Origin of the sequence: Streptomyces viridiviolaceus (assembly GCF_014650995.1) — a bacterium.
Lineage (GTDB): Bacteria > Actinomycetota > Actinomycetes > Streptomycetales > Streptomycetaceae > Streptomyces > Streptomyces viridiviolaceus.
The window spans coordinates 173,015-286,612 of sequence record NZ_BMWA01000008.1 but is presented as its reverse complement, the minus strand read 5'-3'; the positions used below and the strand labels follow the sequence as shown (position 1 = coordinate 286,612).

Genomic DNA, 113,598 nt, shown 5'->3' with positions numbered 1-113,598 from the left:
CGGGTGGCGCAGACCCTGATGCGGGCCTTCCGTGCACTGCAGCGCGAACCGCGGCTGGCCGAGGCGATGGCACGCGCCCTGACCTTCGCCGACCGCAGCGTCTCACCGGAGGTCGACCAGGTCTCCCGCCAGACCACGGCGATCATCCTGGACGCGATGGGCGGCCTGGAGAACCCCACGCCCGAGCAGCTCTCCGCGGTCCGCGTCATCGAGCACACCTGGCACTCGACCCTGATCACGTGGCTGGCGGGCCGCGCGTCCATCGCCCAGGTGCAGGTCGACATCGAGACGGTGTGCCGGCTGATCGAGCTGACGTCGACCGACGACTGACAGCCCCGGGCCCACGCCCCGCCGACCACGGCCGCGTCGGAGCAGCCGGGGCGACCCCGGAGTGAGGGACCTGCGCCTCTGCGCGGGCGGCGTCCGCGGCCGGGGAGCCGGCCCGTGCGACGCGGCGCGAGTCATCGCCTCCCGGCGCCGACGGCCGCCCCGTGGGCCGCTTCCTACCTCCGGGTAAAGTGGCCGCGTCGTCATCACACCCGATCGGGGGGAAGCCGGTGCAATTCCGGCGCTGACCCGCAACCGTGAGCCGCCCGTCGAGGACTTCCGCGGACGGTGAGCCGGATCGCCCCGGTCGGGACCGTGACCGGCTCACGTGCCCGGCGCCCGCCGGTGCACGGCACCGTCGAGGTATACGGAGCCGAGCCGCCCGGGGGTGCCCGGTGCCGCCCGCCTCCTCGCAGCGAAAGGCACCCGCCGATCATGAACGTCCGCCGCCGCAGTGCCGCGGCCCTGGCCGCCATAGCCGTGATCGGCGCCGCCGCCGCGCCCGCGGTCGCCGCCGACCCGTCACCCTCCGCGCCCACACCCGCCGGGCTGTACGGCACCTCCGACCCCCAGTACGACGGCGTCTGGCGCCAGTCCCTCGCCCTGCTCGCGCAGCACACGGTGGGCGTGATCCCGTCGCCGAAGGCCGTGGACTGGCTCACCGGGCAGCAGTGCGACAACGGCGCCTTCGCGCCCTTCCGCGCCGACCCGTCCAAGGACTGCGACGCCAAGGTCATGGTCGACACCAACAACACGGCCGCCGCGATCCAGGCCCTGGCCGCCCTCGGCGGGCGCGGCGACGTCGTGGAGGACGCCCTCACCTGGCTGAAGTCCGTGCAGAACAAGGACGGCGGCTGGGGCTACGCCCCCGGCGGCCCCAGCGACGCCAACTCCACCTCCGTCGTCATCGGCGCGCTGACCGCCACCGGCACCGACCCCGAGAAGGTCGTCAAGGGCGGCAAGTCGCCGTACGACGCCCTGCTGACCTTCGCCCTGCCCTGCGGCGGGGGCGACGGCGCGGGCGCGTTCGCGTTCCAGCCGGACAAGGACGGCAAGCTCGCCGCCAACGCGGACGCGACGGCCGCGGGCGTCCTCGGCGCGCTCGGCAAGGGCCTGGTCACCGAGCCCGGCAAGGCGGCGGACGCCACCTGCGCCGGCGGGGAGGACCCCACTCCCGCGCAGGCCGCCGGGAACGGTGCCGCGTACCTCGCGAAGGCCGTCGCCGAGGACGGTCACCTGACGTCCGCCCTGGCCGGCGCCACCGACCAGCCCGACTACGGCAACACCGCCGACGCGGTCGTCGCGCTCGCCGCGCAGGGCGGGACCGGCAAGGCGAGCAAGCCGCTGAACTGGCTGAAGCAGAACTCCGCGTCCTGGGCGAAGCAGAGCGGTCCCGCCGCCTACGCCCAGCTGATCTTCGCCGCCCACGCCACCGGCACCGACCCGCGCGACTTCGGCGGCACCGACCTGGTGGCGCAGCTGAACGCGACGGGACCGTCCCCGCAGGGCGCCGCGATACGGGACTCCGCGAGCGCGAGCGACAAGGACGAGAAGAAGGCCGAGGACAAGGACGGCTCCGGCTTCGGCGTCTGGTGGTTCGTCGGCGTCTGCCTGGTCTTCGGCATCGGCATCGGCTTCCTGCTCAGCGGCCGCACCCGGAAGCAGCAGCCGTGATACGCCGCGCCGCCCTCCTGGCCCTGGCCGGGCTCCTGCTGATCGGGAGCGCCGGCCAGGCGCAGGCCACCGGTTACCGCTACTGGTCCTTCTGGGACCGTGACGGCGACCGCTGGACGTACGCCACCCAGGGCCCTTCCACCGCCCGCCCCTCCGACGGCGACGTCCAGGGCTTCCGCTTCGCGGTGAGCGAGGACTCCGACGACGCGGCGCAGCCGCGCGGGGCCGCGGACTTCGCGGCGATCTGCGCGAAGACGCCCGCGCGGGACGGCAGCAAGCGGGTGGCGCTCGTCCTGGACTTCGGCACGGCCGCCGACGCCCCGTCCGGCGAGACCCCGCCCGGGCCCCGCACCGCCTGCGCCCGCGTCTCCCCCGACGCGACGACCGCGGACGCCCTGGCCGCCGTCGCGGGGCCGCTGCGCTACGACACCGATGCCCTGCTGTGCGCCATCGCGGGCTACCCCGAGTCGGGGTGCGGGGAGCAGGTGGCGCAGCAGCCGGATCAGAAGGAGAAGGGGACAGAGGGCAAGGGGACAGAGGAGAAGGGGAGCGCGTCGGACGACGACGGCCCCTCGGTCGGCCTGTTCGCGGGCATCGCGATCGTGGCGGTCCTGGGCGCGGCGGCGGCCTGGCAGGCGAGGCGGCGCGGGAATGCTCCGTAGCGGAGCGCAGCCCGCGGGCGGTCGTGCCGCCGGGGCGGCGCGCGTGGGGGGCGGGGGCACCCCCTCCGGGGGAGGCACCCGCCCGGCGCCGGCAGGCGTCCCGTCCCCCGGCCGCCCTCGCACCGCAGCACTGCACCCCGGCGCCTGGTGGCTGTGGGCCATCGGCCTGGGCGTCGCCGCCACCCGCACCACCAACCCCCTCCTGCTCGCCCTGCTCGTCGCCGTCTCCGCCTACGTCGTCCTGGCCCGCCGCCCCCACACCCCCTGGTCGCGGTCCTACGGCGCCTTCGTCAAGCTCGCGCTCGCCGTCCTGGTGGTCCGCCTGCTGTTCACGGCCGTCCTCGGCTCGCCCGTCCCCGGCACGCAGGTGATCGTCACGCTCCCCGAAGTCCCGCTCCCCGACTGGGCGCAGGGCATCCGCCTCGGCGGCCGGGTCACCGCCGAGGGCCTCGCCTTCGCGCTGTACGACGCCATGAAGCTGGCCACGCTCCTGATCTGCGTCGGCGCCGCGAACGCCCTGGCGAGCCCCTCGCGGCTGCTGAAGTCCCTCCCCGGCGCCCTGTACGAGACCGGGGTCGCCGTCGTCGTGGCGCTCACCTTCGCCCCGAGCCTCATCGCCGACGGCCGGCGACTGCGGGCCGCCCGCCGTCTGCGCGGCCGCCCCGACAAGGGCGTACGGGGCCTGCTCCAGGTGGGGCTGCCGGTCCTGGAGGGCGCTCTGGAACGCTCCGTCGCCCTCGCTGCCGCGATGGACGCCCGCGGCTACGGCCGTACCGCCTCCGTTCCCGCCGCCGTTCGCCGGACCACCGCGGCGCTGACCCTGGGCGGTCTCCTCGGCGTGTGCGCGGGGACGTACGGCGTGCTGACCGCCGAAGGCGCCACGTACGGCATCCCCGTGCTGGTCGCCGGGCTCGCCGCCGCGCTCGCGGGGCTGTGGCTCGGCGGTCGCCGTTCCCTGCGCACGCGGTACCGCCCGGACCGGTGGGGCGCCCGCGCCTGGCTGGTCACCGCCTCCGGCGCGGCGGTCGCGGCCCTGCTGTTCCTCGCCGCCGCCCGCGATCCGGCGGCGCTGCACCCGGGCGTGGTCCCGCTGGTCGCCCCCACGCTCCCGCTGTGGCCGGCGGCGGCCGTCCTGATCGGGCTGCTCCCCGCCTTCGTCACCCCCGCCCCCGAGCAACCCGCCAAGGAGCCGTCGTGATCCGCTTCGAGGATGTCTGCGTGACGTACGACGGGGCGCCCGAACCCACCGTCCGCGGGGTGGACTTCGAGGTCCCCGAGGGCGAACTCGTGCTGCTCGTCGGCCCGTCGGGGGTCGGCAAGTCGACCGTGCTCGGCGCGGTGAGCGGCCTCGTGCCGCACTTCACCGGGGGCACCCTGAGCGGCCGGGTCGTCGTGGCCGGCCGCGACACCCGCACGCACAAGCCGCGCGAACTCGCCGACGTGGTCGGCACGGTGGGCCAGGACCCGCTGTCGCACTTCGTGACGGACACCGTCGAGGACGAACTCGCCTACGGCATGGAGTCGCTCGGCCTGCCGCCGGACGTCATGCGCCGCCGGGTCGAGGAGACGCTCGACCTGCTCGGCCTGTCCGGTCTGCGCGACCGGCCGATCGCCACGCTCTCCGGCGGCCAGCAGCAGCGGGTCGCCATCGGTTCGGTCCTCACCCCGCACCCGGAGGTGCTGGTCCTGGACGAGCCGACCTCCGCCCTGGACCCGGCCGCGGCGGAGGAGGTCCTGGCCGTCCTGCAGCGGCTCGTCCACGACCTCGGTACGACGGTCCTGATGGCCGAACACCGGCTGGAGCGGGTGATCCAGTACGCCGACCAGGTCGTCCTGCTCCCGTCCCCGGGCGCCCGGCCCGTGGTCGGCTCCCCGGCGGATGTCATGGCCGTGTCCCCGGTGTACCCGCCGGTGGTGGACCTGGGCCGGCTGGCGGGCTGGTCCCCGCTGCCCCTGACGATCCGGGACGCGCGGCGCCGGGCGGCACCCCTGAGGGAACGACTGGACGAGCGGGACCCGGCACCCGGCCCCGCACCGTCCGACGCCGGCGCGAAGCCGACCAGTGGCGGAGCAAAGCCGACTGGTGCCGGTGCAGACCCGACGGGTGCCGGAGCAAAGCCGACCAGTGCCGGTGCGAAGCCAGCCGGTGACGGTGCGGAGCCAGCGGGTGCCGGCGCAGACCCGACCAGTGCCGGAGCAAAGCCGACCAGTGCCGGTGCGAAGCCGACCGGTGCCGGTGCGCGGGACGCCGCCGTCGCTTCGGCCGCCGCCGTGGCCCCCTCGGGCGTCCTGGTCCCCACTCCCGCCACGGCCGCCCGGCGTCCCGGCGCCTCCCTCCTGCGCCGCCTGCTCGGAAAGGCGCCGGGTGCCGGGACCACGGCAGCCGCCGACCCGGCCTCCCCGTACGCCGCCGAGGTGCGTTCCCTCGCCGTCCGGCGCGGCCGGGTCCAGGCGCTGCGGCGTGTCGACCTCACCGTCTCCCCCGGCGAGACCGTCGCCCTGATGGGCCGCAACGGCGCCGGGAAGTCCACCCTCCTGTCGGCGCTGGTCGGACTCGTCGAACCGGCCACCGGTTCCGTCCGCGCCGGCGACGCCGTGCCGCACCGTACGGCCCCGCGCGATCTGGTGCGCCGCGTCGGCCTGGTCCCGCAGGAGCCACGCGACCTGCTGTACGCGGACACGGTGGCCGCCGAGTGCGCGGCGGCGGACCGGGACGCGGAGGCGGCCCCCGGCACCTGCCGCGCCCTGCTGACCGAACTGCTGCCCGGTGTCAGCGACGGCATCCACCCCCGCGACCTGTCCGAGGGCCAGCGGCTCACGCTCGCCCTGGCGGTGGTGCTGACGGCCCGCCCGCCCCTGATGCTCCTGGACGAGCCGACCCGCGGCCTGGACTACGCGGCGAAGGCCCGGCTGGTCGGCATCCTGCGCGGGCTGGCTGCCGACGGGCACGCCATCGTGCTGGCCACGCACGACGTGGAGCTGGCCGCCGAGCTGGCCCACCGGGTCGTGCTGCTGGCAGAGGGCGAGGTGATCGCCGACGGTCCCACGGCGGACGTGGCGGTGGCCTCGCCGTCCTTCGCCCCGCAGGTCGCCAAGATCCTGGCCCCGCGGAAGTGGCTCACGGTCGCACAGGTACGGGAGGCCCTGGCATGACCGGCAGCGCCCCGCAGCGCCAGGCCCGTGCCGTCCGCCTCGGCCCGCGCTCCGTCGCCGCCCTCGTCCTGGTCGGCGCCGTGGGCGTGGCCGGTTTCGGCTGGCCCTTCCTGGCCCCGCCCGACGCCTCGGTGAACGCCCATGCCCAGGACGCGCCGTGGCTCTTCGCGGGCCTGCTGTTGCTGCTGGTGGCCGTGGTGGCGGCGACGATCTCGGAGTCCGGTCTCGGCCCCAAGGCGGTGGCGATGCTGGGCGTGCTGGCGGCCACCGGGGCCGCCCTGCGCCCCATCGGCGCGGGCACGGCCGGCATCGAGCCGATGTTCTTCCTGATGGTGCTGAGCGGCCGGGTCCTGGGACCGGGCTTCGGCTTCGTCCTCGGCTCGGTCACGATGTTCGCCTCCGCCCTGCTCACGGGCGGGGTGGGTCCGTGGATGCCGTTCCAGATGCTGTCGATGGGCTGGTTCACGATGGGCGCCGGGCTGCTGCCGTTCCCGGACCGCCTGCGCGGCCGGGCGGAACTGCTCCTGCTCGCCGGCTACGGCTTCCTGGCCGCGTTCGCCTACGGAACGATCATGAACATGTCGGGCTGGCCCTTCATGAACAAGCTCGCCTCGGCCATCGCCTTCGACCCGGACGCGCCGGTGGCCACCAACCTGGCCCACTTCCTCGCCTACTGCCTGGCCACGTCGCTCGGCTGGGACCTGGGCCGCGCCGCCGTCACGGTCGTCCTCACCCTCACCCTCGGCGCTCCTGTGCTCAAGGCACTACGCCGTGCCACGCGCCGGGCGGCGTTCGAGGCCCAGGTCACATTCGAGGGGCCCTCCGAGGTGAGCCGCCCCACGTGACCCGGCTCACCTACGACGCCGGGCCGTAGACGACACGAGATCGACGCGGACCCCGTGCACGCCTCTGACCTGCACATTGAGAGCCAGGTCACATCACGCCGCATCACCCCACATACGACCACCACTAGCAAAAGGGGTGATTGCGGACGCCGATCCGGCCTGCTTCTCTGGACGAGTCGCCAGGCGCCGACGGCCCCCACGGGTCCCGGCGCCGTCGCATGCCCGACCGGCCCGCACCGCGTGGCCAGGCGTGCCGTGGCGCTCCTTGTCCCCGAAGAAAGGCCCTGAGTTGACCGCCGCCTCTTTCCTCCGCCGTGTCGCCGCCCCGAAGAAGGCCCTCGCGGGCGCCGCCGTGGCCGCCGCCACCTGCGGCACCCTGATCGCCGCCGCGCCCGCCCAGGCCGCGGCCGCCTCCTCGGCCCAGGCGACCGCGAAGGCGATGATCGGCGACTCGGCGCAGTACCAGTGCTTCGCCAACATCGTCGACCACGAGAGCGACTGGAACGTGACCGCCACCAACGCCTCCAGCGGCGCCTACGGCCTGGTCCAGGCCCTGCCGGGCTCGAAGATGGCCGCGGCCGGCTCCGACTGGAAGACCAACGCGGCCACCCAGATCAAGTGGGGTCTGGACTACATGAACGAGCGCTACGGCAGCCCGTGTGACGCCTGGAAGTTCTGGCAGGCCAACAACTGGTACTGAGCCGGCCCCACACAGCCGAAGGCGGCGGCCCCCCGATCCCCGGGGCCGCCGCCTTCGCCATGCCCGGAACGCCGTGCGCGACAGCTCGCGGCGCCCGGACAACGTTTCCGTTCCGTTTCACGTCTTCGCCCGTGTCCCCACGCAGCGCACGCCCGACGACGCCGAACGGAAACCCCGACCGTGGTCCCAGCCGAACTCACCGTCTCCCTGCCCGAACGGCAGCCGGCCGGAGGCCGCGGCGACGCGCTCCGCGGCTTCTGGCGGCAGCACCGCGTCCCGCTCCTCGCGACGCTGCCGACGCTGCCGCTGTACGCGCTGTGGTGGTCCCTCCTCGCCACCGGCGGCGGGGACCTGGCCGCCCAGGAGGCATGGGCCCAGTTCGCCTCGCGGCACGGCGGGTCGGCGTACGGGCTGTTCTGGTACGGCGGCATGCACACCGCCAACTACAGCGTCCTGTCCCCGTACCTGATGGCCCTGCTCGGTGTGCGCACGGTCACCGTGGTCTCCGGGCTCGCCGGCACCTGGCTGGCGGCCGTGCTGATCATCCGCGCGGGGGTGCGCCGGCCGCTCGGCCCGGCGCTGCTCGCCTCGCTCGCCCTGTGGTGCAACGTCGCCTCCGGCCGCACGACCTTCGCCCTCGGCGTCGCCCTCGGCCTCGCGGGGTGCGTCCTGCTCACCCGGGACAGACGGCTCGTCCTCGCCGCCGGCTACGCGGCCCTGGCCACGATGGCCTCCCCTGTGGCCGGGCTGTTCCTGGCCGTCGTCGGGGCGGCGTTCCTGTTCGTGCGGGACTGGGGACGGGCCCTGGTGCTGCTCGTGCCGCCCGCCGCCGTGGTCGGCCTGACCACCCTGCTGTTCCCCTTCACCGGGGAGCAGCTGATGCCTCCGGCCCGGATCTGGCCGCCCGTGCTGCTGGGTCTCGCCGTCACCACGCTGGCGCCGCGGGGCTGGCGGGTCGCCCGGTGGAGCGGGGCGGTCTACGCGGTCGGGACCGTGCTGACGTATCTCATCGCCTCGCCCGTCGGTACGAACGTCGAGCGGTTCGCGGAGCTGTTCGCGCCCGCCGTGCTGCTGGCGGCCCTGCTCACCGTGCCCCGGCTGCGGCGCCCGGCGCGCAATCTGCTCGTCGTCGCCCTCGTCTTCTCCGTCGGGTGGGTGGGGAAGAAGACCGCCGACGACCTGGTGGTGTCCACCTCGGTTCCCGCCTGGGCCACCGAGACGCACGGCGTCGTACGGGCCCTGGACGGGCTCGGGGCCGACCGCACCCGGGTCGAGGTGGTGCCCGCCCGCAACCACCGCGAGGCCACGCGGCTCGCCCCGCACGTGAACCTGGCCCGCGGGTGGAACCGCCAGCTCGACATGGAACGCGCCCGCCTCTTCTACGACGGCACCTTCTCCGCGGCCACCTACCGGGCCTGGCTGGACCGCTGGGCGGTCGGCCTCGTCGTGCTGCCGCTCGGCAAGCCGGACGGGTTCGCCGAGGCCGAGGCGCGGCTCGTGCGGGACGACCGGCCCGACTGGCTGGAGCCCGTCTGGCAGGACGAGCACTGGCGGGTGTACCGGGTCCGGGACGCCGTGCCGCTCGTCTCCGCGCCCGGCACCGTCGTGACGACGACCAGCGCCGAGCTGGTGCTGCGCGTGTCCCGGCCCGGCCCGGTGACCGTGCGGGTGGCCTGGTCGCCGTGGCTGCGCAGCGACGGCGGGTGCCTCGCCCGCGAGGGCGAGTTCACCCGCCTGACCGTCTCCGCGCCGGGCGAGTACCGGATCAGCTCCCGGTACGGTCCTTCACCGGCACCGGCGGATCACTGCTGACCCCGGCCTCCGCCACGGCCGTGACCGTCCGGGCCCGCGGGCCCTGCAGCAGGTACGTCAGCCCGAAGCCCGCGCCGACGACGACGGCACCGCCCACCGCGTCCAGCACCCAGTGGTTGCCGGTCGCCACGATCGCCGCGACCGTGAACAGCGGATGGAGCAGGCCGAGCGCCTTCATCCACGCCTTCGGCGCGATGACCGCGATCACCACTCCGCACCACAGCGACCAGCCGAAGTGCAGCGACGGCATCGCCGCGTACTGGTTGGTGAGGGCGGTCAGCGTGCCGTAGTCGGGCTGGGAGAAGTCCTGCACGCCGTGCACGGTGTCGATGATCCCGAGACCGGGCATCAGGCGCGGCGGGGCCAGCGGGTACAGCCAGAAGCCGACCAGGGCGAGCAGTGTGGTGAAGCCGAGCGCCGAGCGGGCCCAGCGGTAGTCGACCGGGCGGCGCCAGTACAGGACGCCGAGGACGGTCAGCGGGACGACGAAGTGGAACGACGTGTAGTAGAAGTCGAAGAAGTTCCGCAGCCAGCCGGCCTCGACCACCGCGTGGTTGATCGCGTGCTCGATGTCGATGTGCAGGAGGCGTTCGAGGTCGAGGATCTGGTGGCCGTGCTTCTCGGCACGGCTGCGGCCGGCCGAGTTGCTGCCGCCGGTCGCCGCGAGCCGGACCTTGGAGTAGGCGGCGTAGGTCACCCGGATCAGGAGCAGTTCCAGCAGTAGGTTCGGACGCGTGAGGACCCGGCGCAGGAAGGGGAGCAGGGGGACGTACGTGAAGCGGGTCGGGACCGGGGCCGCGTGCTGTGTCGGGACCGGCGACTGGAAGTACGGCGAGGTGCGGGGCAGGAACGGCACCGCCACGGCGGCGGCGAGGGCCGCGAGCAGGACCACGTTGTCGCGCAGCGGATGGACCGCCGCCATGTTCGGCAGCATCATCTTCGCGGGCAGCGTCATCACCAGCACGACGGCGACGGGCCACACATAGCGGTCGGAGGCGCGTCTGCCGACCCGGCCGACGACCGCGAGCAGCACCCACAGCAGCTGGTGCTGCCAGGTCGTCGGCGACACGGCGATGGCCGCGCACCCGGTGATCGCGACCGCGAGCAGCAGCTGGCCGTCGCGGGCGTGGCGCACGGCGCGGCGCAGGCCGAGGACCGCGACGGCGGTGCCGAGCAGGAGGAAGAGGACGATCTCCAGCGGGCCGGACAGGCCGAGCCGCAGCAGGGCGCCGTGCAGCGACTGGTTGGCGAGGTCGTCGGCCTCCCCGCCCAGGCCCACGCCCGCCAGGTGGTGGACCCAGTAGGTGTACGAGTCCCGCGGCATCGCCACCCAGGTCAGCGCGGTGCACGCGACGAAGGTGACCCCGGTGGTGGCCGCGGCCCGCCTGCGGTCGGTGAACCACAGCAGGAGCACGAAGAGCAGCACGGTCGGCTGGAGCGCGGCGGCGATGCCGATCAGCACGCCGCCGGCGCGCTGACCGCGTACCGCGAAGCAGCCCAGCAGGACGAGCAGGACCGGGATGATGCTGGTCTGGCCGAGCCACAGGGCGTTGCGCACCGGCAACGAGAGCATCAGCAGGCTCACCGCGACCGGCGCCGCCAGCAGCGACGTGCGGCGGCCCACCGGCTGGGGCAGGGCGCGGGCGGCGACCAGGCCGAGGGCGGCGACCAGCAGCAGGCTGCCGAAGGTCCAGCCCCAGCCGAGGGCCTGCTCGGCCGCGCGGGTGAGGGGCTTGAGGACCAGGCCGACGAAGGGGGTGCCGGTGAACTGCGTGGAGTCGTACAGCGACCCCTCCACGTGCAGGACGCCGTTCGGCCCGACCCAGGTCTCCAGATCCGTCAGCCGCTCGCCCCGCGGGGTGCCGAGGACCACGGCCAGCTGTCGTACGGCGAGGATGGCTGCGACCAGCCACAGCCCCAGCCGCGCCGCGCGCAGCCGTGCCCTGGCCGCGCCGGCGACCGGCGCCCCGAAGGCCTCCGCCGGTCGCCCACTGTGCTCCGCATTCGCCACGCCCCGTCGGCCTCCCGCCCCGTTCGTCCGCGTTCCGTGTACGCGGTGTGTTCTCCATGCGAACCCTATGAGGCTCGCACCACCCCCGGAGAGAGACGCAGGCAACCCCTGTTCAACCTGACCGCCGCCCTCCTTTGTCCGAATGATTACCGGGTGGCTGTCCGGATGACGACGGTGCGGCGGCGGTCCGGCGCCGCCGTCGGAGCGAGACCGGAGCGAGAAGGGTCACAGGTCACGGACGGAAGCCGCGCTGCGTGGCGGGCAGACGTCCCTGCGTGTACCTGGTTTCGGTGCGCAGCGCGACGAGGAGCGTACCGGGCGTAAGCGGCGCATCACCGCCTATGGTCGCTTTTCGGCCCGTGGCGAGTGCCGCGGGTCTTTTCCGGCCCGGCGACAGCGCCGCCGTGCGGGTCGTGGTGTCCCTGTCCCCGTCGAAAGGTAGGCGAGCGAAGCTTTGTCTGCAGCCGTCGCCGCGCACGCGTCCCGCATGAACTCGGGCCCCCGGACGTCCGCACCCGGCGCGAACGTCACCGCAACCGACCCCGCACTCGTCAAGCGGGCCGTGAAGGCGGCCGCGCTCGGCAACGCGATGGAGTGGTTCGACTTCGGTGTCTACAGCTACATCGCCGTGACACTGGGCAAGGTCTTCTTCCCGTCGGGCAACCCGACGGCACAGCTCCTCTCCACGTTCGGCGCGTTCGCGGCGGCGTTCCTGGTCCGTCCGCTCGGCGGCATGGTCTTCGGGCCGCTCGGCGACCGGGTCGGCCGGCAGAAGGTCCTCGCCCTCACGATGATCATGATGGCGGCGGGTACGTTCGCGATCGGGCTGATCCCGTCGTACGCGACGATCGGCGTGTGGGCGCCGGTGCTGCTGCTGGTCGCGCGGCTGGTGCAGGGGTTCTCCACCGGTGGTGAGTACGCGGGCGCGTCCACCTTCATCGCCGAGTACGCGCCGGACAAGCGGCGCGGGTTCCTGGGGAGCTGGCTGGAGTTCGGCACCCTGGCCGGGTACATCGGCGGTGCGGGGCTGGTGACGCTGATGACGGCGCTGCTGTCGGACGGTGACCTGACGTCCTGGGGCTGGCGGATCCCGTTCCTGATCGCGGGGCCGATGGGCATCATCGGGCTGTATCTGCGGATGCGGCTGGAGGAGACGCCCGCGTTCGCCGCCGAGGTCGAGAAGGCGGAGGCCACGCGGCCGAAGGTGCCGCTTCGGGAGATGGTCACGGGGCAGTGGAAGGCGCTGCTGCTGTGCGTCGGCCTGGTGCTGGTGTTCAACGTCACCGACTACATGCTGCTGTCGTACATGCCGAGCTATTTGACGAGCGAGCTGAAGTACGACGAGACGCACGGGCTGCTGGTCGTGCTGGCCGTGATGGCGCTGATGATGATCGTGCAGCCGTTCGCGGGGGCGCTGACCGACCGGGTGGGCCGGCGGCCGGTGATCGCGGCGGGCTGTGCGGGGTTCCTGCTGCTGTCGGTGCCGGCGCTGCTGCTGATCCGCGAGGGCAGTCTGCTCGCGGTGGGGCTGGGCATGGCGGCGCTCGGGCTGCTGCTGGTGTGCTTCACGGCGTCGATGCCGGCCGCGCTGCCGGCGCTGTTCCCGACGCGGGTGCGGTACGGGTCGCTGTCGATCGGCTTCAACGTGTCCGTGTCGCTGTTCGGCGGGACGACGCCGCTGGTGGTGACGGCGCTGATCGGGGCGACCGGGAACATGATGATGCCCGCGTACTACATGATGGCCGCGGCTGTGGTCGGTGGCGTGGCGGTGTGGTTCATGTCGGAGTCGGCTGGGCGTCCGCTGCCGGGGTCGCCGCCGGCGGTCGAGGCCTGACCGATGCCTGCGGCGGCCCGCGGGGGGGTCGGGGGTACGCGTAGCGCCATCGGTTGTGTGGTGGGTCGGGGCCGCGCCGGGGGGTGTCCGTCCTCGGAACGGCGCGGAATCGGTCGGTCACCAACTGACCGGCGTCGACGCGCCAACCGCTGCGGGCGGACACCCCCCGGCACGTCCCCTTCTCGCCGTACGCGACTGCGGGTCCGTCCCGGTGCCCGCGCGGAGCACCGCGTCACCGCGCGGTCGCGCCGCCGCCGTGCCACGTAACCGCGCGCGGTCGCGCCGCCGCGCCGTCGTGCCGCCGCGCCGTCGTAACCGCGGGCAGTCGTGCCTCCCCCAGTGCCTGAACGGCCTGGGCGGCCCCCCAGGGGCGGCACGGGTGGGCGCGGCGGCACCCCGCAAGCGCCGGGCCGCGCGACCCACCCCGGCCCGCACCCACGCCGGGCAACCGGCAAACGCCGTGGCCCGCCACCCCCGCCGGGCAGCAGGCAACGCCGGACCACGCGTGCCCGCAGCCCCGCCGGACCAGTGCACGCGGCGCGGAACAGACCCCGCGCCCCCCAATCGGCTGAAACACGCTCACAGTAACCTCCTGACACACAGCCCCCGCGCGACTATGTTCGTCAGCCATCTACTTAGAAAAGCTAACTAGTCACGCGAGAGGCACAGCCAGGCATGAGCGAGCCGCAGCTCTGGGACGACGTCGACGACTACTTCACCGCCCACCTCGCCCCGGACGACGACGTTCTGCAGGCCGCCCTCCGCGACAGCGAAGCCGCCCAGCTGCCGCAGGTGAACGTCACCGCCAACCAGGGCAAACTCCTCCAGCTCCTCGCCCAGATCCAGGGCGCCCGGTACATCCTGGAGATCGGCACGCTCGGCGGTTACAGCACCATCTGGCTGGCTCGCGCCCTCCCCGCCGACGGCCGTCTGATCACCCTGGAGTACAGCGCCAAGCACGCCGAGGTCGCCACCCGCAACATCGCCCGCGCCGGACTGGACGGCCTGGTCGACGTGCGCGTGGGCCCCGCGCTGGAGTCGCTGCCGGGGCTCGCCGACGAGAATCCTCCGCCCTTCGACCTGGTCTTCATCGACGCCGACAAGGGCAACAACCCGCACTACCTCGAGTGGGCCCTGAAGCTCACCAGCACCGGCAGCCTGATCATCCTCGACAACGTGGTCCGCGGCGGCCGCGTGGCCGACGCCGGCAGCACCGCCGAAGACGTGCGCGGCACCCGCGCCGCCATCGAGATGATCGGCAGCCACCCGCGGCTGAGCGGCACCGCGATCCAGACGGTCGGCACCAAGGGGTACGACGGCTTCGCGCTGGCGCGGGTGCTGGCCTGAGGGCCGCGCCTCACACCTCGTGGTAGAAGCCGACGTTCACGCTGCGCGGCCCCGTGCGGTCCTGGACCACGATCTCGCCGCTGCCGCCCCTCGGCAGCGACACGGTGCCGCCGTAGGCCACGGGCTGCGCGTACTCCCCGACGACGAGCCGGACCTCGGAGGACGGGTCGGGCTGCGAGCCCCGCAGCCACGTCAGCTGCCAGGTGCCGTCGGGCCCGCACCGGAACTCCAGGTGCACCCGGGAGACGAACAGCCAGTCGTCGGGCGTCGACAGCCGGCACACGGACTTGTCCCGGCCCACCCGCAGCACCGCCCCGGGCTCGCTGGGTGCGTCGGCCATCTGCATTCCGGCCGTGGCGCCCGCGTCCGCCGCGGTGACGGCGGCCATGGTGAGTTCGAGCACGTGCGCTCCTCCTGAGACGTCCGTCGGTTGCCGCCGCATGATAGATCGGCCCGTGGTGTGGTGTCCGGCACAATGGGGTCATGACCGAGCGAAAGCCACCTGGCGTCGGCTTCGACTCCTGGGTCGACAAGCAGATCCGTGACGCGCAGGCGCGCGGCGAGTTCGAGCGGTTGCCGGGCGCGGGCAAGCCGCTCCCGCACGACGTGGACAGCACGTACGACGAGCTGTGGTGGATCAAGCGGAAGATGGCCCGCGAGGGCGTCTCCGTCCTGCCGCCCACCCTCGCCCTGCGCAAGGAGGCGGAAGACGCCCTGGAGGCGGCGGCGAACGCTCCGTCGGAGCGGGCCGTCCGCCGGATCGTCGAGGAGATCAACGTGAAGATCCGCGACGTCATGTTCAAGCCTCCGCCCGGCCCCCCGCTGGGTCTGAAACCGTACGACGTCGAGGCGGTCGTACGGCAGTGGCGGGAGCGCCGGGCGGAGGCGTGACGCCTGTCCGTTCAGAGGCGCATCAGGCGGTCCGCCAGCTCGCGGTAGTCCCGCAGGGCCAGGCGGAGCTGTTCGGTGTCCGTGCTCGACGTGGTGTCCCCGGCGTCCTGCCAGGACCTGCGCAGGGTGCGGCGGCGCTGCGTCACCGCGTCCGTGAGGCGGGCGGTGACCTCCTCCAGGACGTGGTCGGCCTCCTCCACGGCGGCCCGCGGACCGTCGACGAATCCGGCCACCGCGTGCTGCAGCCGCTGCCCGAGCTTGTCGTACTCCTCGTGCGGGACGATCGCGCCGCCGTGCGCGGTGTCCGCAGGCGTGGCGGCGTCGCCGCGCAGGCCCGGCGCGGTCTCGGCACGGGTGCCGGTCGTGTGGTCGGCCCGCGCGCCGGGGACCGGCTCCACGCCGCCCGCCCGGCTGGTGCCCAGTGCCGTCTCCCCGCGCGCGTCGGGGGTCTGTCGGTCTCGCTCGTCGGGCGCGTCGCCCGCCGGCCGGGTCACATCGGACATGTGCCTCAACTCTCCTTCGGCTGACGCTTGCTGAACGACCAGGCGTGGTGCGCGCGGGCCGGTGCCCGCCCGTCCCCGTCCGGCCCGGCGCGGTGCCGTCCGCCCTCGTGCCGGGACGGCCGTACCAGGTCCTCGAACAGGGCGCGGGCCTCGACCAAGGACTCGCGCATCTCCTCCGTGCCCGTGCCGCCGTCCTGGGCCCCGTCCACGCGGGCGTGCGCGACGCGGTGCACGCGCCGGTAGCCGTCGACGTGGTGGGCGTGGTGCACGGAGAGGGCGGCGAGCTGCTCCTCGTACTGCCCGCCGTCCGGGAAGCCGCGGGCGCCCGCCAGCTCCGCGAGCAGCCGGTCCGCCTCGGTGACCGCTTCCCGCGGGGAGTCGACGAAGCGCTCCTGGGTGGCGGTCCAGCGCGCCTCGAACCGCTCGCGCTCGGCGGGGTCCAGCGGCCGCTCGTGCAGCGAGCCGTGCCGCTCCACGCGCTGGGCGAGCTCGCGCTCGGCCGCCTTGGTGTCACCGTCGTGCCGGGCGACGGCACGGTCGTACTCGGGCCCGAAGCGCCGCTTGAGGCTTCCGCCGTGCCGCGGGCCACGCGCACGCAGGGTCATCACGGCCGCCACGACTAGCACGGCCGCCGCTATCACGATCAGAGCGATGATCAGGCCTGTGGACATGAATGCCTTCCGGGTTGTCGGCCCCAACCGGCTTTCCCAACGGGCCGGTTCGGCATTCGGGTACCCCGGAAGTCCTCGTCAAACGGCCTCCACGGGTGGTGACCGGGTCCATGAGGGCGCCCTGTGCACCTCCGGTCCCGCCGGCCTCACGCATATCCGGTTGCGTGCCCCACGGGTCCGCTCCCGACAATGTCCCGCATGACCTGGACCGTCACCGCGGAACCGCACGACTCCCCCGTCGCCGCCGCCCTCTGGCGGGCGTACTACACGGAGGTCAGCGACCGCTGGTACCTGCTGCACGAGGGGCGGCCGACCGACCCGGACGAGCTGGAGCGGGAGATCGCCGCGGCCACCGGCGCCGACCTCGCCCCGCCCCGGGGGCGGCTGCTGGTCGCCCGGTACGCGGGCGAGCCGGCCGGCAGCGCGGGCGTGCGGCTGCTGGACGCTTCCACGGCCGAGCTGACCCGGGTCTTCCTGTACGAGCGGATGCGCGGCCGGGGCGGGGCCGCGCTGCTGGTCCGGGCGGCCGAGGACGCGGCGCGGTCGCTCGGGGCCGGGCGGATGGTCCTGGACACCCGTGGCGACCTGGTCGAGGCCCGTGCCCTGTACGCCCGTCTCGGCTACGAGGAGACCGAGCCGCACAACGACGCCCCCTACGCCGAGCACTGGTTCGGCAAGCGGCTCAGCCGGCCCGGGTGAGGCCGCGTTCGTCGTGGGGGCGTTCCCGGTCCGAGCCGCACAGCTCGCCGGTCAGCTCCTTCACCAGCTGCACCAGGTCGGTCGGGCGGTCCGGGCCCCACCAGTCGCCGAGGAGTTCGCCGAGCGAGTCCTCGCGGGCCCGCGCGAGCCGCTCGGCCACCTCGCGGCCGTGGTCGGTCAGGACGAGGTCGAGCCCCTCGCGGACGGCGAGGTGGCGCACCTCGACCTCCCGGGCCGCCTCCATGACGACGGTCAGCGGGACCGGGCTCCGCTCGGCCAGTACGGCCGGCTCGACCCGGCCGTACTTCCTGATCCGCAGCAGCAGCCAGCTCGCGGCCGGCAACAGGTCGTAGCCCGCCCGCGCGGTGATCTCGCGGTAGATCTCGCGACGGCCCTCGCGGGTGCCGAGCACGGACAGGGCGCGGCACACCTCGTCGTAGCTGGAGCGCTCCACCGGGTTGCTGGCGAGCGTCTCGGTGCCGTCCGGCGCGGTGACCGAGCCGCGCAGCCGGTCCTCCTTCAGGAAGCAGGCCAGCACGAAGCCGAGGAGGGCGACGGGGGCGGCGTACAGGAAGACGTCGGTGATCGAGGAGGCGTAGGCGTGCAGGGCCTCGGGCCGCAGCGCGGGCGGCAGTCCGGCGATGCCGCGAGGGTCGGACTCCAGCTCCTCCACGGACGAACCGGGCGGCAGCGGGGTGCCCCGGAACGCCTCGGTGAGCAGGTCGCCGAGCCGGCTCGCGAAGACCGTGCCGAAGACGGCGACGCCGAAGGACGCGCCGATGGAACGGAAGAACGTCGCTCCGGAGGTGGCCACGCCCAGGTCCTCGTACGACACGGCGTTCTGCACGATGAGCACCAGGACCTGCATCACCAGGCCGAGGCCGAGGCCGAAGACGAAGAAGAAGGCGCTCATCTCGGCGGTCGGGCTGTTCTCGTCGAGCTGGTGGAGCAGAAGCAGGCCGAGGGTGGTGACGGCTGTTCCGGCGACCGGGAACACCTTCCAGCGGCCGGTGCGGCTGACGATCTGCCCGGAGACGGTGGAGGACAGCAGCACGCCGAACACCATCGGCAGCATGTGCACGCCGGACAGGGTCGGGCTGACGCCGTGCACGACCTGGAGGAAGGTGGGCAGGTAGGTCATGGCGCCGAACATGGCGAAGCCGATGACGAAGCTGATGACCGCGGCGAGCGTGAAGGTGCGGATGCGGAACAGCTTCAGCGGGATGACCGGTTCGGCGGCCCTGCGTTCCACGGCCACGAACGCGGCGGCCAGCACCACACCCAGCACGGCCAGGCCGATGATCTGCGGCGAGTCCCAGGCCCAGGTCGTGCCGCCGAGCGAGGCGGCCAGCACCAGGCAGGTGGCGACGGAGGCGATCAGCAGGGTGCCGAGGTAGTCGATGACGTGCCGGGTGGCCCGGCGCGGGATGTGCAGGACCGCCGCGATCACGGCGAGCGCCACGACGCCGAGGGGCAGGTTGACGTAGAAGACCCAGCGCCAGTCCAGATGCTCGGTGAAGACGCCTCCGAGGAGCGGTCCGAGGACGCTGGTGGCGCCGAACACGGCACCGAACAGGCCCTGGTAGCGCCCGCGTTCACGGGGCGGGACCAGGTCGCCGACGATCGCCATCGACAGCACCAGCAGGCCGCCGCCGCCCAGTCCCTGCAGCGCCCGGAAGGCGATCAGCTCGGACATGCTCTGCGCCGCCCCGCACAGGGCGGAGCCGACCAGGAAGATCACGATCGCGGCCTGGAACAGCCTCTTGCGCCCGTACTGGTCGCCGAGCTTGCCCCACAGCGGCGTCGCGGCGGTCGCGGCCAGCAGATACGCGGTGACCACCCAGGACAGGTGCTCCAGGCCGCCCAGATCGCTCACGATGGTGGGCAGCGCGGTGGCGACGATGGTCTGGTCGAGGGCGGCGAGGAGCATGCCGAGGAGCAGGGCGCCTATCGAGACCAGGACACCGCCGGAGACGTGCTCCGGGGCCGTGGGGGGCCGCGCCGGGTCCGTCGCCTCACGCACTTCGCCGGCCATGCAGACCTCCCACCGTCGTCACGCACGCTTCCATCCTGATCGATGTGACCGGTTATGGCCTGTTCAGTCCCGTAGGAAGCCGGTATTCCGGGGGCGAGCGCGCGCAGGTGTGGAGAAGATCTGCATAATCGCTGCAGTTCGCGAGGGGAGTCGCGAGGGGAGGGACGAACGCGTGGAACAGCGGAAGGGGCCACAGAGGCCCTCGGGGCATCCGTGCCCGGAGTGCGGGGTGCCTCGGCGGCCGGACAACACCCCGTCCTGCGTCTGCGGTCCGCGGGCGTCCGACGCCCTGCGCGACGCGCGTACGGCACAGGCGGCAGCGGCTGAGGACTTCGACCCGTTGCGGATCCGGCCGTACGTCGAGCTGGACGGTTCCGCCGGGGCCGGGCCGTCGCCCGCGGCGGACCCGGACGCCACCGTGTCGCTGCGCGCCGTCGGCACCGAGCCGCCCGGCGCGGAGTCGACCTCGGTGCTGCCCACGCCCCTGGCGGCCCCGGCGGGCGCACCCAGCGACCACGACCTGCGCCTGTTCGAGACCGCTTCGGCGCCCGTCGCGCCCGGCCCGGACGACGCCGCAGGGCCCCCGCCGCACAGACGGCGCCGGGGCATGCTGCTCAGCGTCGCCGGCGCGGTCGTCGTGGTGATCGGGGCGGCCGGTTACGCCGCCGGGCTGTTCTCCTACGAGACGCCGTCGCGGGACGGCGCCCTGCCGGACGAGGTGCGGGCGAGCGTGCCCGACCCGTCGATGGGCGAGGCGTCGGCGGCCCCGGCGCCGAGCACCGCGTCCGCCCGGCCGACGTCCGCGTCGCCGTCTCCGTCGGCCTCCGCGTCCGCCAGTGCGAGCCCGTCGCCCTCGCCGTCCCCGTCGGCGTCGAGCGCCTCGCCGACGCCGTCCCGGTCGGCCGAGCCGACGCAGAGCGCGACGACACCCTCCGCCGGTGGTGACGCCGCCACGGAGTCGCACGACGACGACCAGGACCACGATCACGACGGGGGCGGGCTGCGCAGGGGCGACCGGGGTCCCGACGTCGCCGAACTGCAGCAGCGGCTGCAGCAGCTGCACCTCTACACGGGTGACGTCAACGGCAACTACAACCGCCAGGTCGAGGACGCCGTCCGCAATTACCAGTGGGCGCGCGGCATCCGCTCCGACGAGTTCGGGGTGTACGGAGAGGACACCCGGCGGATGCTGGAGGCGGAGACCCGGGAGCCGTGACCGGCGCCCCGGCTGCGCCGGGCGTCAGCCGATGTGCAGCCGGAGGGTGCCGTCCTCGGCGGCCTCCACCCGCACCCGCGTCAGGTCCTCGACGAGGGCGTCGGGCTGGTGGAAGCCCGCCCGCGGCCCGATCCCCACGACCCGCATCCCGGCGGCGCGCGCCGCGCTGATGCCGGCGCCGGAGTCCTCGAAGGCGACGCAGTCGGCGGGGGCGACACCCAGCTCGGCGGCGCCCTTGAGGAAGCCCTCGGGGTCGGGTTTGCTGGCGCCGACGGACTCGGCGGTGATCCGGACGTCCGGAAGGTCCAGCCCGGCGGCGGCCATCCGGGCGGTGGACAGCGCGACGTCGGCGGAGGTCACGAGGGCGTGCGGCAGTCCGCGCAGCGAGGCGAGGAACTCCGGCGCCCCCGGGATCGCGACGACGCCGTCGGTGTCGGCGGTCTCCTCGGCGAGCATCCGCGCGTTGTCGGCGTGGTTCTGCTCCATGGGCCTGTCGGGCAGCAGCAGCGCCATCGAGGCGTAGCCCTGCCGGCCGTGGACGACCTTCATGACCTCGTCGCCGTCCAGGCCGTGCCGGTCGGCCCAGCGCCGCCAGACGCGCTCGACGGCGGCGTCGGAGTTGACGAGGGTGCCGTCCATGTCGAGCAGCAGGGCACGGGTGGTGAGAACGGTGGCGGTGGCCGTCATCGGCAGACTCCAAGGCGCGGGGCGGGGGGTGCAGGGACGTGTCCCCGGATACAAGGCGGCCCCGCCCGCCGGTCAGGGAGAACGGGCGGGAGCCACTTTGTTCCTCCACGGTACAAAACGCTTCGGGATTCGCGCCACCGCCTTCGGCGATCGTTCACCCGACGTTCGGTTCGCCGCCCGGCTCCTTTCCCCGCGCACCGCCCGGTTCACCCGGTCACGGCCTCCCACAGGCTCCACACGCCGAGGCCGAGCATCAGCAGCGCCGCGACCTTCGTGATCAGTCGCAGCGGGACCCGCTTCATCAGGGCCTTTCCGCCGACTATGCCGAGTCCGGCCACCGCCCACAGCGCCAGCACCGCGCCCAGGCCGACGGAGAGCGGGTCGTCGTAGCGGGCCGCGAGGTTCGCCGTCATGATCTGGGTGAGGTCACCGAACTCGGCGACCAGGATGAGCATGAAGCCCGCCCCGCTGACCTTCCAGAAGGACTGGTTCTCCGGCTTGCGGATCTCGTCCTCGTCCTCGTCCTTCTTCATCAGCAGCATCGCGGCGCCGCCCAGGAACAGCACACCCGTCAGGGCGTGCGTGATCTGCTGCGGCAGCAGGGTGAGCACGCTGCCGGCCGCCACGGCGAGCGCGACGTGGAGCGCGAACGCGGCGGCGACGCCGGCGAAGACGTAGGACGCGCGGTAGCGGGTGCCGAGGACGAGGCCGGCGAGCGCGGTCTTGTCCGGCAGTTCGGCGAGGAAGACGACGCCGAAGACGAGCGCCGTCACGGTGAAGCTGATCAAGGGTCCTCAATCGGTCGGGGCCGCCCCGCCGAGAGTGCTGGTCCTGCGCGCAAGACACCCCGGCACGGCAGCACATGGATCGCCCGCGCCGTACGGCACGGGCGTGCACTGCTTGCCGAAGGTCTCGCTGGCCGACCCCGTTCCACGAGGTCCGCCTCCGGGCGCCGGCTCAGGCGAGCTGAGCAGTATGTCGACGGTCCGGCGAAGAGCTACTCCCCTTCTGCGCCGTCCATGGTACGCGAGCGCCGGAGCGGGCCCGGAGGGCCGAAAGTCCCGTGACGCCCCCGGAAGTCCCGCCGCGCCCATAGACATGCCATGCACACGTCACTAACTTCTCACCGGCCGCACATCTGTGCGTCATGCGGTGTCGCGAGCATTCCCTCGCTCGCGCCCCAACAGCCCTCCACCACACGGGAGTTCGCATGCCCAGGTTCTACGCGCGTCGACGGCTCGGTTTCCTCGCGGCGTTCACCGGACTCATAGCCTCCGTCGGGCTCGTCAACGGCCCGACCGCCTCCGCCGCCCTCCCCACCCCGGTCAGCGGCGCCACCGCCCGCTCCTACCTCGCCGCCCTCCCCGTGGCCACCGAGAACCGCACCGGCTACAGCCGCGACCTCTTCCCGCACTGGATCACGCAGTCGGGCACCTGCAACACCCGCGAGACGGTCCTCAAGCGCGACGGCTCGGGCGTCGTCACCGACTCCTCCTGCGCCGCCACCAGCGGCAGCTGGTACTCCCCCTACGACGGCGCCACCTGGTCCGCCGCCTCCGACGTCGACATCGACCACCTCGTCCCGCTCGCCGAGGCCTGGGACTCCGGCGCCGGCGGCTGGACCACCTCGCGCCGCCAGGCCTTCGCCAACGACCTGACCCGCCCGCAGCTCCTCGCGGTCACCGACAACGTCAACCAGGCCAAGGGCGACCAGGACCCGGCCACCTGGATGCCCTCGCGCACCGCCTACCACTGCACCTACGTGCGCGCCTGGGTGCAGGTGAAGTACTACTACGGCCTCTCCGTCGACTCCGCCGAGAAGTCGGCGCTGCAGAACCACCTCGCCGGCTGCTGAGACCCGCACGCGTTCGGCGCGGAACCTCCCCGCCGACCTCCGTCGTTCCGTACCGTACGGGGCGACGGAGGAGGGGATCACCATGGCCAACCTGCGCCTGGGACCGCTGCTGAGGTACACCGACGGCTCGTCCGCGACCGTCTGGGTCGAGGCGAGCCGGCCGTGCACCGCCGAGGTGCGCTGCGCCGACGGCGCCCGCGGCACGACCCGCACGTTCCAGATCGCGGGCCACCACTACGCCCTGGTCACGGTGACGGGCCTGACCGCCGGTACGGCGACGGAGTACGAGGTGCTCCTCGACGACGCCCGGGTGTGGCCCCTGCCCGACTCCCGCTTCCCGCCCTCGGTGATCCGCACGCCGGGCGAGGACGACGACGGCCTGCGCGTCGTCTTCGGCTCCTGCCGCTGGGCCGCGCCGCCGGCCGGCGGGACGGACCCGGTGGGCCCGGACGCCCTGGACACGCTGTCCGCCCGCATCGCGTCCGACCCCGACGGCGAGCGGCCCGACGTGCTGGTGCTGCTCGGCGACCAGGTGTACGCCGACGAGGTCTCCGACGCGACCCGGCGCTGGCTCGCCGCCCGCCGCGACCTGGGCGACGCGCCCGGCGACCAGGTCGCCGACTACGAGGAGTACACCCACCTCTACTACGAATCGTGGCTCGACCCCGACGTGCGCTGGCTGCTGTCCACCGTGCCCAGCTGCATGATCTTCGACGACCACGACGTCATCGACGACTGGAACACCTCCGCCGCCTGGCTCGCCGACATGCGGGCCACCGACTGGTGGCGCGAGCGGCTGCTGAGCGGACTGATGTCGTACTGGGTGCACCAGCAGCTGGGCAACCTCTCCCCGGCCGAGCTGGCCGCCGACCCGCTCTACGCCGCCGTCCGCGAGTCCCCCGACGGCACCGACGCGCTGCGCGCCTTCGCGGCACGGGCCGACGCCGACCCCTCCTCCGTGCGCTGGAGCTACCGGCGGGACTTCGGCCGCGTACGGCTGGTCATGGTGGACACCCGAGCCGCCCGCGTCCTCGACGAGGACGACCGCGCGATGCTCGATCCGGGCGAGGCCGCATGGCTGCGCGAGCAGGTGCTGGACGGGCCGGGCTCCTGCGACCACCTCCTCATCGGCACGTCCCTGCCCTGGCTGCTGCCCCACCTGGTGCACGACGTGGAGTCCTGGAACGCCACCCTGTGCCGGGGCGACCGGGGCCCCCGGTGGGCACGGCTCGGGGAGAGGGTGCGCCGCGGAGCCGACCTGGAGCACTGGTCGGCCTTCCCCTCCTCCTTCGACGCGCTGGCCGGCCTGATCGCCGAGGCGGGCACGGGCCCGGGGGCGCCCGCGACGGTGAGCGTGCTGTCGGGGGACGTGCACCACGCCTACGTGGCCGAGCCGTCCTGGCCGGGCCGTGTGCCGGACGCCCGGGTGGCGCAGCTGACCTGCTCCCCCGTCCACAACTCGGTCCCCCTGTCGATCCGTCTGGGCTTCCGCTTCGGCTGGAGCGCCCCGGCGCGTGCCCTCGGCCGGTGCTTCGCCCGGCACGGGCGCCAGGGGCGTCCGGCGGTCTCCTGGCGCAAGACCGGCGGCCCGTGGTTCGGCAACCAGCTCATGACGCTGAGCCTGCGCGGGCGTTCGGCCCGGCTGCGGCTGGAGCGGGCGCAGACCGGCCGCGACGGGACGACGGCCCTGCACACGCTCACGGAGCGGAAGCTCTCCTAGCCGGGCGCCGGGAAGCCGGCTGGTGCCGGTGCGGATCCGGTCACGCCGTCGGGTGTCCGCGGTGTTTCGGCACGGCCGTCACGTGCGGTGGTTCCGGGCCCGGGGGCCGTAACCCGGGGTCACCCCGTGGCCAAATGTTGAACTTGCAAGCATTGCTTAGGGTCACCTAACGTGGGCAGCCCACTCGGTTCCGTCCCCACCGGCCCCGAGGGCCGGCCAGACCGAAGGAGCACCCCCCACATGACCGGACGCCTCAACAGCGCCCAGCCCTACGCCCTCGGCCTCTTCCGCATGGTCGTCGGCCTGCTCTTCGCCTGCCACGGCGCCGCCTCGCTCTTCGGCGTCCTCGGCGGCGCGGCCGGCGGCGGCACCGCCGAGGCGGGTACCTGGCCCGGCTGGTACGCGGCCGTGATCCAGCTGGTCGGCGGCGGCCTCGTGCTGCTGGGCCTGGGCACCCGCGCCGCCGCGGTCGTCGCCTCCGGCTCGATGGCGTACGCGTACTTCAAGGTCCACCAGCCCACCGGCCTGTGGCCGATGGAGAACGGCGGCGAGGCCTCCGCCATGTTCTGCTGGGCCTTCCTGCTGCTGGCCTTCACCGGATCAGGCGCCTTCGGCCTGGACCGGCTCTTCGCCAGGCGTACGTCCGAGCAGGAGCAGCCGGCCGCGGAGCAGACGCCGGTCGCGGCCTGAGCGGTCACCGCAGCGGTGCCCTTCCCCGCGGGGAAGGGCACCGCTGCCGTTCTGGGCGGCCGCGGCCACCCTCCCGGAGGGCCGGTGGCCGTGGCCGGACGGTGAACGGTCCGTGCCGAACGCACAAGCCCCCTGTGAACCCTCTGTCACACCCCCCGCGTACGCTGGATGGCTGTCATCGGCCGCTCCTGCCGTTCCCCGCTCGTCGCGGCATGGTCTGGCCCACGGGGGAGTACGGGGAGTTGTGGTGGTCGAAGATCTCGGGAGTATCGGGTCGCTGGTCAGCAGCCCATGGATCTATGTGCTGGTGGCCGTCTCGGTGCTCCTCGACGTGTTTCTGCCCGTCCTGCCGAGCGGTGTCCTGGTGATCACCGCGGCCACGGCGGCGGCCGCCGGCTCGGGCGCGGCGGCGGCCGGGCGGGTCCCGGACGACGTCCCCGACATCCTGGTGCTGACGCTGTGCGCGGCGATCGCCTCCGTGCTCGGCGACCTGGTGGTCTACCGCCTCGCCTGGCGCGGCGGTCCCCGTCTGGACCGCGCGATCGCCCGCTCCCGCCGGCTGACCACGGCGCAGGAGCGTCTCGGCGGAGCCCTGGCCCGCGGGGGCGGCGCCCTCGTCGTGCTGGCCCGTTTCGCGCCCGCCGGCCGCTCGGTCGTCTCTCTCGTCGCCGGCAGCGCCCATCGCCGGGTCCGCGAGTTCCTGCCCTGGTCCGCGCTCGCCGGGCTGGCGTGGGCCGTCTACAGCGTCGCCCTCGGCTACTTCGGCGGCCAGTGGCTGGGCACGACCTGGCTGGCGACGGCGGTGTCCGTGGTGGCGCTGTTCGGCGCGGGCGCGGCGGCGGCGTACCTGATGCGCCGCCAGCCGCGGGCGACCGAGGCGCCGTAGCGAAGCCGGGAACGGAGGTCCCCGTGACGGACCGCGGCGCACGGCACCGCGGACCGGCGCGTCACCCCGCCCGTCGGGCGCCGGCGCCTCCGCGCACCTCCAGGCCGTCCAGCAGTTCGGCCGTGGCCTCGGCGATCGCCTCCACGGCCCGTTCGAATACCTCCCGGTTGTGCGCGGCCGGCGCGCGGAACCCGGAGACCTTGCGCACGTACTGCAGGGCGGCGGCCCTGATCTCGTCCTCGGTGGCCTCCTCGGCCAGCACGGGCGGACGTAGCGTCTTGATGCTGCGGCACATGCACCCAGTCTCCCCCCACCGGAGGGGACGCCACCCGTTCGCGTGAACCGCCGAAGGGAACGCGCGCCTCAAAATCGAACAGGCGTATCATTGAAGCGTGGCTACGACCTATGACTTTCCGAGTGACCTCCTCGCCGGTCAGGAGGAACTCCATCAGGTCAGGGCCGAGCTGTCGGCCCTGCTGAAGCGGCTCCCCTGGTCCGTCGAGCCGCTGGACGGATTCAGCGACGACAACGGCTGGCGCAAGGTCGAGCGCCCCGCCTCCCCCGGCTGGTCGGCGGACGAACAGGCCGAGGTGGAGAAGCTGCGGCAGCGCGAACGCGAGCTCGCCGTCTTCGTCAGCACCCACCGCTACTGGTCGGAGGTCACCGGCCCCGACCGGGTGAAGGCCCGCACGGAACTGAAGCACGCCCACGAGACCCCGCCCGGGGACGCCGACGCGGCGTCCGGACTGGGCTCGTAGCGACCTTGGGAGCACGCAGAAGGCCCCCGGAGAATCTCCCGGGGGCCTTCTGCCCGACGCGCGGCGCCGGTCCTGGTGGGCGCGGACGGTTTCGAACCGCCGACATCCTGCTTGTAAGGCAGGCGCTCTACCCCTGAGCTACGCACCCAGGACGAGTCGACAGCCTACATGGCCCCGGGCACTGTGCGGCAAGCCCGGCCTCCGGCCCCGGGTACCCGGCCGGGGGACAACCCCACCCCGGATACGGGAGCGGCCCGGATCCCCGCGCGGGCCCCGGCTCCGTACGGTCGAAGAGCCTCGTCGGGAGGGCCACTTCGGAAGAAGCCTCCCGGCGCCTCGCCGTCCGTCCCAGGGGGAGACCGTCATGACCGCCCGTACCGTCCCTGCCCGCGCGTTCGCCGCCGCCGGCGCCGTCGCCGTTCTCGTCGCCGGCCTCACTGCCTGCTCCTCCGCCGGGGACGACAAGGACCCCGAGCACCGGTCCTTCGACGTCGAGGGCCGCACGCTCACCGTCGACTCCGACGACTCCGCGCTGGAGATCGTCGCCTCGGACGGGAACGCCTCGGGCCGGATCGAGGTCACCCGGTGGTTCCAGGGGTCGGTCGCCGTCGGTGAGGAACCGCGGGTGACCTGGAAGATGGACGACGACCGGCTCGTGCTGCGCATGCACTGCTCGGGTGTGGTCGCCGACTGCTCGGCCAAGCACCGCATCGAGGTGCCGCGCGGCCTCGCCGTCAAGGTCGAGGACGAGGACGGCAGCGTACGGGCGCGAGGCTTCCGGGACCCGCTGAACATCCGCACCGGGGACGGATCCGTGCACGTCACCGACTCCTCGGGGCCGCTGGAACTGCGCAGCAGGGACGGTTCGGTGCGCGCGGAGGTCTCCTCGCGCCGGGTGCGCGCGCACACGGCCGACGGCTCGGTCCGCCTGCAACTGGGCGCCGTGCCGGACCTGGTGGAGTCCCGCAGCGGCGACGGCTCGGTGACGGTCACCCTGCCCCGGGCCACGTACAAGGTGACGACCGAGACCGGTGACGGCGGGGTCGACGTGTCCGTACCGCGGGACGACGCCAGCTCCCACGTGGTGAACGCCCGCACCGGCGACGGCAAAGTCACGCTCCGAACGGCGAACTGACAGGCCCGTGTGTTCGTCCTTCACGGGTGGGAGAATGAACCCGGGCAGGACGGACGACACGGGAGAGGGATGTGACGGCGACACCATCGCAGCCGTACTCGCCGATGGTGCCGCGCGCGCACCGGTCCCACCGCCCCCGCGGGCGGGGTGCGGTCCGTGACGCGCTCACGATGATGGGCCTGCCGCTGGTGGCCGTGCTCGCGCTGCCCGCCGCGTTCGCCGGGGGCGGCACCCGGCGCTGGTTCGGCGGGCGGGCCGAGAGCCAGCGGGCTCAGGCGCAGGCCGCGAAGGACGCCGCCGCGGCCGCCTTCTACGAACTGGACACCGCCCAGCGGGACCTGCGGATCTCCATCGAGACGATCACGGCCGTCGACGACTCCCCCGCCGCCCGCCGTGCGGTCGCCGACTTCGAGTCGCTCGGCCGGCGCATCGACGAGGCCAGCCACCAGTACATCAACGCCGTCGACGCCCACGAACTGGACCGGGACGACCTGGAGGCGTCGGCCGCCTCGCGGGCCCGCACCGAGCTGACCGCGGCCAAGGACGAACTCGGCCGGGTCAAGCAGGAACTGGACCGCTTCGCCGAAGGGCTCGGGCCGCTGATCGGCAAGGCCGAGACGCAGCTGGCCCGGCTCGCCCCCGCCGTCGAACGCGCCCGGCAGGCCCTGCTCGCCGCCTCCGACGCCCTGGACGCCGCGCGGGGAACGGGGCTGAAGGCGGACGACCTCGCCGCCCGTCTCGCCACCCTCGGCCCCGAGCTGACCCGGCTGAACCAGGGCGCCGGGCAGCACGGCGTGCCGCAGACGCTGGAGCGGGCCGAGCGGGTCACCCGGGAGGCCGAGGCGGTCCGCGCCGAGGCCGAGCGGCTGCCCGAGCGGGCCGCCGAGATCGGCCACCGGCTGGTCTCCCTGCGCACCCGCGCCCAGGCGCTGACCACACGGGCCGAACAGGTCGAGCCCGTGCTGAGCGAGTTGCGGCGGCGGTTCACGGCCAGCTGCTGGCAGGACCTCCAGCAGGTGCCGGAGCAGGCCGCCGAATCGGTTCGGCAGGCCGAGCGCAAGCTCGCCGAGGCCCAGACCGCCCGCGACGAGCAGCGCTGGCCGGACGCCACGGCCCTGCTGTCGACGGTACGGGCCCTGCTGAACGCGACCGACGAGGCCGTGTCGGCCGCCGGTGACCGGCTGCGGCAGCTGAACGCCGTGCAGAAGGACCCGCAGCGGGAGATCGAGCGCACCAGGTTCGCGATCCGCGACGCACAGCGGCTGGCCATGGCGGGCCGCAACACCCCCGACCCGCGGCACGCCCGCCCGCTGGACGACTCCGTGTCCCGGCTGGACCGGGCGATCGCCACGCTGGACGGCCGGCACCCCGACTACTGGCACTTCCTCACCGAGACGGACGCGGTCCGCAAGACGGTGGCCGGCGTGGTCGCCCGGATCCGCGAGGAACGCGGCGCCGGGCACTGACGGCACCGGGGCCGCGCCGCCGGGCTCTACGACAAGCGTGGAGCGCCGGTTAACCTGTGCGCATGCCTCGCTACGAGTACCGCTGCCGGACCTGCGGCGACACCTTCGAACTGAGCCGTCCCATGGCCGAGTCCTCCGCCCCCGCCGCCTGCCCCGCGGGCCACGACGACACGGTGAAGCTCCTGTCGACGGTCGCGGTCGGCGGCTCGGCCGCCGCGTCGGCCCCGGCCCCCGGCCCGGGCGGCGGGGGCGGCTGCTGCGGCGGAGGCTGCTGCGGCTGACCTGCCGGACCGGGGCACGGGCTTCTCAGGCTCCCTTCAGGTTCGCCCGCCTAACGTGCCCCCATGGCAGTCAACGCGGCGCAGGCGCACGGCGCGCCCCAGTGGATCAGCGACCTGATGGGCACCCTCGGGGCGCCCGGGGCCGGGCTGGCCGTCGCCCTGGAGAACCTGTTCCCGCCGATCCCGAGCGAGGTCATCCTGCCCCTGGCGGGTTTCGCCGCCAGTACGGGCGACATGAGCCTGGTCGCCGCACTCGTGTGGAGCGTGGTCGGCTCGGTCGTCGGCGCCCTCGCGCTGTACGGCGTCGGGGCGCTCCTCGGCCGGGAACGGACGGTCGCCGTGGCGGCGCGGCTGCCGCTGGTGAAGGTCTCCGACGTCGAACGGACGGAGGCCTGGTTCGCCCGGCACGGTACGAAGGCGGTGTTCTTCGGCCGGATGATCCCCGTCTTCCGCAGCCTGATCTCCGTACCGGCCGGCGTGGAGCGCATGCGGCTGCCCGTGTTCACGGCGCTGACCACCGCGGGCAGCGCCGTCTGGAACACGGGCTTCGTCCTGGCGGGCTATGTTCTCGGGGACAACTGGTCCCAGGTCAGCAACGTCGTCTCCGTCTACTCGAAGGTCGTGCTCGCCGCCGCCGTCCTCGCCGTGGCCGTCTTCGTGCTCGTCCGGCTGCTGCGGCCCGGCCGGGGCCACCGCCGGGCCGGCCGGCCATAGGCGGCGCCCCGCGCGGGGTCGCCTCTACCCCCGGCGCGCCGCCCGCAGGAACTCCCGCAGGATTCGCTCCCCGGCCAGCACCCCGCGCTCGGGCAGGGCGCTGACGGTGGGGGCCGTCCAGCCGGCGTCGGCCAGTTCGCCGTGGCCGGGGCGCCACCCCCGGTCCGCCGCGAGCAGCAGGTCGGCGTCGAGGAGGGAGTCGCCGGCGGCGAGGGTGAGGTCGGCGCCGGTGCGGCGGGCGACCTCGCGGACGGCCGCGCTCTTGGTCAGCGGCACCGGCACGGCGTAGACCTTCCGGCCCTGGAGGGACACGGTCCAGCCGCGGTTCCCGGCCCACACGGCGAGTTCCTTCACCCAGTCCTCGGGCAGCAGCCGGCGCTCGACGACGAGGTAGGCGAACAGGTCCTCGGCGATCCGGTGCTTGCGCACCCACACCGGGTCGGCGACCCGCAGCAGGTGCTCCTGCACCTCGTCCAGCGGCGCGCACTCGTCGGCCAGCCGGGCGGTCACCCGGGCGTGCCAGGCGGGATCGGAGACCCCGTCGACGAGCAGGTGGCCGCCGTTGGCGCAGATCGCGTACGTCGGCCGGGGCCCCGGCAGGTTGATGCGCTGGTACTGCTTGCGGGTCCGGGTGGTGGTCGGCACGAAGACCGCCGCGTCACCGAGGCCGGTCAGCAGCTCGGCCGCCGTCTCCGTCATGTAGGACAGCGGCTTGCTCTCGTAGACCTCCACGCACAGCAGCCGGGGTGCCCGCACGTCGGGCATGGTCAGCCCCAGGGCGGCGGCGGAGTAGATGAGGGTGCGGTCGAGGTCGCTCGCGACGAGCACCGGCATCAGACCGTCACCGCCTTTCCGTCGGCGCCCGTGGCGCCCCGCGTGTACTTGGGGTGGATCAGTCCGACGCAGGTGTAGGGCAGGTCGGCCACCTCCTCCACGGGCACGCCCCGCTGGTCGGCGAGCAGGCGGACGTGGTCGAGGTCGCTGCCGGCGCCGGCCCGGGCCAGCACCTTCCACGGCACCCGGCGCAGCATCACGCGGGTGGTCTCGCCCACGCCGGGCTTGACGAGGTTCACGTCGTGGATGCCGTACTCCTCGCTGATGCGCTCGACGGCCGCCCAGCCCTCCCAGGTGGGGGTGCGGTCGGCGGAGAGCAGTTCCTTGGCCTGGGCGTCGGCCGCCTCCGCGACCTCCGGGAAGCGCGCGGAGACGGCGTCGAGGAAGGCCGGGGACAGGTCGGCGCCGGCGAGTTCGCGGTAGAACTTCGCGCCGTGGAAGTCGTGCGGCCCGACCAGGTCGGCGCGGAGCACGGTGCGGGATATCAGGCCGGAGACGGTGGAGTTGAGGCAGGCGGAGGGGATGAGGAAGTCGTCGCGGGTGCCGTAGGTGCGTACGCAGGAGCCGGGGTCGGCCAGGACGGCGATCTCCGGGTCGAAGCCGGTGACGCCGTCGGAGTCCTCGAAGTCGCGCAGGGCGGCGGCGAGCTCCCGGGTGATGGCGCCCTTGCCGGTCCAGCCGTCGACGAAGACGACGTCGGCCGGGTCGTGGTGCCGGGCCAGCCAGCGCAGGGCGTTGGCGTCGATGCCGCGGCCGCGGACGATCGACACGGCGTAGTGGGGCAGGTCGAGGCCGTGGCGGAACTGTGCCCAGCGGCGCATCAGGATGCCGACGGGTGTGCCCGCGCGGGCGAGGGAGGCCAGCACCGGGCGCGGTGAGCGTTCCGCGAGGACGATCTCGGTGACGGCGCCGACGGCCCGTGCGAGCCGTGCCGCGGACGTGCGCAGCGCCTCGTGGAACAGCTCCTGGTACTGCTCGCTGGGCTGGTACTCCACGGGCAGCGACTCCGCGTAGTGCGCGCCGCCGCTCTGGATGGCCTCCTCGCGTTCCTCGGTCGGCGCCTCCAGCGTCACCTCCGAGAGGTCCTGCAGCAGCCAGCCGACCTCGTCGGGGGCGTACGAGGAGAAGGCGGGGCCGCGCAGGGGCTCGGGCAGCATGGGGGGCCTTTCGGGGGCGGTCGGGGCTCCGGGGACGTACGAGGGGACGACCGCGAGCAGGACGTGCGGGGTGTGGGCGGCGAGCCGGGCCAGCAGGCCGTCGGGCGCGTGCAGGGCCGGCGTGTCGGCGACCGAGTCGACGACGGAGACGACGGCGTCGAAGCCGGCGCCCGCGACGTTGTAGGCGTAGCGCTCGCCCGGGCCGTCGGCCGGGTCGTCGTGGGCGGGGAAGACCAGGCGGGTGCGTATCGCGTAGCCGGGGTCGTCGACCGCGAGGACGGGCGAGCGGGTGGTGGTGGAGTAGCGCACCTCGGCGTCGGTGACCTGCTCCAGCTCGCGGGCCAGGCGCAGCGGCGCGTACATCAGCTCCTCGAATCCGAGGACGAGGACGCGGCGGGCGCCCGGGGGCAGCGCTTCGGCGAGCCTCGCGGCCATGCCGGGCAGGGCGCCCTCCAGCCGGGCCCGGTGCTCGGCGGTGAATCCGTGCCGTCCGCCGTCGGGGACGCCGGTGGGCCAGCGCAGGTCGACGCGGTCGACGGTGCCGGGGGCGGCCCGGTCGGGCCCGGCGGCGGGCGCCCCACCCGCGGTGGCCTGCGCCTCGGTGGCCGCCGTCTCGTACCGGGCGACCAGTTCCTGCCCCTTGGCCAGGACGCCCTCGGGCAGGCGGACCGTGCCCGCCGCGGCCGTCACCAGGTCCACCTGGGCGCCGATCTCCCGGGCGAAGTCCCGCAGCCGGCCGGCGTCGGCGGGCGAGCGCATGTCCACCAGGGCGACCACGACGTACCGCTTGCGCGGGTAGCGCTCGTGCAGGGCCCGGACGGTGTTGAGCACGGTGTTGCCGGTGGAGAACTCGTCGTCGACCAGGACCAGCGGTCCGTCGCCGGCCAGCAGCGCCGGGTCCTCGGGCAGCAGCAGGTGCGAGGTCGCGTGCGAGTGGGACTCCTCGAAGCCGCCGGCCCGGGCGACGCCGGGGACCGGGCGGCGGGTGGAGTGCAGGTACGGGGCGGAGCCCAGACCGTCGGCGACCGAGTGGCCGAGGCCGGTGGCGGTCTCCGCGTAGCCGAGGACGACGGCGGCCCCGGCCGCCTCGGCGCCCAGCAGGTCGCGCACGCGCCGGCCGAGGGCGAAGCCGTGGCCGTAGACCACGGACGGCGACTGCGGGACGTGCTTGCCGAGCACGTTGGAGACGAGCAGGTGGGCCCGCTTGGGGTTGCGGCGCAGGGCCAGGCCCAGCAGGCCGGTCAGCCGGTCGTCGCCGGCCAGCTCGACGCCGAGCCGCTCCGCGACCCAGCTGCCGGACCAGACCCCGGCCCGCCCCTCGGTGTGCGCCCCCTCGGCCATGTGCTCGTGCCTCCCGTTGTACGTGGCGTCGTCCACTGCGGCGTTCATGTGTTCCTTGCGTTCAGTCGGACAGGCCCGCGGCGAGCAGTTCCACGAAGCCGATGTCCTCGTTCGCCACTCCGAAGACCTCGGCGCGCAGCAGGGTCCGCTCGGCCCAGGCGCGGTGCGGCTTCACCTCGTTCATCTTGTTCGTGTAGGCCGACCTCAGTACACCCCCGCCGCAGCGCTCGGGCCGCAGGATGTCCTGGGCGTCGCTGAACTCCTCGTGGCTGACCACGGACAGGGCGTGGACGGGGAGCACGTGCGAGGGGTGGATGCAGGTCTTGCCCAGCAGGCCGTTGGCGTGGTCCAGGGAGATCTCCCGCAGCAGGCCGTCCATGGCGTGCTCGATCAGCTTCTGGCGCAGTTCCACGGCCTGCACCTCCAGGAAGGGGCTCTGCCGCAGTTGCGGTTTGAACATCCTCTCCTGGACCCGGAAGTACTCCCACACCGGCCCGGTCACCGTGAATCCGGTGCCGTCTGCCCGCCCGAGCATGTTCACCACGTCGGCGATCACGGAGGCGACGATCTGGACGTCGTACGCCGTCATGTCGGGGGCCCTGCGCAGCCCGTAGGAGGAGCAGAAGTCGGTCACGCCGAGGCGCAGCGCGAGCACGCGGTCGCGGTGGCGGTCGACGGCGCGGAAGATGCCCTCCAGGGTCTGCACGCGGGACTCGCGGTAGAGCAGCTCCGGCGACTCGAGCACCGGCATGGCGAAGAGCCGCCGGCCGCTCGCGGCCTCGGCGCCGGAGAGCGCCTCCAGGAAGGGCCCGCCGCGTTCCTCGGTGAACTTCGGCAGCACGAACCCGGACAGCAGTCGCACCGCGGGGCCCAGGCGCCGCACGAGGTCGGGTATCTGCTCGGGGGCACGGACCCGGACGAACAGCAGCGGGAGGTCCGGCTCGGGGCGTTCGGCCAGGTCCGTGAGCTGGCGTACGAGGTTCTCCTCGCCCACGGGCACGTCGGCGTCGTCGATGGAGTCCTCCAGGCACAGCACCATCGACACCACTCCGCGCGCGGCCTGCTTGAGGATGTCGTCGGCGAGGCTCGGCCGGGTGGCCGGGCTGTAGAGCGTGGCGCCCAGGGCGGCGGACAGCAGTCGGGCCGGTGACTCGGCGGTGAAGGTGCAGGGCTCCTGGTGGAAGAGACGCTTCCGCACCTCAGGGGCGATCTGCCCGAAATGCCGCATGAATACTCCCCCGTGGTGTCTGGGCGACCTGTGAACCGGCCGAAGGTGGCCGGTAATAGTACGTAGGGACTCATGTCCGAGGTTCCCACCGGGCATGAACTTCAGGTAACCCTGCGATGCAGGCGGCGCGGTGCGAGGACGTCGGACACGACTCGTGTACCCGCCCCCGCGTTGTCGTGACCAGGACCGAGAGGGCAGGATGACCCGCATGACGCACGCGATGCTGAAGGGGTCGAACGTCCCGCTGGAAGCCACCACGGTACGCGCCGTGCTGCGCTGGACACCCGGACAGGGGGTCCCCGACGTCGACGCCTCCGCACTGCTCCTCGGACCCGACGACCGCGTGCGCTCCGACGAGGACTTCGTCTTCTACAACCAGCCACGGCACCCCTCCGGGAAGGTCTGGCGACTCGGCAAGAAGCGGGTCGCCGAGGGACTGACGGACACGATCCAGACGGACCTCTCCGGGGTCGAGTCCTCGGTCGGCCGGATCCTGCTGGTGGCGTCGGCCGACGGTGTCGCCTTCGACCGGGTCCGGTCGCTGCGCATCGAGCTGTACGACGCGACGGCCCCCGACGCGGAGCCGCTGGCGTACTTCGACGTCAAGCCGGAGACCGGCCAGGAGACGGCGCTGATCTGCGGGGAGCTGTACCGGCGCGGGGAGGGCTGGAAGTTCCGGGCGCTGGGCGAGGGCTACTCGAACGGGCTGAAGGGCCTGGCCACCGACTTCGGCATCTCGGTCGACGAGTCGGAGAACGCGGAGGATCCCACCGCGATCCCCCGGCCGGATCCGGCCGACCCCGCGCCCGACCGGCCCGCGGCGGCACAGCCCGCACCGAACACGGCGCCCGCCACCGCCTCCGCGACGACGGCCGTCCGGCCGGTCGCCGCTCCGCCCGGGCCCGAGGTCTCCCGCCCGCTGCCGCCCGAGCAGCCGACCGCGGTGCCGGCCCAGCCCGCGTACGGCTATCCGCAGCAGCCTCCCACGACACAGCCGGCCTACGGCTACCCCCAGCCGGCCGGCCGGCCCGCGTACGGGTACCCCCAGGCGCCCGCCGCGTCCGGCGGCACGGGGGCGCAGTCCGGCTACGGCTATCCGCCGCCGGTCACCGCGGTCCCGGACCCGGACTTCCGGCTGCCGCCGCAGGGGCCGCAGTTCATCGGGCGCTAGGTGTATTGACCTGAAGCGGGGGAGCTCATCGCTCGGCCTTGGTCTTGTAGCCCCGCCCCCACTGCAGCCCCCACCCGTACAGCCGGTCCAGCTCTCCCTGGAAGCCGTAGACGAACTTCACCTCGCGGCGCACGATGATCTCGCCCTTGACGTTCTCGATCATCACCACCGCGCAGGACCGGGCCTGCGGCTGGCGCTCGTCCAGGCTGATCTCGATGCGGGGGCCGTTGCTCGGGTAGAGCGTGACGATGGCGTGCGTACGGTCGAAGGCGGGCGTCTGGTCGTAGATGTAGGCGAAGACCAGCAGGCGTTTGATGGCGTCCCGGTTGTCGAGGTTGACGTAGATCGTCTCACCGGAGGCCGAGCCGAACCGGTCGTCGCCGCTGAGCTTGACGTACGGCGGGCCGTTGACGTCGCCGAAGTAGCCGCCGAGCGGCTGGACGACGCCTCGGGTTCCGTCCTGGAGCTCGTACAGGCAGCCCAGGTCGAGGTCGACGTTGACCATGCTCTGGCTGTGGCCGAGCACCTCGGGGGGCTTGAGCGCCTTGAAGGGGTGCCGCAGCAGACTCTCCCGCTGCGAGCCGGTGATGTCCGAGGTCCGCATCCGCCAGGCCAGGTTGATGCGCAGATGCCCGGTGGCCGCGCCCTGCCTGGTCAGTGAGACCTGGCTGTGCCGTTTGGTCAGCTCGATGGCGTTGGTCGCGGCGCTGCCCGAGTCGAACTCGCTCTCGCGACCGCGCCACAGCCCGTCCAAGAACCCCATTCCCGCCCCCACCTTCGTTCGGAGAACCGCTGATCGGAGCAACCCGCGGTCGTCGGAAGGCCGCGAGCGCGCGCACGCACCCGCGGCCCGGACGCCGACGGGGCGGCCCCGAGGAGTCGTCCTCGACGGCCGCCCCGCACAGAGCGTTCCTCGCCCGGGGCCGGTTCACACCGGCGGCGCGGGCGCACCGGGGGCGAACCGGGCCCCGGGGAAAAGGGCTGTCACACCCCGGAGGAGACCTCCGACTTCTCGTTGTCGCCCGACCCGCCGGCCGCCGCGATCGCGCGGTTGCGGCGCACGGAGGACCAGAAGGAGGCGGCGATCAGGAGCACGCCGATGGAGCCGGTGATGAGCTCGTGGATCTCGTACTGGATGGTCACGAGCAGGAGGATCGCCAGGGCGCCGATCGCGTAGTGCGCGCCGTGCTCCAGGTAGACGTACTCGTCGAGGGTGCCCTGGCGGACCAGGTAGACGGTCAGCGACCGGACGTACATGGCGCCGATGCCGAGGCCGAGGGCCATCAGGACGATGTCGTTGGTGATGGCGAAGGCGCCGATGACGCCGTCGAAGGAGAACGACGCGTCCAGGACCTCCAGGTAGAGGAACATGAAGAACGCGGCCTTGCCGGCCAGCTTGACGGCCGACTTGGGCTTGCCCTCGCGCGCGGCCTTCTCCTCGGCCTCGTGCTCGCGCTCCTCCTCCTCTTCGAGCTTGTCCTCGAAGTAGCCGGAGAGACCGCCGACGATCATGTACGTGATCAGGCCGGCGATACCGGAGAGCAGGACGGTCTCCGCCTTGTCGGCGTGCGTACCGCCGTGCTGGTGGGCGTGGGCGCCGAAGGTCATCGAGGAGATGAGCAGCACGATCAGGGCGATGCAGACCGACAGCATGTCGACCTTGCCGAGCTTGGCGAGCGGGCGCTCCAGCCAGCCCAGCCACTTGATGTCCCGGTCCTCGAAGATGAAGTCGAGGAAGATCATCAGCAGGAACATGCCACCGAACGCGGCGATCGACGGGTGGGCGTCGGTCACCAGCTCCTGGTAGCGGTCCTTGTCGGTGAGCGCGAGGTCGACGGCCTCGATCGGTCCGAGCTGGGCGCTGACCGCGACGATCACGACCGGGAAGACCAGCCGCATCCCGAAGACGGCGATCAGGATGCCGATGGTGAGGAAGATCTTCTGCCAGAAGGCATTCATCTTCTTCAGGATTCCGGCGTTGACCACCGCGTTGTCGAAGGACAGCGAGATCTCGAGGACGGAGAGGATCGCCACGATGCCGAAGGCGGTCCACCCCCCGTAGAAGACCGCCGCGACCAGGCCGAGCGCGGTGACCGCGAACGACCAGCCGAAGGTTTTCAGAACCACTGGCTACCCAATCCCTTGTGATACGGGGTGTACGGGTCTCCCCCGCGCCGTACCCGGCTTTACGAAACGTTGACTCCGAAGTCTAGAGCGATGCCGCGCAGCCCCGACGCGTACCCCTGTCCCACGGCCCGGAACTTCCACTCGCCCTGGTAGCGATAGAGCTCACCGAAGATCATCGCGGTCTCCGTGGAGGCGTCCTCGCTCAGGTCGTAACGGGCGAGTTCCTGGCCGTCGGCCTGGTTGACGACCCGGATGAAAGCGTTGCTGACCTGGCCGAACGTCTGACCGCGCTCGTCGGCCATGTGGATGGAGACCGGGAAGACGATCTTGTCGCACTGGGCCGGCACCCTGGAGAGATCGACCAGGAGCGACTCGTCGTCACCGTCGCCCTCGCCGGTGAGGTTGTCGCCGGTGTGCTCCACCGAGCCGTCCGGGCTCTTGAGCTGGTTGTAGAAGACGAACCACTCGTCGCCGAGCACCCGGCCGCCACTGCACACCAGCGCGCTGGCGTCGAGGTCGAAGGGCGCTCCGGTCGTGGAACGCGCGTCCCAGCCGAGCCCGACCATCACCTGAGTGAGGTTCGGTGCGGCCTTGGACAGGGAGACGTTGCCCCCCTTGGCAAGCGTGACGCCCATGTTGTGGTCCCTCCCCGGGTGGTGTTCCTTGGGTTGTCCTGCACGTCCGGCGCCGCACGTAAACCGTGCGGCGCCGGATGTTCGAGGCCGTGGCCTCAGACGTTCACGCCGAAGTCCTGCGCGATGCCGCGCAGGCCCGAGGCGTAGCCCTGGCCGATGGCACGGAACTTCCACTCCGCGCCGTGCCGGTAGAGCTCGCCGAAGACCATGGCGGTCTCCGTGGAGGCGTCCTCGCTCAGGTCGTAGCGGGCGATCTCGGCGCCGCCCGCCTGGTTCACGACGCGGATGAACGCGTTGCGGACCTGACCGAAGGACTGCTGACGGTTCTCGGCGTCGTAGATCGAGACCGGGAAGACGATCTTCTCGACGTCGGCGGGGACGGTCGCGAGGTTGACCTTGATCTGCTCGTCGTCACCCTCCCCCTCGCCGGTGAGGTTGTCACCGGTGTGCTCCACCGAGCCGTCCGGGCTCTTCAGGTTGTTGAAGAAGATGAAGTGCTGGTCGCTGGCGACCTTGCCGGAGTTGTTCAGCAGCAGCGCGCTGGCGTCGAGGTCGAAGTCGGTACCGGTCGTGGTGCGGACGTCCCACCCCAGACCGACGATGACCGCGGTCAGGCCCGGGGCCTCCTTGGTCAGCGATACGTTGCCGCCCTTGCTGAGGCTGACTCCCACGAGTCCTCCATTGGTGTCCAGGGGCGGGGTGCCCCATAGTGCGTTGGCTGTCGGATCAACGAGTCGATCCTAGTGACGGGTTCCCGCCCCCCGCAGGCCCCGGAGCCGAAGAATCACAGGGTGTCGAGCGCCTTCACGTACTCGTTCAGGTCACGGGCGTCCGGCAGGCCGTTGACGACGGTCCAGCGGACGACCCCGTCCCGGTCGATGATGAAGGTGCCGCGGACGGCGCAGCCCTTGTCCTCGTCGAAGACGCCGTAGGCGCGCGAGACGTTGCCGTGCGGCCAGAAGTCGGACAGCAGCGGGTACTCCAGGCCCTCCTGCTCGGCGAAGACGCGCAGGGTGTGGATGGAGTCGTTGGAGACGGCGAGCACCTGGGTGCCGCGGTCGGAGAACTGCGGCAGGTTGTCGCGGACCTCGCAGAGCTCGCCGGTGCACACGCCGGTGAACGCGAACGGGTAGAAGAGAAGCACCACGTTCTTCTGGCCGCGGAAGTCGGACAGCTTCACGGTGGCGCCGTGGTTGTCCTTGAGTTCGAAGTCGGGGGCCTTGTCGCCGACCTGGATCGCCATGGTCCTGTTCGTCCCTTCGAAGGGTGGTTCGCTGGGAACACCCTACGCAGGGATCATGGCGGACCTCCGGACGGGCCGACCGAGGCCGGCCCGTCCGGAGGTCCGTGTGCGGAGCCGTCTACGGGGCTACCGCTTCGACTTGGCGGCCTTCGGCGTGGCCAGCCGGCTGCCGCTCCAGTCCTTTCCGACGCTGACGCTCTTGGACGCCGTCAGCCCCGCCGTCGTGGCGGCCTCCGAGATGTCGCTGGGCTCGACGTACCCCGAACGGCCGGTCTTCGGCGTGAGGAGCAGGATCGCGCCGCCCTCTTCGATGTACGTGGTGGCATCCACCAGCGCATCCGTCAGGTCGCCGTCGTCGTCACGGAACCAGAGCACGACGGCGTCGGCCACGTCCTCGTAGTCCTCGTCCACCAGCTCGCCCTCGACGGCGCCTTCGATGGCCTCGCGGAGCTCCTGGTCGACGTCGTCGTCGTAGCCGATCTCCTGGACCACCTGCCCGGGCTGGAACCCCAGCCTGGCGGCAGGGTTCGTCCGCTCCTCCGCGTGGTCCGCGGTCGCGCTCACGGGTTGCCTCCTGATCATGTCTTGGTGAATATCTCAGCCACGCGCGTGCGCGAAGCATTGGCCGTAGTCCACACGGGCGGGGCGGATCGCGCAAGTACCCGGCGACTGGGACCGCCGAAACGGTGACGATCCCGGCCGTGTCGCCGCAACTCCAGCCATGCCGTCCACACCGAAGGTGACGTACACCACACCTTTCTGCCCCGTTTGCGTATTTGGGAACCATGCATGGGTACGAGACTCGAATGAACTTGCCCCGGCTCTCCGTCGGAGAACCGGTTACCCCACGGTACAGATGACGTTTGCCCCCGCGAGGTACACGATGGGGATCGGCGCAGACACACCCGGCAAAAGTGGCCCTCTGACAGCGAAGGAACAGCGTGGCTTCCGCATCCGATCGCAATCCGATCATCATTGGCGGCCTTCCGAGTCAGGTACCTGACTTCGACCCGGAGGAGACCCAGGAGTGGCTCGACTCCCTCGACGCCGCCGTCGACGAGCGCGGCCGGGAGCGGGCCCGCTATCTGATGCTGCGGCTGATCGAGCGGGCCCGCGAGCGGCGCGTGGCCGTGCCCGAGATGCGGAGCACGGACTACGTCAACACCATCCCGACCAAGAGCGAGCCGTTCTTCCCCGGCAACGAGGAGATCGAGCGCAAGATCCTCAACGCCACGCGCTGGAACGCCGCCGTGATGGTCTCGCGCGCGCAGCGCCCCGGGATCGGCGTCGGCGGACACATCGCGACCTTCGCCTCCTCCGCCTCCCTGTACGACGTGGGCTTCAACCACTTCTTCCGCGGCAAGGGCGAGGGCGACGGCGGCGACCAGGTCTTCTTCCAGGGCCACGCCTCGCCCGGCATCTACGCGCGCGCGTACCTGCTGGACCGGCTCAGCGAGCAGCACCTGGACGGCTTCCGGCAGGAGAAGTCCAAGGCACCGTACGCGCTGTCGTCGTACCCGCATCCGCGGTCGATGCCGGACTTCTGGGAGTTCCCGACGGTGTCGATGGGGCTCGGCCCGATCGGCGCCATCTACCAGGCGCGGATGAACCGCTACATGCACGCGCGCGGGATCGCCGACACCTCCCGGTCGCACGTGTGGGCGTTCCTCGGCGACGGCGAGATGGACGAGCCGGAGTCGCTGGGCCAGCTGTCCATCGCCGCCCGTGAGGGGCTGGACAACCTGACCTTCGTCGTCAACTGCAACCTGCAGCGCCTCGACGGACCGGTGCGCGGCAACGGCAAGATCATCCAGGAGCTGGAGTCGATCTTCCGCGGCGCCGGCTGGAACGTGATCAAGCTGGTGTGGGACCGCACCTGGGACCCGCTGCTCGCGCAGGACCGGGACGGCGTGCTGGTCAACCGGATGAACACCACGCCGGACGGCCAGTTCCAGACCTACGCCACCGAGTCCGGCGCCTACATCCGCGACCACTTCTTCGGCGACGACCACCGGCTGCGCGCGATGGTCGAGAACATGACCGACGACCAGATCCTGCACCTGGGCCGCGGCGGTCACGACCACCGGAAGATCTACGCGGCGTACAAGGCGGCCGTCGAGCACAAGGGACAGCCGACCGTCGTCCTGGCCAAGACGATCAAGGGCTGGACCCTCGGCCCCAACTTCGAGGGCCGCAACGCCACGCACCAGATGAAGAAGCTGACGGTCGACGACCTCAAGCGCTTCCGCGACCGGCTGCACCTGCCGATCTCCGACCGGGAGCTGGAGTCCGGCCCGCCGCCGTACTACCACCCGGGCCGGCAGACCGAGGAGATGCAGTACATGCACGACCGCCGCAAGAGCCTGGGCGGATACGTGCCGACCCGGGTCGTGCGGTCGAAGCCGCTCGCCCTGCCGGACGACAAGACGTACGCGACCGTGAAGAAGGGGTCGGGTCAGCAGTCCATCGCGACGACCATGGCCTTTGTCCGACTCCTCAAGGACCTCATGCGGGACAAGGAGATCGGCAGGCGGTTCGTGCTGATCGCGCCGGACGAGTACCGCACGTTCGGCATGGACTCCTTCTTCCCGAGTGCGAAGATCTACAACCCGCTCGGCCAGCAGTACGAGTCCGTCGACCGCGATCTGCTGCTCGCCTACAAGGAGGCGCCGAACGGGCAGATGCTGCACGACGGCATCTCGGAGGCCGGCTGCACCGCGTCGCTGATCGCGGCGGGCTCGGCGTACGCCACGCACGGCGAGCCGCTCATCCCGGTCTACGTCTTCTACTCGATGTTCGGTTTCCAGCGCACCGGCGACCAGTTCTGGCAGATGGCCGACCAGCTGGCGCGCGGTTTCGTGCTGGGCGCGACCGCCGGCCGTACGACCCTGACCGGTGAGGGTCTGCAGCACGCGGACGGCCATTCGCAGCTGCTGGCCTCGACGAACCCGGCCTGCGTGGCCTACGACCCGGCGTTCGGCTTCGAGATCGCGCACATCGTGAAGGACGGCCTGCGCCGGATGTACGGCGCGGACGAGGAGCACCCGCACGGCGAGGACGTCTTCTACTACCTCACCGTCTACAACGAGCCGATCCAGCACCCGGCCGAGCCCGAGAACGTGGACGTCGAAGGCATCATCAAGGGCATCCACCGGTTCAGCGAGGGCACGCAGGGCTCGGTCCCGGCGCAGATCATGGCGTCCGGGGTCGCGGTCCCCTGGGCCGTGGAGGCGCAGCGGATCCTGGCCGAGGAGTGGAACGTGCGCGCCGACGTCTGGTCGGCCACCTCCTGGAACGAGCTGCGGCGCGAGGCGGTGGCGTGCGAGGAGCACAACCTGCTGCACCCCGAGGAGGAGCAGCAGGTGCCGTACGTCACGCGGAAGCTGGCCGGCGCGCAGGGCCCGTTCGTGGCCGTGTCCGACTGGATGCGGTCGGTGCCGGACCAGATCGCGCGGTGGGTGCCGGGGTCGTACCAGTCGCTGGGCGCCGACGGCTTCGGCTTCGCGGACACCCGTGGTGCGGCCCGGCGCTTCTTCCACATCGACGCCCAGTCGATCGTGGTGGCGGTGCTGACCGAGCTGGCCCGGGAGGGCAAGGTCGACCGCTCGGTGCTCAAGCAGGCCGTCGACCGGTACCGGCTGCTCGACGTGACGGCGGCCGACCCGGGGGTCGCGGGCGGCGACGCGTAGCACCGGTGCGCACCGCGTACGCGGCGGTACGCGGTGCGCCCCGTGTCCTTACGATGCGGGGCATGGACGCAGGCATCGAGAAACGAACGGCACAGGCGCGCTGGGAGCGGCGCACCCAGCGGCCGCTGCTGGCACTGGCCGTGCTGTTCGCCGTCGCCTACGCCGTGCCGATCGTGGACAGCTCCACGAGCCGGACCGTGACCCTCACGTGCGCGGTGGCCGAGTGGGTGGTGTGGGCGGCGTTCGCGGCGGACTACCTGGTGCGGCTGGGACTGGCAGAAGACCGCAAGCGGTTCGTCCGCACGCACTGGCTGGACCTGTGCGCGGTGGTGCTGCCCCTGCTCCAGCCGCTGCGGCTGCTGCGGCTGGTCTCGACGCTGATGCTGGTGGGACGGCGGGCGCGGATGGCCTCGCAGATCCGGCTGACGACGTATGTGGCCGGGGCGGTGGTCGGTCTGCTGATGTTCGGTTCGCTGGCCGTGCTGTCCGTGGAGCGGGACGCGCCGGGCGGGAACATCCGGACGCTGGGTGACGCCGTGTGGTGGTCCTTCACGACGATGACGACCGTGGGGTACGGGGATCACGCTCCGACGACCGGGATGGGCCGGATGCTGGCCGTGGGGCTGATGCTGTCCGGGATCGCCCTGCTGGGTGTGGTGACGGCGAACATCGCGGCGTGGTTCATCGCGCGGTTCGAGAAGGACGACGTGGAGGAGCGGAGGCAGACGGAGGCGATCCGGGCGCTCACGGAGGAGGTCCGCGCGTTGCGGGCGGAGGTCGCGGAGCTGAGGGCGGGGTCGGTGGTCGACTAGGTGCGGCGCGACGGCCCGTCCCCGGCGCGGTGCCGGGGCTGGGCGGGGGTGGGTGGCGCGGCCCGGCGCTTGCGGGGTGCCGCCGCACCCACCCGTGCCCGCCCCTGGAGGTGCCTCCCGGGCCGTTCAGGCACTGTGGGGAGGCACGAAGACCCGCGGTCTGCGGGGCGGGTCAGAACATGCCGTAGCCCGGGGTCGCCGCTCCCGCGAGCCAGATCACGGCCAGGAGCGTGTCGATGGCGCCCAGGACCAGGGCGACCACGGCCGTCACCGGGCGGGAACCCGCCCAGCTGCGGCCCATGGCGAGCCAGCCGCAGACGATCGCCACCGGGCCGAGGACGATCCCCAGCACGAAGAATCCGGCGACCGCGCAGATGACTCCGATGATTCCGAGCGTCGCGCGATCCGGCCCGTTCCGTGACCACGTCCGGCCATGTGAGCGGGGGTGCCTGCGCGTTCCGTGTCCGAAGCTCGTCATCATCAACTCCCTGAAACCCTCGTCGAGTTCGGGTTCATTTTCGGGTTCGATGTGCGAGTACCCCGGTTCGAAGGCTTATGCCTTGCGTGTACGTGCTGCTGCGCGCTGCCCCCCTCCAGCAGCGCGCCGCAGCCTCACACCCTCCATGCTCTGCGGAGGGCTTGACCCACTGTCACCTGCGACGCCCCGGGGAGGGGAGGGTTCGTCCGCGCTGTCACCCTGATGAGCGAACGGGTGGCGAGGCCCCGTCAGATGTGGCCCACGCCCGCACCGGCCTCCGCGTTCTCACCGCGCTTGGTGAGGAACGCGACGAGGACGGCCACGGCCGCGACCCCGGCGGCGACGAGCGACGCCAGGCTCATGCCGGAGATGAACGTGTCGTGCGCCACCTCCGTGACCTTCGCCGCCATCGGCTCCGGCATGCCCTTGGCCACCGGCGCCACACCGACCTGGACCGCCTCGGAGGCCTGCCCGAGCTGTTCCGGCGTCAGCTTCGGCAGCCCCGCGTCCGCCCAGTTGCCGGCCAGGTCGTTGTCGACCTTGGAGGCCATCACGGCACCCAGCACCGCCGTGCCGAGGCTGCCGCCGATCTGCATCGCCGCCTGCTGCAGACCACCGGCCACACCCGACAGCTCCATCGGCGCGTTGCCGACGATGACCTCGGTGGCGCCGACCATGACGGGCGCGAGGCCGAGGCCCAGCAGGGCGAACCAGAGCGACATGATGCCGCTGCCGGTGTCCTTCTCCAGCGTGGACATGCCGTACATGGCGAGCGCGGTGAACGCCATGCCGCCCGCGAGCGGGATGCGCGGGCCGACCTTGGTGATCATCGCGCCGGCGAGCGGCGAGCCGACGATCATCATGCCGGTGAGCGGCAGCAGGTGCAGACCGGCGTCGATCGGACTCATGCCGTGCACGTTCTGCAGGTAGAAGGTGACGAAGAACAGGCCGCCCATGAAGGCGATGGCCATCAGGACCATCAGGACCACACCGGCCGACAGCGGCACCGAGCGGAACAGCGCCAGCGGGATCAGCGGCTCCTTCACCTTCGTCTCCCAGAAGGAGAACAGGGCGAAGCCCACGACCGAGGCGGCGATGAACAGCCACGTCTTGCCGTCGCCCCAGCCCCACTCGGGGGCCTTGATGAGCGCCCAGACGAGGCAGAACATCGCGGCGGACAGCAGGGCGATGCCGAGCAGGTCGAAGGAGCGCGGCGCGTTCTCCGCGCGGTGGTCCAGCAGGATGACGACGCCGAGGACGACGGCGACGATGCCCACCGGCACGTTGATGAAGAACACCGACTGCCAGTTGACGTGCTCGACCAGCACGCCGCCGAGGATCGGACCGCCGGCCGTGGAGGCGCCGATGACCATGCCCCAGATACCGATGGCCATGTTGAGCTTCTCGGCCGGGAAGGTGGCCCGCAGCAGGCCGAGCGCGGCCGGCATCAGCAGCGCGCCGAACAGGCCCTGCAGGACACGGAAGGTGACGACCAGCGGGATGGTGTCGGACAGGCCGATGGCCCCGGAGGCGGCGGCGAAGCCGACCACGCCGATGAGGAAGGTCTGCCGGTGTCCGAAGCGGTCGCCGAGCTTGCCCGCGGTGATCAGGGAGACCGCGAGGGCGAGGAAGTAGGCGTTGGTGATCCACTGAACGTCGGCGAAGCTGGCGTTCAGGTCGTCGGCGATGGCCGGGTTGGCGATGGCCACGATGGTGCCGTCCAGGGCCACCATCATGACCCCGACGGCGACGGTGATGAGGGTGAACCACGGGTGGCCGCGCAGCCCCGCGGCCGGCGCCGGGCCCGACGGTGCGCCCCCCGGCCCCGTCTTGTCGATGGTGGTCTGACTAGTCATGTGTTCGAGGCTAGTGACAGCCACTGACAATTGACAAACCAATTCACTAGTCGGTAACTGACAAGACATCTCCGTATAGCCTGATCTGCGGAAACAGTAACGAGGAGCGACCTTTTGAAGACGGCCGACACGGCGGTGACAGCGGGAGGCGGGCCGGCTGCCCCCCGCCCCGGGCTGCGTGAACGCAAGAAGCGGCGCACCCGGGACACACTGCTGCGATCGGCCCTCGAACTGTTCACGGAACAGGGGTACGAGGGGACGACCGTCGACGACATCGCCGAGGCCGCCGAGGTGTCGCAGCGCACCTTCTTCCGTTACTTCGCCAGCAAGGAGGAGGCGGCGTTCTTCGTCTCTCGGCTCGCGGAGTCCCACTTCGTGGACGCCGTGCGCCGCCGTCCGCCGGGCGAGGCACCCCTGGACGTGCTGCGCCGGTCCCTCACGGAGAGCTGGGACACCATCGGTGAGGCCATCGAGCAGCTGGTGCCCCTCGAGCTGCACATGCGCTTCTACCGGGTGATCGAGTCCACGCCCGCGCTGCTCGCCGCCCACCTGCGGCGCGCGACGGAGCTGGAGGAGCAGATCGCGCGCGTCATCGCCGAACGCGAGGGCATCGACGTGGACGCGGACCCGCGACCGCGTGTCGTCGTGGCCGTCTTCGGCGCGGTCATGCGGGTGACGGAACGGATCTGGTCGGCGGGGGACGACGTCAGCCTCACCGCACTGCGCGACCTGCACGCCGCCTACCTCGACCAGGTGGAACCGGCGCTGGCCGGGAGCTGGCGGACGGACTGATCCCCTTGGCGCGTGAACGAAACGTGATCCGTGTCACTTGGTTCACGCGAGACCCTCCCGTTCTCCTAGTGTGTCCTCCCAGTGACTTCCTTCGACACCTCCCCGCAACTGAACGTCTGGCGCGCTCTGCTCGCCCTGGCCGTGGTGTTCGTGATGCTGGCGACCACCGGCTGGACCGCCCTGCGCAACCAGCGGGGAACCACGGCCCTCCAGGCCTCGGTCACCGCCTGGGAGCACGGTCGGATCGACGGGCGCCGGCTGCCCGACCCGCACGCCGCTCCGGCCCGGCTGGCCCGCTTCTTCGCCTCGCTCACCCAGCGGCAGCGCCTCGGTCTCGCCCACCGCTACCCCCTCGCCGTCGGCAACATGAACGGTGCCCCCGTCGAGCTGCGCTACCGCGCCAACCGCCTCGCGCTGAGCAAGGCACGCTCGATCGAACGACGACGCACGCACGACAGCCGCCTCTCCCCCGCCGGGCAGCAGGAGGCGGGCCGCCGCATGCACCGCTACGAGTCGCTGCTGAGCCCCGGGCGCCGCATCCTCGCCTTCGACCCGGAGGGGTCGGGCCGGATCGCCGAGGTGTTCGGGAACCTGAGCCGCGCCGACCGCGTGTCCGTCGTCGTCCCCGGCGCGGACACGGAGCTGCTCACCTTCCAGCGCACCCACCGCAAGTACGCGGCGCCCGTCGGCATGGCCGAGGCGCTCTACCGGGCCGAGCGCGCGGCGAGCCCCGCCACGCGCACGGCCGTCATCGCCTGGGCCGACTACACCGCCCCCAGCGGGCTCGGCATGGACGCGGCCACGGCGACCCGCGCGGCCGACGGTGCCGTCCGGCTGAACGCGCTGCTGCGCGGGCTGCCCGGTGAAGCGCCGGTCTCGCTGTTCTGCCACAGCTACGGCTCGGTGGTGTGCGGCGTCGCCGCCGACGCGCTGCCCGGCCGCGTGACCGACATAGCGGTGGCCGGCAGCCCCGGCATGCGCGCGGAGAAGGTCTCCCAGTTGCGCACCTCCGCCCGGGTGTGGGCGATGCGGGACGCCGACGACTGGATCCAGGACGTGCCGTACATGGAGGTCGGCTGGCTGGGGCACGGTGCCGACCCGGTGTCCGCCGCGTTCGGGGCACGGGTGCTGTCGGCGCGCGGGGCCAAGGGGCACAGCGGCTACTTCGTACCGGGTACGGAAAGCCTCAGGAACTTCGCCGAGATCGGCGTTGGCGCATACCGCTCGCTGGACTGCGCCCACGAAGACGGCACCTGCCGGGCGGGTTTGTCCGCAGCGGCGACGGCCTGACGCGCGTAGAGGCGCAGAAACTCCGGTTTGCACGGGGAGGGGACGAAGGAGCTCGTGCCGCATACGATGAGCCGCATGGGTGACGTACTGGCCGGATTTCATGCCGCCTGGGAGTTCGAGTCCGACTCCGTGCTCATCCGCTACGAACGGGGGATTCGAACACCCAGGCTCTTCCAGGCGCTGGGGGAACGCCGCATCCCACTGGAGGCGATCGCGGGGGTGACGCTGACGCCCGGCAGACGCGGCACCGTCGTGCTGCGCGCCGAGCCGCGCCCGGGCGCCGATCCGCTGATGGAGGCGGCGGCCGGGCAGCTGAAGGAGCACTGCGACCCCTACCGGCTGGTGCTGCCCGCCGGGCGGGAGACGCTCGCGGAGTACTACGCGGGCGAGCTGCGGGCGCTGCTGACCGGATCCGGACCGGCGGAGCATCACCTGGTGGCGGCGCCCGAGGCGCCGCTGCACTTCAAGGCGTACGACGGGAAGGCGTCCTTCGACGGCACCTCGGTGTCCTTCCGGTGGTCGTGGACGGGCGCCTCGTCGGCGAAGTGGAAGGCCGGCGACCAGAGCTTCCCGGTCGCCGGCCTCGCCGGGGTGGAGTGGCGCTCCCCCGAGGTCTTCGAGGGGTACCTGCGGCTGCTGCCGCGCGATGCGGTGACGCCGGCCGTGCAGGCCGACCAGGATCCGGCGGCGGTCGTGTTCGGGCTCGGGTACGGGCCGGTGCACGAGTCGCTGCCGTTCGCGGCGGCCGTGCTCGCCGCCGTCCGGCGGGCCGGGACGGTGGCCGCGGTGCCGGTGCCGGGGCCGCGGCGCGACCCCGCGGACATCGCCGAGCGGATCCGTCATCTGGGGGAGCTGCATCAGGCAGGGCTGGTGACGGACGAGGAGTTCTCCTCCAAGAAGGCGGAGTTGCTGGCGGAGCTCTGATGCGCCTGCCGGGTTCGCTCACGTTTCGTTGCCGGGTGCGAGTGGTGGAGGGTTGCTCACGCCCCCGCGGCGGAGCCGCACATCGGCACAGCCCCGTGCCCCTGCGCAGCTCTACTCGCGTCCCGCAGAAGTGAACGTCATGTCCGCGTACCGGTCGCCCGCCACCTTGCCCGCGATCGGTTCCAGCAGGGCCAGCTCATCGTCGGTCAGGACGATCCTCGTCGCCGCCGTGTTCTCCTCGACCCGGGTCGGCTTGCGCGTGCCCGGGATCGGGACGACCGGCAGGTCGTGCACCTGCGCCCGCTGCTGGGCCCAGGCCAGGGCTGTCTGGCCGAGGGTGGCGCCGTGCGCCTCGGCGACCGCGCGGACCGGCTCCAGCAGGGCCGCGTTGGCCGCGGCGTTGTCCCCGGTGAAGCGGGGCTGCTGACGGCGGAAGTCGTCGTCCGTCAGGTCGGTCTCCGCGTCGGCGAAGGAGCCCGTGAGGAAGCCCCGGCCGAGCGGCGAGTACGGCACGAGGGCCACACCCAGCTCGCGGGCCGCCGGCACCACGCCCGCCTCGATGTCCCGGCTGAACAGGGACCACTCCGACTGCACGGCGGCGATCGGGTGCACGGACCGCGCGGCGCGCAGCTCGTCGCCCGTGACCTCGCTCAGGCCGAGGTGCTTGACCTTCCCCTCGCGCACCAGGTCGGCCATGACGGCGACGGTCTCCTCGATCGGCACGTTCACGTCGCGCCGGTGCATGTAGTAGAGGTCGATCACGTCGATGTCCAGCCGCCGCAGGCTCGCCTCGACGGCCTGGCGGATGTACGGCGGGTCGTTGCGGATGATCCGCCTCGTCGGCTCGTCCGGCGGGATCGCCAGGGCGAACTTGGTCGCGACGACGACCTCGTCGCGGTGCGCCTTGAAGAACGGCGACAGGAACCGCTCGTTCTCCCCGGCGCCGTACGCGTCGGCCGTGTCGTAGAGCGTGACGCCCAGCTCCAGCGCCCGTTCCAGGGTCGCCCGCGACTGTCCGGCGTCCGACGGGCCGTAGGCGAAGCTCATGCCCATGCAGCCGAGGCCCTGGACGCCCACCTCGGGGCCGTCGTCGCCGAGCCGCACGGTCGGGATCCTGCTGTCGGTCATCGGGTCCTCTCCCCTTCGCGGGCGCGTCCGGCGTCCCCGTAGAAACTGATCTTGCGGTCGAGCACGGCCAGCGTGTCCTGGAGCTCACCGATCCGCGCCAGCACGTCCCGGCGGGTCGCCTCGAGGAGTTCGCGCCGGTCGTGATACGTGCTCTCGCCCTCGCGCACCAGCTCCGCGTACCGGACCATGTCGGCGACCGGCATGCCGGTCAGGCGCAGCTTGCCCACGAAGTCGAGCCAGTCGAGGTCGCGGTTGCTGTAGCGGCGCTGGCCGGTGTGCGAGCGGTCGATGTGGGACATCAGGCCGATCCGCTCGTACCAGCGCAGGGTGTGCGCCGTCAGTCCGGTGAAGGCGACGACCTCGCTGATGGTGTAGCGGTCCTGGCCGTCGGGGCGCGGGTGGCGCCGCGGCGGGGCGGAGCAGATGTCGGTTCTGGTGGCGTTCGGCCGGGTGGTCACGGCCGTGGTCTGCATCACCGTCATGACCTCCACGCTATGACCTTGGAGTGCACTCCAAGCAAGCGGCGGCGGTGAGAAATCGACGCGCGAAATCAGCAGGACACACGGCGGGCGGATCACTAGCGTGCGGGGCATGAGTCTCGTACGCCGTGCGGTGCCCGAGGACGCGGAGGAAGTGCTGCGTCTGCGACAGGTGATGCTCGACGCGATGGGCCGGACGTCCGCGTCCACCGACTGGCACGCTCAGTCCCTGCCGGTCCTGCGGACGAGGCTGGCCGATCCGGAGGGGGACTTCGCGGCGTTCGTCGCCGAGCACCCGGAGCGGCCTCCGGCGCTGGGGGCGCTGGTGGCGGGAACGCTGGAGTACCGGATCGGGCGGGACGGCAATCCGCACGGGCTGGTCGGGTACGTCTTCAGCGTCGCGACGGACCCCGGCGCCCGGCGCCGCGGATACGCACGCGCGTGCATGGAGGAGCTGCTGCAGTGGTTCCGGGAGCGGGGCGCCGGACACGTGATGCTCACCGCCTCCGCGGACGCGGAGCCCCTGTACGCCTCGCTCGGTTTCACGCGCGACTCCGACCCCTCGATGCGCCTGTACCTGTGAGCCGCTTAGGCTCACAGGCATGTCCTTGAAGAGCCTTGCGTTGATCGAGAACTGGCCGGTTCCCGCCGCCGCGGCGGGTGTCGTGCGGGCGGACGGCACGGTGCTGGGGGTGTACGGCCCCGCCGGGCGGCGGTTCCCGCTGGCCTCGGTCACCAAGCCGCTCGCGGCGTACGCGGCACTCGTCGCCTACGAGGAGGGCGCCGTCGAGCTGGACGAGCCCGCCGGGCCGCCCGGGTCGACGGTCCGCCACCTGCTCGCGCACACCTCGGGGCTGGCCTTCGACGAGCACCGGGTGACCGCCCCGCCCGGGGAGCGCCGGCTGTACTCCAACGCCGGTTTCGAGCAGCTCGGGGACCACATCGCGAAGGCCACGGACATCCCGTTCGCCGAGTACCTGCGCCAGGCGGTGCTGGAGCCGCTGGGCATGGCGTCGACGTCGCTCGACGGCTCCCCGGCCAAGGACGGCGTATCCACGGTCGAGGACCTGCTGCGGTTCGCCGCCGAGGTGCAGGCGCCGCGGCTGCTGGACCCCCGGACCGTCGCCGAGGCGATGACGGTGCAGTACCCGGGCACCAAGGGCGTGCTGCCGGGCTACGGCCACCAGAACCCCAACGACTGGGGCCTGGGCTTCGAGATCCGCGGCTCCAAGTCCCCGCACTGGACGGGATCGTCGTCCTCGCCGCGCACGTTCGGGCACTTCGGGCAGTCGGGCACGTTCCTGTGGATCGACCCCGATGCCGGGCTCGCCTGCGTGGCGCTGACCGACCGGGCGTTCGGGCCCTGGGCGATCGAGGCGTGGCCGGCCTTCACGGACGCGGTGCTGGCGGAGCGCTAGGACATCTCCCAGAGCAGCACCTCGGCCGCCGTCACGGCCACCGCGTCGACGTCCTCGGCGGCCGTGACGCGGGCCGCGTCGCCCGCGCCCAGTTCCTCGCCGCCCAGGCGGACGGCACCGCGCACGACATGGACGTAGACATACGCCCCGTCCGGCACCGCGGTCCGCTCCCCCGCCGCGAGGCGCCGCACGTGCAGCATCGCGCCCGCCTCCGGGACGGCGTACGGGGTGGAGTCGGCGATGCCGCGGACGATCTCGTAGGAGGGCTCGCCGCCGGGATCGCGCGGGGCCAGCCACATCTGCACGAAGGTCAGCGGGGCGTCGCCGTCGTTGCGCTCGACGTGCCGGACGCCGCCCGCCGAGCTGAGCCGCTGGACGTCCCCGGCCCGCACGACCGTCTCGTGGCCGGCGGTGTCCCGGTGGGTCAGCTCGCCCTCCACCACCCACGTGACGATCTCGGTGTGGCTGTGCGGATGCTCGTCGAAGCCGGCTCCCGGCGCGAGCTGCTCCTCGTTGCAGGCGATCAGCGCCCCGAAGCGGAGGTTGTCCGGGTCGTAGTGGGGCCCGAAGGAGAAGGCGTGCCACGACTCGATGCCGGCCGACCGGTCGCCTCCCGGGTAGCGCTCGTCGGCGCGCCTGACGTCCATCACGACGTCCACGGTAGACCCGGCGGCACGGGCGCCCGTCCCGATAAGGCAGTCTTGTCCCCGTGCCCGAACCCGAAACCAGCAACCCCCTGCCCGCGCCGCGCGCCGCCCACCCGCATTCCGCGACCCTGAAGCGGCTGGAGCAGTCCTCCGGATCACTGGCCGCGCAGGCCATCGCGCGGATGGACGAGACGCTGCCGTGGTACCGGGCCATGCCGCCGGAGAACCGCTCCTGGATCGGACTGGTCGCCCAGGCGGGCATCGCCGCGTTCACCGAGTGGTTCCGGCACCCCGACGCCCCGCAGGCCATCTCCACCGACGTCTTCGGTACCGCGCCGCGCGAACTGACCCGGGCCATCACGCTGCGGCAGACCGTCGAGATGGTGCGGACCACCATCGAGGTCATGGAGTCCGCGATCGACGAGGTCGCCGCTCCGGGGGACGAGTCGGTGCTGCGCGAGGCGCTGCTCGTGTACGCCCGCGAGATCGCCTTCGCCACCGCCCAGGTGTACGCCCAGGCCGCCGAGGCACGCGGTGCCTGGGACGCGCGGCTGGAGTCCCTGGTCGTGAACGCCGTGCTCAGCGGCGAGGCCGACGAGGGCGCGGTGTCCCGGGCCGCCGCCCTCGGGTGGAACTCGCCCGAGCATGTGTGCGTGGTACTGGGCACCGCCCCCGACGGGGACTCCGAGCTGACCGTCGAGGCCATCCGGCGGGCCGCCCGGCACGCCAAGCTCCAGGTGCTGACCGGGGTGCTCGGGGACCGGCTGGTGGTCATCGCGGGCGGCAGCGACAACCCGCTCGCGGTCGCCCGGTCGCTGATCGGGCCGTTCGCGCAGGGCCCGGTGGTGGCCGGCCCGGTGGTGCCGGACCTGCTCGCCGCGACCCGGTCCGCGCAGGCCGCCGCGGCCGGGCTCAAGGCGTGCACCGCCTGGCAGGACGCCCCGCGCCCGGTGCTGGCGGACGATCTGCTGCCGGAGCGCGCGATCGCCTCCGATCCCTCCGCTCGCGAGCAGTTGGTGGAGGAGATCTACAGACCGCTGGAGGAGGCCGGGGCCGCCCTGCTGGAGACGCTCAGCGTCTATCTCGAACAGGCGAGCAGCCTCGAAGGTGCCGCCCGGATGCTCTTCGTTCACCCGAACACCGTGCGCTACCGGCTCCGACGTGTGACTGACGTCACCGGTTGGTCGCCCTCTGATGTACGGTCTGCCTTCACACTGCGGATCGCCCTGATCCTGGGGCGTCTGGCCGATGGAGATCCACAACCCTAGGATTTTGTCGGGGGCCCACAAAACCCCCTCGTGTTCTTCGTCCCTGTCCCCACGGGCGGCCGCGGCCGTCCTCAAGAGAGAGTGTGAGAGTGCTCGTACTCGTCGCTCCCGGCCAGGGCGCCCAGACGCCCGGCTTCCTGACTGACTGGCTCGAACTTCCCGGAGCCGCCGACCGCGTCGCCGCGTGGTCGGACGCCATCGGACTCGACCTCGCCCATTACGGAACCAAGGCCGACGCGGACGAGATCCGCGACACGTCCGTCGCCCAGCCGCTGCTGGTCGCCGCCGGGATCCTGTCCGCCGCGGCACTCGGTGACATCACCGAGATCGCACCGGGCGCGGTCGCGGGCCACAGCGTCGGCGAGATCACCGCCGCCGCCTTCGCGGGCGTTCTCGACCCCACCGCCGCGCTGGCCCTCGTGCGCAAGCGGGGCCTGGCCATGGCCGAGGCCGCCGCGGTGACCGAGACGGGCATGTCGGCGCTGCTCGGCGGCGACCCCGAGGTGAGCGTGGCGCACCTGAAGAAGCTCGGCCTGACCCCGGCGAACGTGAACGGCGCGGGACAGATCGTCGCGGCCGGGACCACGGAGCAGCTGGCCGCGCTGAGCGAGGACAAGCCCGAGGGCGTGCGCAAGGTCGTCCCGCTGAAGGTCGCCGGTGCCTTCCACACGCACCACATGGCGCCCGCGGTGGAGAAGCTGGCCGACGCCGCCCGGGCACTCTCGCCCGCGGACCCGAAGGTGACGTACGTCTCCAACAAGGACGGACAGGCCGTCGCCTCCGGCACCGAGGTGCTGGAGCGTCTGGTCGGTCAGGTCGCCAACCCGGTCCGCTGGGACCTGTGCATGGAGACCTTCAAGGAGCTCGGCGTCACCGCCCTGATCGAGGTGTGCCCGGGTGGCACGCTGACCGGCCTGGCCAAGCGCGCACTGCCCGGCGTGAAGACGCTGGCCCTGAAGACCCCCGCCGACCTCGACGCCGCTCGCGAGCTGATCGCAGAGGTGTCGACACCTGCCGCTGACGCGGCGGGCGCCTGACAAGGAGCCCGAGAGCATGTCGAAGATCAAGCCCAGCAAGGGCGCCCCGTACGCGCGCATCCTCGGGGTCGGCGGCTATCGCCCGACCCGGGTCGTGCCGAACGAGGTGATCCTCGAGAAGATCGACTCCTCCGACGAGTGGATCCGCTCCCGCTCCGGCATCGAGACGCGGCACTGGGCGTCGCCCGAGGAGACCGTCGCGGCGATGTCCATCGAGGCGTCGGGCAAGGCCATCGCGGACGCCGGGATCGACGCCTCGCAGATCGGTGCCGTGGTCGTCTCGACCGTCTCGCACTTCAGCCAGACCCCGGCCGTCGCCACCGAGATCGCCGACAAGCTCGGCACGAACAAAGCCGCGGCCTTCGACATCTCGGCGGGCTGTGCCGGCTTCGGCTACGGCCTGACGCTCGCCAAGGGCCTGATCGTCGAGGGTTCGGCGGAGTACGTCCTCGTGATCGGCGTGGAGCGGCTCTCAGACCTGACCGACCTGGAGGACCGGGCCACCGCCTTCCTGTTCGGTGACGGCGCCGGCGCGGTCGTGGTCGGTCCGTCCCAGGAGCCGGCGATCGGCCCGACCGTCTGGGGATCGGAGGGCGACAAGTCCGAGACGATCAAGCAGACGGTGCCGTGGGACCGGTTCCGGATCGGCGACGTCTCCGAGCTGCCCCTCGACAGCGAGGGCAACGTGAAGTTTCCTGCGATCACGCAGGAGGGCCAGGCGGTGTTCCGCTGGGCCGTGTTCGAGATGGCGAAGGTCGCCCAGCAGGCGCTGGACGCGGCCGGAATCACCCCGGACGACCTGGACGTCTTCATTCCGCACCAGGCCAACGTGCGGATCATCGACTCGATGGTGAAGACGCTGAAGCTGCCGGAGCACGTCACGGTGGCCCGTGACATCCGCACCACCGGCAACACCTCGGCCGCCTCGATCCCGCTCGCGATGGAGCGGCTCCTGGCGACCGGCGAGGCGAAGAGCGGCGACACCGCGCTCGTCATCGGCTTCGGGGCGGGTCTCGTCTACGCCGCGACGGTCGTTACCCTCCCTTAGGCACTCCGTGCCGGATCATGCGGTCCGGGACGGAACACACACCGCCACACCCTCTGGAACATCTACGAAGGAGCGCCATCATGGCCGCCACTCAGGAAGAGATCGTCGCCGGTCTCGCCGAGATCGTGAACGAGATCGCCGGCATCCCGGTTGAGGACGTCCAGCTGGACAAGTCCTTCACCGACGACCTGGACGTCGACTCGCTGTCCATGGTCGAGGTCGTCGTCGCCGCCGAAGAGCGCTTCGACGTCAAGATCCCGGACGAGGACGTCAAGAACCTCAAGACCGTCGGCGACGCGACCGACTACATCCTCAAGCACCAGGCCTGATCTACCGATCACTGCCTGTGGGCTGACTGCCCCGCCACCCGGCGGTGGCGCCGTACGAATCCGTATCCCGTTGGAGAAAGAATTCCCGTGAGCTCGACCAATCGCACCGTGGTCGTCACCGGTATCGGCGCAACCACACCGCTGGGTGGCGACGCAGCCTCTACCTGGGAGGGCCTGGTCGCCGGCAAGTCCGGCGTCAAGCCCCTGGAGCAGGAGTGGGCCGCCGAGCAGGCGGTCCGAATCGCGGCCCCGGTCGCCGTGGAGCCCTCCGAGGTCATTCCGCGGCCCCAGGCCCGCCGCCTGGACCGCTCGGCGCAGTTCGCGCTGATCGCGGCGCAGGAGGCATGGAAGGACGCCGGCTTCACCGGCAAGGCCGGGGACGACGGCTCCGTCGACCCCGACCGGCTCGGCGCGGTCATCGCCTCCGGCATCGGTGGCGTGACCACCCTGCTCGACCAGTACGACGTGCTCAAGGAGAAGGGCGTCCGCCGCGTCTCCCCGCACACCGTGCCCATGCTGATGCCGAACGGCCCCTCGGCCAACGTGGGGTTGGCCGTGGGCGCCCGGGCGGGCGTGCACACCCCGGTCTCCGCCTGCGCGTCGGGCGCCGAGGCCATCGGCTACGCCATCGAGATGATCCGCACCGGCCGCGCCGACGTCGTCGTCGCCGGCGGTACGGAGGCGGCGATCCACCCGCTGCCCATCGCCGCGTTCGGCAACATGATGGCGATGTCCAAGAACAACGACGACCCGCAGGGCGCCTCGCGTCCCTTCGACACCGCCCGCGACGGCTTCGTCCTCGGTGAGGGCGCCGGCGTCCTGGTCCTGGAGTCCGCCGAGCACGCCGAACGGCGCGGTGCCCGTGTCTACGCGGAGGCGGTCGGCCAGGGCATCTCCGCCGACAGCCACGACATCGTGCAGCCGGAGCCGGAGGGCCGCGGCATCTCGCACGCCCTGCAGAACCTGCTGGACCGCACGGACCTGGACCCGGCGGAGATCGTGCACGTCAACGCGCACGCCACGTCGACGCCGGCCGGTGACATCGCCGAGCTGAAGGCGCTGCGCAAGGTCTTCGGTGACGACACCGACCACATGGCGGTCTCCGGCACGAAGTCGATGACCGGTCACCTCCTCGGTGGCGCGGGCGGCGTGGAGTCCGTCGCGGCCGTGCTCGCCCTGTACCACCGGGTGGCGCCGCCGACCATCAACGTCGAGAACCTCGATCCCGAGGCGGAGGCCAACGCGGACATCGTGCGCGGTGAGGCGCGGAAGCTGCCGGTCGAGGGCCGGATCGCCGCGCTGAACGACTCGTTCGGGTTCGGTGGGCACAACGTGGTGCTGGCGTTCCGGACGGTGTGACCCCGTCGGCTGAACGTGTGACGGCCCGGGCCCCGTGAGGGGTCCGGGCCGTCGTCGTCCGGGTGGGTGGGGTGGGCCGGGTGCGGGTCCCATGCGGCTGGTCGCGCACGCGGCGCAGCCGCATGTCGATGCGCCCGGGCGTCGCTCCGGGCGCGGCTCACACCACCTGGTGCAGCCAGCGCACCGGGGCGCCCTCGCCCGCGTAGCGGAACGGCTCCAGTTCGTCGTCCCACGGTTTGCCCAGCAGCTTGGCGATCTCGCCCTCCAGGTCGGTCTCGTCGCGCTGGGAGCGCACCAGCGCGGCGCGCAGCCGGTCCTCGGGGATCAGGATGTCGCCGTGGATGCCGGTGACGGCGTGGAAGATGCCGAGGTCGGGGGTGCAGCTGTAGCGCTCGCCCTCGGAACCGGCGGACGGCTCCGAGGTGACCTCGAAGCGCAGCAGGTGCCAACCGCGCAGCGCGGAGGCCAGCTTGGAGGCCGTGCCGGCCTGCCCCTGCCAGGAGAACTCCGAGCGCCAGGTGCCGGGGGCGGCGGGCTGCCGGATCCAGTCCAGGCTGACGCGCGTGCCGAGCACCCCGGCGACGGCCCACTCGACGTGCGGGCAGAGCGCGCGCGGCGCGGAGTGCACGTACAGAACTCCACGTGTCGTCACCGGAACCTCCGGGCAGAGCGGGACATCTCGGGGCGGGCGGAACGGTGTGGCCGGTCGGGCCACGTTGATGGCGAGGCTACCCTGCGGCGGCGCAAGGAGTGTGACGTACCGTCGGTCCCGGCGCCGGGAAACATCCGCCATTCACCCGGCAGGACGCTTGTACGGGTGTGAGCCGTTGCATCGGTGCCTGCGGGAACCCTCGCGCGGTGTCATGGGTTGAGGACCGTGGAGGCATCAGTCGAGGGACGGGGATGGGTATGGCCCGCAGGACGGGGCAGGGTACGTGGAATCGGGGCCGCCGTTCGCGGGCCGCGCTCGCCGTCCTGACCGCCGCCGTCCTGGGCGTCGCGGGTTGCGACGCCGTCGGCGGTGACTCCGCCGGCCCGGCGGGGTCCGGGACGAGGCAGGGCAAGCCCTCGCCGAAGCCCACCCCGGTGTGGGACACGAGCCCGGAGTCGGTCGCCGCGGTGGGCGACTCCATCACGCGCGGGTTCGACGCCTGTACGGTCCTGTCGGACTGCCCCGAGGTGTCGTGGGCGACCGGCAGCAGCGCGGAGGTGGACAGTCTCGCCGTACGGCTGCTGGGGAAGGCGGACGCGGCCGGGCGGAGCTGGAACCACGCGGTGACGGGGGCCCGGATGGCGGACCTGGCCGGGCAGATGACGCGGGCGGTGGCGCACAGGCCGGAGCTGGTGGCGGTGATGGTCGGGGCGAACGACGCCTGCCGGGCGACGACCTCGGCGATGACGCCGGTGGCCGACTTCCGGACGCAGTTCGAGGGCGCCATGCGGACCCTGCGCAAGGCGCTTCCCAAGGCGCAGGTGTACGTGGCGAGCATCCCCGACCTCAAGCGGCTGTGGTCCGAGGGGCGCACCAACCCGCTGGGCAAGCAGGTGTGGAAGCTGGGTCTGTGTCCGTCGATGCTGGGCGACGCGGACGCCCTGGACGCGGCGGCGACCGAGCGGCGGAACACGGTGGAGCAGCGCGTGGAGGACTACAACGAGGTCCTGCGGGAGGTCTGCGCCAAGGACCGGCGGTGCCGCACGGACGGCGGTGCGGTGCACGAGTTCCGGTTCGGCACCGAGCAGCTGAGTCACTGGGACTGGTTCCACCCGAGCGTCAACGGCCAGGCCAGGCTGGCGGAGATCGCCTACCGGGCCGTCACGGCGAAGACGCCGGCGACCTAGCGCGACGCGCACGCACGACCTGTTCGGCACACTCCCCGACGGCACTGCCGTCCGTCGCCGGCCCCCGGAGCGGGGCGAGGGGGGCGGGCCTGAGCCCCGGCCCGGCCGTCAGGATCCGGGCCGGGGCTGCCCGGTGGGGCACGCCGCCTCGGGAGGAGTGCCGGGTCAGACGTTAATCGTCGCGGTGATCCGGCGGTCGGCGATCGAGCGCCCGACCCGCAGTTCGTACGAACCCTTCACAAACGCCCACGAGCCGGTCGCTCGTCGATGGCGGAGCTGCTGCGCACGGAGTACGGCGACCGGTCGCCGGGCGGACTCGCCCCGGAGCGGGTGGTGCCCCTGGTCGTGGCGGTCCTCGACGGGCCGCAGCACCAGTGGCTGCCGGGCCGGAGTCGGTGGACATGCCGCGGGCGTTCCGGGACTTACTCACCCTGCTCGGCGAGTCCTGACGCCGGTCAGTGGGACGGCGCGAACGCGAGGCCGACGCCGAGGCCGGCCAGGGCGGAGCCGATGACCTTGTTGATGACCTTCTGGCCGCGCAGCATCAGGGTGCGCATGCGGTCCTGCGAGAAGAACACGGCGACGACCGAGAACCAGACCAGGTGGGCCAGCGACATGAACAGGCCGTAGCCCGCCTGTTGCAGGGCCGGGGTGCCGGGGCCGACGACCTGGGCGAAGGTGGAGACGACGAAGAGCGTCGTCTTCGGGTTGAGGACGTTGGTGAGGAAGCCGGTGCGCAGGGCCGCGAGCGGGGTCAGGCCGGAGCCGCTCCCCAGGTCGACGGACACCTCGCCGCGGGTGCGGAAGGTGCGCACGCCGATGTACACGAGGTAGGCGGCGCCGGCCAGCTTGATGACGGTGAACAGGAAGGTGGATGACGCGATCAGCAGCCCGACGCCGAGCATCGTGTAGGTGACGTGCACCAGGACTCCGGCGGCCACGCCGAGGGCGGCGAGCAGGCCGGTGCGGCGGCCGTGGAGATAGCTTCCCCGGACCACCATGGCGAAGTCGGCGCCGGGGGCGACGACGGCCAGGACGGTGATGACGGCGACGGCGAGGACCTCCGTCACCGTGCGACCCCCTCGTCGGCGTCGGCGGATGCGTCGTCGCTCTCGCGGGTCTCCTCGCCCAGCAGTTCACGGGCGAGGAGCGTGGCGCCCGCGACCGCGCCCGGCATCAGGAACACCGCGACGAACGGCACCAGGAAGGCCAGGGCCAGCGGCGTGCCGAAGCCCCAGACGAGGGTCTTGCGCGAGCGCAGCAGGGCGAGGCGGTCGCGCAGTTCGACCCCGCGGCGCTGCAGCGCGACGGCGGCGAGCTCCTCGGTGAGGAAGAAGCCGGTGACGAAGAAGCCGATCACGGGGACGACCGTCTGACCGACGACCGGGATGAACCCGAGGGCGAACAGCAGTACGCCCCAGACGGCGGCGCGCAGGACGATACGGAGGCTGTCGCGGCCGGAGATCCACAGCTCGCGCAAGAGCGGCAGGTCCGACTCGGGGGCGGTGCCGTCCGCGGAGACGTCCCGGTCGACGCGCTCCGAGAGGCTCTCGTAGAAGGGCTGGCCGATCAGCAGCGTGACCGCGGTGAAGGTGAGGACGGCCAGGAGCAGGGCGAGGGCGAACAGCACGGCGGTGAGGAAGCCGCGGAACAGCCCGGACCAGGGGCTCGACCAGTCGTCGGCGAAGGGGGTCGCCCAGGCGACGAAGTCCTCGCCCCACAGCGCCAGCGCGACCAGCGCCGCCGCGTACAGGACCAGGGTGATCAGGCCCGGGACGAGCCCGAAGCCGTAGCTCTTGCCGTGCCGGGCCACCCAGCGCTGGCCCTTCAGGAGATGGCCGAATCCCGCCCCAAGATCGCGCATGGGCGGAACTCTACCGGGCGCCCTGCCCGCGTTGAGGTCGACGGGACGATCGGACCCGGCGGCGGGGCTGATGGACCCTCACGGTCTCCTGGGGCGGGTGAGGCGGCGCTGTGCGGGGTCCCGGGCGGGCCCGGGAGAGGCCGGCGGCCGGTGGCAGTGCACCGGGCGCCCTGGCCCCTCGGTCCGCCGCGCGGGCACGCCGGAGGGCCGCACCCCACGGGTGGGGGTGCGGCCCTGCGGTGCGGGGGCGGCGAACCCGGTCAGGCGAGGGTCACGGTGATGTTGCCGCGGGTCGCCTTCGAGTACGGGCAGACCTGGTGGGCCTTCTCCACCAGCGAGCGGGCGGTGGCGGCGTCCACCGTCGGGATCTCGGCGGAGATCTCCACGATGATCCCGAAGCCGTCGTCGTTCTTGCCGATCCCGACCTTGGCGGTGACGGTCGAGCCGGAGACGTCGACGCCCTCCTGGCGGGCGACGACACCGAGCGCGCCCTGGAAGCAGGCGCTGTAGCCGGCGGCGAACAACTGCTCCGGGTTGGTGCCGGCGCCGCTGCCGCCCATCTCCTTGGGCGGGTTCACGACCACGTCGAGCTTGCCGTCATCCGTGGCCACCCGCCCGTCGCGGCCGTTCTCGGCGGTGGCGACGGCGGTGTACAGGACCTCGGAACGTCGAATGGGGGTGCTGGGCATGCGGTTGTCTTCCTCCTCGGTCCGCCGCGACTCGCGCCCACGATCGCGACGGATATCGGAAAGAAGCTACCGCATGCCGGAAAATCGGAGAACCCCTGTCCCGTGCCCGGGACCTCTCAGAGCTTGACGACCATCTTGCCGATGTTGTCGCCGCGCAGGACGCCCAGGAACGCCTCCAGGTTGTTCTCGATGCCCTCGACGACGGTCTCGCGGTACTTGAGCCGGCCGTCGCGGACCCACGGGCCGACCTCCTCGACGAACTGCGGCTGGAGGTCGTAGTGGTCGCCGACGAGGAAGCCCTCGATGCGACCGCGGGTCTGGATGAGGCGGGCGAGGTTCTTCGGGCCCGGGGCGGGCTCGGTGTTGTTGTAGACGGAGATCATCCCGCAGATCGCGATGCGGCCGCCCCGGTTCAGCGACCCGATGGCGGCCTCCAGGTGGTCGCCGCCGACGTTGTCGAAGTAGACGTCGATGCCGTCCGGGGCGGCGGCGCGCAGCTGCTCGCTCACCGGCCCGTCCTTGTAGTTGAACGCGGCGTCGAACCCGTACTCCTCGACGAGCAGCTTGACCTTCTCGTCCGACCCGGCGGACCCGATGACCCGCGAGGCGCCCTTGAGCTTGGCGAGCTGGCCCACCTGGCTGCCGACGGCCCCGGCGGCCCCGGAGACGAACACGGCGTCGCCCTCCTTGAAGGCGGCCGTGCGCAGCAGACCGGCGTAGGCGGTGAGCCCGGTCATGCCGAGCACGCCCAGGTACGTCGACAGCGGCGCCGCCTGCGGGTCCACCTTGACGGCGTTCTCGGCGTCCAGGACGGCGTACTCGCGCCAGCCGAAGAAGTGCAGGACGTGGTCGCCGACGGCGATCCCCTCGGCGCCGGAGGCGACGACCTCGCCGACGGCGCCGCCCTGCATGGGCTTGCCCAGCTCGTAGGGGGCCACGTAGGACTTGGCGGCGCTCATGCGGCCGCGCATGTAGGGATCCACGGAGACGTACAGGTTGCGTACGAGCACCTGGCCCTCACCCGGAGTGGGGACCTCCGCCTCGACCAGGGCGAAGTCCTCGGGCTTCGGCCAGCCGACCGGTCGGCTGACGAGGTGCCATTCGCGGTTGACGGCGGGGAGGGTGGGGGAGTCGGTCATGCGGGGCGCCTTTCCTCACGAGCCCATCACGGCTGCGGATACTTCAGTACCTGAAACAACCATGCGCCTGAACATTTCAGCTTGTCAAACAAATGGGTACCCTGGATTCCATGTCCACCCCACACGGCACGGCCCGTCGGCCCGACGCGCTCACCCTGGAAGTCGTCGAGCTCATCGGCGAGGTCGTGGCCCGCTTCCACGCCGACTACGAGGAGGCAGCCGCGGAACAGGCCCTGACCGGCGCTCAGGCGAAGCTGCTCAGCCTGCTGTCACTGGAACCGCTGCCGATGCGGAAGCTGGCGAACAAGCTGAAGTGCGAGCCGTCGAACGTCACCGGGATCGTGGACCGGCTGGAGGCGCGGGGCCTGGTGGAACGGCGTCCGGACCCCGCCGACCGGCGGGTGAAGGTGGCGGCGGCCACGGAGGAGGGCCGGCGCGTGGCCCGCGGACTGCGGGAGTCCCTGCGCTTCGCCCGGGAGCCGCTGGCGGGGTTGTCGGAGGGGGAGCGGCTGGCGCTGCGGGACGCGTTGCGGCGGATGCTGGGCGAGTGAGCGGCACCCGATGGGCGGACGCAGGCGCGGCCCGGCCGGCGGAAGGTCGGCCATGAAGCCCGCGAAGACGCGGCGGACCCCTTCCGTCAGGAGCGCGCCGGCGCCGTGGGCGCCACCGAGCGCGTCGCCCGTACGACCGTGAAGGCGGCCTTCGCGACCGCGTCGCCGCCGGTCAGGTAGGTGATGTCCCGGCGGGATGCCGGGGCGGCGGTGTGCTGCCGGGCCTAGGTGCACCACCAGAGGAACCGGTCGCACGTCTCCGACGGTGACGGTTCCGGGTCCGGCTCCGGGTCCGAGGGGGTCGGGCCGGACGTCGTCGGATCCGAGGTCGGGGCGGGGGGCGGGGCGGCCGGTGCCGTGGCCGTGGCGGCCGGCGGGGGCGCGTCGGATGCCGTGGCCGACTGCGCGTCCCTGTCCGTCCCGTCCGGGGCCGGCGCGGATCCGGTCGCCGACGGTGACGGCGAGGCCGAGGCGGAGGCGGACGGGTCCGCGGAGGCGGAGGGGCCGCTCTCGGCGGTCCCCGTCCTGTCGCTCACGGGCACCGCCGTCGCGCCCGGCTCCGGTGAGCCCTCGTCGACCTCCGACGACCTTCCCCCGGCCGCAGCCGGGCTGGAGGGCGTCGAGCCGGGGGCGTCGATGCCGAGTTCGGCGAGGCTCAGACCACCGGCAGCGAGGACGAAGCCGACGGTCATCAGCAAGGTGCGGCGGCGGCGCCGGCGGTGGAGCGCCGCCTTGCGGTCGCGCCGGCCGGCGTCGCCCTCGGCGGCACCGGCGCCGGAACCGGAATCGGGACCGGCCGGCCCACGGGACCGGCGCCTGTCGCGCGCCTGCTCACGACGCCGGGCGGCGCGTCCCCGGGGGACCTCCTCCGCCTCCCCGGCATGCTCGCCGTCCGTGCCGTCCGGATTTTCGTGGAGGCCGTGCGCCTCCTCGGCGTACACCTCGTGCGCGTGGGCGCGTATCTGGTCGGCAGGTGCGCCGCACCCCGGACAGGCGAGGGCGCCGTTGAGGTGCCTGCGGCACGGGTGGCAGTAGTCCATGACGCGGGAAGGCTAAGTTCCGGGTCGGTTACGTTCCTAGAGTCGGCTGTGAATGTTGTGTGGGGAAGCGCCGCGTCCGAGGTTGCGAAACTCCTGAAACCGTTATGTGTCCGACCCATTGACACCCCCACCGCCGCCTCCTTACTGTCACGCCAGCATTTCGAACGAGTGACGAAATATCGAACGCAGCGAAGGGCAACTGCCGTGCGCATCACCGGAATCAGCACGCACGTGGTCGGGACGCCGTGGCGCAACCTGACGTACGTCCAGGTGCACACCGACGAGGGGATCACGGGAGTCGGCGAGACCCGGATGCTGGGGCACACCGACGCCCTCCTCGGGTACCTGAGGGAGGCGGAGGCCAACCACATTCTCGGTTCCGACCCGTTCGCCGTCGAGGACCTGGCGCGCCGCATGAAGTACGGCGACTACGGCCGCGCCGGCGAGATCGTGATGTCCGGCATCGCCGTCGTCGAGATGGCCTGCTGGGACATCAAGGGCAAGGCCCTCGGTGTCCCGGTCTGGCAGTTGCTGGGCGGCAAGGTCACCGACAAGGTGAAGGCGTACGCCAACGGCTGGTACACGACCGAGCGGACTCCGGAGGCGTACCACAAGGCCGCGCAGGGGGTCGTGGAGCGCGGGTACCGGGCACTGAAGATCGACCCGTTCGGCACCGGGCACTTCGAACTCGACCACGAGCAGACCCTGTACGCCGTGTCGCTGATCGAGGCCGTGCGGGACGCCATCGGTCCCGAGGCGGAGCTGATGCTGGAGATGCACGGGCGCTTCTCCCCCGCCACCGCCGTCCGGCTCGCCAAGGAGATGGCGCCCTTCAACCCGGCCTGGCTGGAGGAGCCGGTCCCGCCGGAGAACCTCAAGGCGCTCAGGAAGGTGGCCGAGAAGGTGGATCTGCCCGTCGCCACGGGCGAGCGCATCCACGACCGGATCGAGTTCCGCGAGCTGTTCGAGGACCAGTCGGTGGACATCATCCAGCCGGACGTCGGCCACATCGGCGGCATCTGGGAGACCCGCAAGCTGGCCGCGACCGCCGAGACCCACTACATGCTCGTCGCCCCGCACAACGTGGGCGGGTCCGTCCTCACCGCCGCGTCCCTCCAAGTCGGCTTCACCTCGCCGAACTTCAAGATCCTGGAGCACTTCAACGACTTCGCGGACGCGGAGATCAAGAAGGTCGTCAAGGGCGCGCCGCAGGTGGATCCCAAGGACGGCTGCTTCCACCTCTCCGACGCCCCCGGCCTCGGCGTCGAGCTGGACACCGACGCGGCGGCCGAGTTCCCCCAGCAGCAGGCCCGGTTCGACCTGTGGGCCGAGGGCTGGGAACAGCGCAAGCCGAAGGGGACGCAGCCTTGAGCACCGCGGTCGTCATCGAGGCGCCGGGCGTCCACCGGCTCGTGCCGCACGAGCCGCGCGACCCCGGGCCCGGCGAGGCCCTGGTACGGGTGCACGCCGCCGGAATCTGCGGCAGCGACCGCGAGGTCCACCAGGGCAACCGGCCCGAGGGGTACGTGCGTTACCCGCTCGTCCCCGGACACGAGTGGTCCGGGACCGTGGAGCGGGTCGGCGCCGGTGTGCCCCCCTCGCTCGCCGGCCGGAAGGTCGTCGGCGAGGGGTTCCGCAACTGCCAGGTCTGCGACCGCTGTCACGCGGGCGAGACGACCCTGTGCGGAGCCGGGTACGAGGAGACCGGGTTCACCCAGCCGGGCGCCATGGCCCCCACGCTGACGCTCCCGGCCCGTCTCCTGCACCCCCTCCCCGACGATGCCGACCTCACCGCCGCCGCCCTCCTGGAGCCGGCCGCCTGCATCGCCGCCGCCGCGCTCAAGGCGAACGCCCGCCCCGGCGAGCGGGTCGCCGTCGTCGGCACCGGGACCCTCGGCATGTTCGCGGTGCAGTTCCTGCGCGCCGGCTCCCCCGCCGAGCTGCTGGTCGTCGGCACCCTCGACGACCGCGAGGCGCTGGCCCGAGGGTTCGGCGCCACCGGCTTCCGCACCAAGGACCAGGACCTCCCCGACGACTTCGACGTCGTCGTCGAGACCGCCGGGTCCGCCGATGCCGCCCGCACGGCCGCCGCGCTGCTCCGGCGCGGCGGGCGCCTGGTCCTGACGGGTATCCCGGCGCCGGGCGCCGACGGCCTCGACCCGACCGACCTGGTCGTCCGGCAGCTGGAGGTGCACACCGTCTTCGGGGCACCGCCCGCCGCGTGGGCGCACACGGTGCGCGTCTTCGCGGCCGGTCTGCTCGACCCGCTGCCGCTGGTGACGCACGAGCTGCCGCTCGCCGAGTTCCCGCACGCCATCGAGCTGGTGGGGTCCGGCGACCCGAAGGTGGGCAAGGTCCTGCTGCGCCCCTGAACGTACGCCGGTACGGGGGCGACCTGACGGCCCTTCGCACCGGCGTACCACCACCGCCTTCCCCTACCCCGAGCCGCGAACCTTGTCCGGCATATCGAACACGAAGGACAGCTTGTGACCGACGCTTCCGCCACGGCAGCCCGCAGGCCCGGTGAGCAGGCCCTCACCGCACTCGGCCTGGGCGCGCCCGCCCTCGACCCCGCCGACGCCTCGCCCCATTCCTTCCCCGGCGGCGGCCGCTGGCGCACCGAGATCCCCTCCTGCGAGGGGCCCGAGGCGCTGGCGGTGGTGCTGAAGGAGTCCTCGCGCCTGGACGTGCCGATTCACCGGATCAGCCAGGGCAGCGGTGTGTGGATGCTGACCGACGCGGAGATCACCGAGATGGTCGAGGCCACCGCCGAACGCGACATCGAACTCTGCCTGTTCACCGGCCCCCGCGGCACCTGGGACATCGGCGGCTCCACCCGGACCGACTCGGGCGGCGCGGGCCTGAGGGCACGCGGCCACGACGCGGTCGCCGGATGCGTCGAGGACGCCGTCCGGGCGACCGAGCTGGGCGTGAAGTGCCTGCTGGTCGCCGACGAGGGTGTGCTGTGGACGCTGCACCGGGCGCGGGCGGCCGGTCTCCTCCCGGCCGACACCACGCTCAAGGTCTCGGCGCTCGTCGGACCCGTCAACCCGGCCTCGTACGCGGTGTACGAGCGGCTCGGCGCCGACTCGGTCAACGTGCCCAGCGACCTGACTCCGGATCACCTCACCGAGATCCGGCGGGTGTCGGCCGCGCCGATGGACATGTACATCGAGGCGCCGGACGACCTCGGGGGCTATGTGCGCATGTACGAGGTGGCCGAGCTGATCCGGCGCGGCGCCCCGCTGTACCTGAAGTTCGGCCTGTCCAAGGCGCCCGGGATCTACCCGTACGGGCACCACCTGCGGGAACTGACACTGGCCACCGCCAAGGAGCGGGTGCGGCGCGGGCGGCTGGCGCTTGACCTGCTGGCGCGGCACGGCGCGGACGGCGACATGGCCCCGCTCGGCTCGCGGCTGCCGGGGCCGCTCAACCGGTTCGAGATCTCGTCATAACGTTCCGGAAACCCTCTTCTCAAAAGACCACACGACCGCGCACAATCCCACACACCCCGTCTCGGTTCTTCTCCGCACACATCAAGGATGATGACCATGCGCAACCGCAGAGCCGCACTCGCCGCCATAGCCACCGCCGCCTCCCTCGCCCTGACCCTGACCGCCTGCGGCCAGGACGGCGAGGGCGGCAGCGAGGAGGGCAAGTCGGGCGCCGAGGGCGCCACCATCGGCATCGCGATGCCGACCAAGTCCTCCGAGCGCTGGATCGCCGACGGCAACAACGTCAAGCGGGAGCTCGAGTCCAAGGGCTACAAGACCAAGCTGGTCTACGGCGAGGACGACCCCGACCAGCAGGTCTCGCAGATCGAGAACCTGATCACGCAGGGGGTCAAGGCGCTCATCGTCGCGGCCATCGACAACAAGTCGCTGAACAACGTGATGCAGCAGGCCAAGGACGCCGACATCCCGGTGATCTCCTACGACCGCCTCATCCTCGGCACCGAGAACGTCGACTACTACGCCTCCTTCGACAACGAGAAGGTCGGCGAGCTCCAGGGCACCTACATCCTGGACAAGCTCGGACTGAAGGACGGCAGCAAGAAGGGGCCGTTCAACATCGAGCTGTTCGCCGGCTCGAACGACGACAACAACACCCGCTACTTCTTCCAGGGCGCGATGAACGTCCTCAAGCCCTACATCGACAAGAAGCAGCTCGTCGTCCGGTCCGGACAGACCGACCTCAACCAGGTCACGACCCTGCGCTGGGACGGCGGCACCGCGCAGAAGCGCATGGACGACATCCTGACCTCGTCCTACAAGAGCCAGCGCGTCGACGCCGTCCTCTCGCCCTACGACGGCATCTCCATCGGCATCCTGTCGGCGCTGAAGTCGGACGACTACGGCTCGGGGAGCAAGCCGCTGCCGATCGTCACCGGCCAGGACGCCGAGGTCGCCTCGGTGAAGTCGATCATCGCGGACGAGCAGTCCATGACCGTCTACAAGGACACCCGCGAGCTGGCGAAGGTGTCCGCGAACATGGTCGACGCGCTACTCAACGACAAGAAGCCCGAGGTCAACGACGAGAAGACCTACGACAACGGTGCCAAGGTCGTGCCCGCCTACCTGCTGGAGCCGGTCGCCGTCGACAAGGCCAACTACCAGAAGGTCGTCGTCGACTCCGGCTACATCAAGGAAAGCGACCTCAAGTAACCGCCGGCCCCTAGTGATTGGAAGGCACGACCATGGCGGGACCCGTCCTGGAAATGCGCTCGATCGTCAAGACCTTTCCCGGCGTCAAGGCGCTGTCGGACGTCACCCTGACCGTCCGCCAGGGCGAGGTCCACGCCATCTGCGGGGAGAACGGCGCCGGCAAGTCGACGCTGATGAAGGTGCTCTCCGGGGTCCATCCCCACGGCACGTACGACGGCGACATCCTCTTCGAGTCGCGGCCCTGCGCGTTCAAGGACATCAGGGCCAGTGAGCAGCACGGCATCGTGATCATCCACCAGGAGCTGGCCCTGGTGCCCTACCTCTCCATCGCGGAGAACATCTTCCTCGGCAACGAGCACGCCACGCGCGGCTTCATCAACTGGAACGACACCCTTCGGCACGCCACCGAGCTGCTGCGCCGGGTCGGTCTCGACGAGCACCCCGAGACCCGCGTCGCCGACATCGGTGTCGGCAAGCAGCAGCTGGTGGAGATCGCCAAGGCGCTGTCGAAGAAGGTGAAGCTGCTCATCCTGGACGAGCCGACGGCGGCGCTCAACGACGAGGACAGCGGCAAACTCCTGAACCTGATCCTGCAGTTGAAGGACCAGGGCATCACCTCGATCATCATCTCCCACAAGCTGAACGAGATCCGCCGGGTCGCCGACTCGGTGACCATCCTGCGCGACGGGCGGACCATCGAGACGCTGGACGTGAAGGCGCCCGGGACCACCGAGGACCGGATCATCAGCGGGATGGTCGGCCGCGACCTGGAACACCGCTTCCCCGAGCGGACACCGCACGAACCGGAGGAGGGCGCCGCGCCCGCCCTGGAGATCCGCGACTGGACCGTGCACCACCCGATCGACCAGCAGCGCAAGGTGGTCGACGGCGTCTCCCTCCAGGTGCGCCGCGGGGAGATCGTGGGCATCGCGGGCCTGATGGGCGCCGGGCGCACCGAGCTCGCGATGAGCGTCTTCGGCCGCACCTACGGCCGGTACGCGGGCGGCACCGTCCTCAAGGACGGCCACGAGATCCGCACGAAGACCGTCCCGGAGGCGGTCAAGCACGGGATCGCGTACGTCACCGAGGACCGCAAGCACTACGGCCTGAACCTCATCGACACCATCAACCGCAACATCTCGCTCAGCGCCCTCGGCAAGGTCGCCAAGCGCGGTGTCGTGGACGAGCACGGGGAGCGGCAGGTCGCCGAGGGCTTCCGCAAGTCCATGAACATCAAGGCGCCGACGGTCTTCGAGCCGGTGGGCAAGCTGTCCGGCGGCAACCAGCAGAAGGTCGTCCTCAGCAAGTGGATCTTCGCGGGTCCGGACGTGCTGATCCTGGACGAGCCGACGCGCGGCATCGACGTCGGCGCGAAGTACGAGATCTACACGGTCATCGACCAACTGGCCGCCCAGGGCAAGGCGGTCGTCTTCATCTCCTCCGAGCTGCCGGAGCTGCTCGGCATGTGCGACCGCATCTACACCATGGCCGCAGGAAGGCTGACCGGTGAGTTCTCGCGGGCCGAGGCCTCGCAGGAATCGCTGATGCGTCAGATGACGAAGGACAAAGAGGTAACCCGATGAGCACGGATGTGACCGCCAAGACACCGGCCCCCGCGCCGGCCGGCAAGGGCGGGTCGGCCGGCGGCGACGGCCTGCTCCAGCTGATGCTGGACGGCATGCGCCGCAACATGCGGCAGTACGGCATGCTGTTCGCCCTCGGCCTGATCGTGGTGCTGTTCGCCGTGTGGACCGACGGCGACCTGCTGCTGCCGCGCAACGTCTCCAACCTGGTGCTGCAGAACAGCTACATCCTGATCCTGGCGATCGGCATGATGCTGGTGATCATCGCGGGCCACATCGACCTGTCGGTCGGCTCGCTGACGGCGTTCATCGGCTCGATGGCCGCCGTGTTCATGGTGAAACACGATCTGCCCTGGCCGCTGGCGCTGGTGCTGTGCCTGGCGATGGGCGCGGTCGCGGGCGCCGTGCAGGGCTTCTTCATCGCGTACGGCGGCATACCGTCGTTCATCGTGACCCTCGCGGGCATGCTGATCTTCCGCGGTCTGACGGAGATCTTCCTGGAGGGCCAGACCCTCGGCCCGTTCCCGGAGGGCCTGCAGAAGGTCGCCAACGGGTTCCTGCCCGAGGTCGGCCCGGAGACGAACTACCACAACCTGACGCTGTTGCTCGGCCTCGCGCTGATCGCCTTCGTCGTGTTCCAGGAGGTCCGCGACCGCAGGCGGCAGCAGGAGTTCGCGCTGGAGGTGCTGCCGGCCAAGCTGTTCGCGCTGAAGCTGGTCGCGCTGGTCGCCGCCGTCCTGACCGTCACGCTGCTGCTCGCCAGCTACAAGGGCGCCCCGATCGTGCTGCTGGTCCTGGGTGTGCTGCTGGTCGGCTTCGGCTACGTCATGCGCAACGCGATCATCGGCCGCCACATCTACGCCATCGGCGGCAACCTGCCCGCGGCCAAGCTGTCGGGCGTGAAGGACAAGAAGGTCACCTTCCTGGTCTTCCTGAACATGGGCATGCTCGCGGCCCTTGCGGGCCTGGTCTTCGCCGCCCGCTTCAACGCGGCCTCGCCCAAGGCGGGCCTCAACTTCGAGCTGGAGGCCATCGCCGCCTCGTTCATCGGCGGCGCGTCGATGAGCGGCGGTGTCGGCACGGTCCTCGGCGCGATCATCGGCGGTCTGGTCCTGGGTGTGCTGAACAACGGTATGAACCTCGTCGGCATCGGCACCGACTGGCAGCAGGTCATCAAGGGCCTGGTGCTGCTGGCGGCGGTCGGGTTCGACGTGTGGAACAAGCGCAAGGTCGGTTCGTAGTCAGCTCGGGCCCCGCCGTCGAAGGCGGGGCCCGATTCCTTTACAGGAGAGCCGCATGGAACTGAGCAGACGCACGGTCATCGCAGGTGCCGCCGCGGCCGGGGTCGCCGCCACCGCGGTGGGCGGCACGGCACACGCCACGGGAGGCAGGAAGCCGGTGAAGGAGCTCTTCGGCAAGCTCGCCGACGGAACGAAGGTGTACCGCTGGTCGCTGGAGAACGGCGGCACGCGCATGAAGGTCCTGTCCTACGGCGGGGTCGTGCAGTCCCTGGAGCTCCCCGACCGCCGGGGCCGCTACGCGAACGTCTCCCTGGGCTTCGACGACCTCGACGACTACGTGGCCTCCAGCCCGTACATGGGCGCGTTGATCGGCCGCTACGGCAACCGCATCGACAAGGGCCGCTTCACCCTGGACGGCAAGGCGTACCAGCTCTCCGTCAACGACGGCGAGAACACCCTGCACGGCGGCGCCCAGGGCTTCGACAAACGGGTGTGGGACGTCGAGCCGTTCGCCGGGGGCTCCGACGTGGGCCTGGTCCTGCACTACACCAGCGTCGACGGCGAGATGGGTTACCCGGGCACGCTGAAGGCGAAGGTGACGTACACGCTCACCCGCGACGGCGACTGGCGCATCGACTACGAGGCCACCACCGACAAGGCCACCGTCGTCAACCTGACCAGCCACGTCTACTGGAACCTGGCCGGCGAGGGCAGCGGCACGATCGAGGACCACGAGCTGTCGATCGCCGCCTCCCGGTACACGCCCACGGACGCGGGGCTGATCCCCACGGGCGAGCTGGCGAAGACCGCGGGCACCCCGTTCGACTTCCGCCGGGCCAAGCCGATCGGCCGGGACATCCGGGCGGCCCACCCGCAGCTGATCACCGCCAAGGGATTCGACCACAACTGGGTCCTCGACAAGGGCATCACCGACCGCCCCGAGCACATCGCCACCCTGCGCGACCCGTCCTCCGGCCGCACCCTGAAGATCGCCACCGACCAGCCCGGCCTGCAGTTCTACTCCGGCAACTTCCTCGACGGCACCCTGACCGGCACCGGCGGCCGGACCTACCGCCAGGGCGACGCCCTGTGCCTGGAGACCCAGCACTTCCCCGACTCGCCGAACCAGCCGTCGTTCCCGTCGACCGTGCTGCGGCCGGGGCAGACCTACCGGACGACGACGGTGCACTCGTTCGGCGTGTGAGCGTATGAGTCGTACAGCGTCATGTGAGCCGTGTGCGGCTGTCCGGGCGGCACATTTCTTTCACATGAGTTGAACGGCGTCACTCCCGCCTCCGTACCCATGGGCGGCCCGTGCTCCCACCGCACGGGCCACCCAGCAACGGAGGTTCCCTTGACCGGCAACGTCACCTCGCTGTTCCGCAGCACCGCGGCGCACAGCCCGTCGATGGCGGCGCTGACGCGGGAGAGCGGCCTCGAGGCGGGCGCGGGCCCGGTGGACTTCTGCATCCCCTGCAACCCGTACTTCCCCACCCCGGCGATGTTCGACGAGATGGCGGGCCGGCTGCGCGACATCGTCACGTACTACCCGAGCGGCGCCGACACCATCACCGCGGAACTGTGCGGACTGCTGCAACTGCCGCCGCAGTGCGTGGCGATGGGCAACGGGTCCACCGAGCTGATCACCTGGATCGACCACCTGATGGTCCGCGAGTCCCTCGCCGTCCCCGTCCCCACCTTCGGCCGCTGGACCGACCAGCCCATGGAGACCGGCAAGCGGGTCGACATGTTCCCGCTCCAGGAGTCCGGCGGCTTCGCCCTCGACCTGGCCCAGTACGCCGAGTTCATCCGGGCGCGGGGCACCCGGGCCGCCGTCATCTGCAACCCGAACAATCCCGACGGCGGCTTCCTGTACAAGCACGCCGTGGTGCAGTTCATGGACGCGATGGCCGACCTGGACCTGGTCGTCATCGACGAGTCGTTCCTGGAGTTCGCCGACGCCGAGACCGAACCGTCCGTCGTGCAGGAGGCCATGCTCCGCCCCAACGTCATCGTCCTGCGCAGCCTCGGCAAGAACTTCGGCCTGCACGGCATCCGCTTCGGCTACCTCGTCGCGGGCCCGGCGCTCGCGGGCCGGATCCGCGCGATGCTGCCCAAGTGGAACCTCAACTCCTTCGCGGAGCACGTGGTGTTCATGCTGCGCGACCACGGCGCCGAGTACGCGCAGAGCCTGCTCCAGGTCCGCCGCGACCGGCTGGAGATGGCGAGCCTGCTGTCGGCGCTGCCCGGCCTGACCGTCTACCCCTCCCAGGGCAACTTCCTCTTCGTACGCCTGCCCGTGGGCGCCGAAGGCACCGTGGTGCGGGACCGGCTGCTCACCGAGCACCGGGTCCTGGTCCGCGAGTGCGGCAACAAGATCGGTTCCTCCAGTCGCTTCCTGCGTCTCGTGGTGCGCCCCCAGGTCGACGTGCGTCGCCTGGTGTCCGGCCTGGAGCAGGTGCTCTACGGGTCCAGGAGGGGAGCCGCCGTGTCCGAGCCTGCTACAGGGACCAGCTACAGCTCGGGCACGGCGGCGGTGGACCGCCTGGTGAGCCGGACCAACGGGGCCGGCCTGCGCGGGATCGCCGCCCGGACCGCCGGTGCCGGCGCCCCGGGGCCCGCCGCCGCCCCCGCCGTCGGCACCGGCATGCCGCTCCCCGCCGCCGTGCCCGCCGCCCCGGCGGCGTCCGTCGGCGGGATGCCGGTGCCGGCGGCCCCTCAGCCGGCTCCCTGGCCCGTCGCGCAGCCCGTCCCCCCACTCGTCCCGCAGCCGATGCCGGTCCCGGCCGCCCAGCCGCCGGCCGCCGTGGCCCGGGTACCGGCGCCCGTGCCGGCCGGCCCGACCCCGCCCGGCGTGCCCGCCCGCGGCGGTCTCACCGCCGCCCAGGTCAGGGGCACCAACGGCCTGGAGTCGGTCCCGGCGGCGGGCCGGCCGGGACCGCCGAGCTGGCCGGACGCGGCGGGCATGGACCGCACCGGGTGAGCACCGGGGCACGGCGAACGGCCGGAGAACATCCGGTGCCACAGGTGACCTGTCCATGAACTCGAGCGGGAGACTCAGTACATCACCGGCTTCCCCCGCCGCCCTGCCGCCACCATGGCCTCCCATGTCTCTGTCCTGATCGGGAGCCGGACGTGCCGAGTCTGTCGTGGGAGTCCCTGGTCGCCGTCCTGGGTCTGGCCGTACCCGTGGTCGCGGCCATGTGGGAGTTCGTCCTGGCGGGCCGCAAACGGCTCGGCTATCGCGTGCAGTTGGACACCAACCTCCGGGACTCGGCCGCCTCCGCGCCCGAGACGACGGTGCTCCAGCGGATGCAGTGGGACGGTACGAACCTGCGCGATCCCTCGGTCGTCCTGCTGCGGATCGAGAACGTCGGCTGGAGCCCCATCGTCGACGGCGACTACGTCGCTCCCGTCAACGACCCCGTGGGCATACGCATCGCCTTCCCCGGCCGCCGCGTGGTCGGCATGACCGTGACGGAGCGCAGCCCCATGGTGCCGCCCACCTTCTTCGTGCCGGGAGCCGACGGTTTCGAGACCACGGGCAGGGTCATCAAACTGCCCAAGGTGATCCTGAATCGCAGGGCCCATTACAAGGTCCTGGCGGTTCTGGACCGTGAGGAGGGCTTCACCGACCCCGAGTTCCCCGAACCGGAGGTCACCGCAGGGGTGGTCGGCGGTGTACGCGGCGGGCGCATCAAGAAGACCGCGTACTACCCGTTCGCCTCGCGGCAGGTCCGCTGGCTGCTCGCCTCCCTCATCCTGGTGAGCGCCGCCCAGTCCGCGTTCACGTTCGCCGGGGACGACGCCACCGCCGCGCCGCTGGACTGCGCCGGCGGCACACTGCACCTGTCGGGCTCCACGGCCTTCGCGCCGGTGCTGCGGGAGGCCGCGAAGCAGTACGAGAGGACCTGCCCGGACGCCCGTATCCCGCTCACCGCCACCTCCTTCAAGGGCAGTGTCGCCGGGCTGGACTCCCTGGCCGCCACCGGCGCCGACGCCGGACTCGCGGGAGCACGGGGCCTCGGGAACAGGCTGTCGTTCAGCGACGGGCCGAAGTCCGAGGGCCGCCCCCAGCTGCTGCCCAGGCCCGTCGCCCTGTCCCTGTTCACCCTGGTCGTGAACGAGGACGCCGGGGTCCGGGACCTGTCCCTGAAGCAGGTCCGGGACATCTACGCCGGGACCATCACCAACTGGAGCCAGGTGAAGGGCAACGACGTGCCCATCCATCTCGTCAGCCGGAACCCCGGCTCGGGCACCCGGACCACGCTCGAACGGCAGGTCCTCGGCGGCCGGTCCCTCCCGGCGGTCACCACGGCCGACTGCGCGGGGCTGGACGGGGACCGGCCGGGCCGCTGCGAGGCCGGTGACACCCAGACGCTGCTCGACACGGTGGCGTCGACCCCGGGCGCCCTGGGGCACAGCGAGGTCGGCGCCGCCGCCGCGCACGGCGACGTCCAGCAGGTCCGCATCGACGGCTACCCGGCCACCCTGGAGGGCGCTGACGAGGGGGCGTACCCGTACTGGCAGACGGAGATCGCCTACACCTACGGCGAACCGCCGGCGGACTCGATCGCCGCGGGATTCCTGCGCTACCTCTCCGACGAGGTCGGCAAGGACATCCTCCGCTCCCAGGGACATCGCCCCTGCTCGGAGCTGGCCAAGCCGCTGCTGTGCCGGCCGAGCGGGGCGTGACCGGCGCGGGCCGCGGTGGTCCGGGTCAGTGGTCGGACTCCAGGTGCAGCTTGAGCAGGTCCACGCCGTAGTCGTTGCCGTTGGGCGTGCGGATGACGGTGTGGACGTGCTGCTGGGTGGGGGTGCCGCCCATGCCACCGCCCGGTCCGCCGCTGGGAGCGCCGCTCGGCTGACCGCTCGGCATGCCGCTCGGGGCCCCGCCGGGAGAACCAGCGACGGGTGCGTTCGGTCTCGGGGGTGCGTGGTCGGTGTCCGTGCATGCACGTCACGCTGCACGACACACCTGGGCGGGGCCTGAGATGCACCTGTCAGCGGCCGCTGAGGGCCCCCGCCGGGGACGGCCGTCCCCGGCGGGCCGGCCTCCCGGCGTAGCCGGCGCGACCTCGGACTCAGGGCCTCGGGCACTCCTTCCACGCCAGGTGGTACACCGTGCTGATGTCCCCGTCCGTGGAGTCCATCGTCATGAAGCTCACCTTGTCGGGTGCCGACGTCCCCGCGGCCACCCGCAGTTCGGTGTTGATGTTGAAGTTGCGCTGGACTCCGCAGGGGGCCCAGACCAGTTGGGCCCATTCGGTGCTGTCGGTGGCCTGCCAGTTGTCGTGGTGGGGGCCGCTGAACGGGTGGGTCCGGTACTCGGTGTTCGGGGAGCCCTGGAAGTAGTACGAGGCCCGCTGTGTGCCCTTCGCGCCGGGCTGGAGGGCGGCGAAGCCGCGGTAGTCGGCGCCGGCGACGGCGTACGTGAAGCCCTGCGGGACGTGGACGACCAGGTTGAGCTGGCAGTTCTTGCGGAACGCCGTGGGGTCGGAGTCCCCGCCCGCCTGGGCGAGGTAGTCGCTGTAGGTCACCGTGAAGGCGGTGTTGTCCTCGGAGACGGCCACGGCCGCCGTGCCCTGCGGGCAGCCGGAGCCGTTCACCGTGGCGATCTTGATGACGATCCTGTCCGGGGGCGGGTCGACGATCCCGTCGGACGGGTGCTGCGCGGGCAGCGCGGAGGTGAGGAGCGCGGCGATCGTGCCGCTCAGGAGCAGGCCGGTGGCCATGGTTCTCCCATCGGTTCGGTGGGGGGTGGAGTGTCGCACCATGAAGTCATGGACATGTCAATCAGGGCGCGGTCACCCCGGTCGTGACGGAATCATGAAGGACCCGTGAAGACCGGGAGCGGTCGCATCGTACGCACGGCCGCGCGGGCCCGGACAGGTCGCTGTCCGGCCATTCACCGCGCCGGGTCGGGATCCGGCCGCCGCCCGCCGGTACGACCCGCTAGGGGTTCTCCCAGGCCGCCGGCTCCGTCGCCAGCTCCCGCACGGGATCCGGCAGCGCGTCCGCCGCGAGGTCCGCGATCGTCACGCCCTCCAGGATCCGACGCACATTGGCGCGCAGCGCGATCCACAGGGGCAGGAGTGGTTGTGCCGTGCCGGTGTAGGACAGGCCGGTCGGCCGCTCGCCCCGCACGGAGACGATCGGGCCGTCCACCGCCCGGATCACGTCCGCCACCGTGATCGCCGACGCCTCGCGCGCCAGCCGGAAGCCGCCGCCCCCGCCACGCCGGCTCTCGACGACGCCGCCGCGCCGGAGGTCGCCGAGGATACCCTCCAAAAACTTGTACGGAATGTCCTGGGCGGTGGCCACTGCCTCCGCCTTCACCGGGCAGTCGCCCTGCTGGACGGCGAGTTCCAGCACCGCCCGCACCGCGTAGTCCGCCCGTGCCGAGATCCTCATACGAACCATTGTGAGGTCCGCTGGGACAATGACCCGGCACAGGCGGCCCAGCGCACGCGGCAGCACCGGAAGAACAGGCAACAGGAGAGGCTCCCTTGGAGCTCAGCAGGCTCAGCAGACGAGCGTTCAGCGCCCTCGCCGGCACCACCGTCCTCGGTCTCGCCCTCGGCGGCAGCGGCGCGGCGGCCGGGTCCGGCGCGCCCCGTACCGTCCCCACCGGCCCGCCGCCCGGGCCGCCGGGTGCCGACGGGGTGCCGCACCGGGTCGGTTTCGACCGGTACTCGCCGCTGGTCGACGGCAGACGCCTGGTGCTGTGGTCCGGGGAGCTGCACCCCTTCCGGCTGCCGAGCCCGTCGCTGTGGCGGGACGTGCTGCAGAAGATGCGCGCGCACGGCTACAACGCGGTCAGCGTGCCCGTCGCCTGGAACCACCACTCCCCCGCGCCCGGCCGCTACGACTTCACCGGCGTCCGCGACCTGGACCTGTTCCTGCGTACGGCCGCGGAGACCGGCCTGTACGTGATCCTGCGGCCCGGCCCGTACATCGGCGCGGACGTCGACGCGGGCGGCCTCCCGGGCTGGCTGACGGCGGCTGGGGGCCGGGCCCGGACGACGGACCCGGCGTATCTGCGGCACGCCGACGAGTGGCTGACCCGCGTCGACGCCATCGCCGCCCGGCACCTGTACACCAAGGGCACCGGCACGGTCCTGCTCTACCGGGTCGACGCGCCCCGCCGCGCGGATCTGTCCCACGTGTACGAGAAGGTCCGCGCGGACGGCATCGACGTACCCGTCCTCCACGGCGACTCCCCGGTCGTCTGGGGGGAGGTCCGCGGGGCGCGCACGGAGGCCGAGGAGCGGCGGGCGCATCTGGCCCGGCTCGCGGACGGGGTCACGCTGCACAACGTCCACATGGCGTTCGGCGGCACCTCGTGGGGCTGGCTGGCCGCGCCGTCCGCGCCCACGGCCTCGTACGGCTCCGGGGCGGCGATCGGGGAGGGGCGCAACCCGACGGCCGCTCTGGCGCCGCTGCACCAGCTCGGGCAGTTGCTGCGCCATGTGCCCGACCTCGCCAGGCTGGAGCGGGCGGCGGGGGTCAGGGCCTCGGACGCCAGGATCCGGGTGCGGCACCTGACCAATCCGGACACCGGCAGCCACGTGTACGTCCTGCGCAACGACTCCGCCGAGGAGGTGTCCTCGACGCTGCCGATGGACGGGACCGACGTGCCGGTCACCCTCCCGGCCCGGGACGCCCGGCTGCTCGCCACCGGCCTCGACCTGGGCGGCGGGCGGAAGCTGGCCCACGCCACCGTGCAGCCCATGATGCTGCTGAGCGTCGGACGGCGGGACGTCGCCGTGTTCACGGGCCGGGCCGGCGAGACGGCTCACGTCGTGCTGGACTGCCCGAGCGAGCCGTGGCCCACCCGGCTGGACGAGGAGGCCGCCTGGGCCTACGACCGCGGCAAGCTGCACGTGACGGTGCCGCTCGGGGTGGACGGGCTGACCCGGGTCCGGGTCCGGGGCCCGGGTTCCGACCGGGAGCTGCTGCTGCTCTTCGCCGACGACGCCACGTCGCTGCGGCTGTGGCCGTACGAGACCCCGTCGGGCAAGGTCCTCGTCCACGGCCCGGCGCTGCTGCGGGACGTCTCCCTCAGCGGCTCCACCGTGCGGCTCACCGGTGACACGGTCGAGGAGACCGGGCTGGAGGTGTGGGGGCCGCGCGGCATCACGGACGTCACCTGGAACGGCGACGCGGTGAGCACGACGGTCAGCCGGGCCGGAAGCCTGCTGAGCGACTGGCCGCTGCCCGGGGTGCCCGAGCTGGTGCTGCCCGCGCTGGACGGCTGGCGGCGGCGGACCGAGAACCCGGAGTCCGAACCGGGCTACGACGACTCCGGGTGGGCGGTCGCCGACCGTACGGCGTCGCACAGCACGACCCCCGTGCCCGACGGGCGGCCCGTCCTCTTCGCCGACGACTACGGCTTCCACTACGGCGACGTCTGGTACCGGGGGCACCTGACCGGAGCCTCGGGCCTGGAGGCGGTGTCCCTCGCCTACAGCACCGGTGCCCAGGGGCTGCTGATGGCCTGGCTGGACGGCGAGCCGCTGGGCACGCACCGGATGCCGGCGCCGGACGGGGGCGGGGCGGCGGGGCAGGGCACGTGGACGGCCGAGGCCCGCTTCCGGGTGCCGGAGCGGTTGCGGACGAGGCTGCGCGAGCGGCCGGGTGCCGGTGACCGTCCGGTCCTGTCCGTCCTCGTCCGGCGGACGCAGCACGACCAGGACGCCGGCATGCGCGACACCCACAAGGCGGCGCGCGGGCTGACGTCCGCCGCCTTCGAGGGGGCGGCGCCCGAGGTGCGCTGGCGGCTGCGGGGGCAGGCCGCGCCCGATCCGGTGCGCGGGCCGCTCAACAACGGCGGGCTGTACGGCGAGCGGTGGGGCTGGCATCTGCCCGGGTACGACGACGCCGGCTGGGAGTCCACGTCGTTCCCGCGGGCGGACCGGCGGCAGGGCGTGACCTGGTACCGGACCGGCTTCCGGCTGGACGTCCCGCCGGACGTCGACGCCTCGATCGGGCTCGTCCTCGACGACGACCCGGCCCGCGCCTACCGCGTCCAGGTCTTCCTGAACGGCTGGAACATGGGCCAGTACGTCAACGACGCGGACGCGCCGCAGCACACCTTCGTCCTGCCGAACGGCATCCTGCGCACCCGCGCCGCCGACAACACCCTGGCCCTGGCGGTGCTGGCCGACGGCGGCACGGCGTCGGGGCCGGGGACGGTGCGGCTGACGCTGCTGGGCGCGGCGGCCGGAGGGGTGCCGGTGGAACCGGTCGCCTCCCCCGGCCGCCGGTGACCTCAGCGCAGCCGGATCACGTTCCAGGACAGCGGCTCCAGGACGGCGGTCAGCCTGCCGTCCTCGAGGGCCGTGCCCTGCGCCGGGTGCGGGACGACCCGCTCGGGCTCGGCGAGGGTGTTGCGGGCGTCGGGGTCGGCGTCCGCGAGGACGCTGTGCTCGACGACCTCGGTCGGGCCGAGGCCGCTCAGGGCGACGTCGAGCGGCAGCGGCTCGGTGCGGGAGCGGTTGACGGCGAAGACGGTGACGGAGCCGTCCTCGGCGCGCACGGCGGTGGCGTGCAGCAGGTCGGCCTCGCCGTACTTCTTCGTCTCGTACGTGGGTGAGTCCACGCGGACGTCGAGGACCTCGCCGCGGCCGTACTTCGAGGCCTGCGCGAAGGGGAAGAACGTCGTCTGCCGCCAGGCCGGGCCGCCCGGCTCGGTCATGATCGGGGCGATGACGTTGACGAGCTGGGCGAGGCAGGCGACGGTGACGCGGTCGGCGTGCCGCAGCAGGGCGATGAGGAGGGAGCCGAAGACCACCGCGTCGGTGACGCTGTAGTTGTCCTCCAGCAGGCGCGGAGCCTCGGGCCAGTCGTCCTGGGCGAACGTGGTCGCCTGTTCCTGCCAGCGGGAGAGGTACCAGACGTTCCACTCGTCGAAGGAGAGGTTGATCTTCTTCTCGGACTTCAGCCGCGCGCCCACGTGGTCGCAGGTGGCGACCACGTTCTCGATGAAGGACTCCATGTCGACGGCGGAGGCGAGGAAGGAGTCCACGTCGCCGTCGACCGGCTCGTAGTAGGCGTGCAGCGAGATGTAGTCGACCAGGTCGTACGTCTCGGCCAGCACCTTCGCCTCCCACTCGGCGAAGGTCGGCATGGACTGGCCGGAGGAGCCGCAGGCGACCAGTTCGACGCCGGGATCCTGCTGGCGCATGGCGCGGGCGGTCTCGGCGGCGAGGCGGCCGTACTCCTCGGCGGTCTTGTGGCCGGTCTGCCAGGGGCCGTCCATCTCGTTGCCCAGGCACCAGAGCCTGATCCCGAAGGGGTCCTTGTCGCCGTGCGCGGCGCGCAGGTCCGACAGCGCGGTGCCCGCCGGGTGGTTGGCGTACTCCTGGAGCTCGAGGGCCTCGGCGACGCCGCGCGTGCCGAGGTTGACGGCCATCATGGGCTCGGCCTGCGGACCGACCTTCCTCAGGAAGGCGATGTACTCGGAGAGGCCGAAGCGGTTGGTCTCGGTGGAGTGCCAGGCGAGGTCGAGGCGGCGGGGGCGGTCCTCGACGGGTCCGACGGAGTCCTCCCACTTGTAGCCGGAGACGAAGTTGCCGCCCGGGTAGCGGATGGCGGTCACGCCGAGTTCGCGGACCAGCTCCAGGACGTCCCGGCGCAGGCCGGCCTCGTCGGCGGTGGGGTGGCCGGGTTCGTGGATGCCGGTGTAGACGCAGCGGCCGAGGTGTTCGACGAAGGACCCGAAGAGGCGCGGGTCGACGTCGCCGACGGTGAAGGCGGGGTCGAGGGTGAAGCGGGCGGTACGCATGGAGTCCTTTCGGGGGTAGGGAGTCACTGGCCGGCGAGGCCGGTGTGCGCGACACCCGCCACGATCTGGCGCTGGAAGAAGACGAAGACGACGATCAGGGGCAGGCCCGCCATGAGGCCGCCGGCCATGAGCTGGGCCCACTGGATGCCGTAGGAGTTCATGACGGTCGCGATGCCGTTCGGCATGGTCATCAGGTCGGGGTTGTTGGTGACCATGTAGGGCCACAGGAAGTTGTTCCAGGAGCTGATGAAGGTGAAGATGCCGACGGCCGCGAGCGAGGGGCGCGACAGCGGCAGGATGACCGTGAAGAAGACCCGCCAGCGGCCCGCGCCGTCGATGAAGGCGGCCTCCTCCAGTTCGCGCGGGACGCCCTGGAAGAACTTGTAGAGGATGTAGACCATCGCGGCGGGCGCGCACTGCGGCAGGATCATGCCCCAGTAGGTGTCGACCATGCCCATCTGCTGGACGGTGGTGAACAGGGGGACGCCGAGCACGGCCGGGGAGATCATGAGGCCCGCCATCACCACGCCCATCAGGGCGCCCTTGCCGCGGAACTCGGTGCGGGCGAAGCCGTATCCGGCCAGCGCGCTGACCAGCAGGACGACGGCCGTCACGCACACGGACACGACGAGGGAGTTCACGAACCAGTCGGTGATGTTGCCGTTCTCGAACATGGCCGACCACGCCTGGCCGGTCCACTCCTCGGGCAGCCAGTGCGGGGGCACCTCGACGGCCTCGGTCTCCGACTTCAGGGAGGTGAACAGCGCCCAGGCGAGCGGCGACAGGATCACCGCGGAGACGGCCGTGCCGAGGAGGGTGAGCACGATCTGGCCCGGCGTCCACGGCCTGCGCGGCGCCTTGGGTACCTGTGCGGCGGTGGTCATCGGCCGCCCTCCTCACGGTTGCGCAGCAGCCACATGCGCGCGAGCGCGACGGCCGCGATGAGCACGAAGAAGATGATGGAGATCGCGGAGGCGTAGCCCACGCGGTAGGCGGTGAAGCCCTCTTCGAGGGTGAACTGCACGAAGGTGCGGGTGGAGTCCTCGGGGCCGGGGCCGAAGTCCATCATGACGACGGCCTGGTCGAAGACCTGGAGCGAGGCGAGGATCTGCAGGGCGATCACCAGGCCCGTGATGTTGCGGAGCATCGGCAGCGTGATGTGGAGCATGCGGTGCCAGGCGTTCGCCCCGTCCAGCTTGGCGGCCTCGTACAGGTGGGCGGGGATGCCCTGGAGGGCGGCGAGGTAGAGCAGGAAGCTGAAGCCGACCGTCCACCACAGGGTGCAGACGACCACGGCGAGCATCGCGTACGACTTGTCGGACAGCCAGGGCGTCTCGATGCCGAAGACGTGGTTGACCATGCCGGTGCCGGGGTTGAACAGCCACTGCCACAGGTTCCCCGCCACGGTGGACGGCAGCAGGAACGGCATGAAGAAGCACAGCCGCCACAGCCATGTGCCGCGTTCGATGTGGTGGGCGAGCATCGCCAGCAGGAAGGCGAGGACCGTGATGCAGGGAACGACGAGCAGCGTGAACCAGGCGCTGTGGCCCAGCGAGTCCCACATCAGGTCGTCGCGCAGGGCCTCGCGGTAGTTGTCGAGGCCGACGAAGTGCGCGTCGTCGCCGGAGATGTTGGCGTCGGTGAAGCTGAGCCAGAGGCCGCGCAGCAGGGGCCAGACGACGAACAGGGCGAACAGCACCAGGAACGGGGCGACGAACCATCCTCCGTGCTGGAGGCCCTGCCGGCGGCGGACGGTGGCGCTGGTGGTGGCTGCCTTCGCGGGCGCCGGCGCGATGACGGTCTCGGCACTGGTCGTCGTCATGCGACCGCACCTCCCTCGGCGGCGGTCCTGCCGTCCATCGGGTTCTTCATGGCGAGCAGGTGGGCCATGGCGCCCTTCATGCGGCGGGCGGCGGCCTCCGGCTTGGCGGAGCCAGCCGTGGAGGCCATCACGATCGGCCCGGTGCGCTGGGCGAGCAGGCCGGTGGAGCCTGCGAACCACACCTTCGGCTCGGTGGCCTGGTGGTCCATGGCCGACACGTACTCGCTCTGCGGCCGGAGCTTCTTGTACGCGGCGGAGGACAGGGTCGGCGTGTACGCGGGGATGTGCCCGCCGCCCGCCCACTGCCGGGCGTGCCTCACGATGTAGGCGGCGAGCCGGTGGGCGGCCTCGTTGCCGGCGCCGCCTCGGCCGGACTGGTGCGGCAGGACGAAGGCGTGGGACTCGGCGTGGGTGGCCTGTTCCCCGAAGACGGGCGGCAGCGGGGTGGCGCCGTAGTCCAGCTTCGCGGTGTCGAAGACCGGCACCGACCAGTTGCCCTCCAGGGTGAACGGCGCTCCGTTGACGAACTGTTCGGCGTCGGCGGCACCCGCGATGGTGTGGCCGTCGGTGATGTGCCGGCGCAGGAACTCCAGGACCTCGGTGGCCTTGTCGGTGTCGAAGGTGACCTCGGTGTTGCCCGCGTCGAACCAGGTGCCGCCGAGCTGGGTGTAGAAGGCGACGAACATCCACCACTGGATGTTGAGGTCGTTGACGTGCAGGCCGAGTGTCTGCAGCCCCTTCTTGGTGGCCTTCCTGGCCTCCTTCAGGACGTCGAACCACTCCCCGGTGGAGGTCACCGGGACCATCCGGCCGTCGACCCCGAGCAGGCCCGCCTTCTTCAGCACGTCCTTGCGGTAGAAGCAGAGCTGGACGTGGATGTCCAGGGGCAGGGCGTAGAGGCGGCCGTCGATGACGGCTCGCTTCCACAGCGCGGGGTTGAAGTCCTCCTCCCGCACCCCGTGCTCGGCGAGCAGGTCCACGTCCCAAGGGTCCAGCAGACGCCCGGGCGAGAAGCCGGTGACCCGGCCCAGGTGCATCACGGCGAGGTCCGGCGCGCGGTTGCCCGCGGCGGCCATCGCGAGCTTCGTGTAGTACGGATTGCCCCACTGGAGGGTGGAGTCCTTCACGTCGACGCCGGGGTTGTCCCTGCGGAAGGCGTCCAGCATCGCGATCATGTTGTAGCCGTCGCCGCCGCTGAAGAGGTTCCAGTAGCGCACGCGGGTGTCCGCGCCGGAGGCGAGCGCGTCGGCACCGGTCCCGAGGGCCGCGAAGCCGAAGCTGCCAGCGACCGTCAACCCTCCCAGTGCGGTGAGCAGTTGCCTGCGATCCAGGCCAGGTCGTCCCATGCCCTGCCCCTACTGTTCGATATTTCGACTACTGACCGTAACTTCGAACGGGACCGTAGATTCGAAGCACTTCGACGTCAATGGGTTGCGCACGACTTTCGAGCGGGGGTGATCGTTCTTGGTTGAACCACGGTCACGGGATCGCATGACGCGGACACTTGCGGGCGCGTACCCTCGGAACGCCGCAGACGGGCGGTGAGAAGGGGGAGCGATGGACAGCGCGGCCAGGCGCCGGACGGCGACCCGGATCGTCATGGCGCTCCGGCGACCGCGGCGCAACGCCGCCATGCGCTGTCTGGCCGCCGAACTCGCCACCGCGGTCCACGCCCGCCCCGGACGCCCGCAGGACGTCCGTTCGCTGTGCCACGCACTGTGCGAGGAGATGGGCGCGCGCCGCGGCGGGCGTCCCGTTGAACTGCGCTTCGAGCGGTTCCCCGACGAGATCGAAGTGACCGGTCTGTGGGTGGAGTTCCACGACCGCGACCTGGTCATCGTCGAGGAGCGGGCGGAGGCCGTCCAGCAACTGGTCATCCTCGGGCACGAGTTGTGGCACATGCACGCCGGGCACGGTCACCACCGCGGGGCCGGAACGGCGGCGGCCCGCGCCCTGACCGGCGAACCCGGCTGGCGGGACAGCGCGCTCGCCGTGGCCGCCCGCAACGGCTCCCGCGAAGTGGAGGAGGCCGACGCCGACAACTTCGGACACCGGTTGGCCGCGGCGTTCCTGCCCTCCCTCACGAGCCGCGGCGCCGAACGGGCGCCCGGACCCGTGCAGCGGTCCATGGGCTACCTCGGGAGGGGGACCGGAGCGCGGTGAGCCACGGACTTCTGGCGCTGGACGCCTCCGACACCATCGGCGGCATCTCCGTCTCCTTCTGGCTGCCGATCGCCGCCCTGACCATCGCCCTGGTCATCAAGCTGCCCAGCCTCGTGAAGATGTGGCGGGACCCGATGCTGCGGGCGGTGGGCGGGCTGCTGCTGTTCGCCTGCGCCGTCTTCGTCTTCGCGTCCCCGTCGGTCATCGGCTGGACCAACCGCGTCACCGGCGTGCCGAACATCGCCGCCCCGCTGGTGTACTCCCTCATCACCGCGCTGTGCGCATCGTGGCTGCTCCTGATCGTGGCCTGGCGCAACGGTCTGTCCGACCGCACGGCCGCCACGCGCCGCGCGGCCCGCTGGGTCGTCTTCGCCTACGCGGGTGTGGTCGTCGCCCTGTGGGCGCTGTTCGCCCTCGCGGACGTGCCCGTGGAACGCCGCCGGGACCTGGACACGTACTACGCCACCACGCCGTTCATGCGCGAGGAGATCCTGCTCTACCTGCTCGCGCACACCGTGGCCTGCTCGATCACTGCCTGGCTGATCTGGAACTGGGTCCGCACCGACGGCCTGGACGCCTGGCTCCGCTGGGGACTGAGGTTCCTGGGGGTCGGCTACGCGACGAACCTGCTCTTCGACGCGGCCAAGCTCACCGCCGTCGTCGCCAGACTGACCGGGCACGATCTGGACCGGCTGAGCACCGACGTGGCACCGTCGGCCGCCTGCGTGTCGGCCACCCTCGTCGCGGTGGGCTTCATCCTCCCGCATGCCGGACAGTACTTGCAGGAACGCTGGCGCCTCCGGCTGGGCCACTGGCGCCTGCGGCCCCTCTACCTGCTGACGCGCGCGGTGAACGGCGGCCGCGCTCCCTTCACCCCGCGGGCCACCGCGGAACTGCGCCTGATCCGCCGCGAGACGTTCATCCGCGACGCGCTGCTCCAGCTCTCCCGCCACCTGGACGAGGATCTGCGCGAGCGGTCGTACGTGGCCGCCCTCGGCCTGGGCCGCGAGCCGGACCGGGCGAAGGCCCTGGCCGCCGCCGTCACGATCCTGGACGCCGTCGCCGCCCGGGAGCGGTCACCCGAGACGGACAGCGCGGCCTCGCCCTCGGGGCCCGAGACCGCGTACCTGTTGCAGGAGATCCAGGCCGTGTCCCGGGCCCTGCGCCGGCGCCAAGACATCGAGGCGGTGCGCGCCCTGGCGACCTCCTCCGGCAGAGAGAACACCCTCGCATGAGCGAACGCACCACCCCCGCCAGAACGGTCGTCGTCCTGGGGGGATCCCACACCGGCATGCTCGCGGCCGGAGCCCTGGCCCAGGTCGCCGACCGTGTCGTCGTCGTCGAGCGCGACGCCCTGCCCGCCGGCCCCGAGCCCCGCAGAGGACTGCCGCAGGCACGGCACGCCCACATGCTGTGGTCGGGCGGGGTGCGGGCGGTGGAGGAGCTGCTGCCGGGAACGACCGCGGCGCTCCGGGGTGCCGGGGCCAACCGGCTGCCGGTCACGACCGACATGGTCGTCATGGGCTCCCGTGGCTGGTTCCGGCGCTGGGCCGAGTCCCACCACGTGATCCTGGCCGGACGCGATCTGCTGGACGCGACGATCCGGGCCCGGGTCCTCGCGGACGAGCGGGTCGAGGTCGTCCAGCGGGCCGAGGCGGTCGGCCTCACGGGAACCGCCGCCGCCGTCACCGGCGTGACGATCCGGCCGCAGGGCGGCCGGGAACGGACCCTCGCCGCCGACCTGGTCGTCGACGCCTCGGGCCGCGGCTCACGGGCCGCGCACTGGCTGACCGCCCTCGGACTGCCGGAGCCTCGACGGCGCGAGGTCGACCCCGGCCTGGCCTACGCCAGTCGGCTCTTCCTCGCCCCCGAGGCCGCACGGGAGCACTTCCCGGTCGTCAACGTGCAACCCGACCCGCGCGACGGCGGGCCCGGCCGGGCGGGTTTCCTGCTGCCCATCGAGAACGGCCGGTGGATCGTCACCCTGTCCGGCACCCGGGACGGCCGTCCGACACCCGCGGCCGACGACTTCGCCCGCTTCGCCCGCGAGGAGCTGCGGCACCCGGTCATAGGCGAGTTGGTGGAACGGGCCGAGCCGCTGGGCGACGTGGCGTACACCCGCACCACCGTCAACCGGCGGTACTTCTACGAGCGGATGCCGGCCTGGCCGGAGGGCTTCACCGTCCTCGGCGACGCGCTCGCCGCGTTCAACCCGGTCTACGGGCACGGCATGGCGGTCGGCGCGCAGAGCGCGCTGGTCCTCCGGAACGTCGTACGGCGGCACGGATGGGAGGCGCCGGATCTGGCACGGCGCGTCCAGAAGGCCCTGGCCGGCCCGATCGGCGCGGCCTGGAACCTCGCCGTCGGACAGGACGTGTTCTACCCGGGCGCGACCAGCGGCGGCCCCACGCTCAAGGACCGGCTCCTGGCCGCGTACGTCGACCGCCTCATGCTCACCGCCACCGGCAACGGACGTATCGCCCGCCGGGTGACCGACGTGACGTCGCTGGAGCGGGACGCGGCCGTGCTGCTCGCTCCGTCGGTGGTGCTGGGGGCGGTGGCGGGTCCGCTGAGGCCGCCGCTCGCGGGGCCGCCCCTGACCGTGCAGGAGCGCAAGGCGGCGGGACTGTCCTAGGCGTCGGTGGTCCGGCACCGGGCGGGGGCGCGGACCGCGCCCCCGCCCGGTGCCGGACGCCCGCCTCAGCCCGCGAACGACGGCTGCGGCATCCCCTTCCCAGCGCCCGGCACCACCAGCAGTGAGCCCGCCACCGGATGCGGTGCCGTCAGGCCCACCCGGGCCGTGGTGACGTACAGGTCGGTCAGGCCCGCGCCGCCGAAGGCGCAGGCGGTGACGCGGGGGGCGGGGAGCCTGATCACCCGGTCCAGGTCGCCCGCCGGGGTGTAGCGGCGCACCGCCCCGCCGTCCCACAGGGCGACCCACACGCAGCCGTCGGCGTCCACGGTGAGGCCGTCGGGGAAGCCGGCGCCCTCCTCGACGGCGGCCAGCGGGCGCCGGTTCGTGATGTGCCCGTCCTCGACGTCGAAGACGTCGATCCGGCGGGTCGGGGAGTCGACGTAGTACATCAGCCGCCCGTCGGGGCTCCAGCCGGTGCCGTTGCTCACCGCCACGTCGTCGAGGACGACCTCGACCGCGCCGTCCCCGGTGACGCGGGAGAGCGTGCCGCCGCCGGGCGCCTCGTCGTAGCGCATGGTGCCGGCCCACAGGCTGCCGTCGGGGGCCACGGCGGCGTCGTTGGCGCGGCGGCCCGCCACGGGTTCCCTGTGCAGCCAGCGCAAGGAGCCGTCGGGGTCGAGCAGGCCGATCCCGTCGCGCAGGTTGAGGACGAGGCCGCCGCCCGCGCGGGGCAGCGCCGCGCCCACGTGCTGCTCGGTCGTGCGCACCGTGCGGCGTCCGGAGGCCGGGTCGAAGGTGTGCACCCGGCAGCCGAGGATGTCGACCCAGATCAGCCGGCCGGCCCGCGCGTCCCAGGCCGGGCCCTCGCCGAGGGTCGCCTCGGCGCGTACCGCCACCTCGTACGTCATGTCACGCTCCGGTGGCCGAGGCGCTCGGAGAGGTCGGCGGCGCCCTTGACGGCGAGCTCCTCCAGCTCCGCGCGCCGCTCCTCGCTCCAGCGGATCATGGGCACGGAGATCGACAGCGCGGCGACGACCTGTCCGGTGCGGTCGCGGACCGGGGCGGCCACGCAGGAGACGTCCGGGTTGGACTCGCGGCTCTCCACCGCGATGCCGCGCTCCCGGATCCCGGCCAGGGCCTCGCGCAGGCCGGCCGGGTCGGTGATGCTGTTCGGGGTCATGGCGGTCAGCTCGGCGTCGTCGGGGACGCGGGCGGCGAGCTCCGCCTCCGGGAGGGAGGCCAGCAGCATCTTGCCGACGGAGGTGCAGTGGGCGGGCAGCCTGCGCCCGGCGGCGGAGACCATGCGCACCGCGTGGGTGGAGTCGACCTTGGCGATGTAGATGACGTCGGTGTCCTCCAGGATCGCCACGTGCACGGTCTCGTCGCAGGTCTCGGCGACGGTCCGGGCGACCTGCTGGCCCTCGGCGGCGAGGTCGAGGTGCTCGGCGTAGCGGGCGCCGAGCTGGTACGGGCGTACGCCGAGCCGGTAGCGTCCCGGCTGGCCGGGCAGGGGGACGATGTACTTGCGGGCGGCGAGCGTGGTGACCAGTTCGTGCACGGTGGTGCGCGGCAGCTGGAGGCGGCGCACGATGTCGGGGGCGGAGAGTGTGCCGTCCCCGTCGAGGAAGAGCTCGAGTATGTCGAGAGCCCGGGTCACGGCTGGTACGAGGCGTCCCATGTCCGGCCCCCTCCCTAGCTGTCTCAGGCGCCTGCGGTCAGAATATCCGGTGTTCGAGATATCAACAGGCGATCGGAATGGCGAACACAGGCTACTCATACTGTGTTTGGCCGGGCAATGGGCGGGCGGCAGGCGGCGGACGGCTCAGCTCCCCTCCCGCGTCTGTCCCAGCATGCCCCGCAGCCGGCGTGCCCGCAGGACCAGCTCCAGCTCGAAGCGGCGGTCCGGGTCGTCGATCTCGTCGCCCCACAGTTCACGGATCTGGCGCAGGCGGTAGCGGACGGTCTGCGGGTGCACCCCGAGCCGGGCGGCCACCTCGGGCGCCCCGCCGCGGGTCTCCAGCCACGCCAGTAACGTTTCCGCAAGTCGTCGCCCGTGGGACGGCCCGCAGTGGGACAGCGGGGCCAGCACGCGCAGCGCCAGGTCGTCGATCAGCTCCTCGGGCTGGAGCAGCACCAGCGCCTCGGTGTGCTCCGTGCAGTACAGCACCTCCCCGGCGGGCAGCAGCCCGCGTTCCATCAGGCCCACGGCGGCCTCCGCCCAGCGCAGCGACTTCGCCGCCCCGGTGAGCGGCACGGGCGGGCCGATCGCCCCGGCCCAGCCGGTCAGGGCGCGGTGCACCAGCTCGGGACGGCCGGCGGCGTCCGGATCGGGCACCACCATCCGCGGCTGCTCGCACTCCAGGTCGAGCAGCACCTCCTGGCCCACCGCGGGCGCCACCGCCTCCCGCGCCGGGCGCAGCAGCACGCCGACCGCGACCGTCTCCGGCAGTGGCCAGCCGATCCGTGCGGCGCGTTCGGCCAGCGCGTCGGACGCCTCGTCGCCGTGGCGTTCGGCGAGCAGCAGCTCCATCAGCCGGCGCTGGAGCCGCAGGCGTTCCCCGGCCTGACGGGCGGCTGCCTCGGCGTAGCCGCGCACGGACTGGTCGACCAGGCCGTCCAGGTACTCGTAGCCGGCGTCGACCAGCTCGTACATGGCCGGCGGCGGTATCTCGACGCGCTGGCCGATGTCGGCGAGCCTGCGCCAGGCCAGGCGTACGCCCATGCGGTAGATCGCCTGGAGGGAGTCCAGGGAGCGGCCGTGCAGGCCCTCGCCGCGGCCGAACGCCTGGAAGACGCCGGGCGGCACGGTGGGGCGGCCCGACGCGTCCCGGGCGTGCTCCAGGTGCTGCACGAAGACCTCGATGGCGCGGCGGATGCCGATCAGGGCCATCGGCTCGCCGGAGTCGTCGAGGACGACGGGCAGGTGGGGGTACTCGCGCCGGATCTCGCGCAGGATCTCCTCGGCGAGTTCGGGTGCCTCGGCCATGGCCATCGCCGTGAACCGGCGGGTCTGGAAGCGGGGGACGTCGTTCCAGGCCGAGCGGGCGGGCGCGCCGCCGGGTCGGGCGGTCTCGGGAAGCACCGGTCAGCCTCCCTGACCCGCATGCTCGTAGGTGATCAGTGGGGTGCCGGGCTGGTCGGGGGTCGCCTGGAGCAGCGCGACGACACCGCGTGCCGCACCCACGGCGAGGGCCGCGGCGAGCGCGACGGTGAGCGCGGCGGCGAGCAGTCTGGACATCGCAGGGTCAGCCTCTCTGTCAGGAAGGTGTCCGACAGCCGGCCCGAAGGGCCGTGCGGTCCCACCCGGTGCACCACCCCTGCCCGTCGGCGCCCAGTGTCGGCAGGACATTGACACCGCGTCAAGAGGCGCCTACGGTTCCCGGCCCATAGGGGATGCCCGGGTGGACGTCGTACCGACTCACACCCTGGAGCGCCCGGATGCGCCGTACGTCCTCGCCCTTTTCCCTCGTCCTGCTGGGTATCGGCACGTTCCTGCTGGTCCTGGCGCCGATGCTCGCCTGGTACGTGGCACCGCGTGCCGCGGTCAACCCGATCGACGTCGACACCACCGCCGTCTACACCGGCACCGGCAGCGTCTTCGACACCGAACGGATCGAGACCGTCCCGGACCGGCGGATCACCGTCACCCAGCGGGTGCGGGCCGACGTGGCGGACAGCGAACGCAGCGGGCACGCCGTCTGGGACGTGGTGACCACGGTCGACACCGACGGCTCGCTGCCGGCCGCCGACCCGCACGACGCCCTGGACTTCACCCCGCACCGCTGGGTCATGGACCGCACGACCACCGAGCCGGTGCACTGCTGCCAGGAGCACCCGTACATCGAGGGCGAGGCGTACCTGAAGTTCCCCTTCGACGTGCAGAAACGCTCCTACCGCTGGTGGGACAACACGCTCGGCGGCACGGTCGTCCTCCACTACCGGGGCACCGAGAAGGTCCAGGGCTACACCGGGTACCGCTTCACCGGCACCGTCCCGGCGGCGAGGACCGGCACCCGGCTGGTGCCGGGCAGCATCGTCGGCCAGCCGCGGCGCCCGCAGGTGGCGGCCGAGGAGTGGTACGCCAACCACGGCATCGAGCTCGTCGTCGACCAGCGCACCGGCCGGGTGATTCACGCGCAGACCGGGCCGCGGCGGACGCTGCGCGCGCCGGGCGGTCAGCGGGACGCGGCGGTGCTGCTGGACAGCCGGAAGCTCGCCTTCACGGACGCGACACAGCGGGAGGCGGTGCGGCAGGCGAAGCGGGACAGCGGTCTGCTGCGCCTGGTGGGCGAGACGCTGCCGATCGGTGCGGCTGTGGCCGGATTCGTCCTCGCGGTGACGGGTGGCGTTCCGGCGGTACGGGGGCGGAGTCGTCGTGTTCGTCCCGTCGCACCCGATACGCCCGGGACCGCGCTCACGAAATGATGTGCCGTCAGCTTCAACAAAGCCGGAAATTGTCACGTCCGTGAGTAGCCGTGGCGAACGGCTGGGCGAAAACTGTCCAACCCACCCGAGCACACCCTGCCCACATCCCCCTCCCAGGAAGCGCTCAGACCCCCCACAGCACGTCATCGCCGACCGGCCGGTCCCGTGTCGCGCGTCTCCTTCACTCCCCACGCCCCTCACACGTTCACCCGAGTTGGAGCACCCATGCCCCAGCACGTGCCGTCCTCGCTGCGTGCCGCGTCCGCCGGCGTACCGCCGCAGCGCCTCCCGGCGCTCCCCCCACACCCGCGCCGGATCACCTTCCTCGCCCACCGCGACCTGGGCAATCCGTCCGCCGGCGGCTCGGAGCTGCTCGTCGACCGGCTCGCCGCCGGACTGACCCGGCTGGGCCACCAGGTCACCCTGCTGTGCGGCGGACCCGCCTCCTTCCGCGACTACCGCGTGGTGTCGGCGGGCGGCTCCTACGGCCACTTCCTGCGTGCCCGCTCCGCCTTCGCCCGCCAGGTCGGCGAGACCGACCTGCTGGTCGAGGTCTGCAACGGCATGCCGTACCTGGCGCCGCTGTGGCACCGCGGCCCCACCCTCTGCCTGGTCAACCACGTCCACACCGATCTGTGGCGGATGCGGTTCGGCGGGCCGCTGGCCCCGGCCGCGCGGATCGGCCGGAGACTGGAGCACTGGGCGCTGACCGGTGTGCGCCACCGCGGCCCGGTGGTCGCCGTGTCGCCGTCCACCGCGCACGCGCTGCGCGCCATGGGCGTGGCCCGGACCCGCATCCGGGTCGTGCACAACGGCGTGGCCGAGCCCGGCCCGTGCGCCGACCGCTCCCCCGAGCCGCTGTTCGTGGCGGTGGGCAGGCTCGTCGAGTACAAGCGGATCGACCTGCTGCTGCGGCTGTGGGAGCGGGTGCGCCCGGTCACCGGCGGCCGGCTGCTGATCGTCGGCGACGGCCCGGAGCGCGGGCGCCTGGAGCGGCTGGCCGGCCCCGGCGTCGAGTTCACCGGCCATGTCACGGAGGCGGAGAAGCACCGTCTGCTGTGCGCGGCCTGGCTGCTGCTGCATCCGTCGGCGGTGGAGGGCTGGGGCCTGGTGGTGACCGAGGCGGCGGTGCGCCGAACGCCGACGGTCGCCTTCGACGTACCCGGCCTCAGGGACTCCGTGGCCGACGGCGTCACCGGCGTCCTCGCGCCCGGTGAGTCGTCGTTCGCCGCCGCCTGGTGCACGTTGGCCCTGTCCGGGCGGCGGCGGGAGCTGATGGGGAAGGCCGCGCGTGACCGTGCGGCGCGCTACCGCTGGGACGGAACGGTGCGGCAGTTCCGGGCGGTGGCCATGGAGGCGGTGAGGGGCTGGGGGACGTGACGCCTGTGCGCCGGGTCGGTGAAGTGGTCGCGCGACTGCGGGTTGTGTGCGGCTCGTCGCGCCCGCGCGGCGGACGCGGCTCGTCGCGCCCGCGCGGTGGAGCCGCGGACGCATCAGCCCCGCGCCCCTCGGAGGGCGCCGTTCGGCACCTGCGCGTCAAGGACCCCTCCCTGCGGCGCTCCGTCGCCCTCTTCCGCGCCTTCCTCCGCGAGCAGGACGATCCGGAGACGTGCTACTCGCTGCTCGCCCGCGATGCCGCCGACCAGCTGGAGGCGTACGACGGTCCGCTCGCCGGCCGCACGGTGGTCGACGTCGGTGGTGGCAGCGGGCACTTCACCGCCGAGTTCCGGCGCCGCGGCGCCCAGGCCCACCTGTTCGAACCGGACGTGCGGGAGCTGGGCGAGAAGCCGCCGGAGGGGACGGTGATCGCGGACGGCTACCTGCTGCCGCTGCCCGACGGTGTCGCGGACGTCGCGTTCTCCTCCAACGTGCTGGAGCACGTGGCCGACCCGCAGACCTTCCTCAGCGAGCTGGCCCGGGTGACCCGGCCCGGCGGGCTGATCTACGTGTCGTTCACCAACTGGCTGTCGCCGTGGGGCGGGCACGAGTGGGCCCCGTGGCACTACCTCGGCGCCGAGCGGGCCCGCGCCCGCTACCGGCGCCGCACCGGCCGGGCCGCCAAGCACACCCTCGGCGAGAACCTCTTCCCGGTCCATGTCGGCAGCACGCTGCGGCAGGTGCGCGCCCGTGACGACGTCACGCTGGTCGCGGCGCGCTCCCGCTACTGGCCGTTCCTCGCCGAGGCCGTCGTCAGGGCGCCCGTTCTGCGCGAGGTGGCCACCTGGAACCTCCTCCTCATCCTCCGGCGGTGTCCTTCATGACGACCACGGTCCAGGCTCCTCCCCCGGCAGCCGTCCCCACCTCCGCGAACACCGCGGGCCCGCCGGACGGTCCGCGCTCGCGGCGCTGGCTGCTGGGGTTCTGGGCCGTGGTGCTCGTGCTGTTCCTGGCGGTGCACCCGGGCCGGCAGACCTTCGACACCAAGCTGGGCGTGACCGTCGACCCCGGCCGGTTCCTGGCCGGCCTGGGCCAGTTGTGGCACGACCAGGGCTCGTTCGGCGGGATCCAGGACCAGTACGTCGGCTACCTGTGGCCGATGCTGCCGTTCCACTGGCTGGGCGACCTGGTGCGCCTGCCGGTGTGGCTGACCGAGCGGCTGTGGCTGTCGCTGATCGTCTCCGTCGCCTTCTGGGGCGCGCTGCGGCTGACCGAGCGGCTGCGCGTCGGCAGCGGCGCGACCCGGCTGCTCGCGGGCGTGGCGTACGCGTTGTGGCCGGTGTTCACCGGCGTGGTCGGCTCCACGTCGGCCGCCGCCCTGCCCGGCGCCCTCCTGCCGTGGGTGCTGCTGCCGCTGACGGACGAGCGGTACGCCGCCCGGGTCGCGGCCCTGCGCTCGGCGCTGCTCGTGCCGTTCATGGGCGGTGTGAACGCGGCCTCCACGCTGGCCTCCCTGCTCCCGGTCGGCCTGTACCTGCTCTCCCGGCCGCCGGGCCCCCGGCAGCGCAGGCTGATCGCCTGGTGGGCGCCGGCGGTGATCGTGGTGACGGCGTGGTGGTGGATCCCGCTGCTGCTGCTCGGCGTCCACGGGGAGAACTTCCTGCCCTTCATCGAGACCGCCGAGACCACCACGTCCACCATGTCGGCCACGGAGGCGCTGCGCGGCGCCGGGAACTGGGTCGCTTATCTGCACTTCGGCGAGGCATGGCTGCCGGCGGGGTGGACGGTGGCGTCCTCGGCCGCCGTCATCCTCTGCTCGGCGCTGGCCGCCGGGCTGGGCCTGGCCGGGCTGGCCCGGCGGGACATGCCGGAGCGGCGCTGGCTGGTGCTGACCGTGCTGGTGGCGGCGCCGGTGCTGCTCGCCGGGTACGGCGGCGCGTCCGGTGCCCCGTTCCACGGGGTGGTGCAGGACTGGCTGGACGGCCCGCTGTCGCCGTTCCGGAACATCTACAAGTTCCAGACCGGACTGGCACTGGCGCTCGTGCTGGGGCTGGCCCACCTCGTGGGCACGGCCGCCGCGCCGCGCGGGGTCCGCGGCCGGGCGGACGGACGCCGGTTCCTTCCCCCCGCGGCGGCCGTCCTGGTCCTGCCCGGACTGCTGTGGCCGTACCTCAACGGCTCGATCCTCAGCCCCGGTTCGTTCCAGCGGATCCCCGCCTACTGGCAGGCCACGGCGGACTGGCTGGAGAAGTACTCCCCCGACTCGCGCGCCCTCGTCGTACCGGCGACCGCGCACGGCATCCACACCTGGGGCTCCCCCATCGACCAGCCGCTCGACGTGGTCGCCGGCTCCCGCTGGGCGCAGCGCGACCACGTCCCGTTCGGCACCCCCGGCAACCGGCGCGCGATGGACGCCGTCGAGCAGGCCCTGACGACCGGCGCCGAGGTGCCGGGGCTCGCCGACCACCTGAGCCGCGCCGGAATCTTTTACGTCGTCGTGCGCAACGACCTCGACCCCGACCAGATCGGCCACGTGCCGACGACCACGGTGAAGCGGACCCTGGAGCAGTCCGGGTACGAGCGGGTGACGGGGCTCGGGCCGGTGATGACCGGCGGCGTGATCGCGGACGACACCCCGCTGCAGGTCGAGGGCCTGTATCCGCGGCAGCGGGCGGTGGAGATCTACCGTCCGGCGAGCGAGGACGTGCCCCGGCCCGGACCGGCCCGCCTCTCGCCGGTCGCCGCCACCGCCGTGGTCTCCGGCGGTCCGGAGGCGCTGCTGCCGCAGGCGACCGAGCTGCGCGGCCGGCCCACCGTGCTGACCGGCGACCGCCACCCGGGCCTCGGCACCCCGCAGCTGCAGGTGACGGGCGACGGGCTGCGCCGGGCGGACACCCGGTTCGGGCTGGTCAACGCCAACACCTCGTACACGTACACCCGTGACGAACGCAACGCGCCGGACGCCGTGCAGAACCCGGGCGAGGAACCGCACCAGATCCTGCCGTCCGAGGGCCTGGCCCACCAGACGGTCGCCGAGCTGCGCGGTGCCCGCTCGGTCACCGCCTCCTCCTACGGCAACTGGCTGTTCCACCTGCCGCAGTACGACCCGGTGAACGCCTTCGACGGCGACCCGGACACCGCCTGGACGGAGGGCGCGCCCGGCTCGCCTGACGGGCAGTGGCTGCGCATCGGCTTCAGCAGGTCGTACGACATGCCGGGCTCGTTCGCGGTGACGCCGCTGCCGCAGGACGGGGTGCGGGCGGCGGCGACCCGGGTGCGGGTGGAGACCGAGCGGGGCGAGGCGACCAGCTTCCTGCGGGCGAACGGCACGACCCAGACCGTGCGGGCGCCCGAGGGGGCGACGGACTGGATGAAGCTGACGATCGTCGACTCCACCGCCCGCGACGCCCACTTGACCGGCGCGGGCTTCGCGGAGGTCGACCTGCCGGACGTCCAGGTCACCCGTCTGCTGCGGCTGCCCACCGACGCGGCCGGCTCCGACGCCGCCGCCGAGATCGTCTCCCTGCACCGCGCGGCCGACCCGACCGGCCTGTCCCCGACCGGCACCGAGGCGGGCCTGCACCGCCGCTTCGGCACGGCCGCGAGCGGCACGTTCGAGGTACGGGCGAGCGCGGTGCCGGTGCCGGGCGCGGAACTCGACCGGCTGCTGTACGAGGTCGCCCCCGGGCAGCGGAGCCGGATCACCGCCACCGCCGACTCCACGGCCCGCCTGGGCGCGGGCCTGGCGGCGCGCAACCTCACCGACGGCGACCTGACGACGGCGTGGATCGCGGGCGACCGGCCGACCGTCCATCTGCGCTGGGAGGGCAAGGTGCCGGTGGACGAACTGGTGCTGGCCGCCGCGGGCGGGCTGTCCACGCGGCCCACCGAGGTCCGCATCAGCTCCCCGGACGGTGCCGCGATCGCCGGCGTGGACAAGAACGGCCTGGCCCGTTTCGGCCCGATCACCACCGACCGCCTCGACATCACGGTCACCGGGACGGCACCGCTGACCCTGCACAACCCGGTGGCCGGCGAAGAACTCCAGCTGCCGGTCGGCCTGACCGAGGCCTACCTCCCGGCGCTGGAGCAGCACCGCACCCCGCAGCCGGACGCCGGAAGGGAGTTCACCCTGCCGTGCGGGCAGGGGCCGGACGTGGCGCTGGACGGCAGGCTGTACCGGACCGGTGTCCGGGGCACCGTGGGCGACCTGGTCGAACGGCGGCCGGTAGAGGTGACCCTGTGCCAGGAGGGCCGCAGGTCCGCCGGGGTGGAGCTGACGGCCGGTGAGCACCGGCTGGAGGGCGGGGACGACGGCGCGCTGACGCTGACCGGCGTGACCCTGACCCGTGGCTCGGTCAGCGACCCGCCGGCCGGGCGTGAGCTGGAGGTCCGGGACTGGCTGGGCGACCGCCGCGAGGTCGGCGTCGGCTCGGGCGCGGCCTCGTACCTGACCATGTACGAGAACTTCAACGACGGCTGGAAGGCCACGCTCGACGGCGAGGAGCTCACGCCGGTGCGGCTGGACGGCTGGCAGCAGGGCTGGCACGTCCCCGAGGGCGCGGGCGGCTCGGTGAAGCTGTCGTACGAGCCGGCCACGACGTACGACGCCGCGCTGATCGGCTCCGGTGCCGGCATCGCCGCGCTGGTCGGCCTGGTGCTGTGGCGGCGGCGCGCGCCCGGCCCCGACGCGCCGCAGCCGGTTCCGCCGCTGCCCGGTCCGTGGCTCGGCACGGTGGCGCTGACGCTGGTCGGCGTGGTGATCGCGGGCCCGTCGGCGCTGCTGGTGCCGGTGTTGGCGGTGGTGGCGTGGCGGCGGCCCGCGCTGCTGGTGCCGGTGGCCTTCGCGGCGCCGGCCGGGGCCGGGATCGCCGCGGCCTTCGGGGCCGGGGAGCCGCCCGGCGCGGGCGACGGCGCGTTCGGTCACGTCGCGCAACTGCTGGCGCTGATCGGTCTGTTCGCGGCGCTCGTGAGCTGGGGTCCACGACGGGACGCCGATCCGGAGGCGCCGACCCGGCCGCTGCCCCGGGTGGCGGACGCAGAGGATCGCGCGGATCACGGAGAGCCCGCGGATCACGGGGAGCGGGCCGGGCACGGGCAGAGCACCGGATACGGGCAGAGCACCGGACACGGGGAGCGGACCGAGTACGGGCAGCGCGCCGGAGACGAGCAAAGTGCCGGACACGAGCAGAGTGCCGGATACGGGCAGAGCACCGGACACGGGGAGCGGACCGAGTACGGGCAGCGCGCCGGAGACGAGCAGAGCACCGGACGCGGGCAGAGCACCGGGTACGGGCAGAGCACCGGACACGAGCAGCGTGCCGGATACGGGCAGCGCGCCGGACACGAGCAGAGCACCGGACACGGGGAGAGGGGCGAGCGGGCATGACCACCGCCGAGGGGCGAGCGGGCGTGACAAACCCACCGGTACGCATTCCGTTCCCGGTGGTGGACGAGGTGGCCCGGCACTGCCTCCTGCGGGAGGAGCCGGAGACGGTCCACATCGAGGTCCGTCTCCCCGGCCCCGTCGATGTGGCCCGGCTGCGCAAGGCCGTCGCCGAGGCCCTGCTGCGTCACCCCCGCATCCTGATGCGGGAGGCGCCGGGGCCCTGGTACCGCCGCCGTTACGAATGGGAGCTGACCGACGCCCCCGACGTGGACGTGGTGCGCGTGGCACCGCCGGGGCCGGGCGCGCTGCGGGACGCGCGGACCCGGGCGCTGACCGAGGCGCCCCCGCTGTCGGCGGCGCCGCCGGTCCGCCTAGAGGTGGTGGAGGGCCGGGGAACGGTACTGGTGCTCACCGTCAACCACACCGCCCTCGACGGCCCGGCCTGCCTGCGGGTGCTGGCCACGGCGGCGGAGCTGTACGGCGGCCGGGACAACTCCCCCGCGGCACCGCCCGTACGCACCACGGCCGAGGCCCCCGAGGACAGCACCGCCCCTTCCCCCTGGACCCGCCCGGCCCGGGTGGCCCCGGGTACCCCCGAACCCTGCCCGGGCAACGGCAACGGCGTGCTGGTCGCCGAACTCGCCCTCCCCCACCGCCCCGCGGGCTCCCCCTACACGGTCAACGACCAGCTCATGGCCGCCACGGCGCTGACCGTCGCCCACTGGAACCGGGAGCACGGCGCCCGCCCCCGCCCCCTGCGCATCACCATGCCGGTCGACGACCGCCCCCGGGACGCGGACATGCCCATCGGCAACGGCACCCGGCTGGTCGAAGTCCCCTTCTCCCCCGAGGAGCTGACCGGCTGCGCCCTGCCCGAGCTGCTGCGCCGCACCGCCACCCGCACCCGCGCCCTCAAGGCGCTCCCGCGCCCCCAACTCGGCCGCGGCGCCGCCCTGCTGACCTCTCCCTGGGCCCCGGTCGCCGCCCGCGCCGCCCTCACCCGCGCCCTGCGCCGGGCCGTCGCGCCGTGGACGTCCACGACGTTGCTCAGCAACCTCGGCCGCATCCCCTACCCGCTGGACTTCGGGGAGGAGGCCGGCCGGGCGGACGCGGTCTGGTTCTCGGCCCCGGCCCGCATGCCGCGGGGCCTCACCGTCACCACGGCCTCCACCGCGGGCCGCCTCCACCTGGTCCTGCGCTGGTCGCGGACGCTGCTCGGCCCCGGCGACGGCGCCCGTCTGCGGGACCTGTTCGAGCACCACCTGCACACCACGGAGGTGACCTCGTGACGACGGCCCCCGCCCGGCCCCCGGAGCTGCGCGACTTCTACGAGAACCCCGACGTCCCGGTCGCCTCCGGCGCACCCCGCAGCATCCGCCAGGCCCGCATGCTGGCAAAAGCGCTGAGGGGCGGGGAGCGCCCGCAGACCGTCCTGGACATCGGCTGCGGCGACGGCACCGCCGCCGCCACCGCCGCCCCCTGCCTCCGCGGGCACCGGATCGTCGGCGTCGACTGGTCCCAGGACGCCCTGCGCCGCGCCCGCACCCGGCTGCCGTACGCGGTGCGCGGCGAACTCACCGGCGGGGGGCTGCCGTTCGGCACCGGCACCGCGGACGCCGTGCTGTTCAGCGAGGTGGTCGAGCACCTGGTGGACCCGGACGCCGCCCTGGACGAGATCCGCCGCGTGCTGCACCCCGGCGGCCACCTGATGCTGTCCACCCCGAACCTGGCCGCCTGGTACAACCGCGCCCTGCTGCTGGCCGGGGTCCAGCCGGTGTTCTCCGAGGTCAGCCTGCGCGCCGTGCACGGCCGCCCCGGCTCCGAGGTGGTGGGCCACCTGCGGCTGTACACCGCCCGAGCGCTGCGGGAGTTCGTGACGGCGGCCGGCTTCGACGTCGTACGTCTGGCCGGGGCGCCCTTCCACGGGGTCCCGCGCCCGCTGCGTCCGCTGGACCGGCTGGCCTGTGCCCGGCCGCCGCTGGCGTCGATCCTGTTGCTGCACGCGCGCCGAACGTAGGGGGGACGTGTCGGATGTGGTGGGGAGTGGCCGCGGCCTTGCTGGCGAACGTGCTGTACAGCACCGGTTTCGTCCTGGAGAAACGGGCGCTGGCCGCCCTGCCGGAGGTGAGCGTGCGCCGGCCCGCCCGGATGCTGCGCCTGGTGCTGGGCAGCCCGCTGTGGATCGCCGGCTCGCTGGCGCTGGCCTCCGGGTTCGCCGCGCAGCTGGTCGTCTACCGCACGCTGCCGATCGCCGCCGCGCAGGGCATCTTCGTCTCCGGGCTGGTGCTGCTGGTGCTGCTGTCGTCCCGGCTGCTGGGCGAGGAGACCAGCGGCCGGGAGCGGTACGCGCTGGCCGCGATCCTCGCCGCGCTGCTGATGGTGGTGCTGTCGCTGCGAGAGGGCGCCGAGACGGTGAGCGAGGGGGCGCCGTACCCGCTGGTGCTGCTGGTGTGCGTGCCGTCGCTGGCGGCCGGGGTGTGGCTGTACCGGTCGGCGGAGCGCCGCGCCGTCCGCCGGCACCGGCTGCCGACGGCCGGCGTCGAGTACGGGGTGGCGGTCGGCCTGCTGTACGGCGTCAGCTCGCTCGCCGTCAAGGGTGTCTCGGGCCGTCTGTCGGCCGGCGCGTGGGACAGCGCCCTGCAGGCCGTCCTCCGCTCCCCGTACCCGTACCTCCTCCTCTTCACCGGCGCGTTCGGCCTGGTCATGTCGCAGGCCGCGCTGCAACGCTGCCGGGCCTCCCTGATCGTGCCGGTGTGCACGACCGTGACCTGCCTGTACACGGCGGTGCTCGGCACCCTCTCGTTCGGCGAGGCGCTGCCCGAGGACCCGGCCCGGCTGACGCTGCGCGTCACGGGCACGGTGCTCGCCCTTGCGGTGCTCCTGGGCATGCCGAAGCACGACGCCGCACCCCGACCCCCCATCGGCGCCAAGGAGCTGACCCCGCCATGAAGCCCGACGACCCGCTGCTGAGGATTCTCGCCTGCCCGCTCGACAAGGGCCCGCTGCACCTGCTCGCCCCGGAGGCAGGCTCCGCCGAGGGGGAGTCGCTGTACAACCCCCGGCTGCACCGCCGCTACCCGATCGTCGACGGCATCCCGCAGTTGCTGCCGTCCTCGGGGGTGCAGGTCACGGAGGACGAGCACGAGAAGCTCCTGAAGCGGATGGTGCCGTGACGGGCGCCGCACCGCGCACCCCGGCCGCCCGGCTGGCACCGCTGCTGCCCCGGCGCCTGGTGGCGGCGACGGCACGGGCGGTCTACCCGCGCTTCGAACCGGAGCTGGCGCGGCTGCCCGAGCTCTGCCCGCCGGGCTGCGGCACGGCCGTCGACGTCGGCGGCTGGTACGGCCCGTGGACGCACCGGCTGGCCCGGCGTGCCCGCGAGGTGGTCACCGTCGAACCGGTCCCCCATCTGGCGCGGCTGCTGGCCGCCGGCGCCCCGGCGAACGTGCGCGTGATCCGGGCCGCCGCCTCGGACCGCCCGGGCGTCGCCCGCCTGTGGCTGCCGCCGGACGACGCCGGCGACCGGGGCGTTTCGTCCCTGGTCCGCCGCGACATCCACGCGCGTGCCCTGGACGTGCCGTGCGTCGCCCTGGACGACCTCGGCCTGACGGACGTCGGCTTCGTCAAAGTCGACGTGGACGGCAGCGAGGCGGCGGTGCTGCGCGGGGCGACGGGCCTACTGGCACGGGACCGGCCGGCCCTCTTCGTCGAACTGGAGTCCCGTATCCAGCCGGTCGCGCCGGTGGTGACGTACCTGTCGATGCTGGGCTACGACGGCTGGGTGCTGCCCGGCGCCACCTGGGTCCCGCTCGCCTCCTTCCCCCTGGAGTCCCACCAGGCCGCCGCCTCCTGGGTGGTCACGCGCGGCCTGCTGCCCCGTGTCCTGCCCTTCCGCTCCGGCCCCCGCTACGTCAACTCGGTGCTGTTCCTGCCGGACGGCCGCCGCCCGGGAGCGCGTCCGGTGGGCGACGATGGTGCGCATGCCGACCGGAAAGCGCCCCGCTAGCCCCTTCACGAGGCTCGACTTCCAGCTCGTCCTGCTGCGCCGCATGGCCGACCACAACCCGGGCCTGGTGGAGGACGCCCGCCGCGAACTGGGCGCCTCGCTCACCGACATGCGCGAGGCGAACAGACGCTGGCAGGCGATGGTCCGCTCGCCACGCTCCCGCTCGGCCGCCTCGCGCTACCGCTCGGTCCTGGGCGAACCGGAGTCGGTGGTCCCCCGCCGGATCGGCGACCTGGAGTGCGAGGCCCGCCTGTGGCCGCTCCCGCTCTGGCCCGACCTGCGCTTCGAGATCCTCGTGGCGGGCAACGGCGCCGTCTGGAACGAGTGGCTGGTCCGCGCGCCCGGAGCAGAGGGCCCGCAACTGCGCACCCTGGACGACCTGACCCCCTGGTCCTGCACGGTCGACGAGGCGGCCCGCGCCTTCTCCCCGGCCCGCCCCCTCCAGGGCTCGGCGCCGACCCGCTGGGGGCTGGCCTTCACGGCGCCGGACGCGCGGGGCGTCCGGCGCGAGATCGTCGCGGAGTTCACGTGGGGGCTGCTGCAGCGGACGGCGGTCAGCGGGTAGCCGCCAGCACGGCCTCGACGACGCGCGGCAGCGACCCGGGGTGCAGCCACAGGAACAGGTTCGGTTCCACCAGCTCCAGTTCCATCACGCAGGGCCGCCCGTCCGCCCCGTCCACGAGGTCGACACGGGCGTACAGCAGCTCGGGCGCCTCCGGTACGGCGGCCAGGGCGCGCTCGGCGACGGAGAGTTCGGCCGGGGTCGGGGTCCACGGCTCCAGGCCGGGATGCGCGACCTTGCGCTCGTCGTACGGCGTCCCGGGCGTGAGGACGGCGCCCTTGCGGCCGACGTGCAGCAGGCGCCCGCCGAAGAACTGCAGCGCCCGCTCGCCGGTGGTGTCGATGCCGCGCACGTACGGCTGCACCATCGCCGTGAGCCCCTCGGCGTGCATCCGCTCCAGCTGCCCCAGGGCGGTGGCGTGCCGGTCGGGCGTGTAGCGGGCGGCGAAACGGGCTCCGGCGCCGGAGACGGGCTTGACGACGTACTCGTGGTCGTCGGGGAGGTCGGCCGGGTCGCCGGGTGCCAGGTACCGGGTGGGGACGACGGGCACGCCGGCCGCCGCGAGGTCCCCGAGGTACCGCTTGTCGGTGTTCCACCGCACGACCCCGGCCGGGTTCGCCAGCCGCGTGACCTTGCCGCACGCCTCGGCCCACGCCGTGAACTCCGCCGCCCGCCAGCTGTAGTCCCAGGTCGAGCGGATCACGGCGAGGTCGAAGGAGGCCCAGTCGACGCCGGGGTCGTCCCACACCTCGGCGGAGGCCTCGGCCCCGGCCTCCCCGAGCGCCCGCACCAGCACCGGCAGGTCGCGGTCGACGCTGGTCTGCGGCCCGGGCCGGCAGGTGACGAGTGCGATGCGGGGCACGACGGCCTCCTCCTCGTACGGGTGTCTGACCGCTCGGCAGGCTAACAACCGTCACCGCAACCGGAACAGGCCGCTTGACCTTCCCCTTCGGTGAAGCCACAGCATCGGTGGCGGAACGGAGGGGGTGCTCGATGGACGAGGGCATGCTGACGATCGGCGCGTTCGCCAGGGCCTGCCGGCTGTCGCCGAAGGCGCTGCGGCTGTACGACGAGCTGGGGCTGCTGCGTCCGGCCCGGGTGGACCCGGACACCGGGTACCGCTACTACGCGGCCGGGCAACTGGAGCAGGCGCGGCTGGTGGCGTGGCTGCGGCGGCTGGGGATGCCGCTGGCCGGGATACGTCGGGTGTGCGCCCTCGACGACCCCTCGTCCGCCGCCCGGGAGGTCCGCGCCTACTGGGCGCGCGTCGAGCGGGAGACGGCGGCCCGGCGGGACCTCGCCGCGTTCCTCGTCGATCAGTTGTCGGCCGAGTCCGTGGAGGAACCTCCCATGCTGGAACTGCGCTGCTTCGCCCACTCCGATACGGGCCGCGTGCGGCCCGCCAACCAGGACACCGCCTACGCGGGCGCCCGGCTGCTGGCCGTGGCCGACGGGTTCGGCCCGGCGGGTGCGCCCGCGAGCAGCGCCGCCGTGGAGGCGCTGAGGTTCCTCGACACGGCTCAGGTGCCGGCGGGCGGGGTGCTGAACCTGCTTCAGGACGCGGTGCGGGGCGCGGCCGAGGCGGTGCGGGACGCGGCCGGCGGCACGGATGGCGCCGGCACCACGCTGACGGCGCTGCTGTGGACGGGGTCGCGGCCGGCGCTGGTGCACATCGGCGACTCGCGGGCGTACCTGCTGCGCGACGGCGAGCTGTTCCGCATCACCCACGACCACACCATGGTCCAGTCGATGGTCGACGAGGGCCGGCTGACGGCGCAGGAGGCCGCCGCCCACCCGCAGCGCGCGCTGCTGCTGAAGGCGCTCACCGCACACGGCCCCGCCGCCTCCCCGGACCTGCGGCTGCACGACGCCCTCCCCGGCGACCGCTACCTGCTGTGCTCCGACGGCCTGTCCGCCGTACTCCCCGAGGACCGGGTGCACCGCCTGCTCACCGGCACCCCGGCCGCCCCGGACACGGCGGCCCGGCGCCTGGTCGACGCGGCGAACGACGCCGGCGGCCCGGACAACGTCAGCTGTGTGGTGGCGGACGTGGTGCAGACGGCGGCCCAGGTGTATTGACCTGAAGCGTTGTTCACGCGGCTGATGGGTGGGTGGCCGCCGAGTGCGGTGTGGCAACGGTGGTGGTCGGGGGAGCGTGCACGGCGTCGCGGAGCAGACGGGAACGGCCGGACAGGCCCCTAGCGGCCCTCCTCCTCCGGATCCCAGTCCAGCAGGCGGACCTTGGCGACCGTGCGGACGTGGCGGCGCATCGCGGCCGCCGCCTGACGGGGCCGCCGGGCCGCGATCGCGTCGAGGATGGCCCGGTGCTGGGCCAGGGAGCGGGTGGGCCGGCCCGGCTGGCGCAGGGACTCGGTGCGGCTCTCGGCGATCTGCTGGGCGATGGAGCGCATGAACTCCGCCAGCAGGCTGCTGTGCGCCGCCGCCGTCACCGCCGCGTGGAACAGACGGTCGCCGTCGACCCCGTGACCGCCGCCCTCGATCTCCTCGGCCATGGTGACCAGCGCGGACGTCATGGCGGCCAGGTCCTCGTCCGTGCGGCGCTCGGCGGCGAGTTCGGCGAGCTTCGTCTCCAGCGCCTCCCTGGCCTCCAGGACGTCCGGGAGGCGCCGTCGGCGTTCGACCATCTCCTCGACGGGTTCGACGTCCAGGCTGTCCCGGACGAGGTACGTGCCGCCGCCGTGCCGCGCCTCGACCAGGCCCTGGACCTCCAGGACCACGATCGCCTGCTTCACCGAGGCCCGGCTCACGCCGAGCCGCTGGGCCAGGTCCCGTTCGGGCGGGAGCCGGTCACCGGCGCGCAGGCCGCCCTCGGCGACGTACTGCCGCAGCCGCTCGAGGACCTGCTCGTACAGGCGCTGCTTGGTCATGGGGCGCAAGGCGTCGGTCACGGGTCCCCCTCTCGCGGGGAGCGTAACACCGGGCAGGCCGATGGCTGAGTGGCTGAGCCAATTCTTGCGTGACCCCTTGACGTCCGCTCCCGGCGAGCCCACGCTGACCAGCCAACCGCACCTCCGAAGTGGCTCAGCCACTCGTCCACTCGCCGCTCGATCAGGGACCCAGACGGGAGCCCGCATGTCCCCCGAACTCATCTCGATCCTCGTGCTCGTCGTGGTGTTCGTCATCGCCACCACCCGTTCCGTCAACATGGGCGCGCTCGCCTTCGCCGCCGCGTTCGGCGTCGGCACGCTCGTCGCGGACCTCGACGCGGACGGCATCTTCGCCGGCTTCCCCGGCGATCTGTTCGTCGTCCTCGTCGGCGTCACGTACCTGTTCGCGATCGCGCGGGCCAACGGCACCACCGACTGGCTGGTCCACGCCGCCGTCCGGCTGGTCCGCGGGCGGGTGGCGCTGATCCCCTGGGTGATGTTCGCCCTCACCGGCGCGCTCACGGCGATCGGCGCGGTCAGCCCGGCGGCGGTCGCGATCGTCGCGCCGATCGCGCTCAGCTTCGGCACGACCTACGGGATCAGTCCGCTGCTGATGGGCGCGATGGTGGTGCACGGCGCCCAGGCGGGCGGCTTCTCGCCGATCAGCATCTACGGCTCCATCGTCAACGGCATCGTCGAGCGTGAGCATCTCCCGGGCAGCGAGGTCGGCCTGTTCCTCGCCTCGCTGCTGGCCAACCTCGTCATCGCGGCCGTGGTGTTCGTGGTGTGCGGCGGACGGAAGCTGTGGGCACGGGGCGCTGAGCCCGCGCACGAGGGATCCGGGGGACCGGACGGCACCGGCGGCGGCTCCGCGACCGGGCCCGCCCCCACCGGGACCGCCACCGCCGTCGCCGCTCCCCCGGCCGCCCCCGGCACCGCCCCGGCCCGGCTCGACCCCGCCCGGATCGCCACCCTCACCGCGCTGGTCGCCCTCGTCGTCGCCGTCCTCGGCTTCGATCTGGACGCCGGTCTGACCGCGGTCACCCTCGCCGTCTTCCTGAGCACCGCCTGGCCGGAGGACAGCCGCCGGGCGGTCGGCCAGATCGCGTGGTCCACCGTCCTGCTGATCTGCGGTGTCCTGACGTACGTCGGCGTCCTTCAGGAGATGGGCACCATCACCTGGGCCGGTGAGGGCGTCGGCGGCATCGGCGTGCCGCTGCTGGCGGCCGTGCTGCTGTGCTACATCGGCGCGCTCGTGTCCGCCTTCGCCTCCTCCGTGGGGATCATGGGGGCGTTGATCCCGCTGGCGGTGCCGTTCCTCGCGCAGGGAGAGATCGGTGCGGCCGGCATGGTGGCGGCGCTGGCGGTGTCCGCGACGGTCGTGGACGTCAGCCCGTTCTCGACCAACGGCGCCCTGGTCCTGGCCGCAGCACCGGAGGCCGACCGCGAGCGCTTCTTCCGGCAGTTGATGGTGTACGGAGGGATCGTCGTGGCGGCCGTACCGGCGCTGGCGTGGCTGGTGCTGGTCGTGCCCGGCTTCGGGTAGGCCCACGGCAGGAAACCCGGCAGCCCCGAGCAACAGCTAAGGAGTACGACGCGTGTCCTCTCTCTTCCCGGCCCTGACCGGAACCCCGGCCGACCGGCCCGCCCTGCGGTTCGGCGAGCGCTCCCTGACCTACGCGGAACTGGCCGCCGCGGCCGGCGCCACGGCCGGAGCCATCCGGGACGCGCGGCGGGTGGCCGTCTGGGCGACGCCGACGATGGAGACGGCGGTCGCCGTCGTGGCGGCGCTGCTCGCCGGCGTGGCCGCCGTGCCGCTCAACCCCAAGTCCGGGGAGAAGGAGCTGCGGCACATCCTGTCCGACAGCGCCCCGTCGCTCGTCCTCGCCCCGCCGGGCGGTGAACTGCCCGCGCCGCTCGCCGGCCTGCCGCGCCTCGACGTCGACGTGCACGCCACCGGCCTGGTACCCGACGACAGCGGCCTCGACGAGGCCACGCCCGCGCTGGTCGTCTACACCTCCGGCACCACCGGCCCGCCGAAGGGCGCCGTCATCCCCCGGCGGGCGGTGACCGCGACGCTGGACGCGCTCGCCGACGCCTGGCGGTGGACCGGCGACGACGTGCTGGTGCACGGGCTGCCGCTGTTCCACGTGCACGGGCTGGTGCTGGGCACCCTCGGCCCGCTGCGGCGCGGCGGATCGGTACGGCACCTCGGGCGGTTCGGCACGGACGGCGTCGCCCGTGAGCTGAGCTCCGGCGCCACCATGCTGTTCGGCGTCCCGACGATGTACCACCGCATCGCCGAGGCCCTGCCGCAGGAGCCGGAGCTGGTCAAGGCGCTCGCCGGGGCGCGGCTGCTGGTCTCGGGTTCCGCCGCGCTGCCCGTGCACGACCACGAGCGCATCGCCGCCGCGACCGGGCGCCGGGTCATCGAGCGGTACGGCATGACGGAGACGCTGATGAACACCAGCGTGCGCGCCGACGGGGAGCCGCGCGCGGGGACCGTGGGCGTGCCCCTGCCGGGGGTCGGACTGCGGCTCGTGGCGGAGGACGGCACACCGATCACGGAACTCGACGGCGAGACGGTCGGCGAGATCCAGGTGCGCGGAGCGAACCTGTTCACCGAGTACCTGAACCGGCCCGACGCCACCGCCGCCGCCTTCACGGCCGACGGCTGGTTCCGCACCGGCGACATGGCGGTGCGGGACGCGGACGGCTACGTCCGCATCGTCGGCCGCAAGGCCACCGACCTGATCAAGAGCGGCGGGTACAAGATCGGCGCCGGGGAGATCGAGAACGCCCTGCTGGAGCACCCGGGCGTGCGGGAGGCCGCCGTGACCGGTGAGCCGGACGCGGATCTCGGCGAGCGGATCGTGGCCTGGGTCGTGCCGGCGGACCCCCAGTCCCCGCCCACGCTCGACGAGCTGGCCGACCACGTCGCCGGCCGCCTCGCCCCGCACAAGCGGCCCCGCGTCGTCCGCCACCTCGACGCCCTCCCGCGCAACGACATGGGGAAGATCATGAAGCGGGCGCTGACCCATGACTGACCGGCTCTCGGCCCGCGAGGTCCTGGCCCTCGTCACCGACGACTTCGCGGAACTGACCTACCCCGAGAGGGAATCCGGGCCCGACGGGCCGCTCGGCTGGCGCGGCTACGACGCCGCCCGCGCCCGCGCCGCCGAGCGCACCGGCGAGACGGAGTCCGTCGTCTGCGGGACCGGCACCGTGGACGGCGCCCGGGCCATGCTGATCGCGTTCGAGTTCGGGTTCCTCGGCGGCTCGCTGGGACAGCGCACCGGCGACCGGCTGGAGGCGGCGTACGAACACGCCCGCGCCCACCGGCTGCCTGTGGTACCGCTGGTCGCCACCGGCGGCAGCCGGATGCAGGAGGGCATGCTCGCGCTGACCCAACTGCAGCGGGTGGCCCGGCAGTCGGCGCTCACCCGCCGGGCCGGGCTGCCGCAGATCGCCGTGCTGCGGGATCCGGCCACCGGCGGCGGCTGGGCCACGCTGGGCGCGGGCGCCGACGTGGTCCTGGCGCTGCCCGGCGCCCAGGTCGGCTTCGCCGGGTCCCGGGTGCGGCCGGCGGACGCCGACCCGGCGGCGTACACGGCCGAGGCGCAAGTGGCGGCGGGCTCGGTGGACGCCGTCGTACCGGCCGGGGAGCTGCGCGGGACGCTGGGGCGGTGGCTGCGGCTGCTGACCGCGCCGTCGAGCGACCCGGCGCCCGTGCCGGACCCGCTCGGCGAGACCGGCCCGCCGGCCACCGGGTGGGACGCGGTGCGGCGGGCCCGGTCACCCGAACGCCCGCGCGCCCGGGCTTACCTGGACGCCTACTTCACCCATCGCGTCGCCCTGTGCGGCGACCGCTCGGGCGGCACCGACCCGGACGGCATGCTGTGCGGCTTCGGTGAGCACGAGGGGCGGACGGTGGCGTACGCGGCCCAGACCGGGGCGGCGACCCGGCCCGCCGGGTACCGCACCGCCGCCCGGCTGGTCCGCCTCGCGGACCGGCTGGGGATCCCGGTGCTGACGCTGGTGGACACCCCGGGCGCGGCGAACGACGCGGA

At 72.7% G+C, this 113,598-nt stretch carries 103 protein-coding genes, 1 tRNA gene, 3 pseudogenes and 1 riboswitch (2 of these 108 only partly in view); of the genes and pseudogenes, 65 read left to right on the top strand and 42 right to left on the bottom strand.

Going from position 1 to position 113,598, the window contains the following annotated elements; translation table 11 throughout:
• The 8 genes from IE260_RS13790 to IE260_RS13755 all read left to right on the top strand — a co-directional run.
• Positions 1-330: the 3' portion of a TetR family transcriptional regulator gene (locus IE260_RS13790; RefSeq protein ID WP_189871567.1), read on the top strand. Its footprint begins 288 nt before the window's first position; 330 of the gene's 618 nt are visible here — the last part of the coding sequence; the start codon falls outside the window, past its left edge; the stop codon is at positions 328-330.
• A gap of 218 nt (positions 331-548) precedes the next feature.
• Positions 549-642, top strand: a riboswitch (cobalamin riboswitch).
• Positions 643-762: 120 nt separating this feature from the next.
• Positions 763-2,001 (top strand): SCO2321 family membrane protein, encoded by a 1,239-nt coding sequence (locus IE260_RS13785; protein WP_189871455.1) that lies wholly within the window; start codon positions 763-765, stop codon positions 1,999-2,001.
• A complete protein-coding gene (locus IE260_RS13780) occupies positions 1,998-2,663 on the top strand; it encodes an SCO2322 family protein (RefSeq protein ID WP_189871453.1) in 666 nt (221 codons plus the stop codon). Before IE260_RS13785 ends, IE260_RS13780 begins: the two co-directional genes overlap by 4 nt.
• A gap of 43 nt (positions 2,664-2,706) precedes the next feature.
• On the top strand, positions 2,707-3,861 hold the full coding sequence (locus IE260_RS13775; RefSeq protein ID WP_229880747.1) for an energy-coupling factor transporter transmembrane component T: 1,155 nt from the start codon (positions 2,707-2,709) through the stop codon (positions 3,859-3,861).
• Entirely contained in the window at positions 3,858-5,816 is a 1,959-nt protein-coding gene (locus IE260_RS13770; protein ID WP_189871449.1) for an ATP-binding cassette domain-containing protein, read from the top strand. Before IE260_RS13775 ends, IE260_RS13770 begins: the two co-directional genes overlap by 4 nt.
• Positions 5,813-6,661 (top strand): ECF transporter S component, encoded by an 849-nt coding sequence (locus IE260_RS13765; protein ID WP_189871447.1) that lies wholly within the window; start codon positions 5,813-5,815, stop codon positions 6,659-6,661. The genes IE260_RS13770 and IE260_RS13765 overlap by 4 nt, the downstream gene beginning before the upstream one ends.
• A gap of 289 nt (positions 6,662-6,950) precedes the next feature.
• Positions 6,951-7,361, top strand: coding sequence for an aggregation-promoting factor C-terminal-like domain-containing protein (locus tag IE260_RS13760; protein ID WP_189871445.1), 411 nt, complete (start codon positions 6,951-6,953; stop codon positions 7,359-7,361).
• Between the two features lie 180 nt (positions 7,362-7,541).
• Positions 7,542-9,173: a glycosyltransferase family 87 protein gene (locus IE260_RS13755; RefSeq protein WP_189871443.1), complete on the top strand. Its 1,632-nt coding sequence runs from the start codon at positions 7,542-7,544 to the stop codon at positions 9,171-9,173.
• Here the strand turns inward: IE260_RS13755 and IE260_RS13750 are convergent.
• On the bottom strand, positions 9,127-11,184 hold the full coding sequence (locus tag IE260_RS13750; RefSeq protein ID WP_189871441.1) for a bifunctional glycosyltransferase 87/phosphatase PAP2 family protein: 2,058 nt from the start codon (positions 11,182-11,184) through the stop codon (positions 9,127-9,129). The two genes, IE260_RS13755 and IE260_RS13750, sit on opposite strands and share 47 nt — an antisense overlap.
• Before the next feature lie 487 nt (positions 11,185-11,671).
• Here IE260_RS13750 and proP point away from each other — a divergent pair, with 487 nt between their 5' ends.
• A complete protein-coding gene (proP, locus tag IE260_RS13745; protein WP_189871439.1) occupies positions 11,672-13,018 on the top strand; it encodes a glycine betaine/L-proline transporter ProP in 1,347 nt (448 codons plus the stop codon).
• A 675-nt stretch (positions 13,019-13,693) separates the two neighbouring features.
• Entirely contained in the window at positions 13,694-14,365 is a 672-nt protein-coding gene (locus IE260_RS13740) for an O-methyltransferase (RefSeq protein ID WP_189871437.1), read from the top strand.
• 10 nt (positions 14,366-14,375) lie between these two features.
• Here the strand turns inward: IE260_RS13740 and IE260_RS13735 are convergent, their stop codons facing one another.
• Positions 14,376-14,768, bottom strand: a complete 393-nt coding sequence (locus IE260_RS13735) for an FHA domain-containing protein (protein WP_189871435.1) — start codon at positions 14,766-14,768, stop codon at positions 14,376-14,378.
• Positions 14,769-14,848: 80 nt separating this feature from the next.
• Between IE260_RS13735 and IE260_RS13730 the strand changes: the two genes are divergently transcribed.
• The gene (locus tag IE260_RS13730) at positions 14,849-15,256 is read left to right on the top strand and encodes a DnaJ family domain-containing protein (protein WP_189871433.1); all 408 of its coding nucleotides are present in this window, start codon (positions 14,849-14,851) and stop codon (positions 15,254-15,256) included.
• 11 nt (positions 15,257-15,267) lie between these two features.
• Here IE260_RS13730 and IE260_RS13725 read toward each other — a convergent pair whose 3' ends face one another.
• Positions 15,268-15,759, bottom strand: a complete 492-nt coding sequence (locus IE260_RS13725; protein WP_189871432.1) for a hypothetical protein — start codon at positions 15,757-15,759, stop codon at positions 15,268-15,270.
• Positions 15,760-15,764: 5 nt separating this feature from the next.
• Complete coding sequence (locus IE260_RS13720) at positions 15,765-16,430, bottom strand: hypothetical protein (protein ID WP_189871430.1); 666 nt, start codon at positions 16,428-16,430, stop codon at positions 15,765-15,767.
• 198 nt (positions 16,431-16,628) lie between these two features.
• On the opposite strand from IE260_RS13720, the gene IE260_RS13715 reads away from it, so the two are divergent.
• Entirely contained in the window at positions 16,629-17,129 is a 501-nt protein-coding gene (locus IE260_RS13715) for a GNAT family N-acetyltransferase (protein WP_189871428.1), read from the top strand.
• On the opposite strand, the gene IE260_RS13710 is transcribed toward IE260_RS13715, so the two are convergent.
• A complete protein-coding gene (locus IE260_RS13710) occupies positions 17,113-19,164 on the bottom strand; it encodes an MDR family MFS transporter (RefSeq protein ID WP_189871426.1) in 2,052 nt (683 codons plus the stop codon). The genes IE260_RS13715 and IE260_RS13710 overlap by 17 nt on opposite strands.
• Before the next feature lie 229 nt (positions 19,165-19,393).
• Here IE260_RS13710 and IE260_RS13705 point away from each other — a divergent pair, with 229 nt between their 5' ends.
• Positions 19,394-20,380, top strand: a complete 987-nt coding sequence (locus IE260_RS13705) for a peptidoglycan-binding protein (RefSeq protein ID WP_229880733.1) — start codon at positions 19,394-19,396, stop codon at positions 20,378-20,380.
• Between the two features lie 24 nt (positions 20,381-20,404).
• On the opposite strand, the gene IE260_RS13700 is transcribed toward IE260_RS13705, so the two are convergent.
• Both IE260_RS13700 and IE260_RS13695 read right to left on the bottom strand, forming a co-directional pair.
• Complete coding sequence (locus tag IE260_RS13700; protein WP_189871422.1) at positions 20,405-21,067, bottom strand: HAD family hydrolase; 663 nt, start codon at positions 21,065-21,067, stop codon at positions 20,405-20,407.
• Positions 21,068-21,273: 206 nt separating this feature from the next.
• On the bottom strand, positions 21,274-21,855 hold the full coding sequence (locus IE260_RS13695; protein ID WP_189871420.1) for a TMEM165/GDT1 family protein: 582 nt from the start codon (positions 21,853-21,855) through the stop codon (positions 21,274-21,276).
• Positions 21,856-22,277: 422 nt separating this feature from the next.
• Here IE260_RS13695 and IE260_RS13690 point away from each other — a divergent pair, with 422 nt between their 5' ends.
• The 4 genes from IE260_RS13690 (at position 22,278) to IE260_RS13675 (ending at position 26,218) form a co-directional block, all read left to right on the top strand.
• The gene (locus tag IE260_RS13690; protein ID WP_189871418.1) at positions 22,278-22,922 is read left to right on the top strand and encodes an HNH endonuclease family protein; all 645 of its coding nucleotides are present in this window, start codon (positions 22,278-22,280) and stop codon (positions 22,920-22,922) included.
• Between the two features lie 82 nt (positions 22,923-23,004).
• Positions 23,005-24,642 (top strand): alkaline phosphatase D family protein, encoded by a 1,638-nt coding sequence (locus IE260_RS13685; RefSeq protein WP_189871416.1) that lies wholly within the window; start codon positions 23,005-23,007, stop codon positions 24,640-24,642.
• 240 nt (positions 24,643-24,882) lie between these two features.
• Complete coding sequence (locus IE260_RS13680; protein WP_189871414.1) at positions 24,883-25,332, top strand: DoxX family protein; 450 nt, start codon at positions 24,883-24,885, stop codon at positions 25,330-25,332.
• Between the two features lie 247 nt (positions 25,333-25,579).
• On the top strand, positions 25,580-26,218 hold the full coding sequence (locus IE260_RS13675; protein ID WP_189871412.1) for a DedA family protein: 639 nt from the start codon (positions 25,580-25,582) through the stop codon (positions 26,216-26,218).
• 61 nt (positions 26,219-26,279) lie between these two features.
• Here IE260_RS13675 and IE260_RS13670 read toward each other — a convergent pair whose 3' ends face one another.
• Positions 26,280-26,513 carry a DUF2277 domain-containing protein gene (locus IE260_RS13670; RefSeq protein WP_189871410.1) on the bottom strand — a complete coding sequence of 78 codons (234 nt, stop codon included), beginning with the start codon at positions 26,511-26,513 and terminating at the stop codon, positions 26,280-26,282.
• Positions 26,514-26,610: 97 nt separating this feature from the next.
• Between IE260_RS13670 and IE260_RS13665 the strand changes: the two genes are divergently transcribed.
• Positions 26,611-26,976: a DUF8825 domain-containing protein gene (locus IE260_RS13665; protein ID WP_189871408.1), complete on the top strand. Its 366-nt coding sequence runs from the start codon at positions 26,611-26,613 to the stop codon at positions 26,974-26,976.
• A gap of 73 nt (positions 26,977-27,049) precedes the next feature.
• Here IE260_RS13665 and IE260_RS13660 read toward each other — a convergent pair.
• Positions 27,050-27,124 (bottom strand) — tRNA-Val (locus IE260_RS13660).
• A 216-nt stretch (positions 27,125-27,340) separates the two neighbouring features.
• On the opposite strand from IE260_RS13660, the gene IE260_RS13655 reads away from it, so the two are divergent.
• From IE260_RS13655 to IE260_RS13640, 4 genes and pseudogenes are all read left to right on the top strand, one after another.
• The gene (locus IE260_RS13655) at positions 27,341-28,111 is read left to right on the top strand and encodes a DUF4097 family beta strand repeat-containing protein (RefSeq protein WP_189871406.1); all 771 of its coding nucleotides are present in this window, start codon (positions 27,341-27,343) and stop codon (positions 28,109-28,111) included.
• A gap of 71 nt (positions 28,112-28,182) precedes the next feature.
• Complete coding sequence (locus IE260_RS13650; RefSeq protein WP_189871404.1) at positions 28,183-29,577, top strand: hypothetical protein; 1,395 nt, start codon at positions 28,183-28,185, stop codon at positions 29,575-29,577.
• A 62-nt stretch (positions 29,578-29,639) separates the two neighbouring features.
• On the top strand, positions 29,640-29,858 hold the full coding sequence (locus IE260_RS13645) for an FmdB family zinc ribbon protein (RefSeq protein WP_189871402.1): 219 nt from the start codon (positions 29,640-29,642) through the stop codon (positions 29,856-29,858).
• Positions 29,859-29,921: 63 nt separating this feature from the next.
• Positions 29,922-30,676: pseudogene (locus IE260_RS13640) on the top strand (DedA family protein).
• On the opposite strand, the gene IE260_RS13635 reads toward IE260_RS13640, so the two are convergent.
• The 3 genes from IE260_RS13635 to IE260_RS13625 form a co-directional block, all read right to left on the bottom strand.
• Complete coding sequence (locus IE260_RS13635) at positions 30,597-31,406, bottom strand: HAD family hydrolase (protein WP_189871398.1); 810 nt, start codon at positions 31,404-31,406, stop codon at positions 30,597-30,599. The pseudogene IE260_RS13640 and the gene IE260_RS13635 overlap by 80 nt on opposite strands.
• Positions 31,406-33,904 (bottom strand): phosphoribosyltransferase, encoded by a 2,499-nt coding sequence (locus IE260_RS13630; protein WP_189871565.1) that lies wholly within the window; start codon positions 33,902-33,904, stop codon positions 31,406-31,408. The genes IE260_RS13635 and IE260_RS13630 overlap by 1 nt, the downstream gene beginning before the upstream one ends.
• A 61-nt stretch (positions 33,905-33,965) precedes the next feature.
• Positions 33,966-35,132 (bottom strand): HpcH/HpaI aldolase/citrate lyase family protein, encoded by a 1,167-nt coding sequence (locus IE260_RS13625; protein WP_189871396.1) that lies wholly within the window; start codon positions 35,130-35,132, stop codon positions 33,966-33,968.
• Between the two features lie 208 nt (positions 35,133-35,340).
• On the opposite strand from IE260_RS13625, the gene IE260_RS13620 reads away from it, so the two are divergent.
• Positions 35,341-36,303: a TerD family protein gene (locus IE260_RS13620; protein WP_189871394.1), complete on the top strand. Its 963-nt coding sequence runs from the start codon at positions 35,341-35,343 to the stop codon at positions 36,301-36,303.
• Positions 36,304-36,328: 25 nt separating this feature from the next.
• On the opposite strand, the gene IE260_RS13615 is transcribed toward IE260_RS13620, so the two are convergent.
• From IE260_RS13615 to IE260_RS13590, 6 genes are all read right to left on the bottom strand, one after another.
• On the bottom strand, positions 36,329-37,066 hold the full coding sequence (locus IE260_RS13615; protein WP_189871391.1) for a TerD family protein: 738 nt from the start codon (positions 37,064-37,066) through the stop codon (positions 36,329-36,331).
• Positions 37,067-37,287: 221 nt separating this feature from the next.
• Positions 37,288-38,430, bottom strand: coding sequence for a DUF475 domain-containing protein (locus tag IE260_RS13610; protein ID WP_189871389.1), 1,143 nt, complete (start codon positions 38,428-38,430; stop codon positions 37,288-37,290).
• Positions 38,431-38,489: 59 nt separating this feature from the next.
• On the bottom strand, positions 38,490-39,065 hold the full coding sequence (locus IE260_RS13605; RefSeq protein WP_189871387.1) for a TerD family protein: 576 nt from the start codon (positions 39,063-39,065) through the stop codon (positions 38,490-38,492).
• A gap of 95 nt (positions 39,066-39,160) precedes the next feature.
• Positions 39,161-39,736, bottom strand: a complete 576-nt coding sequence (locus IE260_RS13600; RefSeq protein WP_159532298.1) for a calcium homeostasis/redox stress adaptation protein — start codon at positions 39,734-39,736, stop codon at positions 39,161-39,163.
• Between the two features lie 113 nt (positions 39,737-39,849).
• The gene (locus IE260_RS13595; RefSeq protein WP_189871384.1) at positions 39,850-40,308 is read right to left on the bottom strand and encodes a peroxiredoxin; all 459 of its coding nucleotides are present in this window, start codon (positions 40,306-40,308) and stop codon (positions 39,850-39,852) included.
• A 126-nt stretch (positions 40,309-40,434) separates the two neighbouring features.
• Complete coding sequence (locus IE260_RS13590) at positions 40,435-40,872, bottom strand: DUF3052 domain-containing protein (RefSeq protein WP_189871382.1); 438 nt, start codon at positions 40,870-40,872, stop codon at positions 40,435-40,437.
• Between the two features lie 377 nt (positions 40,873-41,249).
• Here IE260_RS13590 and aceE point away from each other — a divergent pair, with 377 nt between their 5' ends.
• Positions 41,250-43,997 (top strand): pyruvate dehydrogenase (acetyl-transferring), homodimeric type, encoded by a 2,748-nt coding sequence (aceE, locus tag IE260_RS13585; RefSeq protein ID WP_189871380.1) that lies wholly within the window; start codon positions 41,250-41,252, stop codon positions 43,995-43,997.
• Positions 43,998-44,059: 62 nt separating this feature from the next.
• Positions 44,060-44,809 (top strand): potassium channel family protein, encoded by a 750-nt coding sequence (locus IE260_RS13580; RefSeq protein ID WP_189871378.1) that lies wholly within the window; start codon positions 44,060-44,062, stop codon positions 44,807-44,809.
• 172 nt (positions 44,810-44,981) lie between these two features.
• On the opposite strand, the gene IE260_RS13575 is transcribed toward IE260_RS13580, so the two are convergent.
• Positions 44,982-45,290 (bottom strand): small hydrophobic protein, encoded by a 309-nt coding sequence (locus tag IE260_RS13575; protein ID WP_189871376.1) that lies wholly within the window; start codon positions 45,288-45,290, stop codon positions 44,982-44,984.
• A gap of 245 nt (positions 45,291-45,535) precedes the next feature.
• Positions 45,536-47,143: an MFS transporter gene (locus IE260_RS13570; RefSeq protein ID WP_189871373.1), complete on the bottom strand. Its 1,608-nt coding sequence runs from the start codon at positions 47,141-47,143 to the stop codon at positions 45,536-45,538.
• Between the two features lie 114 nt (positions 47,144-47,257).
• Between IE260_RS13570 and IE260_RS13565 the strand changes: the two genes are divergently transcribed.
• From IE260_RS13565 to IE260_RS13555, 3 genes are all read left to right on the top strand, one after another.
• Positions 47,258-47,935 carry a TetR family transcriptional regulator gene (locus tag IE260_RS13565; RefSeq protein WP_229880731.1) on the top strand — a complete coding sequence of 226 codons (678 nt, stop codon included), beginning with the start codon at positions 47,258-47,260 and terminating at the stop codon, positions 47,933-47,935.
• An 81-nt stretch (positions 47,936-48,016) separates the two neighbouring features.
• Positions 48,017-49,225 carry an alpha/beta hydrolase gene (locus IE260_RS13560; RefSeq protein ID WP_189871371.1) on the top strand — a complete coding sequence of 403 codons (1,209 nt, stop codon included), beginning with the start codon at positions 48,017-48,019 and terminating at the stop codon, positions 49,223-49,225.
• 75 nt (positions 49,226-49,300) lie between these two features.
• Positions 49,301-50,149: a DUF4429 domain-containing protein gene (locus IE260_RS13555; protein WP_189871369.1), complete on the top strand. Its 849-nt coding sequence runs from the start codon at positions 49,301-49,303 to the stop codon at positions 50,147-50,149.
• Positions 50,150-50,260: 111 nt separating this feature from the next.
• Here the strand turns inward: IE260_RS13555 and IE260_RS13550 are convergent, their stop codons facing one another.
• Both IE260_RS13550 and IE260_RS13545 read right to left on the bottom strand, forming a co-directional pair.
• Entirely contained in the window at positions 50,261-51,277 is a 1,017-nt protein-coding gene (locus tag IE260_RS13550) for an aldo/keto reductase (RefSeq protein WP_189871367.1), read from the bottom strand.
• The gene (locus tag IE260_RS13545) at positions 51,274-51,759 is read right to left on the bottom strand and encodes a MerR family transcriptional regulator (protein WP_189871365.1); all 486 of its coding nucleotides are present in this window, start codon (positions 51,757-51,759) and stop codon (positions 51,274-51,276) included. The genes IE260_RS13550 and IE260_RS13545 overlap by 4 nt, the downstream gene beginning before the upstream one ends.
• 109 nt (positions 51,760-51,868) lie before the next feature.
• Here IE260_RS13545 and IE260_RS13540 point away from each other — a divergent pair, with 109 nt between their 5' ends.
• Both IE260_RS13540 and IE260_RS13535 read left to right on the top strand, forming a co-directional pair.
• Positions 51,869-52,339: a GNAT family N-acetyltransferase gene (locus IE260_RS13540; RefSeq protein ID WP_189871363.1), complete on the top strand. Its 471-nt coding sequence runs from the start codon at positions 51,869-51,871 to the stop codon at positions 52,337-52,339.
• Between the two features lie 19 nt (positions 52,340-52,358).
• Complete coding sequence (locus tag IE260_RS13535) at positions 52,359-53,174, top strand: serine hydrolase domain-containing protein (RefSeq protein WP_189871361.1); 816 nt, start codon at positions 52,359-52,361, stop codon at positions 53,172-53,174.
• Here the strand turns inward: IE260_RS13535 and IE260_RS13530 are convergent.
• Entirely contained in the window at positions 53,171-53,821 is a 651-nt protein-coding gene (locus IE260_RS13530; protein ID WP_189871561.1) for a pirin family protein, read from the bottom strand. The genes IE260_RS13535 and IE260_RS13530 overlap by 4 nt on opposite strands.
• 62 nt (positions 53,822-53,883) lie before the next feature.
• Here IE260_RS13530 and fasR point away from each other — a divergent pair, with 62 nt between their 5' ends.
• The 5 genes from fasR to fabF all read left to right on the top strand — a co-directional run bounded on the left by fasR (position 53,884) and on the right by fabF (position 58,862).
• Positions 53,884-55,089, top strand: coding sequence for a fatty acid biosynthesis transcriptional regulator FasR (gene fasR, locus IE260_RS13525; protein WP_189871359.1), 1,206 nt, complete (start codon positions 53,884-53,886; stop codon positions 55,087-55,089).
• An 89-nt stretch (positions 55,090-55,178) separates the two neighbouring features.
• On the top strand, positions 55,179-56,126 hold the full coding sequence (locus IE260_RS13520; RefSeq protein WP_189871357.1) for an ACP S-malonyltransferase: 948 nt from the start codon (positions 55,179-55,181) through the stop codon (positions 56,124-56,126).
• Between the two features lie 16 nt (positions 56,127-56,142).
• Complete coding sequence (locus IE260_RS13515) at positions 56,143-57,174, top strand: ketoacyl-ACP synthase III (protein WP_189871355.1); 1,032 nt, start codon at positions 56,143-56,145, stop codon at positions 57,172-57,174.
• An 80-nt stretch (positions 57,175-57,254) separates the two neighbouring features.
• A complete protein-coding gene (locus IE260_RS13510) occupies positions 57,255-57,503 on the top strand; it encodes an acyl carrier protein (RefSeq protein WP_030341284.1) in 249 nt (82 codons plus the stop codon).
• 87 nt (positions 57,504-57,590) lie between these two features.
• A complete protein-coding gene (gene fabF / locus IE260_RS13505) occupies positions 57,591-58,862 on the top strand; it encodes a beta-ketoacyl-ACP synthase II (RefSeq protein ID WP_189871353.1) in 1,272 nt (423 codons plus the stop codon).
• Between the two features lie 157 nt (positions 58,863-59,019).
• Here fabF and IE260_RS13500 read toward each other — a convergent pair whose 3' ends face one another.
• Positions 59,020-59,514, bottom strand: a complete 495-nt coding sequence (locus IE260_RS13500; protein WP_188178782.1) for a DUF3145 domain-containing protein — start codon at positions 59,512-59,514, stop codon at positions 59,020-59,022.
• 257 nt (positions 59,515-59,771) lie between these two features.
• On the opposite strand from IE260_RS13500, the gene IE260_RS13495 reads away from it, so the two are divergent.
• Together IE260_RS13495 and IE260_RS41645 are read left to right on the top strand one after the other, a co-directional pair.
• Positions 59,772-60,701, top strand: a complete 930-nt coding sequence (locus tag IE260_RS13495) for an SGNH/GDSL hydrolase family protein (RefSeq protein ID WP_189871351.1) — start codon at positions 59,772-59,774, stop codon at positions 60,699-60,701.
• Between the two features lie 258 nt (positions 60,702-60,959).
• Positions 60,960-61,150 (top strand): annotated as a pseudogene (locus IE260_RS41645) (TetR family transcriptional regulator); the annotation flags it as partial.
• Between the two features lie 6 nt (positions 61,151-61,156).
• Here IE260_RS41645 and IE260_RS13490 read toward each other — a convergent pair.
• The 4 genes from IE260_RS13490 to IE260_RS13475 all read right to left on the bottom strand — a co-directional run bounded on the left by IE260_RS13490 (position 61,157) and on the right by IE260_RS13475 (position 64,393).
• Positions 61,157-61,771, bottom strand: coding sequence for a LysE family transporter (locus IE260_RS13490; RefSeq protein ID WP_189871349.1), 615 nt, complete (start codon positions 61,769-61,771; stop codon positions 61,157-61,159).
• Positions 61,768-62,565, bottom strand: coding sequence for an EI24 domain-containing protein (locus tag IE260_RS13485; RefSeq protein WP_189871347.1), 798 nt, complete (start codon positions 62,563-62,565; stop codon positions 61,768-61,770). Before IE260_RS13485 ends, IE260_RS13490 begins: the two co-directional genes overlap by 4 nt.
• A gap of 260 nt (positions 62,566-62,825) precedes the next feature.
• Positions 62,826-63,254 (bottom strand): organic hydroperoxide resistance protein, encoded by a 429-nt coding sequence (locus tag IE260_RS13480; protein WP_189871345.1) that lies wholly within the window; start codon positions 63,252-63,254, stop codon positions 62,826-62,828.
• A 116-nt stretch (positions 63,255-63,370) separates the two neighbouring features.
• Entirely contained in the window at positions 63,371-64,393 is a 1,023-nt protein-coding gene (locus IE260_RS13475; RefSeq protein WP_189871343.1) for an NADP-dependent oxidoreductase, read from the bottom strand.
• A gap of 110 nt (positions 64,394-64,503) precedes the next feature.
• Here IE260_RS13475 and IE260_RS13470 point away from each other — a divergent pair, with 110 nt between their 5' ends.
• Positions 64,504-64,944 carry a MarR family winged helix-turn-helix transcriptional regulator gene (locus tag IE260_RS13470; protein ID WP_189871341.1) on the top strand — a complete coding sequence of 147 codons (441 nt, stop codon included), beginning with the start codon at positions 64,504-64,506 and terminating at the stop codon, positions 64,942-64,944.
• 224 nt (positions 64,945-65,168) lie between these two features.
• On the opposite strand, the gene IE260_RS13465 is transcribed toward IE260_RS13470, so the two are convergent.
• Entirely contained in the window at positions 65,169-65,984 is an 816-nt protein-coding gene (locus IE260_RS13465; protein WP_189871339.1) for an SCO2400 family protein, read from the bottom strand.
• 204 nt (positions 65,985-66,188) lie between these two features.
• Between IE260_RS13465 and IE260_RS13460 the strand changes: the two genes are divergently transcribed.
• The 9 genes from IE260_RS13460 to IE260_RS13420 all read left to right on the top strand — a co-directional run bounded on the left by IE260_RS13460 (position 66,189) and on the right by IE260_RS13420 (position 78,167).
• The gene (locus IE260_RS13460; RefSeq protein ID WP_189871337.1) at positions 66,189-67,355 is read left to right on the top strand and encodes a mandelate racemase/muconate lactonizing enzyme family protein; all 1,167 of its coding nucleotides are present in this window, start codon (positions 66,189-66,191) and stop codon (positions 67,353-67,355) included.
• On the top strand, positions 67,352-68,356 hold the full coding sequence (locus tag IE260_RS13455) for a zinc-dependent alcohol dehydrogenase (protein WP_189871335.1): 1,005 nt from the start codon (positions 67,352-67,354) through the stop codon (positions 68,354-68,356). Before IE260_RS13460 ends, IE260_RS13455 begins: the two co-directional genes overlap by 4 nt.
• Positions 68,357-68,470: 114 nt before the next feature.
• Positions 68,471-69,439 carry a hypothetical protein gene (locus IE260_RS13450; RefSeq protein ID WP_189871333.1) on the top strand — a complete coding sequence of 323 codons (969 nt, stop codon included), beginning with the start codon at positions 68,471-68,473 and terminating at the stop codon, positions 69,437-69,439.
• Positions 69,440-69,535: 96 nt separating this feature from the next.
• On the top strand, positions 69,536-70,648 hold the full coding sequence (chvE, locus tag IE260_RS13445; RefSeq protein ID WP_189871331.1) for a multiple monosaccharide ABC transporter substrate-binding protein: 1,113 nt from the start codon (positions 69,536-69,538) through the stop codon (positions 70,646-70,648).
• Positions 70,649-70,680: 32 nt separating this feature from the next.
• A complete protein-coding gene (gene mmsA, locus IE260_RS13440; protein WP_189871329.1) occupies positions 70,681-72,231 on the top strand; it encodes a multiple monosaccharide ABC transporter ATP-binding protein in 1,551 nt (516 codons plus the stop codon).
• Positions 72,228-73,472, top strand: coding sequence for a multiple monosaccharide ABC transporter permease (gene mmsB, locus IE260_RS13435; protein WP_189871327.1), 1,245 nt, complete (start codon positions 72,228-72,230; stop codon positions 73,470-73,472). The genes mmsA and mmsB overlap by 4 nt, the downstream gene beginning before the upstream one ends.
• A gap of 55 nt (positions 73,473-73,527) precedes the next feature.
• Positions 73,528-74,676: an aldose epimerase family protein gene (locus IE260_RS13430; protein ID WP_189871325.1), complete on the top strand. Its 1,149-nt coding sequence runs from the start codon at positions 73,528-73,530 to the stop codon at positions 74,674-74,676.
• A gap of 150 nt (positions 74,677-74,826) precedes the next feature.
• Complete coding sequence (locus tag IE260_RS13425; RefSeq protein ID WP_189871323.1) at positions 74,827-76,455, top strand: pyridoxal phosphate-dependent aminotransferase; 1,629 nt, start codon at positions 74,827-74,829, stop codon at positions 76,453-76,455.
• A gap of 152 nt (positions 76,456-76,607) precedes the next feature.
• A complete protein-coding gene (locus IE260_RS13420; RefSeq protein ID WP_229880728.1) occupies positions 76,608-78,167 on the top strand; it encodes a substrate-binding domain-containing protein in 1,560 nt (519 codons plus the stop codon).
• A 25-nt stretch (positions 78,168-78,192) separates the two neighbouring features.
• On the opposite strand, the pseudogene IE260_RS13415 reads toward IE260_RS13420, so the two are convergent.
• The 3 genes and pseudogenes from IE260_RS13415 to IE260_RS13405 form a co-directional block, all read right to left on the bottom strand.
• Positions 78,193-78,315 (bottom strand): annotated as a pseudogene (locus tag IE260_RS13415) (DUF3500 domain-containing protein); the annotation flags it as partial.
• Between the two features lie 241 nt (positions 78,316-78,556).
• Positions 78,557-79,207 carry a DUF4360 domain-containing protein gene (locus tag IE260_RS13410; protein WP_189871321.1) on the bottom strand — a complete coding sequence of 217 codons (651 nt, stop codon included), beginning with the start codon at positions 79,205-79,207 and terminating at the stop codon, positions 78,557-78,559.
• A 220-nt stretch (positions 79,208-79,427) separates the two neighbouring features.
• Positions 79,428-79,886: an RrF2 family transcriptional regulator gene (locus IE260_RS13405; RefSeq protein ID WP_189871319.1), complete on the bottom strand. Its 459-nt coding sequence runs from the start codon at positions 79,884-79,886 to the stop codon at positions 79,428-79,430.
• Between the two features lie 95 nt (positions 79,887-79,981).
• Here IE260_RS13405 and IE260_RS13400 point away from each other — a divergent pair, with 95 nt between their 5' ends.
• Positions 79,982-82,744: a glycoside hydrolase family 35 protein gene (locus IE260_RS13400; RefSeq protein WP_189871317.1), complete on the top strand. Its 2,763-nt coding sequence runs from the start codon at positions 79,982-79,984 to the stop codon at positions 82,742-82,744.
• Positions 82,745-82,746: 2 nt separating this feature from the next.
• Here IE260_RS13400 and arfA read toward each other — a convergent pair whose 3' ends face one another.
• Genes arfA through IE260_RS13380 form a run of 4 tightly spaced genes read right to left on the bottom strand, consistent with a single transcriptional unit; the run spans position 82,747 to position 87,429 of the window.
• Entirely contained in the window at positions 82,747-84,261 is a 1,515-nt protein-coding gene (gene arfA / locus IE260_RS13395) for an arabinosylfuranosidase ArfA (protein WP_189871315.1), read from the bottom strand.
• A 23-nt stretch (positions 84,262-84,284) separates the two neighbouring features.
• Positions 84,285-85,145 carry a carbohydrate ABC transporter permease gene (locus tag IE260_RS13390; protein WP_189871313.1) on the bottom strand — a complete coding sequence of 287 codons (861 nt, stop codon included), beginning with the start codon at positions 85,143-85,145 and terminating at the stop codon, positions 84,285-84,287.
• Positions 85,142-86,083, bottom strand: a complete 942-nt coding sequence (locus tag IE260_RS13385) for a carbohydrate ABC transporter permease (RefSeq protein WP_189871311.1) — start codon at positions 86,081-86,083, stop codon at positions 85,142-85,144. Before IE260_RS13385 ends, IE260_RS13390 begins: the two co-directional genes overlap by 4 nt.
• Positions 86,080-87,429 (bottom strand): extracellular solute-binding protein, encoded by a 1,350-nt coding sequence (locus tag IE260_RS13380; RefSeq protein ID WP_189871309.1) that lies wholly within the window; start codon positions 87,427-87,429, stop codon positions 86,080-86,082. Before IE260_RS13380 ends, IE260_RS13385 begins: the two co-directional genes overlap by 4 nt.
• Before the next feature lie 211 nt (positions 87,430-87,640).
• Here IE260_RS13380 and IE260_RS13375 point away from each other — a divergent pair, with 211 nt between their 5' ends.
• The 3 genes from IE260_RS13375 to IE260_RS13365 are packed head-to-tail and all read left to right on the top strand — an operon-like array spanning position 87,641 to position 90,881.
• Positions 87,641-88,246, top strand: a complete 606-nt coding sequence (locus IE260_RS13375) for a toxin-antitoxin system, toxin component family protein (protein ID WP_189871307.1) — start codon at positions 87,641-87,643, stop codon at positions 88,244-88,246.
• On the top strand, positions 88,243-89,481 hold the full coding sequence (locus IE260_RS13370; protein WP_229880726.1) for an MAB_1171c family putative transporter: 1,239 nt from the start codon (positions 88,243-88,245) through the stop codon (positions 89,479-89,481). The genes IE260_RS13375 and IE260_RS13370 overlap by 4 nt, the downstream gene beginning before the upstream one ends.
• Entirely contained in the window at positions 89,478-90,881 is a 1,404-nt protein-coding gene (locus tag IE260_RS13365) for an FAD-dependent oxidoreductase (RefSeq protein WP_189871305.1), read from the top strand. Before IE260_RS13370 ends, IE260_RS13365 begins: the two co-directional genes overlap by 4 nt.
• 65 nt (positions 90,882-90,946) lie before the next feature.
• Here the strand turns inward: IE260_RS13365 and IE260_RS13360 are convergent, their stop codons facing one another.
• The 4 genes from IE260_RS13360 to IE260_RS13345 all read right to left on the bottom strand — a co-directional run bounded on the left by IE260_RS13360 (position 90,947) and on the right by IE260_RS13345 (position 94,119).
• On the bottom strand, positions 90,947-91,789 hold the full coding sequence (locus IE260_RS13360; RefSeq protein ID WP_189871303.1) for an SMP-30/gluconolactonase/LRE family protein: 843 nt from the start codon (positions 91,787-91,789) through the stop codon (positions 90,947-90,949).
• Complete coding sequence (locus tag IE260_RS13355) at positions 91,786-92,559, bottom strand: IclR family transcriptional regulator (protein ID WP_189871302.1); 774 nt, start codon at positions 92,557-92,559, stop codon at positions 91,786-91,788. The genes IE260_RS13360 and IE260_RS13355 overlap by 4 nt, the downstream gene beginning before the upstream one ends.
• A 144-nt stretch (positions 92,560-92,703) precedes the next feature.
• The gene (locus IE260_RS13350) at positions 92,704-93,873 is read right to left on the bottom strand and encodes a PucR family transcriptional regulator (protein ID WP_229880745.1); all 1,170 of its coding nucleotides are present in this window, start codon (positions 93,871-93,873) and stop codon (positions 92,704-92,706) included.
• A gap of 93 nt (positions 93,874-93,966) precedes the next feature.
• Positions 93,967-94,119 carry a hypothetical protein gene (locus IE260_RS13345; RefSeq protein WP_189871298.1) on the bottom strand — a complete coding sequence of 51 codons (153 nt, stop codon included), beginning with the start codon at positions 94,117-94,119 and terminating at the stop codon, positions 93,967-93,969.
• A gap of 200 nt (positions 94,120-94,319) precedes the next feature.
• Here IE260_RS13345 and pgfA point away from each other — a divergent pair, with 200 nt between their 5' ends.
• The 10 genes from pgfA (at position 94,320) to IE260_RS13295 (ending at position 106,643) form a co-directional block, all read left to right on the top strand.
• Positions 94,320-95,306 (top strand): cell envelope lipid trafficking protein PgfA, encoded by a 987-nt coding sequence (gene pgfA / locus IE260_RS13340; protein WP_189871296.1) that lies wholly within the window; start codon positions 94,320-94,322, stop codon positions 95,304-95,306.
• Positions 95,307-95,531: 225 nt separating this feature from the next.
• Positions 95,532-96,686, top strand: a complete 1,155-nt coding sequence (locus IE260_RS13335) for a glycosyltransferase family 4 protein (RefSeq protein WP_189871293.1) — start codon at positions 95,532-95,534, stop codon at positions 96,684-96,686.
• 170 nt (positions 96,687-96,856) lie between these two features.
• On the top strand, positions 96,857-97,567 hold the full coding sequence (locus IE260_RS13330) for a class I SAM-dependent methyltransferase (RefSeq protein ID WP_373303338.1): 711 nt from the start codon (positions 96,857-96,859) through the stop codon (positions 97,565-97,567).
• Complete coding sequence (locus IE260_RS13325; RefSeq protein WP_229880725.1) at positions 97,564-102,072, top strand: alpha-(1->3)-arabinofuranosyltransferase domain-containing protein; 4,509 nt, start codon at positions 97,564-97,566, stop codon at positions 102,070-102,072. Before IE260_RS13330 ends, IE260_RS13325 begins: the two co-directional genes overlap by 4 nt.
• Entirely contained in the window at positions 102,069-103,361 is a 1,293-nt protein-coding gene (locus IE260_RS13320) for a condensation protein (protein WP_189871292.1), read from the top strand. The genes IE260_RS13325 and IE260_RS13320 overlap by 4 nt, the downstream gene beginning before the upstream one ends.
• Entirely contained in the window at positions 103,358-104,089 is a 732-nt protein-coding gene (locus IE260_RS13315; protein ID WP_189871290.1) for a class I SAM-dependent methyltransferase, read from the top strand. The genes IE260_RS13320 and IE260_RS13315 overlap by 4 nt, the downstream gene beginning before the upstream one ends.
• Positions 104,090-104,115: 26 nt before the next feature.
• Complete coding sequence (locus IE260_RS13310; RefSeq protein WP_189871288.1) at positions 104,116-105,021, top strand: hypothetical protein; 906 nt, start codon at positions 104,116-104,118, stop codon at positions 105,019-105,021.
• A complete protein-coding gene (locus tag IE260_RS13305) occupies positions 105,018-105,245 on the top strand; it encodes a Trm112 family protein (protein ID WP_189871286.1) in 228 nt (75 codons plus the stop codon). Before IE260_RS13310 ends, IE260_RS13305 begins: the two co-directional genes overlap by 4 nt.
• A complete protein-coding gene (locus IE260_RS13300) occupies positions 105,242-106,078 on the top strand; it encodes an FkbM family methyltransferase (protein WP_189871284.1) in 837 nt (278 codons plus the stop codon). The genes IE260_RS13305 and IE260_RS13300 overlap by 4 nt, the downstream gene beginning before the upstream one ends.
• The gene (locus IE260_RS13295) at positions 106,044-106,643 is read left to right on the top strand and encodes a hypothetical protein (protein WP_189871281.1); all 600 of its coding nucleotides are present in this window, start codon (positions 106,044-106,046) and stop codon (positions 106,641-106,643) included. The genes IE260_RS13300 and IE260_RS13295 overlap by 35 nt, the downstream gene beginning before the upstream one ends.
• On the opposite strand, the gene IE260_RS13290 is transcribed toward IE260_RS13295, so the two are convergent.
• Positions 106,633-107,502, bottom strand: a complete 870-nt coding sequence (locus IE260_RS13290; RefSeq protein ID WP_189871279.1) for an ATP-grasp domain-containing protein — start codon at positions 107,500-107,502, stop codon at positions 106,633-106,635. The genes IE260_RS13295 and IE260_RS13290 overlap by 11 nt on opposite strands.
• A gap of 131 nt (positions 107,503-107,633) precedes the next feature.
• Between IE260_RS13290 and IE260_RS13285 the strand changes: the two genes are divergently transcribed.
• The gene (locus IE260_RS13285; RefSeq protein ID WP_189871277.1) at positions 107,634-108,719 is read left to right on the top strand and encodes a MerR family transcriptional regulator; all 1,086 of its coding nucleotides are present in this window, start codon (positions 107,634-107,636) and stop codon (positions 108,717-108,719) included.
• Between the two features lie 119 nt (positions 108,720-108,838).
• Here the strand turns inward: IE260_RS13285 and IE260_RS13280 are convergent, their stop codons facing one another.
• Positions 108,839-109,549 carry a FadR/GntR family transcriptional regulator gene (locus IE260_RS13280; protein ID WP_189871275.1) on the bottom strand — a complete coding sequence of 237 codons (711 nt, stop codon included), beginning with the start codon at positions 109,547-109,549 and terminating at the stop codon, positions 108,839-108,841.
• 184 nt (positions 109,550-109,733) lie between these two features.
• On the opposite strand from IE260_RS13280, the gene IE260_RS13275 reads away from it, so the two are divergent.
• The 3 genes in view from IE260_RS13275 to IE260_RS13265 are tightly spaced (at most 52 nt apart) and all read left to right on the top strand, a layout consistent with a single transcriptional unit that may run on beyond the window.
• A complete protein-coding gene (locus IE260_RS13275) occupies positions 109,734-111,074 on the top strand; it encodes an SLC13 family permease (protein ID WP_189871274.1) in 1,341 nt (446 codons plus the stop codon).
• A gap of 52 nt (positions 111,075-111,126) precedes the next feature.
• Positions 111,127-112,575, top strand: a complete 1,449-nt coding sequence (locus IE260_RS13270) for an acyl-CoA synthetase (RefSeq protein ID WP_189871272.1) — start codon at positions 111,127-111,129, stop codon at positions 112,573-112,575.
• Positions 112,568-113,598, top strand: partial view of a carboxyl transferase domain-containing protein gene (locus tag IE260_RS13265; RefSeq protein ID WP_189871270.1) — the 5' portion only. The gene runs 295 nt beyond the window's last position; the window shows 1,031 of its 1,326 coding nt (coding positions 1-1,031); it begins with the start codon at positions 112,568-112,570; its stop codon lies off the right edge, out of view. The genes IE260_RS13270 and IE260_RS13265 overlap by 8 nt, the downstream gene beginning before the upstream one ends.

Excerpts from the sequence above, each read along its gene's own strand:
- IE260_RS13385 (WP_189871311.1), bottom strand. The coding sequence starts at position 86,083 with ATGACGACGACCAGTGCCGAGACCGTCATCGCGCCGGCGCCCGCGAAG.
- IE260_RS13390 (WP_189871313.1), bottom strand. The coding sequence starts at position 85,145 with ATGACCACCGCCGCACAGGTACCCAAGGCGCCGCGCAGGCCGTGGACG.
- IE260_RS13550 (WP_189871367.1), bottom strand. The coding sequence starts at position 51,277 with ATGACCGACAGCAGGATCCCGACCGTGCGGCTCGGCGACGACGGCCCC.
- IE260_RS13470 (WP_189871341.1), top strand. The coding sequence starts at position 64,504 with ATGTCCACCCCACACGGCACGGCCCGTCGGCCCGACGCGCTCACCCTG.
- IE260_RS13645 (WP_189871402.1), top strand. The coding sequence starts at position 29,640 with ATGCCTCGCTACGAGTACCGCTGCCGGACCTGCGGCGACACCTTCGAA.
- IE260_RS13275 (WP_189871274.1), top strand. The coding sequence starts at position 109,734 with ATGTCCCCCGAACTCATCTCGATCCTCGTGCTCGTCGTGGTGTTCGTC.
- IE260_RS13305 (WP_189871286.1), top strand. The coding sequence starts at position 105,018 with ATGAAGCCCGACGACCCGCTGCTGAGGATTCTCGCCTGCCCGCTCGAC.
- IE260_RS13350 (WP_229880745.1), bottom strand. The coding sequence starts at position 93,873 with ATGGCCATGGCCGAGGCACCCGAACTCGCCGAGGAGATCCTGCGCGAG.
- IE260_RS13580 (WP_189871378.1), top strand. The coding sequence starts at position 44,060 with ATGGACGCAGGCATCGAGAAACGAACGGCACAGGCGCGCTGGGAGCGG.
- IE260_RS13410 (WP_189871321.1), bottom strand. The coding sequence starts at position 79,207 with ATGGCCACCGGCCTGCTCCTGAGCGGCACGATCGCCGCGCTCCTCACC.
- IE260_RS13510 (WP_030341284.1), top strand. The coding sequence starts at position 57,255 with ATGGCCGCCACTCAGGAAGAGATCGTCGCCGGTCTCGCCGAGATCGTG.
- IE260_RS13530 (WP_189871561.1), bottom strand. The coding sequence starts at position 53,821 with ATGGACGTCAGGCGCGCCGACGAGCGCTACCCGGGAGGCGACCGGTCG.
- IE260_RS13680 (WP_189871414.1), top strand. The coding sequence starts at position 24,883 with ATGACCGGACGCCTCAACAGCGCCCAGCCCTACGCCCTCGGCCTCTTC.
- IE260_RS13655 (WP_189871406.1), top strand. The coding sequence starts at position 27,341 with ATGACCGCCCGTACCGTCCCTGCCCGCGCGTTCGCCGCCGCCGGCGCC.
- IE260_RS13430 (WP_189871325.1), top strand. The coding sequence starts at position 73,528 with ATGGAACTGAGCAGACGCACGGTCATCGCAGGTGCCGCCGCGGCCGGG.
- IE260_RS13730 (WP_189871433.1), top strand. The coding sequence starts at position 14,849 with ATGACCGAGCGAAAGCCACCTGGCGTCGGCTTCGACTCCTGGGTCGAC.
- arfA (WP_189871315.1), bottom strand. The coding sequence starts at position 84,261 with ATGCGTACCGCCCGCTTCACCCTCGACCCCGCCTTCACCGTCGGCGAC.
- chvE (WP_189871331.1), top strand. The coding sequence starts at position 69,536 with ATGCGCAACCGCAGAGCCGCACTCGCCGCCATAGCCACCGCCGCCTCC.
- IE260_RS13540 (WP_189871363.1), top strand. The coding sequence starts at position 51,869 with ATGAGTCTCGTACGCCGTGCGGTGCCCGAGGACGCGGAGGAAGTGCTG.
- proP (WP_189871439.1), top strand. The coding sequence starts at position 11,672 with ATGAACTCGGGCCCCCGGACGTCCGCACCCGGCGCGAACGTCACCGCA.
- IE260_RS13405 (WP_189871319.1), bottom strand. The coding sequence starts at position 79,886 with ATGAGGATCTCGGCACGGGCGGACTACGCGGTGCGGGCGGTGCTGGAA.
- mmsA (WP_189871329.1), top strand. The coding sequence starts at position 70,681 with ATGGCGGGACCCGTCCTGGAAATGCGCTCGATCGTCAAGACCTTTCCC.
- IE260_RS13595 (WP_189871384.1), bottom strand. The coding sequence starts at position 40,308 with ATGGCGATCCAGGTCGGCGACAAGGCCCCCGACTTCGAACTCAAGGAC.
- IE260_RS13715 (WP_189871428.1), top strand. The coding sequence starts at position 16,629 with ATGACCTGGACCGTCACCGCGGAACCGCACGACTCCCCCGTCGCCGCC.
- IE260_RS13720 (WP_189871430.1), bottom strand. The coding sequence starts at position 16,430 with ATGTCCACAGGCCTGATCATCGCTCTGATCGTGATAGCGGCGGCCGTG.
- IE260_RS13575 (WP_189871376.1), bottom strand. The coding sequence starts at position 45,290 with ATGATGACGAGCTTCGGACACGGAACGCGCAGGCACCCCCGCTCACAT.
- IE260_RS13480 (WP_189871345.1), bottom strand. The coding sequence starts at position 63,254 with ATGCCCAGCACCCCCATTCGACGTTCCGAGGTCCTGTACACCGCCGTC.
- IE260_RS13635 (WP_189871398.1), bottom strand. The coding sequence starts at position 31,406 with ATGCCGGTGCTCGTCGCGAGCGACCTCGACCGCACCCTCATCTACTCC.
- IE260_RS13605 (WP_189871387.1), bottom strand. The coding sequence starts at position 39,065 with ATGGGCGTCACGCTTGCCAAGGGGGGCAACGTCTCCCTGTCCAAGGCC.
- IE260_RS13670 (WP_189871410.1), bottom strand. The coding sequence starts at position 26,513 with ATGTGCCGCAGCATCAAGACGCTACGTCCGCCCGTGCTGGCCGAGGAG.
- IE260_RS13620 (WP_189871394.1), top strand. The coding sequence starts at position 35,341 with ATGACGCACGCGATGCTGAAGGGGTCGAACGTCCCGCTGGAAGCCACC.
- IE260_RS13685 (WP_189871416.1), top strand. The coding sequence starts at position 23,005 with ATGGCCAACCTGCGCCTGGGACCGCTGCTGAGGTACACCGACGGCTCG.
- mmsB (WP_189871327.1), top strand. The coding sequence starts at position 72,228 with ATGAGCACGGATGTGACCGCCAAGACACCGGCCCCCGCGCCGGCCGGC.
- IE260_RS13325 (WP_229880725.1), top strand. The coding sequence starts at position 97,564 with ATGACGACCACGGTCCAGGCTCCTCCCCCGGCAGCCGTCCCCACCTCC.
- IE260_RS13465 (WP_189871339.1), bottom strand. The coding sequence starts at position 65,984 with ATGGACTACTGCCACCCGTGCCGCAGGCACCTCAACGGCGCCCTCGCC.
- pgfA (WP_189871296.1), top strand. The coding sequence starts at position 94,320 with ATGCGCCGTACGTCCTCGCCCTTTTCCCTCGTCCTGCTGGGTATCGGC.
- IE260_RS13700 (WP_189871422.1), bottom strand. The coding sequence starts at position 21,067 with ATGACGGCCACCGCCACCGTTCTCACCACCCGTGCCCTGCTGCTCGAC.
- IE260_RS13475 (WP_189871343.1), bottom strand. The coding sequence starts at position 64,393 with ATGACCGACTCCCCCACCCTCCCCGCCGTCAACCGCGAATGGCACCTC.
- IE260_RS13535 (WP_189871361.1), top strand. The coding sequence starts at position 52,359 with ATGTCCTTGAAGAGCCTTGCGTTGATCGAGAACTGGCCGGTTCCCGCC.
- IE260_RS13495 (WP_189871351.1), top strand. The coding sequence starts at position 59,772 with ATGGCCCGCAGGACGGGGCAGGGTACGTGGAATCGGGGCCGCCGTTCG.
- IE260_RS13630 (WP_189871565.1), bottom strand. The coding sequence starts at position 33,904 with ATGGCCGAGGGGGCGCACACCGAGGGGCGGGCCGGGGTCTGGTCCGGC.
- IE260_RS13375 (WP_189871307.1), top strand. The coding sequence starts at position 87,641 with ATGGACAGCGCGGCCAGGCGCCGGACGGCGACCCGGATCGTCATGGCG.
- IE260_RS13545 (WP_189871365.1), bottom strand. The coding sequence starts at position 51,759 with ATGACGGTGATGCAGACCACGGCCGTGACCACCCGGCCGAACGCCACC.
- IE260_RS13765 (WP_189871447.1), top strand. The coding sequence starts at position 5,813 with ATGACCGGCAGCGCCCCGCAGCGCCAGGCCCGTGCCGTCCGCCTCGGC.
- IE260_RS13690 (WP_189871418.1), top strand. The coding sequence starts at position 22,278 with ATGCCCAGGTTCTACGCGCGTCGACGGCTCGGTTTCCTCGCGGCGTTC.
- IE260_RS13295 (WP_189871281.1), top strand. The coding sequence starts at position 106,044 with ATGGTGCGCATGCCGACCGGAAAGCGCCCCGCTAGCCCCTTCACGAGG.
- IE260_RS13365 (WP_189871305.1), top strand. The coding sequence starts at position 89,478 with ATGAGCGAACGCACCACCCCCGCCAGAACGGTCGTCGTCCTGGGGGGA.
- IE260_RS13710 (WP_189871426.1), bottom strand. The coding sequence starts at position 19,164 with ATGGCCGGCGAAGTGCGTGAGGCGACGGACCCGGCGCGGCCCCCCACG.
- IE260_RS13625 (WP_189871396.1), bottom strand. The coding sequence starts at position 35,132 with ATGCGGCATTTCGGGCAGATCGCCCCTGAGGTGCGGAAGCGTCTCTTC.
- IE260_RS13740 (WP_189871437.1), top strand. The coding sequence starts at position 13,694 with ATGAGCGAGCCGCAGCTCTGGGACGACGTCGACGACTACTTCACCGCC.
- IE260_RS13570 (WP_189871373.1), bottom strand. The coding sequence starts at position 47,143 with ATGACTAGTCAGACCACCATCGACAAGACGGGGCCGGGGGGCGCACCG.
- IE260_RS13345 (WP_189871298.1), bottom strand. The coding sequence starts at position 94,119 with ATGTCCAGACTGCTCGCCGCCGCGCTCACCGTCGCGCTCGCCGCGGCC.
- IE260_RS13725 (WP_189871432.1), bottom strand. The coding sequence starts at position 15,759 with ATGTCCGATGTGACCCGGCCGGCGGGCGACGCGCCCGACGAGCGAGAC.
- IE260_RS13785 (WP_189871455.1), top strand. The coding sequence starts at position 763 with ATGAACGTCCGCCGCCGCAGTGCCGCGGCCCTGGCCGCCATAGCCGTG.
- IE260_RS13335 (WP_189871293.1), top strand. The coding sequence starts at position 95,532 with ATGCCCCAGCACGTGCCGTCCTCGCTGCGTGCCGCGTCCGCCGGCGTA.
- IE260_RS13615 (WP_189871391.1), bottom strand. The coding sequence starts at position 37,066 with ATGGGGTTCTTGGACGGGCTGTGGCGCGGTCGCGAGAGCGAGTTCGAC.
- IE260_RS13555 (WP_189871369.1), top strand. The coding sequence starts at position 49,301 with ATGGGTGACGTACTGGCCGGATTTCATGCCGCCTGGGAGTTCGAGTCC.
- IE260_RS13380 (WP_189871309.1), bottom strand. The coding sequence starts at position 87,429 with ATGGGACGACCTGGCCTGGATCGCAGGCAACTGCTCACCGCACTGGGA.
- IE260_RS13320 (WP_189871292.1), top strand. The coding sequence starts at position 102,069 with ATGACCACCGCCGAGGGGCGAGCGGGCGTGACAAACCCACCGGTACGC.
- IE260_RS13360 (WP_189871303.1), bottom strand. The coding sequence starts at position 91,789 with ATGACGTACGAGGTGGCGGTACGCGCCGAGGCGACCCTCGGCGAGGGC.
- IE260_RS13285 (WP_189871277.1), top strand. The coding sequence starts at position 107,634 with ATGGACGAGGGCATGCTGACGATCGGCGCGTTCGCCAGGGCCTGCCGG.
- IE260_RS13515 (WP_189871355.1), top strand. The coding sequence starts at position 56,143 with ATGTCGAAGATCAAGCCCAGCAAGGGCGCCCCGTACGCGCGCATCCTC.
- IE260_RS13355 (WP_189871302.1), bottom strand. The coding sequence starts at position 92,559 with ATGGGACGCCTCGTACCAGCCGTGACCCGGGCTCTCGACATACTCGAG.
- IE260_RS13485 (WP_189871347.1), bottom strand. The coding sequence starts at position 62,565 with ATGCGCGATCTTGGGGCGGGATTCGGCCATCTCCTGAAGGGCCAGCGC.